Genomic DNA, 109,365 nt, shown 5'->3' with positions numbered 1-109,365 from the left:
TGAGCCTCAATCTCCTGCCCCTTGCGGTCATACGCTTTTAAGGTGACAGTCTGCTTGCCTTCTCTACCCAGACGCTCAAGATTAATTAATCCCCTTACGGAAGCAATTTCTTCCAGGACAGAGGTAGGCGCGAGCACCTCCACCTCTCTAGGGGTCACAAGCGGCTCTCCTACTTCATACCCTTCCGGCAGTTGTCCAGAGAGATCAATCTGGACCGGGTAAACCCGCGACTCTTTTTTCTCTAATACAACATACACATGGCTGGGAATCACCGTAACCGAGAGTTCCCTGGGAAATCCTTCATGCTGGACTGGCACACGATGCTCACCTTCCCCCAGTTCAGTCAGATCAACATATAAGCGATACACATCTTGGCGCAAGTTCACCAGGTTAAGTAAAGCCCTGCGTCCGGTCAGAATGACCTGTACCGTCTCATCCATCTCCATTAAAGCATACTGTTCCTCATCGTAAACCGCTTCAACCCGAACATTATCGATGGTTAACTGTTCCTCTGTCTGCCGGATTGTGGTACTGCCTTCCTGGTCAAGCGTGACGATCATCCACAGCATAAGCGCGATCAAAAAGGCGATGCCTTTCATGGCTGTATTGTTTTCAAAAAACTTATCCATGCTTCTTCCCCCTGATCCAGAAAGAAGAAGGTGCAACCAGCGGTACACGTAATTCTTGGTCTAACATTTCCAGCAGTTTTTCCTCACTTAAATCACGGTGTACTTCTCCGTTTCTGGACAATGAAATTTGACCTGTTTCCTCTGAAACAACAACCGAAATGGAATCTGTCACTTCGCTGATGCCTAATGCCGCCCGGTGCCTTGTGCCTAACTCTTTGCTGATAAACGGATTTTCCGACAAAGGTAAATAGCAGCCAGCCGCTTTGACTTGATCTTTGCGTACAATAACCGCCCCATCATGCAGCGGGGTGTTGGGAATAAAAATATTAATCAATAATTCGGAGGAAATTTGTCCGTTTATGATAATTCCCGTCTCGATATAATCATTTAATCCTGTCTCTTTTTCAAAGACAATCAAAGCGCCGATCCGCCGTTTGGCCAAATACTGGACCGCTTTGACTGTCTCACCGATCGCTATGGTCATCTTCTCTTCATCAAGATGATTGGTTCGGGAAAAGAGCTTCCCCCTCCCCAATTGTTCCAGTGCGCGGCGCAATTCAGGCTGAAAAATAATAATCACAGCTAAAACCCCGTACGTCATGGCCTGGGACATGAGCCAGGACAACGTTTTCAGGTTAAAGAAGATGCTCAGTAACCACCCGGCGACAATCACCATCATGCCTTTAAACAACTGGACTGCCCGGGTTCCTCTGATGAGCGTGATCAGTTTATAGATCACCAAAGTGACCAGCAAAATATCTATAATTTCAGTGAGATAATCCATGACCGAAAATTCTTTTATAAAGTCCCACTCCATGCCATTCACCACCCAGCATGTCCCATGAGAATAAGGCACGGCCACATACCGTGCCTTTTCCATTATAGTATATTTACAGCAGTTTTTCACCAAATAATGAACCCATGAACGCTACCGCTACTTTGGCTGTTTTATTACTATGGTCCAAAATGGGATTGACTTCCACAAACTCAGCAGAAGTGATAATCTCCGCTTCAGCCAGCATTTCCATGGCCAGGTGGCTCTCCCGGTACGTCAGACCACCGGTGACAGGGGTCCCTACCCCGGGGGCATCATGGGGATCAAGCCCATCCAAATCCAAACTGAGGTGAACACCATCTGTTCCTTGTGTCACATGACTAATGGCTTCCTCCATCACTCTGGTCATACCTAAGCGATCTACCTCATGCATGGTATATACTTTCAGCCCAATTTCCCGAATCAGCAGCTTCTCGCCTTCATCCAGTTGTCTGGCCCCGATAATCACCACATTCTCCGGCCTGATCTTGGGCGCATAGCCGCCAATCCCCGTCAGCTTCTCGTGCCCAATGCCCAAGCTGACAGCCAGAGACATCCCGTGAATATTGCCGGATGGAGACGTTTCACCCGTGTTCAAATCACCGTGGGCATCGTACCAGATCACACCCAGCCGCTGGACATGCTTGGCCACCCCGGCAATGGTGCCGATGGCAATGCTGTGGTCCCCTCCTAAAACCAAGGGGAAGCGGCCCCCTCCCACAATTTCGCTCACTCTCTCGGCCAAGACTTGATTAACCTGAACCACTTCATTCAAGCATTTAAGATTTAATTCATTAGCCGTTCTTTCTTCTATGCTGGGGACCGGGATATCTCCCAGATCTTGGACATCATAGCCCAGTTTCCCCAGACGCTCTTTAACCTGGGCATAGCGTATGGCGCTGGGTCCCATATCGACACCGCGCCGTCCTTGCCCCAGATCCATGGGGACCCCCAGAATACATATGTTGCGGTTCATGGCTGGCTCTCCCTCCATTTGGTACTTTGCCCCTATTGTATCCCCTTTCAAGAACGTGACTCAACTCGACACTTTTCTGTATATATATACTATCCACGTTTGGTGCGCTTTACACGGAAGCTCTTTAACCAAGCAAAAAAACCAAGCCAAAACAAAAAAACCTTCCTGCTTAAACAGGAAGGGCGGTTCATATATTCTATACATCATATGTATTCGAAAAATAAAAATGGTGACCCGTAGGGGATTCGAACCCCTGAATGCCGGCGTGAAAGGCCGGTGTGTTAAGCCGCTTCACCAACGGGCCACACAAAAGAGAAGTATGATTTCAGACGCTATTATTATAAATAGCACTTTCCCGTTTGTAAAGAGGGACGGCTGTTTTCATACAATTTAAACAAGCTAAGAATCTTGGGTAATTGGTCTGTTCAGGCACGCCCTCGAGAGGCGAGTTATGGTATGATTAATATATATCTAAATTGAGTAAAGGGGACGAACAGACGGAAATACTCATTGGGATTGTTGTGCTCATCCTTATTGTCGGTTATGTGATTATCTCATATAACAGCTTAGTCAAATACCGCAATTGGGTAAAGGAAGCCTGGAGCCAGATCGATGTCCAGTTAAAGCGAAGACATGATCTTATTCCCAACCTCGTGGAGACAGTCAAAGGATATGCCAAGCACGAGCAGGAGACACTGGACCGGGTGATTAAAGCAAGAAGTCAATTGTTAAGCGGCACACCGCAAGAAAGAATCGAAGCAGATAATATGCTTGAAGGGGCTTTAAAGTCGATTTTTGCCTTAGCCGAAGCCTATCCTGATCTGAAGGCCAATCAAAATTTCTTGCAGCTGCAAGAAGAATTGACGGCCACTGAAAATAAAATTGCTTATGCCAGACAGCTGTACAATAAAACTGTGGCCGAGTATAACATCAAGCGTGAATCTTTCCCGACTAACATGATTGCCTCCATGTTTAATTTTGAAGCACAGCAGCAACTGTCCATTCCCGAAGCTGAACGGGAAGTTCCTACCGTTAAATTCTAAGGGGGCACTTTCATGCTCTTTAAGCAGATTGAACAAAACAAACGCCGCACCATATTCCTCATGCTGCTCTTTGGTGCCCTTGTGTTAGGGATCGGAGCTGCGGTTGGTCTGCTCTTAACCGGTGATTATCTTTCGGGCATCATTCTTGCCGCTATCATTTTAGGTTTCTACTTACCTATCACGTACTTGAGTGCCACCTCTCAAGTGTTAAGCATGGCTGGAGCAAAAGAGATCAGCAAAGCAGACCATCCCATGCTGTACAATATCGTGGAGGAAATGGCGCTAGCCGCCCGGATTCCCATGCCCAAAGTGTATATTATCCCTGATGAAGCTCCCAATGCTTTTGCTACCGGGATTAAACCGGAAAACGGTGCGGTAGCTTTCACCACAGGATTGCTTAAACGTTTAAATCGTGAAGAGCTTACCGGGTTGGCTGCCCATGAGATTGCACATATCCGCAATTACGATATCCGCTTGATGACCATCTCCATTGCCCTGGTTGGCGTCATTATCTTCATTGCGGACATCGGATCAAGAATGTTGTTTTACGAGAGAGGAAAAAGAAACAATAAGTCACATCCCGCCCTGTATATCGTTGCTCTGCTCCTGATTATACTGGCACCACTGGCCGCCCAGTTTGTTCATTTTGCGGTTTCCAGAAACAGGGAGTATTTGGCTGACGCCTCAGCCGTTGAATTAACCCGTAACCCGCTTGGTTTAAAAAATGCACTGATCAAAATCAGTCAATCAGGCCTTGATGTTAAGCGGGCCAATGAGGCAACGGCAGCGATGTATATCGTGCATCCTTTGGCGCAAAAGCGCAGGCGGAAGTACAAAGTGCACTGGTTCGCCACCCATCCTCCCATAGAAAGCCGCATTGAACGTCTGGAACAGATGTAGATTTGATAGCAATGAAAAAGGCATGGGTCACAAATCCCACTGCCTTTTAACTTTGGCCCCGTGCGGGGAAACTCATTTTTTTATTCCTTCCTTCGTTTGCTTAACCAGCTGATGGCCAAATACAGCAGCACCTGTCACTAAGATCCCCTGGATCACCGATTCGATGCCAGGCCCTAACAGTGCCACAGTAAAGGTGATACCCACAAGGAGCAACACCCATACAATGGCCCAGTCTGCAAAGCTGGGCGTTTTCTTCAGAAACATCCCAATCACCCACAGTGCCGGGATAACAATATAAGCTTCTTGGACAATGTATCTTAGCACATCCATCTCTCACACCACCTCATTACATATTACTCAGTCCTAGCGACAATGCTACATAGTACGCAATGATAAGGTGGTTTATGATGGATTAAAGTAAAAAACCCTTGCTACGCAAGGGTTTGAGGCTACAATATGTATGGAGCTTCCTGCCGGACTTGAACCGGCGACCTCTTCCTTACCATGGGGATAAGGTAGGTAAGCATAAGGATGGTTAAAAGCAAAAAAACCTTGATATATAAGCATTTTCAACGATTGTGAAAGATTGTATATTAGGCTTATATTTAAACTTTCGGCACGCGTTTGGCACACACTTGGCACACATTTCGTAGGCAAGTAATATGACAGCTAGCCCACCTCATCAAGTGGACTAGCTGTCATAAGGACGGTATTTTTTTCGCAGCTCGCTCGATTCCTTCTTGCGCGCTTCCAGATCCGATCGCAAGAACAGTCGATCCCTTTTCAGCTCTTTGACCGGATGCAGTTTTCCACGCTGCACCAAAGAATTGAGAGTCTGCCGAGTCACGCCCAGATACTCAACTGCCTCGGCAGATGTCATGACCTGCTCCCGTATAAATTGAATCAACTCATCCCTGGTCTCGAATTTGTACATACTACCTGCTCCCCTTTGTGGACCAGTTTTTAATGATGAAAAACAAAGTAATCACTATCATCAACACCATTAAAACCGTAGTAAAAAAGTTCGTCCAGACTTGTTGTAAACCTATTGTTGCACCAGTGACTAAAATCATCAAAAATGTTTTGTTCATTATAATTTGGCTGGAGATATGATATAATGTTTTTAGGGAGGGCGGCTAAGCCGCCCAATAGTTCATTCGCTCTTGCGTTCTCTCCATTGCTTCACGATCCAGGCTATCGTTGCAATGTAGAAGAGGATTCGCAAGAGCGTTTCTATTTTCTCCAGCACTCCATCACCTCCTTTCTTACTTTTATTATACTATACCTTATCACTTAAGTCAATAGATATAATAAAAATTTTTCCTCTTTTCCCAAAAAATAACCCCCACCACGAGGGTGAGGGCTAATCATACGGCCTGTATTTTTTCCGCAGTGCCTCCAGTTCCTTCTTCTTCTCTTCCAAATCAGCTTTCAAGAAAAGCGAATCCTTTGGCAGCTTTTTGATTGGTTCAAGCTTCCCGTCTGAAATCATCTGACTGAGGCGCACCCGGGAGATCTCCAAGAACTCCCGGGCCTCAGAAGAGTTTAAAACATTCTCCTGGATAAACTTTCTCAAATCATCACGATCTTTAAACTGATACATGAGCATTTATCCCTTTCTGCTAAGATACGCTTTATAAACAAATAACCCTAACCAAATCCCGCCGGTCAATAACACCAAGTAATGTGTCCAACGGCTGAAATCAATATCGATCAAGACAATCAGGAACAGAAACATCAAGAGTAGGTCACTTGAACTTAGTCTCATATTTTTCTGGTGGATGTGGTATAATATTTGTAGGGTTGGGGAGGTTACCCTCCCCGTTGGTGCTTAGCGTTCCTCATCGGAGGAGCGCTTTTTCATTTGCCGGATCTCTAGGATGGTTTTGTAGGCGAGCAATCCGGCTGCAATCGTGGCCATGATATCGCGTATCACATCCACCTTTTGTTCACCTCCTTCCTTAACTTTATTATACCATAACTATTAACATATGTAAACAGCTTGAGTAAAAAATTTTTCCTCCTTTTCCATAAAAAATAAATAGCCTCCACCCCAGTGCAAGGGGTGAAGGCATGTATTACAGATAAATACTATGCCCAGCTATGATTCGATCCGGGTTGCTGATTCCGTTTATCCTGGCCAATTCTCTATAATTTTTCGGGCTGCGTCTTGCCAGTTGGCTCAATGTGTCGCCTGGCTTGATCGTGTAGCTTTTAGGTACATAAAGCTGACGGCCGGCAATGATCAGGTTCGGGTTTTTGATGTCGTTGAAACCTTGCAAAAAGCTCATCGGTACAGCAAAACGCTGGGCAAGTTGGCTCAGCGTATCTCCGCGCCGGATAGTATAATAAAACCCGTGATAACTTGGGGCCTGTCCACTTGTCTGCTGAGTTTGGGGCTGTGGTTTCGGCCTTGTCTCTGACTTAGGCTGCTTCTCATTGTCATATTGGTGAAGTTTATAGCTCTCAATAAGGTTGATTAGCTTCTGAGCATACTGTGGATCCGTAGCATATGTCCCCTGGAGAGCCTGGGCAGCTTCTCGGTAGTTTTTAGCCTCCAGTACAGGCTTGTACAGATTCCGATTCCAGCTGACGCCGTTCACAAACAACCTAGTGTGGTCCTCAATCGATTCTTTCCATGATGGGTACTTGCGGAACCGTGCATTGACTGTATGCCAACCCTTTTCCTTGCTCCACTCCCTGGTGGGCATGGTTACATATTGGCCATTATAGCTGCCTTTGATGCCAAAAAGGTTGTTCGCTTGGACTGTCAACTGGCTCCTTCCCCAATTAGATTCCAGGATTGCCTGAGCTATTACAATAGAGGCTAACACCCCGGTTTTATTCCTGTTTTCCACTGCCAAGTTAGCAATTTTGCTAATAAACTCTTTGCGATAAGGCATTATTTTTCACCCTTTCCATTCTCATCTTTCATCTGCTCAAAATGCTTGTACAGAAAAGACGGAATCGGCACACCTAATCTTTCCATGTTTTCTATGATGCTGATGCCTTCCACGGCAATCAGAAAAAGGATCATTGAGTTTCTCAAAAATTGTGCATCCGTTGTGCCAGCAATAATATCAAGCTGATGAGCAACGATCACCAGTCCAATCATTGCCCCTTTTTTCACAATCCCACGGAACGCCCGCTTTGAACTTGTTCCTGTTTTCCTTGTCCCGGCAAAGAGGCCCGTGACAAAATCAATGGCCATGAAGATGGCCAATGCCACAACAAGATGGTCAATGCCTCCAAGTAAAAAAGCAGCGCTTGCCGCGCCGCCTCCTAACACAAAGGTATAGAACGTGTCTGTTTTTTGCATTAATCATCCTCTCCTTTCTTTAACACTTCGTATGCTTCTTCTCTCTTTTTCTCCACATCTCTAGGAACCGGCTCCCCGGTCACGTATCTTCTCAGCTCGTACCAGTTGGTACGGTCCAGATACATTTGTGCTTCGGATCTCGTCATATCACCCCCTTTCCGGCAAAAATAAAAAACGCCTACTTCTTGGCGTCTTTGTTTTCCAGATGTTCTTCTAGCTTCTTTTTTAGCTCGGTGTTCTCTTGCTGCAGTTGCTGGACCTGAGCCTGCAACAGTGCAACTTGTTTAGCATAGTTGCTCGTTTGTATCCCTACCTGTGTTGTTAGATTGTCAATCACCTTATTTGCATCAATGCTCAGTTGTTGGCTCATTTATAATTTCCTCCTCTTATCCGTTATATATCTCTTCCATATAAATGTCTTCATAACCCTTACGCTTGCCGTACACCCAACACGCTACCCGCACGGGAAGTAGCCCTGAAACCCTTAACTTAAACCTTTTTCTTTCTCGTTTCAAAACGCGTACATTACCTCCGTCTTGCGCTATCGGTAATACGCTATATCCATTGATCGTTTCGGCAAACATCGGGTTGAGATCAACCCAATGTTCTCCCGGTGTTAGTGTGGTCTCTATCACGTCCATAAATCGGTTGTCGGGCGCCTCCACGGCGTACATGAGACGGCGGCCATAGTTTTCGGTGTCAACAACGGCGGACTTAGTGCCACTCACGGAAAAATTGTTCATTATCTGCACTGTTCCGTCTCCATGATGCAATCTCATATACTCAATACTGTTATTGATTAGCCTTGTTGTATCTCCAAACATTCGTATTGCAAATTGTTGACCGAAACGATAAAACTCCAAGGGGTTATAGTTTGTGTTTCCATATGCTGTAAATTTTTGATTGCTGCCGACGCTCAAATCCCCGCTTGCGTTTACGCTCCCATCATCAAGGGCTGTAAGTATTGTAGAGCCGCCTAGAAAAACATCAAAACGATTGTTCATCACGCGTATATAATCATTCGATGAGCGTCTTAGGCGTAAATGTCCACCAGTCACGTCAAAGTCGCAACTTCCTGTACCGAAGTTGACGCGATCTTGATTTGTTAGTCCGAAAATTCTATCCGTTTGTATTTCTGATCCTCTTAGGCCAATTACATGCCCATCGAATTGTATCGTACTTCCGGCACTGATCATGATATTTCTGGCTGCTAGAATATTGACATCACCCTGCGAACCAACGCCTCTAAGTGCAATTCGTCCGAAAGCCTGAATGCCCAACCTTGTATCATCAAGATCGGCATGTATAGTTGCCGCGTTACCGAAACTAATAGCTTTTTGAACTGTAGTGACATTTGGGTCTCCGATATATAGTGTGTTTCCAACTCTTGCATCTGTAGAAACGTCAATAGTTACTGAGGTAAGGGTACCTGTGATATTGACAATATTGGCATTTAATGTGCCCGTGTTGATTTTGTCGGCACTGATACTAGCTATCTTTGCATTTGTGATTGCGGCATCTGCTATTTTTGCCGTATCAACTGCAAGATTTGCTATCTTTGCGTTTGTGATTGCTCCGTCCTGTATCTTTGCTGTGCTTACAGCTAGATTAGCTATCTTCGCGTTGGTAACGGCGGCATTGTCTATCTTTGCTGTCGTAACAGCAAGGTTGGCAATAGCGGCCGTTCCTACCGCGGCTTCTGCAATTTTTGCGGATGTTATTGCCGCATTGCTTATTTTTCCTGTCGTCACGGCTAAATCAGCAATTGCAGCAGTTCCTACAGCTGCATTCGCAATCTTGGCGTTGGTGATGGCAGCATCTTGAATTTTAGCGCTGCTTACGGCCAAATCTGCTATTTTATCTTCTTCTATTGCTCCGCTTGCCAATTTTTCAGCCGTTACAGCAAGGCTGGCCAGTTTGGGATTTGTGATTGCTCCAGTCTCAATGTGTATTGACTTGATAGCCTCTTCTGCCACTTTTTGTGCTGTAACAGCACCTTGGGCTATCTTTTCCTCTATAACCGCGCCTGGTGCTATTTTGTCTGTTTCTACCGCTCCACTCGCTAGTTTCTCGGCAGTCACTGCCAGGTTGGCAAGTTTCTCACTTGTCACCGCGTCCATTTCGATGTCTATGTCTACGATGCGTACAGTAGATGCGGACACTTGTGGCGAAAAGTCGCTTGCTGTTCCGTGATGATTGACAGCGCGGACGCGGAAATAATATGTTTTGTTGGTTTCACCTTCGTATACAAAACCTCCAGTTTTTCCTTTGAAAACTAGGTTTGTTTGGTTAGGTGTGAATCCCGGTGTTTCACTTGCGTAGACTTCATACGCCGCAATGTATGAAGTCGGGTCATAGTCCCATGTGACTGATACATTTTGAAAAAGTCCGGTTGCCTGTACGTTTGTTGGCACAGGAGGCACGATGTCGGGAAACTTTCCGTCGTCAATTTCAAGCTCATCGATTGCTTTGTCTATCTTCTCTTGCGCACCTTCTATTGTCTCAATCGTCCCAGTTCCAACATCGGTGTCAATCTTTTGTTTGGCTTCTTTTCCTGGTTGTGCTTGGATGTCAGCATAGTATGTTGAATCCTGGTACACAGACTGGTCTTTTTGGTCAATCGTTTCCTTGTCATACGTAACCTGCATCACCTGTGCCATGGACACTTTCTTTGCAATTTCTTGCTGCAACGCTTTCCATATCGCTTTCACATCTTCTTCCGTATACTCAATAAAGTCACCAAGGATGATTTTCTTTCGTGACTTGTCTTTGATCGAACGCTCTTGCGTGTGAACACGAGCCTCAAGGTAAAGAGGCGGACTGAACCCTTCGTCCTTGATCCTCAGCGTATCCCCAAAACGGATTTTTTTGTTCTCCATTCCGGGGACGTTTTCCAGATCAGCAACATCAATCTCATACTCGACGATAGCATTAACACGCTTTTCTAGCTCTTTTTGCGTCAATTCACGGAGTTGTTCCTCTGTCATATCCTGATCAGTTGACTGCGGTTCATACACTTCCACCAGGTGTTTTCCGTTGCGCCCCCATCTTTGAAGAGCATCCAAGTCCTCTACAAACACCTCAAGCCGTGTGCCGTCCTCACGTTCAGGGGCAATACCAACCAAGGCCGTGACAATCTGATCTGTTTTTTTGCGGCGCTCGATACCGATTAGATCTTTCCCAAAAGTTACTTCTCGACCTTGCCAGCTACCAACACGCTCAACCAAATCAACATAGCGGCCAACCACACGATTGTAGTCAATCTCAACGCGAAAATTCAGTTCAAGGTTAAATTCGCTTGCAATCCGCTTCAGCAGACTGTAGGGGTTGGAGTGCTCTTCAATGTGAATAGTACGGATACCAGCAAAGGTGATTGTACCTGGTTTCCACTCTGTACCTGACAGAGCAAAGGAAACAGCAGTCTGTGCTGTTTGACCACTCAGCGTTTGTGGACTGATCACTTTTTGCTTTTTCAGTTCCAAATAGCTGGCTGTGGAATAGACAGCCTTTGTCCGATTGATTCTCTGAACCGTTTCCTCAATGATAAATTCTATATACCCGCCATCTTCAGCAGGGATAATGACGCGATTCCGATCTCTCAGATGTTGTGAGTACCGTTGATCAGCAAAGGTCACAAAGTCGAATGTTTCAAGGTTGTCCAGTTGTTTTTTGTGCGTGTCTTCCCAAAAGTCACTAATTGTGTCTAAAATTGTATCGTTTTGTTGGTCAGTGATGTGTATGAGTGTCATAGATATCTCTCCCTGTATCGCACACTGACATTGAACGAATCACTCGGATATACCACAAGCTGATTAAAACCCTGTTTCAGCTTGAAATAGGTTGCTCCAAAATCCTTTAGCTCCGTTCTATCTTCGCCATTGATCAGTAATTCTTCTGACTTATGATCAAATGTTATAACATCCCCGGGATGAGCAATGTATGGGATTTCGTTATCTTCAAGCTTATTGACTTTCCACACTTTGATATCTTTGATACTCATCTGGGTTGGAGTATGTCCACCCGATGTAGCTATATGCACTTGGATCTGAGCGACCTGCTGCATATATTTTTCTTCAATATCTGTAAAACGTACCGTCCTGCGCGAGTGATGTCGACCATCAGTTATTTTTCCTATATGTGCAAGCCACTCATTACCGACACGTTCTACACGTACAATACCATCGAAGTCATTCCACATGAGCCGGCCACTGCTAGTGATCGGACTTTCGGCAATGATATACTTCCCATCCGAAAGCCCGCCGGCTCTGATCTCTCCAAAATTACGAGGAGTGCTGAGACTAGTGTCTTTCATCGCCATTTTTGCAATTGCATTATTATTCACATCAAGCAAATAAATCTCAACTCGCCCTACACCACTTGCGTTCATATTTTCAATAAGAGCCTCTACTCGAAAATCTTGTAATGTTTCAGACAGACTCGTTTTGAGAGCTGGTCCATGCCATCCAGACTGAGCTGTACCAAAACTAGAGGCAACAAATCTATTACCTTGTGAGACCATTTCGCCAGTCACAATGCCGCCATCTACTTGATCGCCTGTTGTCCATCCCGTTGTCGTGCTCATTGTATCGTGCTTAATGAGCTCGTATTCATCGACAACAATTGAATCTATGTCAATCGGCTTGCCTATCATCATATATTCATCTTCTTGATTTTGAATGAGAGCAAACGTGACTGGCTGCAAGACTTCCAACTCAAATATCGGATCAGCAGGTGCAGTGCCGTTGTTGGTGAGCGTAACCACGTCGGATGGGAAGGTGGCAGTGAGTTCTGGACCATATGAGTAGGGATCCAAACACAGAAATTGGATTGTGCCTTGTCTAAAATTCATAAACCTCGTAAAATCTTCTAAAGTATTTTGAACCACCGCATAATACGTACGTCCGGGTTCATCATCAAATTGCAGAGGGACAGGTTCATCTGTAATTAGCCAGGTGGCCAATTCATCTTTTAGCTGCAAAGCGTGCACATCATCAGTCGCGTCAAAACCAATAGGTTGATGGATGACAACTGGCTCAACTTCAGATGATTGCAGATAAGCCCCTGGTTTTCCTGGTACAGTAAGTAAATTGCGACGCATGGGAGCAAAGGGAGCCTTTTGCCTCCCCGCCAACAAATACAACCATGGCTTTCTAACCCCGTTGAAAGTTAAGTTTTTAAGTGGCAAAGCGCTCCCTCACTTCCCTGTTTCTGTTTTGAATTTCTGTAATGTGCTTTTCAACAATCTTGCCTACCAAATAATCATCCATAATAATGTTTTTCCCTTCACGTACTGCTTGAATGAGTTCAGTTAATAGAACCTCAATTTTCCCACCTTCTTGTATTCGATCAAGCGGTGTCACCCTCGCCCCTCGAGGCAGGTCAAGAATCTCCGGTCCGGCTTCTCCAACAAGTACACGTCCTGATTGAACAATATTACCACCTTTGGCCAACGCAGGTATAGGCCTCAAATTGATACCAAACGATTTTCCGCCCATGCCAGGCACCCATGAAGGGATATTCAATCTGAAATTATTCAGCCCTCTTATCATACGATTGAAGAAGTTGATCACACTGTTCAACACTGAACGAATACCGTTCGGAATCGCTCGAAAAGCGTTCACAAATCCGCTGGCAAAACTGCTGGCCCTGGACGTTACTGCGCTTAACACAGTGTTTATGAAGTCTCTCATCCAGTTAAACGGGCTTGAAATCGCGTTTCTTAACATCGTGGCAAAACTTCTGACGATACGCATTACACGCCCTAATAGTGTCAGTTGTATAAGGCCCCAGATAAACTGAAGGGCTCCGCCAAGGAATTGCTTAATCCCTTCCCACATTTTGCTCCAGTCTCCGGTGAAGAGACCTGCAAACGTCTTGAGTAAGCCCATGATGATATTAAGCGCCCCATTAAAGATGCCTTGAATACTCCCCCAAACCATTTTAATAATGAACAAAACAGCCGGCATAACAAATTCAATGACGGACTGGATAAACTTAAAGGCATTCTGAACGGCTTGCATAATTTGCTGGCCGTTCTCCTGCCAAAACTGTTGTATATCTTTTAACTTGGCTTGGATGAACGGAACAACCAGGTTAAGCACAGTCTGAACGATAGTCTGTATGATCTCAAATGCGACTTTGACTACCTCCCAAACAGCCCGAAAAATGTTTTTGAAGATCTCTAGGATTGTTGGAAGAGTGCTGCTTATTCGTTCCCATATCGCACTTAATGCGCCTTCGTTCGCCTGCCTCCAGTCACGTATATATCCGATGACACTCTGTATGCCTTCGACTATCCAGCCAACAGCTGTTTGTATACCTTCTGAAACTCTCGTGAACATTTGCCGGATGGCAGGAAGATTTTCAAGCACCCAATCGAGCATGGTCTGGAACATGGGCATCAGATCGAGGCCGATTTGTGTTACCGCCGCGCCCAAAGAACGTTTGATAGTGTCCCACGAATCCTGGAACTTTTCGGCCGCTCTAAGTTGATCCTCAGCCAGAACCAAACCTAATTCATGTGCTTTTTGCCTCGCTTCGTCAATGCTCAATGAGCCATCTTGGAGCGCTGGCAGTAATTCCCTGGCTATGGCGCTACCAAACATTTCTGTTGCCAACTCTGCTTTCTCATGTTCATTGGTCATCTCCGACAGCGTCTGGATGGCTCGAGTGAACGCATCTTCCGTGCTGAGTGTCCCAGATCTAACTTCGTCCAAATTAATACCAAGACGATGTAAAGCGCTGGCATATTTCTCATTGCCGTTCATAGCCAAGCCTAGGCGTTGATTAAAACTACCAACGGCTTTCTCCATCTTTTCATGTGCAATGCCATTTTGGCTGGCCCAGTAGGTGAGTTCTTGGTAAAAATCAGTAGATACACCCATCCGGGCTGCGCCTTTTGCGATGGCATCTGCCGCTTCAGTAGCTTTTAACGTCAAACCAAACAGGCCAGCCACAGCAGCACCAGCCGCAGAAACAATGGCCGCTCCCCACTTAGCAGCTGTTTTTATCATGCTGCCCAAACGTTGGGCAAGCGTTTGGGCATTTTTATCCGTTTTGGACAAACTTTTTTGTGCTTCTTTATCATCGATCATGATCCGGCCAAACAGCTTAAAAATCTCCACGCTATCACCCCGCTTTCTGGGAAAAAAAGCGCTTATTTTGAGGGCTTCTTGATCTTCATTTTCATCTTCTTATACCGCTCTTGAACTGATTTATCCGGCGACTGAAGAGAAGTTTGCATATGAACCGGCGCCTCAAACTTCTTGAGAAAATCATTGAATGAGATAAAGTTCTTTTTATCCATGTATGGATACCTTGCTACCCACATTTCCCAAACTTTTTGTTCTTCACGTTTTTTGAATGCTTTAGCCAACAGCCTATTGATGTTTGAAACTGGTAACCGCAAAACATATTGAAAGTCATAATATTGATGGAGCAGGGAGAGTGTTTCCTCATATCCCCCTACTGCCCGGCTTGTTTGAAAAAATCCATGAGTTCCGGATCGGAAAAAATTTCTTTGATCGTGTTCATTGTTTTTAAGAAGGATTGCTTTTTGACTTCTTCAACCGGCCTATTTTCCACGATTGATACAATCTGAAAGAATTCCTCTTTCACCTTGCCTGAGTGTTTTAGGATATACTTGAACACTTCGATGCCAACTTCTGTTGGATCAACTTTCTTACCCTGGTACTTCTTCTGGAGTTCTTTACGATACCGGTCAATATTTAATTTGTCGTAAATATCTACTACAACAGGCAACAAATCAAAGACTTGCTCTGTATTCATCTTACCCCTCCTCAAAAAAGTGACATACTCCCACCACCTACGCTAACGCTTAGAGGTGGGGGCTTCTCGGGTAATCCCTTCCAATGAAGGAAAATTGACCGAGCGATCCCCTTGTGCCCCACGGTTCGAGATCCAGTTAGGTAATTCCTAACTGTTTCAGCCCTTCCTTTTTGATATTGATGGCGGCGTCAAACCGACATTCATCTCCCACTTTCACTTTGTTTAGAAGTGGGAGACTTCTTCCGTTGGTAAGTTAAAGAGGAGCCCTAAGCTCCTCTATACCTCTGGTAATGCGTCATAGTGCACAACATATGTCGGTACTTCATCCATTTTCTCTGGATCGAAGTGAGCTGTGAAGGTAGTCTCCGCCACAACTTCATCCTTATCAGCGAAAGCAGCTGTAAGAGCACCATCACCCAATACGTTTTCAATCACATAAGCTACAACCTGTCCAGTAGCTGTTTCGGTGATATAAGCCAGGTTTTTGATGTAATCATTGTCGTCAAAATCGATTTTTGGACGATATTTTTTGTAATCAGGCACTGATGTTCCACCGGTCACGTTTTCAATCGTCCCCGGCATAATCCTGGCCAACTGTTCAAGATCAAGCTCCAAAGCAGTCGCCGTAATAGTAATGTTCCATTCCGTACGCCGCTTAAGCCCCTTGGTATGTTCTCCACGGTCGCCGTCGAAACGAATTGAATGGTTAGTCGGCTCAACATTATATTGCCCACCACCTCGAGTCGCACCAAACGGAATCGATTCCGGATCATCCCAATTGTCCGGATTGAAATTAAAAACGAGAATGCCCTCACCCAACTGGACATTCTCCGGTTTTGGTACTGCCGGCCGTTTTAATGGCATGGTTATTCACGTCCTTTCTTCAGTTTTAAAAGCTTCCATCTCAGCTGCAGTGCAATATATTCTGCAGCAATCAACTTAAGTTCGTTCCAATCCACATCCTGAATGAGCTCGATTTCTTCATCAGTCAGGATGTTATATACCATGGCCTGAAAATCATCACTAGCCATAAAGTTTTCCTGTTCCTTTTTGAGACAGTCATCACATATTGTTGTTTGCGGAAATCCCGGCTCCTGCCACTCTTTTTTACATCTGGCGCATGTCATTTTGGCCATTTGGATCACTCTCCGTATACACGGGCTTGGTAGGTGTAGCGTCTGCGTTTTATCAGGCTGTCATTTTCATTAATAGATTCTCTGCCGTCTCGGTAGAGGCTAAAGAATAAATTGTCTGCAATTACAAAGGTCTTACGTTGTAATGCTTTGTCAACTGCATCCATCATCATTTCAAGTCCAGTCGTATCGCTATTGGTTGGTGCATCCCAACCTTCTACTTCCAAAACAAAGTTTTCAAGCGCTCCATTACTAATGGAATTGGGCAAGTCAAAAACGATGTATGGGTATGGGGAGTCATCGGTAGCTTTTTCAAAGTAAACTTCCGAATGGACTTCTTTAATGGCCGCCTTAATCGCTTTTCTCAACTCAATCACTCTATTCAGGGTCATTTGGCTTTGCCTCGCTTTCATCGATCAACCCTCTGGCACGATTATCATTTTCGATAGCGCTAAGATATTTGCCCTGAATAAGCCGAATCTGATCAATGTTTTGATACACTTCATCACGCAAAATATTGCGCTGCGGCTGATTTCTTTTACCAATCTCCCCATGTGCGCCGTACCAAGTGTAGTGTTTATGCCCGATAATTAGATCCGTTTCTTTGCGCCTTACCCAGTACTGCATACTGTTATAGATTCGCCGTGACCTTCTCATGCCGCGCAATTGTTTTAATTTCTGGATAATTCGCTTTCGGATAAATTTGGCAGTGTCTCGAAGTGCAGCACGTTGTAACTCGGTAAGCGTATACTGTGCCCGATCAACGTTAGAGATGAATTCTACACCGTCTTTTTTAATCTTAGTTACTGACTTAGGTAGTGGCATTGTTCACCCATCCTTTGCATACAAGCTCAACCGTTTCAAAATCACCAATACCTTTAGCTTTACGTGGCTTGTAAGCCCTTATCACCTGGTATCTTTGATTTTCAAATTCAGCATATTTTTGCCCGTTATAATCGTACTGGTTAACAACAAATACGATTTCGGGTTGCAACCCATGAGCCGCTGCAGCATAATGTTCAGATCGCGTTACTGATTGCACACTACACAAAACGTCTGTATGCTCTTCATAAGTAATGGGGTCACCAATGTCATTTTCACTGTGCACTACATCGATAAGCGTTAATTCATGATCAAACGTCATCCACACCACTACCTCCCGCCGATATAATCAAGTTGCGCATCCTATACTGCAGATGACGGGGCATAGCTCCTTCACTATCTCTGTTTTGATACCTCCATGTAGCATAATCCACGCAAAACATGACATGATGGGCGTTGTTCTCTTGTAATACAATCCCCTTTTCCTTTTCCAGCTCACTAATCACACCTTTTACAATCCAGGACAAATACGAATCTCTAATTGTTGAAGTTATTCCTAGCCTCGCCTTGGTTAGCTCAACGATTTGATTCTCGTCCATGCAAACGCCCCCTATTCACCAGGCGTATCAGCATCTTGACTTTCTCCATCCTCATTCACTGTTTCATCTAGTTCAGCCTGGGCAGTAAATGCTGCCTGTTTTCCTTTTACCGTTTCACCGTTAGACAATTCATATTTGCCCCCACCAATGTGCTTTGGCCATTCAGGCTCCGGTTCATGCACTTCTACAAATCCTAAGGCTTGCAATTCTTCAGCACGTTCACCGTCATAAACCGATCCGGCTCTATATATTTTCTTTGTCACTTTACATCTAAAAGTTTTTAAAACTTTATTCATTGTAAACCCTCCGTTTCTTTTAAATAAAAAGCCGGGCACCTAATACCCGGCTTTCAAGTGCTAGTTATGGATAACCGAATTTTTTAATTAGCCTTCCGGAATCTCTTCAATTGTGACAAGCGCAAACGCTTTAGGTCTTACAGGCTTACCATCAAAACGCCCTTTGCCACGGAAAGCCATCTGATCTTCAGCAAATTTGACGTGTTCAGAACGGTCAATCGTAATATCCTCACGAATGACCATCGTGTATTGCTCAAGCACACCAAACATGACTTTGTCTTCGTCCATATTTTGATTGAACACCACCGGCAATCCGCACAAATCTGGCTGTGTCAGATTTGGCAGTTTACCAACAACGTTACCATCGCTGTTAACGTTGATTGTATATTCCAGTAAGCGATTGTAATACGTCTGACGCTTCATAACGGCCACAATCTCACCGTAGCTGTCATCACCAGTATCAACAAGCGACACCTTCTTAAGAAGATTCACAAGCAACTTGTTATCAGCCTCAACCGTTGCTTGATTCTCTGCAGGAATAGCCGGAATGATACCAGCCGGTTGTTTATCCGCGCTTCCCGTTCCCTTAAGGATGGCTAAATCAAGAGCTTTTGCAATTGCACGCGCGATTTTACGTACAACATAGTCGTCAATGTTAATAATCGAATCTTGTAGCAAGTAGTTATCTACAAATGTAACTTTACCGACTTTGAATCCATCAAAATCGACTTTCGTGATTGTACCAACTTCACCGGTAGGAATTGGGTCAGACATCTCAATCCATGATGCTGGCGAAGTGTCAGTGTCAATTAGAATTCGAGCTGTGCCTTGTACACGGATCTTATCGACGCGAGGATATAATGTCGTAAAATCCCCAACGATGTCCAAAATACGATTGATGATAACGTTTGGAATGGTAAGTTCTCCACCGGCAACAGTACGAAGACTCTTAAACTTTTCGTAAAACTCACGTACTTCTTGTAGATTATAGTACTCACCGGTTTCTAGCATTTTGCGAACTTGCGCGATGTGGTATTCTTTCGGCATAGTTTCTCCACCTCTTTTTTGTTGATTTGACCGTTGTTCCCCGGTCGGTTCTTTTGCATTGAGCTGCTCAAGCTCATTTTCAAGATCAGCAATCTCAACCTGTAGTTTAGATTTCTTCTCCTCCAGCTCGCTTTTCTGAGCTTCCAGCTTCGTGACTTCTTCTTCCACGGCAGCAATTTCCTCATCAGTTTTTGCTTCATTCGCAGCTGCTTCTAGTTCTTTGGCACGCGTTTCAAAATCTTCCTCTTGTACCAACAATTCAGCTAAAGCATTTTGACGTTGTTCAATCTTCTTACTAATTACCAACTGTCTTAACAACGTTCCTCACCCTTTCAATGATTTTTTGTCGTTTTGCGTTAAGTAAGCGTTCACGATGTTCCTCGACTTGTTTCTGCCGAGCCGCTACGCCCGTATCCTCGTAAGCCGGGAAGGTAACGACAGACACCTCATGGAGATCAACTTCTGTAATCGTCCATTTGACCGTACCGTCGTCACGCCAGTCTGTTTCTTCGCGAACAATATTAAACCCGAATGAACACTGATCCACGTCTCCGCGCTTAACGCGTTCGTATAGATTCATGGCATCAGTATCATTCGGATTGATTTTGACTTTACCCCACAACCCGTAATTATCAGCGCGAAGTTCCAACGTACCTGATTTATTCCTTCCCAGTACTAACCTGGTCTCATGATTAATAAGCGCTCGAATATCGTTTGATAATGTGTTGTCAAATGCACCTGGTGCAATTTCCTCGAATGCGCCCGGCCAAAGCTCTGTCTCGCGGTTAAACACGGCGAAGTAACCTTCGATAACCAGCTCTTCACCATCTTTTTCAGAACGAGTTTTTAGCTCGGTTCGTATGCTTCGCGTTTGGCGTTTCTCCCTACTCATCCCCATCACCTCCTTCAAGCGCTTTCTTAATATCTTTCAGTTTGTTTTGTTCGCCAAGCAGATCGGCAGGAATATAATTCTCCAGAACAATTAAGTCTTTCATTTCTGGATCAGGACTCATACCGATCCAATCGCGAAGCTCATTTCTCCGAAGGGCATTCCGGTCAACAAGCGCTGTTCCTGCAGTCACCAAATCGGTCAGACTGTAAGAATACAGCGATCTGGAATTGAAACGGAAAAACAGGTCTGGAGAATACAATAATTTTCTGGTCAACTCCTGCTCAATACCCTTTGCAAGAGGAAGTATGCGCGTCTGAATAAAAGCGTTGTACTCGTTTTTATTAAACGAATCAACACCAACAAAAAACGGCGGAACCCCTAACATGGCTGCCACCGTTTTCTTATCGATATTTACACTTTCATGAATGGCAATATCCTGGAGACTCAAAGGTTTTACGGTTTCAACTCGAATAATCCCTTCCGGAAGAATCCACGGTTTTCCACTGTCTCCGCTGCCAATATAACGTTGTATGAGCTTATCCCGCTCTTCATCGCTTGAAAACTGAGATGAATCAGCATCAACCATCACAATAACACCAGGACGCCACTTATCCCCCATAAACGCTTTCTTCGTTGCAGCTGCTTGCTTAAGATTACCGATGATATCGTTCAAAATAAGACGATATCCTCGTCCAATCCACGGCCGGTTCGGATCAGGATTAATTCGAAAATGCAACACCTCGTCGTGATTATATGGGCGGCCTTGAATTAACACTTGATAGTTTGTCACTGCGCCAATTCCGTTTTGAATCGGTGGAGGGAACGAAACCATAGAAGCCGGTAGCGGAATCAGCTCATCTAGTAAGCCATCACGTGTAGTAGGGAACACAATGCAGTTCCCATCTCCTTCAAGCAACATTGTGTGAACAATAAAATACATCCAATCTTTTCGAGTCATCAAGCTGTATGGATTGATATCAATCTTCTTAGCCAGCTCATTACGTATGCGGATATCCCCTTCTTCTGTATTCTGCATTAGATGAATGGTCATAGATGAAACTAAATCCGCGATACGATCCACTGCCATACGCACCTCAGGATTTTCACTCAATCGAGCATAGCCTGACGGTAGCGAAAGGTCCTCACCTTTCAGCCAGTATCCGAGTAACGTGTTTTCCTCTCTCTTTTCTGTTGGTTGTCTCGCTCTTTGTCTTTTCTTTTTGCTCACGCTGTTGATTCACCACCTTTCAGCCATGCGCTTTGCGCTTTACCTTTATCCGTATCTTCGATGTATCTGACACAAGCAAATACGGAGGCATCAAAAAGGTCGATGCGCTTATTGTCATCGACCTTATCGTACTGGATCATATCATCTGTTTTCTCAATGCCACGAACGTTTTGAACACAATATTCATAAGCCTCGCTGTGCAAATAATACAACAAACCGGACTTAGCTTTTTGCTCAATTCGTCGAAACCCTTGCGACTTGCGCCAAAAATATTGGGGCTCGTCCACCAATTTAAAACCGGCTTTCTTAGCATCACGGAAGAAGTCAGCACTAAACTTGCGGTCAAAACCTATTTGTTTAATTTTAAAGCCCTTCCGACGCATATATACAAACCAGTTCACAATTTCGGAGTGGTTCGTCACCGGTGTGTTGGTCATCGTCAACCAACCATCGTCCTTCCAACCGAATAACGGAATGCCGTCTTCTTCGGCTTTCGCTGTAGCGGCAACAATTGGGAACCAGGCGTGTGTGATCACAATCGCAACGTCCTTATATTCACCGTATAATGCTGCTGCGGTAAGGTCGTGCATCTTTGCAAGGTCTGCACCACCGTACCAGTTGATTCTAAGTTTGGCCAACTCATCTATGGTCCATTTATATTTACGATCGCTATATCTAAATTCGTTAATATCGAAATAAGCATGCATTGCAGATGTGTAAATGTTGAGTGACTTGGCCAAAAAATCCTTACGTTGCTGCGGATCATCTTGTGCCTCAAGCGCTTCATTCAATATATCTTGAGGGCGTATAGTTACGCCATAATTCGGGTTTGCCTTTTCGTGCTGTACCGGGTCTGTATAATCCACGTTCCCGCGTTCGTCCTGATCCGCCTTGGCGATGAACACGAAATAAGATTCATTTTTAGCAGTACCATCAAGTATTTTCTTACAATATTGTAACCGCTGGTAACAAAAACTGCTCATGTCGTCACCAGCTGTCGTAATACCGATCATAAGCTTATTTGTGTATGCCTTCATAGCTTCTTTGATGATGTTGTACTGCTTTGGTCGGGTATAAGCGTGCAACTCATCTGCTATTGCAATATTGCAATTCAAACTATCCTGACGGTCCGGATTAGCTGCAAGTGCTTCGATATGAATAGAACCATCGCCAAGATCACCACTGATACTGTGTTCCTGATTATTGTTTAGGATTCGGAAGTTTTCTTCTTCGCCCATTCGTTTCAGGTTGTAAAGAATAAAATTAAATGACTCTTTTGATTGTCTAAGCGCATGGGCAGTAATGTAAATTGTCGCTCCGGACTTGCGACTAAGCAACGCTAGTGCCCAAGCGAGCGCAGCGACAAAACGTGTCTTCCCGTTCTTCCGCGGAATAAAAATAAACGCCTCTTTGTAGCGGCGTTCGTTTATTCCTGCTTTCCAAAAGCCGAGCAGGTTGTATACTATAAACTTTTGCCACGGTTCAAGGAGGAATGGCTTTCCTCGGAGTGGCGTACCATCCAGTGCTTCTCCTTTATCATGGACAAATGTCCGTTCGATAACCCCGATAACAAACTCCGGGTCTTTTGTCCGGAAATCATAGTCCGGATTATTCAAATCATCTAAAAATCGCTGACAAGCTTGGATAATTTCATGACCGGCTATCTTTCGACCTTCAACAATACTCTTGGCATACTCCAACACGGTATCATAATTCTTCGGCTGCTTCATGACAACTGTTTAAGCACTGAGGCTAGAGCGGATGTTTTACCCGTCTCAGCCGTAACATTTTCCAAACTTTTCGGGTTGAGGCACAGCCGATCGGAGTATGCCAAAATATCCTTTCTGAGATTCTCCAAAGTCGCAACGATCGGTGCTTTTTTTGAGCCTCCCTGGTCGGTCATTACCTCGTATCGATAACCCTTTTCCTCGAACTCTTTATTGAGAATCAGATACTGATGCACAAGCTCAGAATATATGTCAATTAGGCGATTATATTGAGGTTTATGAACTCCCAGCTTTCTCATATCTGCAATCGTGCGACGTTTAATAGTTTCTTTACTTGGAACTTTGGCCATGTCTCTCACCTCCAAAAAAAATTTTTGAAGGCGCGCACTATTGGAAAGGGTCGCCCGCCTCCGGTCCCCGTAAAGCTAATTTTTAGAGATAGAGGGAGGGGGGATCTGGTTCAAACTCATTAAACCATTTGTTGATAATTCGTATCTGCAACTCTTTATCTGCTCGCTCATTATCATTAAGAGCTCTTTGAATGCATTCTTCTTTAGGTACATTCATGAATAAAACCTCGTCTGGTTTAAGCCTTTTAATTAACCTCGCTCTATCCGCTAATCGAGGTAACCCCGCTACCACCCATACATTACACGGAATTTCTCGATGCTCCACCATATTGTATAAATGTTCTCGAATACTTAATGCCACCGGCAGTAAGTGCTCTCCTGTATTGGTCTTACCCTGCATACTGATACTTTGCTTAATTAAATCTAGGTCAATAACCATATCCTCATCACGTCGGTGTTTCTTCACATATGTCGTCTTTCCGCTTGCAGGACTTCCCCAAACTAGATACACACTATACCCATTCGCAGTTTTAAATAGCTTCTTCTTATCGATGCCGTATTTAAGACTGACTCTATCCACCCACTGCATACCCAATGGCGAAAGCTTGCCAGTATATCTCTCATGCATACACTCATGGCATTGATGGCATAGACTGATTAAATTCCAATTTTCCAACGCATATTCCGGATACTGTTCAAGAGGAAAAATGTGATGGACCACATTCGCTTCTGTGGATTTATTGTATCGTTTACACTCCTGGCACAAGTATTCGTCGCGTTTTAAAATGGCAGCTCGCTTTCGTTCCCACTTTGCCGATTTATAGAATGGATTAGTCATCGTCATCACTCGCTTTGTACAAAAGAAAAAGCACCGCGCTGGGTGCTTTATCGTGAATCTTTTTGACCGTCTTTTAATCCCATCTCATACACTCGGTTTGCCAACTCATAAACCAAGCCTTCAACAACTTTCTTGTCATTTGTCTCATACAATTCTCTGATAACTTTAGCGGCTTCTTCATTGACGCGCTTTAAGTTTTTAGCGCACTCATTCATCCCCTAGTCCCTCCCTTCGCCGTTTCCCACTATTTCGACAAAAGGAGAAAATTTCCTGCATTAATTTAGCCACCCAGCAACAGTTGTCACCAGGTGGCCATGAAGGGAGAGGCCGGAATATGTGTACACTGCTTGTTGATATCATAATAACATGATTAAAGTGTCTTGTAAGTGCCCACTTTGTGCCCTCGTTATTCATTCAACCATCCGGATGCCATCAACCCCAAAAATCAATGCTGACAAGGTTTTGCAGGCATTATTGATATCTTTATAAACCGTTCTACGATCAATATTGTGCCCTTCAGCAATTTCCTCGGCCGTTTTTTTCTCGTCTGAGATATACATCATGTGGATGGTTTTATATCTCCTTAGTTCCTCCGGTTTGCCCGATTGCTCGCACATGATCCGATACACCAAAAGCATCTGGTCAATGAATCTGACCATAGCCAGGGTTCGTTCTTTGCTGCGCTTCACGGATTCTATTGCAAATTCATCGGTATCCAAGTCTTCCAATAGCTCAGGATCATTAAGTTCCTCAAGCTCCGCTTTGACGTCCTCACAATGCAGCTTAAAGGACCGGTAATGTTTAAGCAGCAACTTGGTATTCCGTAAGCGTCGGTCACGTTTCTGCTTTTGCTGCCGTTCCTTTTCTTTCTCCAGGTACTCAAGTGCTTTTTCTGCTGCAATGGCAGCCACTTCTTCTAACAATTTGGGCTCCATTTTGGTTTTTGCTTTTGCCATATCCTACCCCCTCCATCAAAAAGGTTGTTCAGAACTCTAACCCCATATCAACGTGATCATCAACGCACCAATGCTGCTAAGTGTGATTAAGGTGAATAATTGCCGATTGTTTTTGTCTTTATCTCCGATAGCACCTATTCCAAACAGGACAATAAAGATAAACATAAGTATTTGAAAGGCTAATAGCATCTAACTTTCTCCCCTCTTTTCGGCTTTTGCAGCGTGTTAATCATCAAACAATACGTGAGTTAGGAACAATAAACATTGACTCGCCTTCTCCGTCTTTGTAAATCCTCCCATATTCGTCACGAACGACATCATAAGATATCCAACACTCTGGACAGTTCAAATATTCTCCTTTGTTATCTGAAAAAATGCTTGCTTTCCCTTGCTTCCCGTTCTTTGTAATTTTGTAGTGGGTTAGACGTTCCCTTGCTATTTCAAGCCGCAATTCACCACCACAGTTATCACATTTTGGTTTTTGGTAACCTAATTTGCTTGCAGATCGCATTTCAATCCCACCCTTCATATTTTGGCTCATATCACACAGGAATAACCTTCTTCGTCCCCGTCTCCTTGTGCTGCAGAACAAGGTACTCATCGGTCTTTTTCCGAATCACCCAGTTCCGTGTATTCAACCGCGGTGCAATTTTGGCCACCATCTCCCGCTCCGCCCTTGTCAGGTTTCTCCTCAATTCAAGCACCCCCTCGGTTAATGCTTTCAGCAATATCCCGTCTCAGTTCAACCGGAATCCCTGACCAGTACCAGCAAATCGGACACTTTATCGCATAGGACAGCATCATGAGGCGCTCCATCTCAGCTGGGATCCGTAATGGCTGCCCACAATGATCACAAAAGATAACCAGATTTGCCACAGGATCACCTCACGCTTGACCTTTTTGACCGGCTCAACCCCCACTCTCTTTTCTGTCTGCTGAGATATGATGGATCAATCCCTGCTTCGATCGCTATTTGCTTGTCCAGCCAGCCTTACTCTTTCAACTTTAGATATTCCTCTTTAGTCAACGGGAAAGATTTCCCCTGTCTCTTTCTCCGTTTCTTCCGCTGATGGGCTTCGTAGTTAGTCAGTATCGGACTGCGTGCCCCTTTCTTTCCTTTGTTTTTGTTTGGCGGGCCATACTTCTTATGAATCTCAGCCAGCTGCTCAGGAGTCAACTTGTATTCATGCACTTCTCCAGGAGGAGAATCAACCATTGGGAACTTTACTTCACCCAATGCAGCACTTGACACTTTAGTGACCATGCTTGTCCCTCTCTTCCGTATGTTTGTGGCCTAGCTTGCCGTCTTTAACCAGCCACTTACCACACTTACATCTAATATCTTTTTTTAGTCTCGAAAGTTGCCCAATAGTCATTTTGACTTCTTCCGAACCACAATATGCACATTGCAGTGTAATAGACAGTGATCCTTTAGCCATCTGTTTTTTCCTCCCCCAAGATTTTTTTTACATCCTCCACACTTCTTACCACGGCAACCACTGCACCTGAATCCATCCACTTTGACAATTCATGCATCTGCAGGCGGGTCAGTTCTCCGGTCTCGGTTTTAACTTCCAGGGCAACGAACCTGCCCCAGCAGCAGGCAAAGATATCGGGCCGGCCGGCTCCCTGCCAGGCGGAGCCATGATTCACAACTGCCTTGCACCCGGGAAGACTGTTAATGTAATCAACAATCTTTTTCTGGATAGTGGATTCTTTTTGAGACAAGAGTCTATATTCTCCCCTCTCTGACATCCTCGTTTAATAGTTTTAGCACTACCTTTACCTTCTCAAAGTGTGGTTTTAAAAACTTGTCCCTCAATTCTTCATAATCTTCCTGGCTGGCCCAACCTCGCTCCGGATCAATCAAGGGACGGAGGACATATCCTCCGTTCTTACCTTGAACCAGCAATGTCCCTCCGCAGCGCATGCCATTCAAGACACTGGTTAACTCATACGCTTCTTTTTCTTCCGGCCAGTTTGTTGCAAGTTTCAAAAACCGCTTCCACAAGGGATGGTCCTCTTCAAGATCCGGCCGTGGGTCCTCCCAGATCGGTGGACGTTGATATTTTTTGGCCGGTTTAGTTTTCTCTTTTTGGATACGTTCAGCAAGGCTCATTGAAGCATCCCTCCTTCAACATCCCACTTTTTGAATTCCGGAGTGGGATGTTGAAAAATGCTTTTATATTAAGGTTTTGAATGGTTTACATCCCACATCCCACTCTTTTTGAAATACCATCCTTAATTGTGACACCTACCCCCTTTCACTCGATTACAAGGTGTAGGTGTTTGCATATATGATTTTTATTTTTTAGTGGGATAGAGTGGGATGTATTATATATAAACCGCATCAGATCAATATTTATAAGCATCCCACTCGAACATCCCACTTACATCCCACTATCCCACTTCTGAGTCAATCTTTGTGTTTACGACAACCACTCTGGCTTGTATCTTGAGTTTGTCCGACCATTCCTTTATTTTGAATCTCCGTTTCCCTCCTTCTTCAGCAGTTTTAATCCAGTTTCTGTCCCCCCAATCCCGAAGGATCCTCCTGGGAGAAAAGCCGCCTTCTTTCATTACCAAATCAAAAACGTTGCTTAATATATAAATGTGCCTGCTGTCTCTCCATCCATACTGACTGGGATAAGCCTCAGGTTCAAAACGTTTATGATTTTCTGCAGCCCAACCTAACAAATACTCATACGCCCTGGCCCCATCGTCGCTCTCCGCTGCTGTCTCCAGCTGTCCAATCACTGTTTCCGCTAATCCTAGAGCCTCCTTGAATGCTTCTTCCTCTTCAAGATCAAAAACCCATTGGCTTACATAATAATCAGCCATGCAGACCAGGGCCACCGCGGCCAAGTGGCTACTTATATTGTCCTGGCCCATTTCCTCAAGCTTTTCCTGGATGGCCTTATAGTCTGTTTTGAACAGTTCCGGCTCATTGTCCAGTTTTTCAAGAACCTTGCGTATGAACAGCGGGCCCGCATGACCAAAGTTCTCCTTTGTGGCCTGGTGGATCTTCGAGGCCACTTTCTCATTAGGGATCGGTTGGCCATATAACTCCACGGCACGGGTCTTTATCCCCGCTGTGGATGAATCAGTGGATAAAGGTTCCTCCCCTGTCGTTAGCGCTATCGTGCGCCAAAAACTGAATTGCTGCAGGCCGCCCTTCTTTGCCCCCCGCGCCTTACCTTTACCCATACCGAGCAAATAGACCAGGGACTCTACAAAACCCTGCCGGTCGCCGGCAATTTGCCGTTCGTCAATACCCAGGGGCAAATCAGCGTAAAAGGATGCCAGGCGCTCAAGGCCGACTTTCGTGGCATTAAAGCTCGCCATTACTTCTTCCGGCTCCCCCCATACACTGAGTGCCGCTTTCAAGCTGGCCGTCTTACCGCCCCGGGATGGGCCCCAGTTATGCACAATAAACACGCGCTGATTAACCATCTTCAGCAGTGGAGCAGCAAAAGCAGCTGATAGAATAAACCGTGCAATGGGATACTGTCTGATACCCTCCATGGCCAACTTCCACTCAGTCAGTGACCCTTCTGCCCGGTAGCCGTTGGCTATCGCTGCCGTCCCGCTCCCCTGGTCAATGTCCAGTTCAATATCCCCTGCTTGTCCTGGGAGGAAGGACCGGCTACCAACCCAGCCCATGCGGCTCACAGAGCGAACCAAGGGCAACTGGTGTAAGTTTTGGGCCTCGAAGTCCGATAAATACCGAACCAGATGTTTGGATGACTCCGATGACACCGGCAGGCCTCTGTCGGCTAGACTGATGAGGCTAGTCCGGTTGAACACTGTTGAACGATTGGCCGTGATGTACTTCCATTCACGATCCCGGTAAAAGGCCACTTCCACTTTTTCCTCGCCCGTGTCCACATTATGTAATCTCTTTGTTAGCAGTACCGGCACAGGACACGCGCAGATGGGACCGTTTCTCGTCTCTTGATAGATGCCATTTTCGTTCAATGACCACTGGTAAGGTTTTTTGAGCTCTTTCATCGGCAAATCCGGCAGGATCTCTTCAAGTGAAGCGGGTGGCTCATCCGGATCCACAACACGGAGCTTTTGCATTTTGGCCAATTTTTGATTGACCGCTTTCTCAAGGTCGTTTCGGTTCACGTGGCCTTTTAACTTCGTTTTGGCTTTGGCATATTCAGCAGGCTCATGCTTTTTCAAGATTGCCAATGTTCCCAGGACTTCATCCTCAAAGACGGTATCCGGCTCCGTTTTGCCGCTTTGTATCTGCTCGAGTACGGACTGGATCAGTGTGACAGCCTCTTGTGATTCCTGCCCTTCATAATTCCAGGCACTCTCTACCTTTTTGAGGGCATCCTCTTCTGGAAAGGGCGGGTCACAGTTTGCTGCAGCTTGCATAACCAATGCCTCAGCTTCGGCCCGGTCATACCCTTTGGCTCGGAGCCGGCAAGCATAGCGGAACAATGTCCAGTCCCGCTCCCCTTCAGGTACCCCCTGAAGTACCTTGGCCGGATCTACCTTGTCAGTAGCTCCTGGACCTGTAGCTCCCAGAGGCTTTTTCTTGGTGAGATCATCCAGCCACTCAGGCATATCTACCGGGGGTGTATCCCAAGGTGGCGTAGACCACTCGTATTTACGTCCGCTGGGATGAATGGATGGTGGCGCCACGATGTATCCGCCATCCCCCCTGAAATCCAGACCCGGCAAACGCCGGGCGAAGTTACGAATTTCATGCCCCGGGTGTTTGAAAATGTAGTGATATCCTTTTCCTGTGTTAGAGATAGCCGTCCAGGGTAGCTTAAAATTATTTTCTTCAACAGATTTCTGCCCTTCCTCACCATCTATGTCAAAGACCACGATACCGGAGACCGAACCGGTCACAACCCCGATGTTGGCCTGTGGCCATTTGCTCCACCATTCTTTGATTTGCTGTTCGTCCGCCCGCTTGGATTGATACTCCATCCAACTTTTGATGATTGGTTTCTTGTCTTTGGGCTGCAGCGGGATCACTGACCAGCCCAGGGAGGCATATTTGAGTGCATATTTCAGGTATTCATTCATGTACAACCTCCTCCCTTGGGTAAGAGGGAGGGTGGCCAGTGCCACCCCTGTTATATCTGTTACATGATTTCTTCTTCATCACTGGCATTTGGCTGGGTTTGCTGTTCCACATCCGCTTCAATGGCCACATCCCTCATGGCTGACTTCAATTGAGTTGACAATACCTTCATGGCCTTAACTTCTTCGGGTGTTAAATCGGCTGCCTTGCCGAAAACTGCCTCACTGTAAGTGATACCGCCTTTATTCTGGGCTTTTTTAAGCTTAATCTTGGTTACCACGCCATAATAGCGTTTCAGTTTATTGGATAAGCGGACAATGTAAGTTTTAAAATGCGGAATACTTGTTGGTGGCAATGTCAACAGGATGGGGAAAATTTCTCCTTCACGAAGAAGATAAACACGATGCATATTCTTGCAGGCTTTCCCCCGGCCATCGGCAGCACTTCCCCACTGATTAAAGGGGCAAGTGGCGCAGTCCCTCTTACTGCCGGCCCAATCTACCGGGGCATCCTCGGCAGCTTGTCCAATCTTACCATCCATGGAGGAGCAGGCTGGAGGATTATTCTCACCGCTGTACTGTGCCGGCCAGTAGGCATTCACAGGGTAGTGATCTAAAATCACACCCTCGAGCTCCTTGACGCTGTCCGGTTCCTCCGGATCGTCTCCAGGGACTTCAAATGCAAGGGCCCCGCCAGAAGGAATTTTTACATGTTGAAAGTTTGGGGCAAACCCCTCCATATTCTCTTCCAGGATCTCCATTACTTCTTGTGGATTTTCCAAAGCCGGTAAGCTGATTGTAGGATTAGATATGACAGGCAGGTTATTGTTTTCCATTAAACATTCTCCTCTCCAAAGATTTTGATTAGGGGGCGGCCAATCAGGCCTCTTGATTATGCAATGATGACGATCTTTCCTTCTTCAATCTCTTGTTGCAATTGGTTTTCTAAGTATTCTTGGATGTCCCCCATAGCTTCCAACTTCCAGGCACCGCCATCAGCTTCAAACAGGGCGCATAAGGGGCCATTCTTCATACGGAAAATAAACTCGCTTTCAGGCTGGGCAATATCAACAAACGTCCGGTATGGTTTCAACTTCACAGGATTAGGCACCTTCACATTCTCCACAGTGGCCACCCCTGTCTTGGCCACAACCGTCTGGGAAACCCCATCGTCTCCCACCGTTTTGACTACTTCTTCTTTGATGTTGCCCACTATTTTCAGCATCTTGTTGCGATCCTCATTTTCTACAAAGCAAGACTGCAGCTTGATGTTAAATTCCTCCGGATCATACCACCACCCAAAACTGAAATCTGGAAGCATTGCTTTTGCTTCAACATAATGATCTCTGTTGCAATCACTATTGAGTGCACTAAAGCAACGCACCTCTGTGGGGCTTACTACATGGATCATGAGTTTTTCATTCGTATCAAACTTTGATTTAACATACTCTACTAAACCACTTAAACTATAGACTTCCAGTGCTTTAGCTGTGGGCCATTCAACACGGTGCAACTGTTTGGTTGAGTATGTCCAACCATCCACCTCATGTGTGACATTGCCCATGTTAACAAGATACTCCAATGCTTCTTTGATCATAGATGTTTCCCCCTTTGATTATTTGAATTTAACAACCTTTTGCCCGCGATCGTCAGCGATATCTCCTTCATCATCGATATACATTTGGCCTTTCATGCCTGATTTCAACTCGGCGCCGACGACATTACCCTCACCATCCGTATCCATGATGATTTTAGTTTCGATGTCTTTAGCTGGAACAAGTGTCGTCTTGGTCTGGATACTGACATTGGCAATATCCCTGTTTTCGTCAGCCTTGATGGTAAGCGTTAGCTGAAGCTTTCTTGCTTTCTTCGGATCCGTGTTAGGATCTGCAATGTTTTCCAAAACTTTGGCCAACTCTTGATTAAAACGCTCGGCCACAGCACCGTTAGCAAAATTTGAAAGATCAATCATGTTTTTCATGGATCATTCCTCCCTCCTATCCCTTTCTCACCCTGATGCCAACCTTCTCCGTTAGATTGATGAACGGCATCAAATCGTCTGGAACCTCTCCCTCTTCCTCCAGCATCTCATTGATGAGAGAGCTGAAGGATTGGGAATGGACTGTTTCTTTGACTAGATCAGCGTAACCATTTTCCTTAAGCCATTGATAGACATATTCCTTATGCTCTTTCTTCGGCGAAGCCCACGTCTTGGCTTGCTGATAAAACAGCTTGCCTCGGAAGTTGAACCGCTCCAATTCATTGACCCTCATCTGCTCAACCAGTTCATTTTCAACCTTCTCAAGCTCTTTGTTAATCTCTTTCAGCCGGCTTTCCAAATCCTCCTTGGCCTCGCGAAGATTGAGAAGTTGGTCAGCCAGTGACAATACCGTATTTGTTTCCAAGCTAATCTCCTCCCCTAGTTTTCTTTAAGGAAGTCCCGCCAGTTATCGACGACCTGGTCGGCGACGTTCTTCTTTTCTTTCAGCGATTCAAACACTTTTTCATCAACCGTGTTCTTGGCCAGCAGGTAAATATATGTCACCTTGTTTTTCTGACCTATCCTGTGGATCCTCGCTTTTGCTTGCTCATGATTGGCCAGGCTGAAGTCCATGCTGTAAAAGATGGCTGTGTCTGCAGCTGTCAGCGTGATCCCCAACCCCGCTGTTTGCACCTGGGCCACAAACACCCTGCAGTTGGGGTCCTCCTGGAACGTCTTCACGTACTCCCCACGGTCCGTCTGGGATACCTCGCCGGTGATGATGCGATGATCGACTCCTTTGCTTTCCAGCAGCTTTTTGATGGCCTTGATCTCCGGTATGAACCGGGCAAACACCACCACCTTCTTTCCAGCATCCAGCAGGTCAGTCAGTGTCTCTTCAAACAGATTCATCTTTTCTGTTCCAACTTGGTGCAACTTACCATCTTCATCAGTGACGTGGCCGCCGGTGATCTGGGCCAGGCGGAGCAGCTTGGTCAGTACATTGTTGGCTGTCACGACTTCATCATTCTCAAGGTCCGCAATCGCTTCTCTCCGCAGCTGGTTATAAAGAGCCCGGGTCTTCTTGCTCAGTTCAACATACAAGGGCTGATAAATCTCATCCGGAAGATCCAGAGCCTCCGCCTTGGAAACCCGGTAGGCAATGGAGTGGGCTTTTCTGACCAGCTCGTCCATGTTTTTGTAGTCTACAATCTGCCGGTTCTCAAATCCGCCCATCACAGCATACCGGTTGCGGAAGCGGACAAATGACGTACCAAAGATTGATTCATCCAAAAACTTGTACTGGCTGTAAAAGTCTAGCGGTGATTGCGTCACCGGCGTTCCTGTAAGGATTAGCCGAAAGCGGGCCAGCTTCCCTAACCGGTGCATACACTTGGACTGCTTTGCCCCCGGTGTCTTGATCCGCTGGGACTCATCAGCAATGATCATGCCACCCTGGATCCACTCTCGCAGAGCATCTTCCATCCGCCAGGTGGATTCATAGTTGACCACGGCCACCTGCAGCACGTTCAGATCCTCTGGCCACTCTTTGAGTTGCTTGGCTTTCTCCTTGCTGGAGCCGGTCAGGGCTCGGACTTCGTGTGGAAAGTCAGCATAATCATTAAACTCCCGGGGCCACACCGGCACCACGGAGGTGGGTGCTACGACCAGGACCCGTTTTAAACCGTCATTCAAGAACCGGTACCCGGCAATGGCAACGCTCGTCAGAGTTTTCCCGCATCCCTGCTCCATGAGCAGAGCCGCATACGGGATTGTTATTCCGATAGCGAAAGCCTTTTTCTGATGATCGAAAGGCTTCACTTTGACCGGCATTTTGACTGCGACATCCGGAGCCATCTTGATATGATGCACCATTTCTTCACTCTTTTTGATCCCTTGCACCCTCATCGTGATTTGCGGATCTATGTCCGCGCTTGGAAAGAACCGGCGGATGGCATCCAACACTTCAGGCCTCACTGGATAGGCCCAGGACTTTGAAGGCTTGTCCCACTGATAACCTGGTATGCATTTGGCCAGGTGGCGGTCTTCGTAGGGGACAGACAAGAGGATCCGCTCACCGGCCAACTTTGCCTTCGGAATCTTGTATGCAATGCCCAATCTATCCCCTCCCATTTGCTTTTTGCTGGGCAGCTATGTCATAATAAAGCTAGGTATATATTGATTTATTGGTCCGCTTCATGCGGATCTTTTTCTTTGAAGATCAAACACAGAAAACCTAAACCACTCGTCCAAAGTACAATGGCCAAGACGAAATCCAGCCAAGGCATTGAATCAACTTCACTCCTTTCGTTAGCCTCATAAGTAGAGTCAAAGATTCATTTCTTCCAGTATTCTTTCCATTCACTAAGTTGTGGTGGAATCTTTACTTGTGGCAGAAAGTATTTTAAGTCCTCGATTTTCCTCAGCTGGTCCCATTGAATCTTTGGAGGATACATATGATCCTCAAGGAATTGCAAGATATCTAGAATATCAGCGATCCTCCTAACAATCTCGTCTGCAGTTGCTGCCTCAGCGTGTCCTTTCGTGTACCATTCAATGTCCCTTTTCAGCGACTCAATCATTTCTGTTGCGCCCCATGCCGTGGCCATTAAAACTTTGCTTGGGATTGCATCGCTCAACAAACTCACCCCCTTTCCATTCCCATGTAGGGCAAATATTCCGGCGTATCCTTCACATTCTCCAATGCTTCAGAGTAACTGCCGGCATACACGTTTGAGATCACCTGTCCATTCTCAAGCTCCACTTCCCAGGTACCATTGATAGTCCGCCTGGCATCGATCGGCTTCATTGAGTTTCACCTCCCCTCTGTTTTGAGTGCTTTGAGCCAAAATTGTCTCATCCATGCTTCACGATGATGCATTTCTTTCGGATAGACAGCTAGAATCCGGCATTGTGGGAATTGCTTCTTTGCCGCTTCAGTTGCTGCATCAGGATCCAGAGGGGCTTTTAATTCACCGTGTGTGACTTGTCCTTTGGAATTTACAAAGCGCGCTATGAATGTGACTGCATCCATGGCGATCACCTCCTTTGCTCTTCCAGCCACTCAAGCAGAAACCGTTTGGTCTTTTCAGCAGGGAAGTACCATTTCCCGCCCACCTTCACTTTTGGGAACCTTGGATCATGAAAGAAGTTGTCTTGTATCGTATTCCAGGACATGCATGTTCTCCGCTTCAGTTCGGCCGAATCCCAGTAGACCAGTTCAGCATTCACTTCTTTCAACTTCTCCTCGATTTTTTCAAGGTACAACCGGCGGACCTCTTGTTCATTGATTTGAATATCGATTTTAAGCATTTTCTTATCGCCTTTTTGCAATGAAATTACCTCCTGTCAATAAGCGTAAGAGTTAAAGTTTTTATTGATTATTGACAGCAGGTCAAGCCATATACATTGCAAACGACCCTAAGGTTTCAAAATCCGCAATTTGCCATACTCTTTCTCGTATTTCTCTTCAAACTGCTGATCTATGTTCATACGCTTTTCCATCCAGCGATCGATATACTCTTTCTTAAAAAGCCACTTCCGGCCACCGGCCATCCTCAAACAGGGCAGCCCTTCTTTGTGAACCCAGCGCCGGATAGTGTCAACCGATACCCCCAGGTATGCGGCAGCTTCTTTGGTATCAAAGGTTGAACGAGTAACTTCCGGTAGATCTTTCAACTCACTCACCTCGGTCTATAATATTGGTCCACTTCATGCATCGATTCACATATCTTTAGCAGCTCCGCTATAGCCTCCTCCCTTGGATAGCTGGGATCATCGGCCAGGTTCAGAGCCACAGTCAATATCTTTCTCTCCAGGTCAGCTTGAGTTAACTTTTGTCTCAGCCAATCCAGGTCAATTGCCTGGGGCATCTTGTCACCTCCATTTCAAGTAGGATTCCAGCCCTCCCCTGTCGAATATTGGTAAGTTGGGAAGGGAGGTGTAAGCATTGGATAAATATAAGCTAAGTGAGTTTTTGAATGATTGTACTAGGCTCTTTGAAAAAACAAATTCCTTGTACCAAGCAACAGTAAGTAATCCTGAAAATCCTTCGCCGATCGTCAGTGTTTACTTATCGGAGATTTACACACTTAGTGAGAAAGCAAAGTTGTATTTAGCAATGAATGAAGAACTTGCTCATTATGAAATCACTTCGCTGTTCAACTTCTTTGACAAGGTTTACTTTCAATTAAAGGAAGTTATTGAAAAACGAGACTCAAACACATCTTGGTTATATTCCGAATTTGAAAATTACCAAGACCAGCATGTGATTGTTGAACGTATGTTGAAAGACCAAATCAAGCAACTAAACTAACTTATTGCGCTGTCTCTTTTTGAGACAGTGCTTTTTCTATTGCAAGAGATTCATTTTCTTTAATCACATCTTTAATCTTCACGGCACCGCGTTCATAGACTAAACGGTGCAACACCCTTTCAACTTCGGTTCCGTCTTTTTTTACTTTGCCTCGTTCCCATAGAGCTGCTGTTAAATCACTAAGTGACTTCGCGTTATGAAGAACTTCTTCAACCCATTTTTCTGATTCTTGTTCAACGTACTTTTCGATGGTTTGAATGACCTCCTTATGCTCTCCCACAATCCATTACCTCCTTTCTTCCGTTTTGTTCTCCCGCTCAACCAACGGCAGGATGCCGTGTTAGCTGTTCCTCTTTCAACTTTGGTGTTTTCCACTTTAATCAGCTTATCAGCCTCTGGATCATCAATAGGTTCTAATCCAGCTTGAACTCTTGCTTGATTCAATGTCATTTCACCTTGCTCAATAGCGTTTTTTATTTCCGCCCCTGTGGCGGTTTCTTTTTTATCACTCATGTCGTCACCTCCTTTCAGCCAGCCGATTTGTCTTTTTGTTCCTCATAAGTTAACTCGTTTTGCAAAAAAATATCATCTGGATTTTTATTAAACACACTAGCTATCTTTACAGCCATTTCATATGAAAGTCCTCTTTTACCCTGTTCTATCTGCCAATAATACGGTTTACTCACTCCTATTTGGTCAGCAACTTCTTGTAAAGTAAGCCCTTGTTTTTTTCTGATTTCAATTAACCTTTCTCTTTTCACACTCAACGTTTAACCTCCTTTCATAAAGTTAACTTAAGGTTAACTGCATTATAAATTAACTTGTAGTTAACTGTCAATATAAAATTACTTATTTGTTAACTTTTATTTACGTTAGCAATTAGTTAACATATAATATTTCTAACGAATTTATTAACAGGAGGTTTACAAATGGACTTCCCTCAAAGATTAAGGACACTACGCAAAGCTAAAGGACTGACTCAAGAAGAATTAGGCAGGAAAGTCAATGTCACAAAAGTTTCTATCTCAGGATATGAAAGCGGCAATAGGTCGCCTGATATGGACACTTTAAAAATGCTTGCTGACGCACTCGATGTAAGCATTGATTACCTATTGGGAAGGGACCAAGCTCAAACCAAAACAAACGACCTCCCCGAACTCACTGAAAAAGATGAACGGGACATCCAGAAAGAACTGGAGAACCTCATCTCCGGACTTAAATCAGAAAACAGTTTTGCTGCCTTTGGTGGACAAGATATTAGTCAGTTGGACGATGAGGACAGAGAACTCCTTATTGCATCATTAGAAAACTCACTTAGACTTGCCAAACGCATTGCAAAGCAAAAATTCACGCCGAAAAAATACAAAGAAAAACAATAGCAACAGGGGGTTACTGATGGCTGGTTGGATCAAACATGAAGTACAAAAACTAGTCCGAAAGCACTGTACAAACAACCCCTTTGAGATCGCATCGCAGAAAGGTATTGTGCTTTTGTTTGAACAATTAGCGGAATTTATGGTTATCATCACACTTTTAAGCGAATTAAAATCATCCACATCAACTCTAATTTGGACGAGCCCATGAAACGTTTTGTTTGTGCGCATGAGCTTGGTCATGCAGTCTTGCATCCTGAACTTAGCACGTCATTTTTGCGAAAACACACACTTTTCAGTATGGATAAGGTGGAAAGGGAAGCTAATGAATTTGCTGTAGAGTTGTTGGTACCAGATCAAGTACTGTATAAAAACACACAGCCTGTTTTAACAGTCAACGATGTAACTTTAATTTATGGCGTCCCAAAAGATTTGGTTCGCCTTAAAAAAACATAAGAAAAGAGGATGGCAATATGGAATTTTTGTATGTTTTGCTCTTTATCGTTGTCTTGTTTGTAGTTTTAAGGAAACTGGGCTGGATAAAAGTATCAGATGCGAATAAAAGTGATCAGGACAACCATTCGCAAACAAAAACTCAAGTTGATGATTTTAACAAAGACTTTGAAGACGAAGACGATTTGGAACGTGAGAAAAGACTTGAAGAAAACCGAAAGAAGCGCAAAGTGCTAGAACAATATACCGGAAAACGATACACCTTTATGGGTGAAGTTGTCACTGTGCAGAAAGGTTTTAGGGGGAACGATATTGTATTAATTCGTAATTTGCGGTTTAAAGATGGTACACCTGTCATAGAACAAATTTGGATTGGAATTACTAAAGCATTCGAGGGTATTGATTTGAAAGAAGGAACAACATTACAATTCGACGCTGCTGTAAATAGTTATGAAAGAAAAGGAAAGCAAGACTATAAGCTTGAACGGGCAACAAAAGTCCAAGTAATATCGGAATTCGATAAATAAGGAGGGACAAGCCTATGGCAAGAGGCTATGTGCAACATGTAAATGGCAACAAATGGCGTTTGTTCTATGATGTTGGGATGAAACTGGACCCAAAAACCGGTAAGATGAAGCGGCAGAGAAAAACGAAGACGGTACAGGCAAAAGGCAAGCGTGAAGCAGAGAAACTACTTGCCGATTTTATTACAGAACTAAATTCAGACAACTATTTTGAGCCTGAAAAAATGATGTTTGTTGATTTCGTTCAAAACGAATGGCTCCCCAAACATGCTAAAAAGCATCTATCCAAAACCGCGCTAGACACACACATTAGATTGTTAGAGCTTCGAATATTACCAGCCTTTCAACACTTTCGTTTAGATCAAATCAAACCGATCCACATCATTGATTTTCTCCATAACTTAGGCGAGGAAGGTATGAATAAAAAAGGCGGTTCGCTTTCACCATCTACCATCTTTTATCATTATCGGATCCTTAACAACATCTTTAACTTTGCCTTGGAATGCCAGCTGCTCAAAGAATCGCCACTCAAAGGGGTAAAGAAACCAAAAATAAAAGAAAAAGAGATTGAAGTGTACTCCGAAGAAGAAGCCTACAAACTGCTGGAATGTCTTGAAAGCGAGGAATCGCTATCCTGGAAAGTGTTTATTAAATTGGCCATCACCACGGGGCTCAGGCGGTCTGAATTGCTTGGCCTTGAGTGGAAGCACGTAGATTTGGATGAGGGAACGATCTCGGTTAAACAGGGATTAACCTACACACCAACATCAGGTTATGTCATAGGAGAACTAAAGACCAAAGGGAGTAAACGAACGGTAAGTATTCCTGAATCTTTAATGAATGACTTAAAACGCCTAAAGCTTCAGAAGCAAGAGGAACGGCTCGCGGCTGAGGAGCTGTGGAATGAAGAATATTTTTTCGTCTTCTCCTCCTGGAACGGCAAGCCGCTCAATCCTACATCAGTTAAAAACTGGTGGCAGAGATTCATTAAACGGCACGGACTCAAGTACATTAATTTTCACGCTTTACGGCACACATCAGCAACCCTTTTGATTAACCAGGGCGTACATGCCAAAGTCATCTCAGAACGGTTAGGACACTCCGACATCAAAACCACCATGAACACATATGGACATGTACTCCGAAAAGCGGATCGTGAAGCAGCCAATAAATTTGATGCATTACTGAAAAAGAAGGGTTAAACATGATTATGTTGGTACATGTATGTCCATTTTTGGCACGCGTTTTGGCACGCGAAGTAAAAAAACCAAACAAAAAAACCATCCTTCGACCTCGAAGAATGGCTCTACATCAGCATTTTTAATGGAGCTTCCTGCCGGGCTTGAACCGGCGACCTCTTCCTTACCATGGAAGCGCTCTACCGACTGAGCTAAGGAAGCAAGTGGCTCCGCAGGTAGGATTCGAACCTACGACCAACCGGTTAACAGCCGGTTGCTCTACCACTGAGCTACTGCGGAACAACGTCGTCCAACTTGACGACGAATATTAGTATACAACGTTTAAATCAGTTTTGCAAGGGGTTTTTGATGCCATTTTTTACTTTTTTATGTTACCAGGGACTAGCCTTGTTTGGAGCTTTTGCGCACATATTTGGACAATTCCTGAGGTGGAACAAAACGGCCGTATAAACGAAAGACCAGCTTATACCGTTCTTCCATCGCCCTCCGCACCAGTCCGTCGATGCGTTTGTCCTCCAGATCGAGCAATAATTCTTCCAGTTCTTTTTTCAACAGATATTCAATTTCCTGTGCTTCTTTCTTTGTTAATAATAACCCCAACATATCTTGATGGACACTCCCTGTGTTGTGTTCTCTTTCTGGTATGTCCCAAAACGCACCTTTTTATAAATGTGTTCGCACAGAAAATCAAATTAGTGTACAAACAAAAGAATAAGAACCGGCGTAATAAAACTCTCAATGACTGCAGCGATAAACAAAACCAGGACCAGCACCAACGTCAAGCGGACCAGCCCTCTTAGCCTTTTCTTAAGGACTGGGACCGTCTCTTCCCGCCAAAACGTGCCCACATCACTGCGCATGTTACCGAACAGGTGGGATAAAAACTTGCCGGAACCAAATAACCAGCCCAACAAACGAAAACCTAAAAACATCCCCATCCCCCCAGCGACAAAAATGGCCGGCAGTTCTAAAACACCGTGGGGTAAAATGCCAAACACCAACATGCGCACAGGAGACAATGCTTCTTCCACTGCTGAAAAGGACAAAACATAGCCGACAGCTAAACCATTCATGAACAAGGAGAAGATGGGCACAAAAAACAAAAACACACCCACAACCATCATGGTGATGGCGGCAAGTACATTATTCTGAAAGATCACCCACATCATATACACTGGATTCGGATTATCGGCCAATTCCCGGGCAATACTCTCCAACTCGTCGATAAAAGGAGTAATCGCTTGTTCAAACAACTCATTGAACACATATCCCAAAACAGAACCAACGCCAAAAATCAGCACTGCAGCCCACAGGTAAGGCTTACTCTCTCTTATTAAAGCCTTCAATTCAGCCATCTGATCACCTCATATTCCATACATATTCGGACAACAGCGGACATACATTAGTGTAGACGACGTAGACAGGAGGGAAGCTCGTTGCATACATTTTGGGTCATCAATGGACAAAAAGTAAAAAAATACCTGATTATCGTCATCGCCGCCTTGTTTACAGCCGGTGTCATCTACGTAGAAAGGGATGCCATGAGTGTCTTTTCCTCCCAAATGCACCCGGCCCAATCAAGCGGCAGCGATGACCCTCAAGCCATTTACCGTGTCACCACTAACGAAAAAAAATTAGCACTCACCTTTGACATCTCCTGGGGTCAGGAACGTCCGGGACTTATTCTTGATGTGCTGGCTGAACATGGTGTGGATAAAGCCACCTTTTTCCTTTCGGCGCCATGGGCCGAACATCACCCTGAGATTGTCCAAAGAATGAAAGAGATGGGCTATGAAATCGGCTCACATGGTCACAAACATATAAATTACACCCGTTTAAAAGATGAAGAAATACGGGAACAAATCTTAAAAGCCCACCGAATGATCAGGTCGGTGACCGGTCTCACCCCAACGCTGCTCCGTCCACCTAACGGGGACTTTGACAAACGTGTCTTACGCATTGCCGAGGAACTGGGCTATACTGTTATTCTGTGGCACACAGATTCCAATGACTGGATGAATCCCGGGGTGGAGCGCATTGTCAACAACGTGGTCTCCAATGTTCAACCAGGGGATATCGTCTTACTCCATGCCAGCGATTCGGCCAAGCAAACTCACGAAGCTTTGCCCCACATTATCCGCCAGTTAAAAGCAGAGGGATATCGATTTGTCACCGTGACAGAACTGATCACCGGCACGGAAAGTCAAATCAAAGAATTGGACTGATGACGAAAAGAAGCGCCTAGGGACCGCTAAGCGCTTTTTTTCTTGTCATCCGTTGTCAAGCGGTGCAGCCATAAGAGCTGCCACACATTACACACGAAAATGGCCGATAGCATTAAAATCACCCAGACGGAGTCATTCGTCACCAAAGCTGGTACTGCTTCAATCGTGGTGACGACAAACAGCAGAAACAAAGCTGGAATAAAAGCAGCTTCGGTGGTTTGGCGCATTTTAATATAGGCAAAAACAAGAGAGGCAATGAACAAGACAGTGGGCAGAATCATATAGTTTAGCCATGTTTCCCTAGGTGTGGCAAAGGCAATGTAGCGGAAATAAACCAGGTCAAAAAACGTGAATAAAATCAACACGATTTGCACATAATGCCACACTTTCTTCGATTTGAACAAACCGAGAGCCAGGCGGTTGACCAGTAAGTAGGCGAAGAAACCCATTTGGCTAATGGCACTGAAGGTCATACCCACAGCAAGTAAAAAGATTGCCCCGGCTAAGAACTCTTCAACTGAGGAAGTAATGGCCTGAAAGCCCTCCCAGTTAATCAGTGCGCTGGCGGCAAGAACCGTCAATCCCCCGACCAGCAAGGTTGTCACAAACAAAAACAGCCACTTTTTAAACGTCAGTTTGACTCACCAACTTTCCTTACAACCGTGAAAAAATACTACATTACCGATTGTATCAGAAAGTATAATTTGGTGCTAGCGATGCATATTAAAGGTGAATAAGCGGAAAGGGGATAGCGTCCATGTCGAGCCGTTTCCAAGCCATTGTACAAAGTCCGTGGCGCTGGCTGTTTGGCCTGTCCATGTGTGCCATAATATCTTTAGCGGCATGTGCCCCAATGGAAGAGCAAGCCAGACCTGATTACAATGAAACCAAGCAGTTGGTGCTGGATATTTTGCAAACTGAAGAAGGAAAAAAAACGATTCAAGAGATTATGAAAGAGGAGGAGTTTAAACAACAGTTGCTCATCAATGAACCGGTCGTAAAAAAGACAATTCAAGACACCATGCTCCAAGCAGATAACAAAGAAAAATGGCAGCAACTTATGCTGGATCCAAAGTTCGCCAAAGAATATGCGAAACAGCTGGAATCCCAGCACAAACAACTGCTCAAAGATTTAATGAAAGATCCGGAGTATCAGTCGGCTATGATGGATATACTCAAAGATCCGGAAATGGAAAAGCAGTTTATTGAGGTGGCTAAGTCAAAAGAGTTCCGCCAAGAGACAATGAATATCATGAAAGAAGCCATGCAAAGTCCTTACTTTCGTTTGGAATTACTCCAATTGTTAAGTCAAGTGGCCAAAGAGATGGAAGGAAAGCAACAAGAACAGCAAGGCGGCCAGGGGCAGGATCAGCAGAGTGACCAAGGCGGTGGACAATAGTTCTCAATAATCACAGGTGGCCCAGGACCACCTGTGATCTTTTTAAGTGCCAATTTATTCCCGGGTAACCCTGGTTAACCTGTTTTTACTTCTAAACGCTGCACAATGTTTTCGGCCATCTGAGTATAAATACGTCCGATGAGTGATTCTGCCGGGTAAATGGAAGGAGACGGGTTGTCGACGCTGGCCTCTCTATCCGGCTGTCCCAGCGGCACCTGGGCCAAAAGCTCTGTTTTTAACTCATTGGCTAATTTTTCGCCGCCGCCACGTCCAAAAATATAATCTTTGGAGCCGTCGGGTAATTGATAGTAGGCCATATTTTCCACTACACCCAAGATCTCATGGTTGGTCTTTAAAGCCATGGCCCCAGCCCTGGCTGCGACAAAAGCTGCTGTAGCATGGGGAGTGGTCACAATAATTTCCTTGCTCTGGGGAATCATCGTATGGACATCAAGGGCCACATCCCCTGTTCCCGGAGGCAAGTCCAGAATCATGTAATCCAGTTCACCCCAGTGCACTTCACTGAAAAAGTTACGCAACATTTTGCCTAGCATAGGACCGCGCCAGATAACTGGTGAGTTATCCTCAACAAAGAAGCCCATGGACATCACTTTAACCCTATGTTTTTCAACGGGAAGGATCACTTCGTCAATCACGGTTGGCCGCTGTTTAATGCCCATCATATCCGGTACACTGAAACCATAAATATCGGCATCAATCACACCCACTCTCTTGCCCATACGAGCCAGTGCGGTGGCTAAGTTCACTGTCACTGTTGATTTGCCCACACCGCCTTTGCCGCTGGTGACAGCAATAAATTGGGTTTTGGAGTCAGACGCCAATAGTGGGGAAATGGCGGTATGTCCCTGAACTTGCCCGCCCTGGCCACTTTGCCCCCCTCCGGCTTCGGCACGCAGACGCTGGGCTAAAGCGGCCCTTTCCTGATCGGTCATGGAGCCAAAGGTCAGTTCCACTTGATTGGCTCCAATCTCTTTCAGTTTATTGACCACATCTTGTTCAATGGTTGCTTTTAACGGACAACCTGAGATGGTTAACACAACGGTTAAACTCACATTATTATCCTGGTCCACCTGAATATTCCGAATCATATTGAGCTCAACCAAACTCTTATTCAGTTCCGGGTCCTTGACCTCTTTCAGGGCATCAAGGATGTTTTGTTCTGTTAACATACATGGCACCTCTTTTAACTGGCATTTTATCTTTAGTATAACATATTCCGTCCAGGTTTAAGAAAACGTTGTCCACAGAAAACCGGGAATTTCAGCCAAACTTTGACGCTCAGGTCTAGAAAAAACTCATTAGCCCCTAGGGAAACTCCAGACTGTTTTCATCGCTGTAATAGCGCAGAATCCCCTCATAAATGGCAAATGCCACTTTCTTCTGATACTCAGCTGTAGAGAGCAGGTTGGCTTCGTGGGGATTGGATAAAAAGCCCACTTCTACCAAAGTCCCTGGAATTTGACTGGCTTTTAAAATATAAATATCCTGATTTTTTTTGGCGTGCCGGTTGGTGTTTTCCAAATTACGGATTAGCTCATCCTGTACAAACCGCGCCAGGCGCTCACTTTCTTCCCACAGGGGGTTATAAAAGGTTTGGGCCCCTCTCCAGTTGGGTGAGGTGATGCTGTTGAGGTGAATAGACACATACAAATCCCCCTGACTCTGGTTGATCAGTTTCACCCTGTTCATTAAATCTTCCTTTTTGCGCCTCCCCAAGCGATGGGCCTCTTCTGAGGCAAGATCCACATCGGTATCTCTGGTCATGATCACAAAAGCACCCGCTTGCTGCAACAAATCGCGCAGATAAATGCTAATGGCTAAAGCCACATCCTTTTCCACAATACCCGAACGGCTGCTGGCCCCCCCGTCCCTGCCACCATGCCCCGGATCTATAATGATAATCTGACCGGTTAAGGGAAGGCCTAACGCAGATTTGGCTCCACGCTCAATGGCATCAGTGAGCATATATATGCCTAAAGCCATGACCAAACTGATGACTATTATTGGCACAAGTTTTTGTTTCATCCCTTTTCCCCCTTGTCCTTATCATGTATACGAGCCTCAGGACAAGGATATGCAATAAAAAAAGCCGGACCTTGGTCCGGACTGATAAATAAGCATATTGGACGTTTTTTAACGTTTGGAGAATTGAGGTGCACGGCGTGCTTTTTTAAGACCGTATTTCTTACGCTCTTTCATGCGCGGATCACGTGTCAGGAAACCGGCTTTTTTCAGCACAGGGCGCAATTCAGGGTCAGCTTCCAACAGCGCGCGGGAGATGCCGTGACGAATGGCACCAGCTTGACCGGTAAAACCGCCGCCTTTCACGTTAACAAGGACATCATATTGCCCTTCCGTTTCTGTCAGCTGCAGGGGCTGTCTGACAATCTTTTTCAGCGTTTCTAAGCCAAAGTATTCATTGATATCCCGTTTATTAATGATGATTTTTCCGTCACCAGGGACAAGGCGCACACGAGCAACGGATTCCTTACGACGTCCAGTCCCGTAATATGTTACTTGTGCCAAAATGGATACCCTCCTTACAGTTCAATAACTTCCGGTTTTTGTGCTTGATGCGGGTGCTCGCTTCCGGCATAAACGAACAGCTTTTTACCTTGCTTACGTCCCAGACGGCCTTTGGGCAGCATGCCTTTCACAGCCAATTCAATGACACGCTCCGGTTTGTTTTTCAGCATTTCAGCAGCTGTAAACTGCTTCAAACCGCCAGGATAACGAGAGTGGCGATAATAGATTTTCTTGTTCAACTTATCACCGGTTAAGTGCACTTTGTCAGCGTTGATCACGATCACAAAATCACCAGTATCCACATGTGGTGTATATTCAGGCTTATGTTTTCCTCGCAAAATGCTGGCCACTTTAGAGGCTAAACGACCCAATGTTTGCCCTTCAGCGTCCACCACATACCATTTGCGCTCTACTTCGTTTGGCTTAGCCATATAAGTGGTACGCATGTTGTTCCCTCCTAATTATGCGATTCCATCAATCTTCCGCTATCATCTATTTTCAATCCACGTAACGGGGCTTTTTAGTGGAAAGAAAAATACCAAAGAATATAATACAACATCTATTGTTGGGAGTCAAGGTTCCAGCTTGTGTTTCAAACGCTCACCGCACTTGTCCATCATCCAGCGAGCGTAAAAAAGATGCTTGTATCAGATATTTACTCATAAAAGACATCCCACAGAAACAGTCCCTGAGGAGGCGCTGTGGGCCCGGCCAAGTCCCGGTCCCTTTCCCGTAAAGCCCGCTCTACCTCCTTAGGTGACTTTTTCCCTTTACCCACTTCAATTAAGGTGCCCACGATAATACGTACCATGTTATACAAAAAACCGGTTCCTGTACAGATCACCGTGATCAGCTTCCCCTCTGTACTCTCTTTATGGGTAGTTACCTGTACAGGCAAGTCTGCCAGCATTGTCTGGCTGCTGTTGCTGCCAGACGCCGGAGAGTGCACTTGGACTTCCAACCGCTCGATCGTTCTTACTTTATCTTTGATCTCAGTTTTAGCCGAACTGAAGGCTGTAAAGTCATGGGTGCCTTCTAACACACAACCAGCTTCCTGCATACGGGTGATATCCAAAGGGACGGGCACATGCCAGCTGTAGTGTCTGACAAAGGGGGAGTGCACAGGAGCATGATAGATAAAGTAGCGATACTGTTTACTGCGTACATCGTGGCGGGCATGAAAAGCGGCAGGCACTTTCTCCGCGTGCAGGATGCGGATATCAGCCGGTAACTGGGTGTTGAGGGCTTTGATCCATGCTTTTTCATCCAGCGAGAGATTGCTTTCAAAGTGAACCACTTGCCCCCGGGCATGGACACCAGCATCCGTCCGGCCGGATCCCACCACTTGTACCGGGTGGCGATGCATGCGTTCTAAAACTGTTTCAAGCTGGCCTTGAATGGTGACCGCATTAGGCTGGCGCTGAAAGCCTGCATAAGCACTGCCATCATAAGCAATGGTACATTTCCATTTGTTCACCCCAGTACCTTGTTCGCTCATCGAATCACCTCAATCATCACCAGCAACAAGCAATATCCAACCGTAATCACTAGCGCTGCATAATCCCTCATGTGCATCTTTAGCTGTCTGAACTGACTCCGTCCTTCTCCCCCCCGGTAACCCCGGGCTTCCATAGCCAAGGCCAAATCCTCAGCCCGCTTGAAAGCGGACAGAAAGAGGGGGATTAAAATAGGAATCAGCGCTGTCACCCGTTTCCATGCCGAGCCACTGGCCAGCGGGGCCCCTCTGGCCAACTGGGCTTTAATGAGCTTATCTGCTTCTTGCCACAAAGTCGGAATAAAGCGCAGGGCAATGGCCACCATCAGCGCAAATTCATGGGCTGGAAAGCGCCACTTGGTCAAGGGTTGCATCATGCGTTCCAAGCCGTTGGTTAAGACAAGAGGAGGGGTGGTCAGGGTGACCAGAGAAGCAATGATGACCAAGAGAACAATCCGATAAGTTATCACAGCACCCTGGATCACGCCTCCCTCGTAAAAGGAGATAGGGCCTATTGTCCATAATACCTCCCCTTCACGGGTAAACCAGATATGAAACAGATAGGTAATGGCCAAAATGATCCATACCGGTTTCAACCCGCGCCAGATAAAAGACCAGGGAACACGGGATAACATCACTGCGCCCAGGACAAAACCGGAGGCCAGGGCATAGGACCATCCCTGTCTGGCTGTAAAAATGGCGATGATGACTAAAAAGACGGACACCAGCTTGGTCCGGGGATCCAAACGGTGAACCACAGACTGCCCAGGCACATATTGGCCTATACTGACCATGCCTAACCTTGTCATATCCCTATCTTTGCTCCTTTAATGCGACTTGCTATCGCTTTGAGTACAGCTTCCTTTTTGGTTGAGGAGATCTTGAGCGGATGCTCCAGCCGCTCATTAAGCTTTTGAACCAGTTGAATAAGAGGCGGTATCTCCAAACCAAGCTGAGACAATTGGTCGGCATGTTGAGTAAACAATGCCACTGGCGTGGTCTGCCATTTGACCTGTCCGTCTGCCATGACGATCACCTCATCAGCATATTCCGCCACATGGCCCATCTGATGGGTCACTAATATGACCGTTTTCCCCTGCTCTTTCTTCCAGCCCGCCATCATCTCCAACATCTGGCGCTGACCTTCTGGATCCAAGCCAGCGGTTGGCTCGTCTAAAATAAGAATATCCGGCTGCATGACCAGCACCCCGGCAATCGCCACTCTTCTCTTTTCTCCCCCGCTCAGCTCAAACGGTGAACGGCTGAGGTAGGAAGGATCGAGTCCCACTTTAGAGATGACTTGTCTTGTACGCTGTTTGATCAAGTCTTCCGGCCAGCCCAGGTTCTTGGGACCAAAGGCGATATCTTTTTCAACAGATTCCTCAAACAACTGATGTTCCGGATATTGAAAGACAAGCCCGATAGAATCATAGAGGATGGGCGCTTTCTTTTGCTTCGCCTCAAGCTTATTTGGGCCCACTTGCACATATCCTTCCGTCGGTTTGAGCAAGCCGTTAAAATGTTGAATGAGTGTCGATTTTCCGGAGCCAGTATGACCGACAACAGCCACCAGCTGATTCTCTTTGATGTGGATATTAACATCCTTTAATACCCTTCTGGCAAACGGAGTACGAGGGTAATAGATATAACCTAAGTGCTTTGTGATAATTTCCATAGCGCCTCAACCAGCTCTTTTTTCGTGTGTATGGTATCAGCCAGGGACAGCCCCTGGCTCTTAAGTGCTTCTCTTACTTCAACAGCAAAAGGGGGATCCAAACGGTGAGTCCTGAGCAGGTCCGCTTGGCTTAAAATCTCTCGAGCCGGCCCGTCGGCGGCAATCTTGCCCCCGGCAATCAGCATGACACGTTCTGCCTGTTGGGCTTCATCCATATCATGGGTGATGTTGATCACAGTCAAACCTTCCCGGTGCAACAGGTGCATCATAGCCACCACTTCCTGGCGCCCCACAGGGTCCAGCATGGATGTGGCCTCATCAAACAGGAGTACCTCCGGCTTCATGGCCAGGACAGAGGCAATGGCTAAGCGCTGCTTTTGCCCGCCAGACAAATGATGAGGTTCCTGCTCCCTATACTCCCACAGGTTTACCTTTTTCAAACTGTGCTGTATAATGGGCAGCATGTCCTCTGGTGACACACCCAGATTCTCCAGGCCAAAGGCCACATCATCCATGACAGTGGTGCCTACCAGTTGATTTTCAGGATTTTGAAACACCATGCCTACCGTGCGGCGGACCTGCCACCGTTCCTGGTCAATGGCAGGATCAAGCCCTTTGACCCTGATGGTGCCGCTGTCAGGAATGAGCAAGCCGTTGATCAATTTGCCGATTGTTGATTTGCCTGACCCATTGGGGCCAATGATGGCCACCCACTCTCCTTGTTTAATGGAGAAGGAGATCTTTTTGATCAGAGGCTCAGCCATATCCGTATAGGAAAAAGAGACATTCTCAAATTGAATCATCAAACCACCTGTTTAGCGTGTTTTATTTTGTGTGTCCATAGGTTAACCTTATTATAGCAAAAGGTGACATAAAAAGTACAAAAAAGGGCAATGACAGAAAGGTCATATTCTGTCCTCGCCCTTTGGCTTGACAAGTGGTTTAACGTATCTATTTTACAGCTTGAAGAAGTATACCATTTACTCAACCAGTTCAAGATAAACCATAGGTGCACCGTCTCCGCGGCGGGGACCCAGTTTTAAGATGCGTGTGTAGCCCCCTTGACGGTCTTCAAAGCGAGGTGCAATATCGTCAAACAGCTTTTGAACGGCATCCTTGCCCGACTCGGTATCAGCCACTTCTTTGCGGACAAAAGCAGCCACCTGACGGCGGGCGTGAAGATCTCCCCGTTTAGCCAATGTAATCATTTTTTCAGCAATGGAACGTACGTCTTTTGCTTTTGCCTCTGTTGTTTCGATGCGTTCATAAATAAACAGATCCGTCACCAAATCACGCAACAGCGCTTTGCGAGCGCCTGTTTTGCGTCCTAATTTTCGAGCCATCTCGTTTCCCCCCTTGTTGCAAGTCTTGTTCTAAGGTGTCTTAATCATCACTGCGTAAAGACAGGCCGAGTTCGGCCAGTTTGGCCTGTACTTCTTCAAGCGATTTTTTTCCGAGGTTGCGGACTTTCATCATGTCTTCTTCCGTTTTTTGCGTCAATTCCTGCACCGTATTAATCCCCGCCCGCTTTAAGCAGTTATAGGAGCGTACCGATAAGTCAAGTTCTTCGATGGTCATTTCAAGGACTTTTTCTTTTTGGTCTTCCTCTTTTTCCACCATGATTTCTGCTTCTTGGGCTTCATCTGTCAGGCCGATAAAGAGCGCGAGATGCTCTGATAAGATTTTGGCTCCCAGGCTGACTGCTTCTTCCGGGCGCAGACTGCCGTCTGTCCACACCTCTAAGGTCAATTTGTCATAGTTGGTCACCTGTCCCACACGGGTGTTGGTCACCTGATAATTCACTCTGGAGACGGGAGAATAAATCGAGTCAATGGCAATGACGCCGATCGGAAGATCGGCTCGCTTATTCCCTTCCGCCGGAACATAACCACGGCCCCGTCCTGCTGTAATTTTCATATGAAGTCTGGCACCCTCAGCCAGAGTGGCAATATGAAGGTCTGGGTTTAAAATTTCCACATCACTGTCATGGCGAATATCGGCAGCGGTAACGACGCCTTTTCCTTCTGCATCGATCTCCAGCGTTTTTTCTTCATCAGTATGAATCTTAAGGGCAAGCTGCTTAAGATTCAAGATGATTTCCGTGGTGTCTTCCACAACCCCTTCAATCGTCGAGAACTCGTGCAAAACACCTTCAATTTGAACCGTACGGGCGGCTGCCCCTGGGAGTGAAGAGAGCAAAACACGGCGCAAGGAGTTCCCCAGTGTGGTGCCATAGCCCCTCTCCAATGGTTCAACAACGATCTTGCCGTAAGTGCCGTCTTCCGCTGTTTCCACCACTTCAACCCTCGGCTTTTCGATTTCTATCATCCAACGAACCCTCCTTCAAAACGCCAAATCGCCTACAAGACACATTTTGCTTACCATTTCAGTATGGCACAAATCAAGGAAATTTATACCATTGTTACGCCGGTTTGACCTGTTAACAGCAGGTAACCGGGATTTCCTTGCTTAGACGCGACGGCGTTTTGGTGGGCGACATCCGTTGTGCGGGATGGGCGTCACGTCTTTGATGGTGTTCACTTCAAGGCCGGCAGCTTGAAGGGAACGAATGGCCGCTTCACGGCCGGCTCCGGGCCCTTTAACCATCACTTCAACTTCTTTCATGCCATGTTCCATTGCTTCCTTAGCAGCTGCTTCAGCTGCCATTTGGGCTGCAAATGGCGTGCTTTTGCGTGACCCTTTAAAACCAACATTACCGGCGCTGGACCAAGCAATTGCATTCCCGTGTTTGTCCGTAATGGTCACAATGGTGTTGTTAAACGTAGATTTTATGTGGGCAATGCCGGACTCCACATTTTTACGTGCCCGACGCTTAACGCGTGTTCTCGTTCTTTGTTTAGCCATAGCCTAATCCCTCCTTTAGATTATTTTTTCTTATTAGCCACTGTGCGGCGAGGACCTTTGCGTGTACGCGCATTGGTTTTGGTGCGCTGACCACGTACCGGTAATCCGCGGCGATGACGGATGCCCCGATAGCAGCCGATCTCAATTAAACGCTTGATGTTAAGCGACACCTCACGGCGCAGATCACCTTCAACTTTGAGGTTGCGGTCAATGTACTCACGAATTTTGGCCGTTTCTTCTTCCGTTAAATCACGTACACGGGTATCCGGGTTAATCCCGGTCTCCTGCAAGATTTTCTGCGCGGTTGGGCGGCCAATACCGTAGATATAAGTGAGGGCGATTTCAACACGCTTATCGCGGGGAATATCGACACCAGCAATACGTGCCATAACTGTACACCTCCTAACGGTTGTTATCCTTGACGCTGCTTATGCTTTGGATTTTCGCAAATGACCATAACCGTCCCTTTGCGGCGGATCACTTTGCATTTTTCACAAATTGGTTTTACGGATGGTCTTACTTTCATGTTAAAAACCTCCTTTGGTTGGCCAGAGCCTTACACAAAAGCAAACGGGTTATTTGTAACGGTAAGTGATTCGACCACGAGAGAGATCATAAGGCGATAGTTCAACCGTTACCCTGTCTCCCGGCAAAATGCGGATAAAATGCATTCTGATTTTACCAGAGACATGGGCAAGCACCTTATGACCATTCTCTAATTCTACACGGAACATGGCATTCGGTAAAGGTTCGATCACAGTGCCTTCCATTTCAATCACATCTTCTTTGGCCATGGAATCACTCTCCTTTCTCCTCGTCATCTAAAGTTTCCTTAAACTTGTTCAAGGCAAAGCGTAATTTACCATTTGTGACACGCCCTGTTTCCTCAATGCTCTCTTGCACGACGGTTGCAACATGTTGATACAACTCTAAATGCTTCACATTCTTTTTTTTAGGGGAGTCAAATTTACGTTTATTGCCATCCGCAATCAGGACAAAACGTTCATCCACCACTTTGATCACAATCGCGTATTGCCCGGCATCCCGGCCGCGCAGGATACGAACAATTTGGCCAACTTGGGGTACTGCTTGTGAATCAGTCACAATCCTCACCTGTCCCTTAAAGTTTGGTTAGGATTTCATATCCTGTTTCCGTGATGGCAATGGTATGCTCAAAATGAGCACAGTTCTGCTTGTCGTCGGTCACAACCGTCCAGTTATCATCTAACGTGTGAACATGCCGGGTTCCCGCATTGACCATCGGCTCAATGGCCAGGACCATGCCTGGTTTTAAGCGGGGTCCCCGGTTTGGCGGACCAAAGTTGGGGATCTGAGGATCTTCGTGCAGCTTGGTGCCGATGCCGTGTCCCACATATTCCCGGACAATGGAAAAGCCTGCAGCTTCAACATAGGTTTGTATGGCATGGGAAATGTTGGACAACCGTGCACCCGGCTTCGCTTCTGCCAGTCCCTTGTACAAGGATTCCTCTGTGACACGCAGCAAGCGTTTGTCTCCCTCACTGATCGACCCAACCGGGTAAGTCCAGGCAGAGTCACCATGGTAGCCTTTAAAATTAGCGCCCACATCAATGCTGATGATATCGCCATCTTTCAATTTTCGTTCAGATGGGATACCATGAACAAGCTCTTCGTTGACTGAGGTGCAAATACTGCCAGGAAAGCCTCCATAACCTTTAAAGGAAGGCGTTGCTCCATGGGCCCGAATCACTTTTTCAGCCAGGGCATCGAGCTCTTTGGTCGTAATCCCAGGCTCAATGACTTTTTTAAGCGCCTGGTGCACAAAGGCTACGATGCGCCCTGCTTCTTTCATTAACTCAAGTTCTTGCTTGGATTTGGTGACAATCATTGGGCCTGCCCTCTTAAAATAGTTGTGATGTCGCCAAATACTTTTTCGATGTCTTGCTCACCGTTGACGGTACGCAGGTAGCCCTTCTGCTCATAAAACTTAAGGAGTGGTTCTTGTTGCTTCAGGTTGACCTCAAGGCGTGTTTGGACCGTTTCTTCCTGGTCATCATCACGCTGATAGAGTGAGCCGCCACACTTGTCGCAAACACCTTCTTGTTTTGGAGGGTTGAACACGACATGATAAGTAGCGCCACAGCCTGAGCAAATGCGCCGGCCGGTCAAACGTTTCAACAGCGATTCCTGGGCCACTTCGATATAAATGACGTGATCCAGCTCCCGGCCTGATTCAGCCAATATCCTTTCCAATGCTTCTGCTTGAGGTACAGTGCGGGGAAATCCGTCAAGCAAAAAGCCTTGTTTACAATCATCTTTGGCTAAACGTTCTCTGACAATACCTATGGTGACTTCATCCGGAACCAGCTCCCCCCGGTCCATGTAGGCTTTAGCCTCCTGACCAAGCGGGGTTCCCTCTTTGATGGCACCACGGAACATATCACCGGTTGAAATATGGGGAATCCCAAAAGTGTCCACCATTTTTTCCGCCTGGGTCCCTTTTCCGGCCCCTGGCAAACCCATCAATACCAGATTCATCAAACCCCTCCACATCCTATCTTTAAAATGCGTTATTTAATAAACCCTTTGTAGTGGCGCTTCACCAGCTGGCTGTTTATCTGCTTCATGGTCTCCAAAGCCACACCGACCACAATGAGCAAGGCCGTACCTCCAATGGTCACTGTAGGAGGAACAGCAGCCACAGCAGAGAAAAAGACAGGTAAAATTGATACAGCCGCCAGGAATAACGCACCAGCCAAGGTAATACGATTCAAAATTCGTGTCAGATAGGTGGATGTTGTTTTGCCGGGACGAATGCCAGGGATATAACCGCCATGTTTCTTCATATTTTCCGCCATCTGTATAGGATTGATTTGGACAAACGTATAGAAGTAGGTGAAACCGATAATCAGGATGACATAGAAGAACATCCCGATCGGGCTTGTATAGTCAAAGTGATCAATCACCCAGTTCGCTATGGGGTTTCCGGCAAAAAACATGGCAATGGTGGGTGGGAAGAAAATTAAGGACATGGCAAAAATAACCGGAATCACCCCGGCTGCGTTCACTTTTAACGGGATGTGAGTTGATTGACCGCCATACATGCGGCGCCCAACCACCCGTTTAGCATATTGGACCGGGATTTTGCGAATGCCCTGTTGGATATAAATGACACCAACCACAATGGCCAGGACGATCAACGCCAGAATGGCCAGTTTCACCACACCAAAGAACACATTCGCACCTTCGCCAAACTCCTGGAGATAGAGCTGGTTCAGTCCTCTCGGGATCGCCGCCACAATTCCTGCAAAGATCAATATAGAGATCCCGTTGCCGATGCCTTTTTCGGTAATTTGTTCACCCAGCCACATCAGGAACGCGGTACCTGCCGTTAGAATGACCGCAATATATAAATAGGTGCCTATACCTGGGTTAACAACCAAACCATCGAACAGTCTGTTAAAGCCGATGGACATGCCGATGGCCTGAATAAAACCCAGTACGATGGTGCCGTAGCGGGTGAACTGAGCCAGTTTGCGCCGTCCAGCTTCCCCTTCTCTGGCCCATTGGGCAAATTTCGGAATCACGTCCATGGTTAACAGTTGCACAATAATCGAGGCCGTAATATAGGGCATAACACCCATGGCAAAGATGGAGAAGCGCTCCAGGGCACCTCCACCTATAATGCTGATAATACCCAATACATTGGTCTGATCATACAGGTCGATCACATCGGGATTCACATTGGGCACAGGGATAAAGGCCCCGATGCGAAACACGATTAAAACCAGAAGGGTAAAGATGATTTTACGGCGAAGGTCTTCTACCTTCATAATATTGGAGATTGTGGCGAACATTAAATCACCTCAGTTTTTCCACCAGCAGCTTCAATTTTTTCGATGGCGGATTGGGAGAATTTATTGGCTTTAACGGTTAGCTTCACCTTTAAGTCGCCCTCACCCAAAATTTTAAGACCGTCCTTTAAATTCTTCACCACGCCAGTTTCTTTCAAAAGCTCAGGTGTCACAGTGGTGCCTTCTTCAAAACGGTTCAACGTGCCCAGGTTGACAACCGCATACTCCTTGCGGGTCGGATTTTTAAATCCGCGTTTAGGCAAACGACGGTAGAGTGGCATTTGACCACCTTCAAACCCAGGACGGACGCCGCCTCCGGAACGGGCATTCTGACCTTTGGTTCCACGGCCTGCAGTTTTACCTGTGCCGCTGCCAATACCACGGCCAACACGTTTGCGCTCTTTGCGTGATCCAGGTGCAGGTTTCAGCTCATGCAGTTTCACAATAACACACCTCCTCTTTGCTTACCAAGAGTTTTACTGTTCCACTTCTTTTACTTCCACTAAATGACTCACTTTATTGATCATGCCGCGGATCGCATCATTGTCTTGATGCATCACGGTTTGATGGCGTTTCTTCAGGCCTAGTGCTTCGATCGTTTTACGTTGATCGGGTTTACGACCAATCACACTGCGTTTGAGGGTGATCTCCAATTTTTTCGCCATCTGTTCTCCCTCCTTATCCTAACAGTTCCTCTACGGTCTTACCCCGTAATCTGGCCACTTCTTCAGCTGTTTTCAAGCGCTGTAAGCCTTCAAAGGTGGCTTGAACCATGTTAATGGCATTGGAGCTGCCCAGTGATTTGGTGAGGATGTCTTGCACACCAGCCAATTCCAAAACCGCACGCACAGGACCGCCAGCGATAACTCCTGTACCTTTGGAAGCGGGTTTCAACAGCACTTTGCCAGCGCCATAATGGCCAATGATTTCATGGGGAATCGTTGATTTGACAATCGGTACTTTAACCAAATTTTTCTTAGCTGCTTCAATCCCTTTGCGGATGGCATCGGGCACTTCTCCTGCTTTACCTAAGCCGAAGCCAACATGGCCATTGCGATCCCCAACCACGACAAGGGCGCTGAATCTAAAGCGGCGTCCACCTTTAACCACTTTAGCCACACGGTTAATGGCGACCACTTTTTCTTCAAGTTCTAATTTATTCGGATCGATTTGCATGTGTTTTCCCTCCTTCTAACATTAGAATTGCAAACCACCTTCACGGGCTGCATCGGCCAAAGCTTTTACCCGGCCATGATAGAGATAACCACCACGGTCAAACACCACTTGTTTGTATCCTTTTTCGACGGCACGCTTAGCCAGTAATGCCCCAACTTGCTGAGCAGCCTCAATTTTACCGCCATATTCGATCTGATCGCGTAATTCTTTATCTAAAGTGGAAGCAGAGACAAGTGTTTTACCTTCCATATCATCGATCAGCTGTGCATAGATATGTTTAGTGGAACGGAAGACATTGAGCCGCGGACGTTCTGCCGTACCGAACAATTTGCGGCGCACACGGGCATGGCGCTTTTTGCGCGCTTTATTTTTGTCCACTTTGGTGATCATTGCTTACCCTCCTTACTTACCTGTTTTACCCTCTTTACGGCGTACCTGTTCACCTTCGTAGCGGATCCCTTTTCCTTTATACGGCTCTGGTTCACGGACAGCGCGAATGTTAGCGGCCACAGCGCCGACACGCTCTTTGTCAATCCCTTTAACCGTAATTTTGGTTTGGGAAGGAACTTCAATCTCAATACCTTCTTCAGGAACGATTTCAACAGGATGAGAGTAACCTACGTTCAAGACCAGCTTGTTGCCGCTTTTTTGGGCCCGGTAGCCGACCCCAACTAACTCCAGGTTTTTCTCATATCCCTTGGTGACACCCTCCACCATGTTGGCGATCAGGGAGCGGGTAGTGCCGTGCAGGGATTTGTGTTGTTTATTGTCAGTGGGTCTTTTGACGACCACTTGATTGTCTTCAATGTTGATCATCATATCAGGATGAAACTGACGGGAAAGTTCACCTTTTGGCCCTTTAACGGTCACATGGGTGCCGTCAATTTTGATCTCCACCCCATCGGGGATTTGGACCGGTTTCAAACCAGTGCGTGACATACAAACACCTCCATTTCTGTTCTGTCTTTACCAAACGTAAGCGATAACCTCGCCGCCCACTTTTTGCTGGCGCGCTTCTTTATCAGTCATAACGCCTTTGGATGTAGAGATAATCGCAATACCCAAACCACCCAAAACGCGGGGCAGCTCATTACTTTTGGCGTACACGCGCAAGCCGGGTTTCGAAATCCGTTTCAGTCCGGTAATAACCCGTTCGTTGTTCGGGCCGTATTTGAGATAGATACGGATAATCCCTTGTTTGTTATCTTCAATGTACTCGGCATCACGGATAAAACCTTCACGCTTTAAAATCTCAACAATTTGCTTTTTGAGATTTGAAGCAGGAACCTCTAATGATTGGTGACGAACAGCATTGGCATTACGAATACGTGTCAGCATATCTGCAATAGGATCTGTCATTGCCATTCAAATTACCTCCTTCCTTCCCAAGCTCGGGATTACCAACTTGCTTTTTTCACACCTGGAATTTGACCTTTATAGGCCAATTCACGAAAACAGATACGGCACAGTTTGAATTTGCGCATAACCGAATGGGGGCGGCCGCAGCGCTCACAACGGGTGTAAGCACGCACTTTAAATTTCGGCTTACGCTTTGCTTTGGCGATCATGGATTTTTTGGCCACTGTGTTCATTCCCTCCTTACAAGCAATTGTGATCTTTCAACCGTTCCTTATTTTTTGAAAGGCATGCCCATTTCATCAAGCAAGGCTTTGCATTCTTCGTCAGTTTGTGCTGTGGTCACAATCACAACGTCCATTCCGCGCACTTTATCAATTTTGTCGTAGTCGATCTCAGGGAAGATCAGCTGTTCTTTTAAGCCCAAGGTGTAGTTGCCGCGTCCATCAAAGGATTTAGGTGATACACCTCTGAAGTCACGTACGCGGGGCAGGGCCACATTAAATAACTTATCCAGGAAATGATACATCCGTTCGCCACGCAGGGTGACTTTGACACCGATCGGCATCCCCTCACGAATTTTAAAACCGGCAATGGATTTCTTAGCACGGGTAATGACGGGTTTTTGGCCTGTGATGGCCTCCAGATCGGAAACAGCTCCGTCCAGCACTTTGGCATTTTGGGCTGCTTCACCAATCCCCATGTTGATGACGACTTTTTCGATTTTAGGCACTTGCATGATGCTTTTGTAATTGAACTTTTGCATTAATGAAGGAACGACTTCGCTGCGGTATTTTTCCTGTAATCTTGCAGCCATGAGTGATAACCTCCTTTCACACTCAATTATTTATCCAATGGTTCACCGGACTTTTTGGCGATACGCACTTTCTTGCCGTTTTCCAGCACTTTGTAGCCCACTCGGGTAGGTTCGCCTGTTTTGGGATCGATCGGCATAACGTTGGAGACATGGATTGGTGCTTCTTTGGTAATAATGCCCCCCTGAGGGTTAGCCTGGTTAGGCTTCTGATGCTTTTTTACCATGTTCACCCCTTCAACCAGCACGCGGTTTTGACGGGGATAGGCGGCGATCACACGTCCCTTTTTCCCTTTGTCTTTGCCGGTAATCACCATGACCATGTCGTCTTTCTTTACATGCATCTGTTGTGCACCTCCTACCTGTTCAATCTCAGGATCTGGTCGTTCTAGCCCTTTTTAAAGCACTTCAGGCGCCAGGGAGATAATTTTCATAAAGTCTTTGTCACGCAGTTCACGAGCCACAGGGCCGAAAATACGTGTGCCACGGGGGCTTTTATCATCACGCACGATCACGGCGGCATTTTCGTCAAAACGGATGTAAGATCCGTCTTTACGGCGAACACCTCGCTTAGAGCGTACAACAACAGCTTTGACTACATCACCTTTTTTGACAACGCCTCCGGGTGTTGCTTCCTTCACAGAACAGACGATTAAGTCTCCGATGTTGGCATATTTGCGGCCGGATCCACCCAATACTTTGATACATAACAGCTCTCTTGCTCCGGAGTTGTCAGCCACTTTTAAACGTGTTTCTTGTTGAATCATCTTGTAACCTCCTCTCTTCTTAGCGAGAAGTTCATGTTAGATTAGATCTGGTTTAGGATTAGATGATCACAGCTTCTTCTACGATTTCAACCAGACGCCAGCGCTTGTCTTTGGACAGCGGGCGAGTTTCCATGATTTTAACGATATCGCCCACTTTAGCTTGGTTATGCTCGTCATGGGCCTTATATTTCTTGGTATATTTCACACGCTTTTTGTACAGCGGGTGCATTTTGTACGTTTCAACTGCAACAGTAATGGTTTTATCCATTTTGTCGCTTACCACTTTACCGATTTGAACTTTGCGATTATTACGTTCTGCCATGATGTAACCTCCTTTCGATTATTTAGAGTTAATTCCCAGTTCTCTTTCACGCAATACAGTTTTGGCACGAGCAATATCTTTGCGCACCTGGCGGATGCGTGCCGTATTGTCCAATTGTCCTGTTGCCAACTGGAAACGGAGGTTAAATAATTCTTCTTTTAAAGCTGCAATTTTTTGTTCGATTTCGGCAGTGGTCATGTTGCGCAATTCATTAGCTTTCATTTGGCTCACCACCCAAACCTTCACGTTTTACAAACTTCGTTTTGATCGGAAGTTTGTGCGAGGCTAATCTTAATGCTTCACGAGCAACATCTTCAGGCACGCCGGCCAGTTCAAACATCACTTTGCCAGGCTTGACAACAGCAACCCATCCTTCTGGAGAACCTTTACCGGAACCCATGCGCACCTCTAATGGCTTCTTGGTGTAGGGTTTGGATGGGAAGATTTTAATCCACACTTTACCGCCACGTTTGATATAACGTGTCATAGCCACACGAGCCGCTTCGATTTGGCGGTTGGTGATCCAGGCCGGCTCAAGGGCTTGCAAACCGTATTCACCGAAGGCAACCTCAGTACCGCCTTTGGCGCGCCCTTTCATTCTGCCGCGGTGCTCTTTGCGGTACTTCACACGTTTAGGCATCAACATGATTATTGACCTCCTTCCGCTCTTTTCGTTCTCTTCTGAGGAAGAACTTCTCCGCGGTAAATCCACACTTTGACACCGATTTTACCGTAGGTGGTGTCAGCTTCTGCCGTTCCATAGTCAATATCTGCACGTAAGGTGTGCAACGGAACCGTACCTTCGTTATACCCTTCACTGCGGGCGATGTCTGCACCAGCCAAACGTCCGCTGACCATTGTCTTAATCCCTTTGGCGCCGGCACGCATCGTGCGCTGGATGGCTTGTTTCATGGCACGTCTGAAGGAAATACGGTTTTCAATTTGACGGGCAATATTATCAGCCACCAGCTTGGCATCAAGATCGGGTTGTTTGATTTCACTAATGTTTAGGTGAACCCGCTTGCCAGTCAGTTGATTGAGTGCTTTTCTCAGCGCCTCTACTTCAGAACCGCCTTTACCAATCACCATGCCGGGCTTGGCTGTGTGAATGGTGATGTTGATGCGGTTAGCTGCACGCTCAATTTCGATGGTGGAAACAGCGGCGTCTTTTAATCTCTCTTCAATGTAGTTGCGAATTTTAAGGTCTTCGTGCAGGTAGTCGGCATATTCCTTATCGGCGTACCATTTGGATTCCCAGTCACGAATAATGCCGATCCTGAGACCTTTAGGACTTACTTTTTGACCCACGCATTAACCCTCCTTCTTTTCTGTCAATACGACGGTAATGTGGCTCGTACGTTTGTTGATCCGGCTTGCACGCCCCATAGCACGAGGGCGGAATCGTTTTAAAGTAGGACCTTCGTCACAATAGATTTTGCTAATAACGAGATCATCAGGATTCATATTGTAATTGTGCTCTGCATTAGCGATCGCTGATTTCAAAAGCTTTTCCACGACCGGGGATGCCGCTTTAGGCGTATGTCTTAAGATGGCAATCGCTTCTCCGACTTGCTTCCCTCGAATCAAGTCAATCACAAGGCGGACTTTACGAGGAGCAATCCGCACGAATCTGGCTACTGCTCTTGCTTCCACGTGTCATAACCTCCCCTCAAGCTTAGCGCTTCGTTTTCTTGTCGTCTCCCGCATGACCTTTAAAGGTACGGGTTGGTGCAAATTCTCCAAGCTTATGACCGACCATATCTTCAGTAATGTACACCGGTACATGTTTGCGTCCGTCATAGACGGCAATCGTATGTCCGACAAATTCAGGATAGATCGTGGAACGTCTGGACCATGTTTTAATCACTTTTTTCTCATTTTTTTCGTTCAATGCTTCAATTTTCTTCATCAAGTGGTCATCGACAAAAGGTCCTTTTTTCAAGCTGCGACCCATGAAATGGTCCCTCCCTTCAAACGATTGTTAGACACGATACTTATCACTAAAACATTACTTTTTGCGACGGCGAATAATATACTTGTCAGATGGATTGTTCTTCTTACGTGTCTTATAACCCAGTGTTGGTTTGCCCCAAGGTGTCATCGGTGATTTGCGTCCAATCGGTGCTTTACCTTCACCACCACCATGCGGGTGATCAACAGGGTTCATCGCTGATCCGCGTACAGTCGGACGTCTGCCCAGCCAACGGGAACGGCCCGCTTTACCGATGCGCACAAGTTCATGATCCACATTGCCGACTTGACCGATCGTCGCACGACACTCTTTACGGATCATACGCACCTCACCAGAGTTGAGACGAACGATGGCATAGTTGCCGTCTTTACCAAGCAATTGGGCCTCCGTACCAGCAGCACGAACCAACTGTCCGCCTTTACCGGGCTTGAGCTCAATGTTATGAATGACGGTACCCACAGGGATGTTTTCCAAAGGCAGTGCGTTACCCACCTTAATGTCAGCTTCAGGACCGGATTCGATCATGTCACCCACTTTTAATCCTTTGGGGTGTAAGATATAGCGTTTTTCGCCGTCTACATAGTGAATCAGTGCGATATTGGCTGAACGGTTGGGATCATACTCAATCGTAGCCACACGACCGGGAACTCCATCTTTGTTGCGTTTGAAGTCAATGATGCGGTATTTGCGCTTATGACCACCACCTCTGTGACGAGTGGTAATCCGGCCTTGGTTGTTACGTCCCGCTTTTTTTGTTAACGGGGCAAGCAAGGATTTTTCTGGCTGATCCGTCGTAATTTCTTCAAATGTTGAAACAGACATGTTACGACGGCCAGGAGAAGTTGGTTTATATTTTTTAACACCCATGCTCATGTCCTCCTTTCGTCAATTTACCTTACGCACCTTCAAAAAACTCCAGCGGCTTGCTGTCCTCAGACAGTTGGACGATTGCTTTTTTGCGGCGGGGAGTAAACCCACTGAAACGTCCAAACCGCTTCGGTTTTTTCTTCATGTTAATGGTGTTCACCTTAACCACTTTAACGTCAAAAATTTGCTCAACGGCTTTCTTGATCTCCGTTTTGTTGGCTTTAACGTCCACTTCAAACACATACTTGTTTTGTTCCATCATATCAGTGGAGCGCTCAGTAATAATCGGACGCTTGATGATGTCGCGAGGATCTTTCATTATTGAAACACCTCCTCCACTTTGGCTACAGCATCCTTGGTGATAATCAATGTGTCATGGGTTAAAACATCCAGCACATTGATCCCTTCAGCAGTCACAAAGGTGACTCCCGGAATGTTGCGGCTGGACAGCGCCACGTTGTCATCATAGCTGTCAGTCACAATTAACGCTTTGCGGTTAGCATCCAAGTTTTTGAGGATGTTGACCATTTCTTTCGTTTTGGGTTGTGCAAGCTGTAAACTTTCCAGCACTTTAATTTCCTCGTTTTTCACTTTAGAAGAAAGAGCAGATTTAATGGCTAAGCGGCGAACTTTTTTCGGTAATTTATAACCATAGTCGCGTGGGGTTGGTCCAAACACAACGCCACCGCCAACCCATTGAGGCGCACGAATTGAACCATGGCGGGCACGGCCAGTTCCTTTTTGTCTCCAGGGTTTACGTCCACCACCACGAACAGCGGCGCGGTTTTTGGTCGCATGTGTGCCGGCTCTCATCGCAGCACGCTGCATCACGACTGCATCATGGAGCACGTGTTGATTAGGCTCAATGCCGAAGACACTGTCGGCCAGTTCTATTTCACCAACTGAAGAGCCGTTTTGGTTATATAGTGTTACTTTAGGCATGATATTTCCTCCTTTCATCCAAACGTTTCCCATTAAGCCTTAACAGAAGAACGAACCATCACATAGCTGTTTTTGGGCCCTGGTACGGAACCTTTCACTAACAACAGGTTGCGCTCAGGATCCACTTTAATTACTTCAAGCTTTTGAATGGTCACCCGGTCATGGCCCATGCGTCCAGGTAACGGGCGGCCTTTGAAGACCCGCATCGGATCGATGGCACCTAGAGAACCAGGACCACGGTGATAACGGGAGCCGTGTGACATTGGTCCGCGGGAAAAACCATGACGCTTGATGGCACCCTGGAATCCTTTCCCTTTGGATGTACCTGTCACATCCACATATTCTCCGTTTTCAAAAATATCTACTTTTACTTCCTGACCAACTTCATATTGATTCAAATCTACGCCACGAATCTCTTTAATGTAGCGCTTAGGCGTCGTGTTAGCTTTGCCGGCATGCCCTCTTTCCGGACGAGTGGCACGGTGTGCTTTTTTATCCTCAAAACCAAGCTGAATGGCTTCGTAACCATCGTTTTCTTCGGTTTTCTTTTGCATGACGACACACGGACCAGCTTGGATCACCGTTACAGGAATAAGCGTCCCGTCTTCTGCAAATACTTGGGTCATGCCCAGCTTCTTACCTAAGATACCCTTGGTCATGAAGTCCACCTCCTAATCACATTGTTCTTTTAAGCTTCCTATCCTCAAAAACAATAGTCTCCATATCAAACATTACAATTTGATTTCAATATCAACACCGCTCGGCAGATCAAGACGCATCAGTGAGTCTACGGTTTGCGGTGTTGGGTTCAAGATGTCGATTAAACGTTTGTGCGTTCTCATCTCAAACTGTTCACGAGAGTCTTTGTATTTGTGCACGGCACGTAATATCGTATAAACCGCTTTTTCAGTCGGCAACGGGATTGGACCGGACACCTCCGCTCCGGACCGTTTGGCCGTGTCTACGATTTTCTCCGCAGACTGGTCCAGGATTCTGTGATCATACGCTTTTAAACGAATTCTGATTTTTTGTTTTGCCATTTTTGTCCCTCCTTTTCGCCCAATTTAAAATCAGACCTACTCTGCAGAAAATATCCAACACCCCTGCCATGGCAAAGGGGCCGGGTGTGTCGGTAACCTCCTGCTTCATCGCATGTTTAAAAACCAACAGGAAATATTATACCGAATTCTACAGCATCATGCAAGGAAAGTTTCGGCTATCCTGTCAGGCACTTGACTATCATATAATAAATAAGCGCAAAACGCAAGTTTCACCGGGTTTTTTCCACCCTAATTAATGAAGGAAAATTATAGTCCACAAACCAGCTGCACAAAACAAGCCGTGTAGAGAGGGTTCTACACGGCTTGTTGTTATGACTGGCCCAAATCAGGATAAGCACAAGGTTCTGGCCCTTACTCAATAATTTCAGTAACGGCGCCAGCACCTACAGTGCGTCCGCCTTCGCGGATAGCGAAGCGGGTTCCATCTTCAATGGCAATTGGAGAGATCAGTTCAACTTCCATTTCAACGTTGTCGCCAGGCATCACCATTTCAACGCCTTCAGGCAGCTTGATAACGCCGGTTACGTCAGTGGTGCGGAAGTAGAACTGCGGACGATAGTTGGAGAAGAATGGCGTATGACGACCACCTTCTTCTTTGCTTAACACGTAAACTTGGCATTTGAATTTCTTGTGAGCTTTAACAGTACCAGGTTGAATCAGCACCTGACCACGCTCAACTTCGTCACGGTCAATACCGCGCAGAAGGGCACCGATGTTGTCACCAGCTTCAGCTTGGTCAAGGATTTTGCGGAACATCTCTACCCCAGTGACAGTGGTTTTCTTAGGCTCTTCAGTTAAACCAAGAATTTCTACTTCGTCGCCCACTTTGATAACACCGCGCTCAACGCGGCCAGTGGCAACCGTACCACGACCAGTGATGGAGAAGACGTCCTCAACAGGCATCAGGAACGGTTTGTCCACATCACGCTCAGGTGTGGGGATGTACTCGTCTACAGCATCCATTAATTCAAGGATTTTTTGACCCCACTCACTGGAAGGATCTTCTAATGCTTTCAGAGCGGAACCTTTGATCACTGGTACGTTGTCTCCATCGAACTCGTATTCAGAAAGCAGGTCACGCACTTCCATTTCAACAAGTTCCAGCAATTCTTCGTCGTCAACCATATCGCATTTGTTCAGGAAGACAACGATCGCTGGCACGCCTACCTGACGGGACAGCAGGATGTGCTCACGAGTTTGGGGCATCGGACCATCAGCTGCAGATACAACCAGGATGGCACCATCCATTTGAGCAGCACCGGTAATCATGTTCTTAACATAGTCAGCGTGTCCCGGGCAGTCAACGTGAGCATAGTGACGATTGTCAGTTTCGTACTCAACGTGTGCGGTAGAGATAGTGATTCCGCGCTCACGCTCTTCAGGTGCTTTGTCGATGGCATCATATGCTTGAGCTTGAGCTTTACCAGCTTGAGCTAATACAGTCGTAATTGCGGCAGTTAAAGTGGTTTTACCATGGTCAACGTGACCAATCGTACCAACGTTAACGTGCGGCTTGGTACGTTCAAATTTTTCTTTAGCCATTATGATGTTCCTCCTTTAATTAAGAGAATTGGTTTTAAGTATAAGTTTATGTGTAGCAAGAAAGGATCCATCACCGGACGGTGGATAAGTGAATCCTTTCTTAGCTTACAACATGAAAACTGACCTTGCAATAGGTATACCCTTTAGGCGTTTGACTTTTCAATGATCTCATCAGCAATGGATTTCGGTGCTTCCTCATAATGATCAAAGACCATGGTGTATGTTCCCCGGCCTTGGGTGCGGGAACGGAGTGCTGTTGCATAACCAAACATTTCGGACAGTGGCACCATGGCCCGAATCACTTGGGCGTTACCACGCGTATCCATACCTTCGACACGTCCGCGGCGGGAGTTGATGTCACCCATCACGTCACCCATGTATTCTTCAGGTACAACCACTTCTACTTTCATAATGGGCTCGAGCAAGACAGGGTTACATTTTTTGGCTGCTTCTTTCAAAGCAATGGAGGCAGCAATCTTAAAGGCCATCTCACTGGAGTCCACATCGTGATAACTTCCATCAAAGAGGGTTGCCCTTAAGTCAACCATGTGATAACCGGCTAAGACACCATTTTGCATGGCTTCTTCGACACCTTGCTGTACGGCAGGAATGTATTCTTTAGGCACAACCCCACCGACAATTTTGTTCACAAATTCGAAGCCTTGTCCTCTTTCCAGCGGTTCGAATTCGATCCATACATGGCCGTATTGACCGCGTCCGCCGGACTGGCGAATAAACTTCCCTTCCACTTTGGCCGGTGTGGTAAAGGTTTCTTTGTAGGCCACTTGCGGGTTGCCCACATTTGCTTCCACTTTGAACTCCCGTTTCAGACGATCTACGATAATGTCCAAGTGAAGCTCACCCATACCGGCAATGGTGGTTTGTCCAGTTTCTTCGTCCGTTTCCGTACGGAAAGTGGGGTCTTCTTCAGACAGTTTTGCCAGGGCGATGGCCATTTTCTCCTGGTCCGCTTTGGTTTTGGGCTCAATGGCCAGCTTAATCACGGGCTCTGGGAAAGTCATAGACTCTAAGATAACCGGGTTTTTCTCATCGCACAATGTATCACCCGTTGTGGTATCTTTCAAGCCAACCGCAGCTGCAATTTCACCGGCATAGATTTCGGAGATTTCTTCCCGGTGATTGGCATGCATTTGCAGGATACGCCCAATGCGTTCCCGTTTGCCCTTCGTAGAGTTGAGCACGTAAGAACCGGATTTCAGTGTACCGGAGTAAGTTCGGAAGAATGTTAGTTTACCCACATAGGGATCAGACATAATCTTGAAGGCCAGAGCAGAAAACGGTCCGTTGTCATCAGCCTCACGAGTGACTTCCTCCTCGCTATCCGGCAGCACACCTTTAATGGCCGGAATATCCAGCGGGGAAGGTAGGTAATCGACAACGCCGTCTAGTAAAAGCTGAACGCCTTTGTTCTTGTAAGAAGAACCACAGAACACAGGATAAAATTCAAGGTTACATGTTCCTTTACGCAGCGCAGCCTTGATTTCTTCAACGGTCAACTCTTCACCTTCAAGATATTTCATCATTAATTCTTCATCAGTTTCAGCCACGGTTTCAATCAAATGCGTGCGCCATTCCTCAGCTAACTCCTTGTAATCATCGGGAATCTCCCGGGCTTCACTGCGTGTGCCCAGATCATCCAGGTAGTAATAAGCTTTCATGCTCACAAGGTCAATAATCCCTTCGAAGGTGTCCTCTGCCCCAATGGGGAGCTGCACCGGAACCGGCTTGGCTTGCAAGCGGTCTTCAAGGGTTTTGACAGAAGCTAGGAAATCGGCACCCACCGTATCCATCTTGTTGACGTAAACAATACGAGGCACATGGTAAGTGGTCGCCTGGCGCCAAACTGTTTCAGTTTGCGGCTCAACCCCGCTTTTAGCGTCTAGAACTGCCACTGCACCGTCCAATACTCGCAGCGAACGCTCAACTTCAACGGTGAAGTCGACGTGCCCAGGCGTATCAATAATATTGATCCGGTGACCCTTCCATTGTGCAGTGGTTGCAGCCGAGGTGATCGTAATACCACGCTCTTGCTCTTGTTCCATCCAGTCCATGGTTGCCGCACCTTCATGGACTTCTCCAATTTTGTGCGTGCGGCCGGTATAGAACAGGATGCGCTCGGTCGTGGTTGTTTTCCCTGCGTCAATATGGGCCATGATCCCGATATTGCGCGTTTTCTCTAAGGAGAACTCCCTAGGCATACCTTCTTCTCCTTTCTTGAGCAGTATATAGCATCCGCTTACCAGCGATAGTGGGCAAATGCTTTGTTGGCTTCAGCCATCTTGTGTGTATCTTCACGCTTTTTAACCGCTGCTCCCGTATTGTTGGCCGCATCAATAATTTCGGCAGCCAAACGCTCTTCCATCGTTTTCTCCCCGCGCAGACGGGCGTAATTGACAATCCAGCGCAAACCTAAAGAGATGCGTCGTTCAGGGCGAACCTCAACGGGTACTTGATAGTTGGCACCACCCACGCGGCGTGCCTTAACTTCAAGCACGGGCATCACATTTTTAAGCGCCTGGTCAAAAACTTCCATTGGATCTTTGCCTGTCCGCTCACGAACAATATCGAAGGCACGGTACAGAATGCGCTCAGCTTTCCCTTTTTTTCCGTCTTTCATAATGCGGTTAATCAAGCGGGTAACCAGCTTGCTGTTGTAAATTGGATCTGGTAGTACGTCTCGACGTGGTACAGGACCTTTGCGAGGCATCGTGTCTCCCTCCTTTATGACCATAGTGGGGCCGAACGGCAACGGCTCCTTCCGCGCCATCCGGCTCTTCCCTTTATCCTACATATCCTTTAACTTGTAACCTTATTTAAAATCAATGTTATTAAAGATCAATGCCGGCTTATTTCTTGGGCCGCTTCGTACCGTATTTGGAGCGACCTTGTTTGCGGTCTTGAACACCAGCGGTATCCAAAGCCCCACGCACAATGTGGTAACGAACACCAGGCAGGTCCTTCACACGCCCGCCGCGGATCAGCACCACGCTGTGCTCTTGCAAGTTGTGGCCGATACCAGGGATATATGCCGTAACCTCAATGCCGTTGGTTAAGCGCACACGTGCATACTTACGCAGGGCAGAGTTCGGCTTTTTGGGGGTCATGGTACCTACACGTGTACATACACCACGTTTTTGAGGAGAACTTTGATTGGTTTGCTCCTTGCGGAAGCTGTTATAGCCTTTTTGCAGAGCAGGTGATTTGGACTTGGTCACTTTTGCTTTGCGGCCTTTGCGTACAAGCTGATTGATGGTTGGCATATTGACACCTCCTTCCAATTCATGCACACAGATCCGGGCGGTTCATCCAAGACACAAGTAAAGTTTTTGTCCAGGCGGTTTGCCGCCTGAACAAAAACATCCTGTTTATGCCTTTTCGATGACGACGCTGGCGGCACCGACATCAATGCCGCATACTTTGCCAAGTTTGCGCATGGAATCAACATAGCTGACAGGAACTTGATGGTTTTCGCATGCGGTTTGAATGCGAGAAATCAGGTGCGGATCAGCATCTTGGGCGATGATCACCTCTTCTGCTTCTCCCCGCTCAACCGCTTTTAATGTTTGCTTTAAGCCCACTTTAAATTTTTGTGCCTGCTTTACTTTTTCATAAGACATAAGCATCCTCCAAAGTCACAGGACTTTCTGACACACAATTGATATAATATCATCCTCAAGTTTGCCTGTCAATATCATTTTTCAATGGCCACTGGTTCATCCTGATCCACTTCCGGTGCTTGAATTTTCTCACCTTCCATGGTTTGTTCTTGGGCTGCATGAACCACCTTGGTCATACGGTAACGGGCCATTCCTGTTCCGGCCGGAATCAGCTTGCCGATAATCACGTTTTCTTTCAGGCCCAACAGTGGATCACGTTTTCCTTTAATGGCTGCATCGGTCAAGACACGCGTGGTTTCCTGGAAGGACGCAGCCGACAGGAAGGAGTCCGTTTCAAGGGAAGCTTTGGTAATCCCCAGCAAGACAGGCCGCGCTGTCGCCGGACGGCCGCCTTGGGCAAACATTTTGGTGTTGGCTTCCTCATATTCGTGGATGTCGATAAACGCGCCGGGCAAGAGATCTGTATCGCCGGGGTCAATGACGCGCACTTTGCGCAGCATCTGACGAACCATCACTTCAATATGTTTGTCGCCAATTTCAACCCCTTGCATACGATACACTTTTTGAACCTCTTTTAACAGATAGGTTTGTACACCGCGTACTCCTTGGACTTTAAGCAGTTCCTTGGGATCCACGGAACCTTCGGTCATATCCTGGCCGGCATTCACTTTGTCACCCACACTCACCTTCAGACGGGAGCCGTAGGGCACAGGGTAACTGCGGGCTTCCACTTCCCCTTGGACGACAATTTCACGGCGGTCTTTCACTTCCTTGATCTCCGTCACTTCACCGTCCACTTCAGAGATAACCGCTTGCCCTTTCGGGTTGCGGGCTTCAAACAATTCCTGCACACGGGGCAAACCTTGGGTGATGTCATCACCTGCAACACCACCGGTGTGGAAGGTGCGCATAGTCAACTGGGTACCTGGTTCCCCAATGGATTGGGCGGCAATAATGCCTACCGCTTCACCAATTTCCACCATGTTACCAGTGGCCAGATTACGTCCGTAACACTTCTGACAGACACCGTGTTTGGTACGGCAGGTAAAGACACTGCGGATACGCACCTTGTTGATGCCGGCCTGCTCAATTTGGGCAGCAATATCTTCCGTAATTAATTCATTGGGGTGGACCAGCACTTCACCGGTTTCCGGATGCTTCACCGTCTCGAAAGCCACACGGCCCACAATCCGCTCGGTCAGCGATTCAATCACTTCACGCCCATCTTGCAAGGCAGTGACGTCCACACCCTGGTCTGTACCGCAATCCTCTTCGCGGACAATCACGTCTTGAGCCACGTCAACCAGACGGCGGGTCAGGTAACCGGAATCTGCAGTCTTCAAGGCCGTATCAGCCAAACCTTTACGCGCCCCGTGAGTGGAGATAAAGTACTCCAACACCGTTAAGCCTTCCCGGAAGCTGGACTTGATAGGCAATTCAATAATCCGTCCCGACGGGTTGGCCATCAAACCGCGCATACCGGCCAGCTGGGTAAAGTTAGAGGCGTTACCACGGGCGCCAGAGTCAGCCATCATAAAGATCGGGTTCAGCTGATCCAGTGACTTCATCAGTTTCTCCTGGATCTCATCCTTGGCCTTGCTCCAGATGGAGATCACTTTGTCATACCGCTCTTCTTCGGTAATGAGACCGCGGCGGAACTGCTTGGTCACGACTGCCACTTCTTTTTCGGCCCGTTCCAAGATCTCTTTCTTTTCGCCCAAAACCACAATATCGGCGATACCAATGGTAATACCGGCCTTGGTGGAGTAAGAGAATCCCAAATCTTTCAAGCGGTCCAGCATTTTGGATGTTTCGGTAATCTGGAAGCGCTTGAACACCTCAGCAATGATATCCCCCAAAAATCCTTTCTTAAACGGGGGCACAAGCGGCATTTCAGCAATCTTTTCTTTGACATTGACACCTTTGTCAAAAATGAAGTATTTATCAGGGGTGTTGTGCTGCAAGTTTTCTTTGGTCGGTTCATTAATGTACGGGAACGATTCAGGCATGATCTCATTAAAGATAATTTTGCCCACGGTCGTAATCAATAACGCATCTTTCTGTTTCTCAGTAAAAGCCGCTTTGTTCAAAGAGCTGGCTTTAATGGCGATGCGGGTATGCAGGTGAACGTAACCGTTGTGGTAAGCTGAGATGGCTTCTGCAGGGCTGTAGAAAATGCTTCCTTCTCCGATCGCCCCCGCTCTTTCCATGCTGATGTAATAGTTGCCCAGCACCATATCCTGTGACGGTGTCACAACCGGTTTGCCGTCTTTGGGGTTTAAAATGTTTTGGGCCGCCAACATCAAGATGCGTGCCTCAGCTTGGGCTTCGGCCGATAACGGCACGTGAACGGCCATCTGGTCACCGTCAAAGTCCGCATTGTAGGCCGTACACACCAATGGGTGCAGTTTAATGGCCCGCCCTTCAACCAAGATCGGTTCAAAAGCCTGAATCCCTAGACGGTGCAAGGTGGGAGCGCGGTTTAACAGCACCGGATGCTCTTTAATCACATCTTCCAGAACATCCCACACCTCAGGATTGACACGCTCTACTTTACGCTTGGCACTTTTAATGTTATGGGCGATTTCACGGCGGACTAGCTCCTTCATGACAAAGGGCTTAAACAACTCCAAGGCCATCTCTTTGGGTAAACCGCACTGGTACATTTTAAGTTGCGGACCTACGACAATAACGGAACGGCCGGAGTAGTCCACACGTTTCCCGAGCAAGTTTTGACGGAAACGCCCCTGCTTCCCTTTCAGCATATGACTGAGCGATTTCAGCGGACGGTTGCCCGGGCCGGTTACGGGGCGGCCGCGGCGGCCGTTATCAATCAAAGCATCAACAGCTTCTTGTAACATCCGCTTTTCATTTTGAACGATGATTTCCGGAGCCCCAAGATCTAGAAGACGCTTTAGGCGGTTGTTACGGTTAATCACCCGGCGATACAAATCGTTCAGGTCGGATGTGGCAAAACGGCCACCGTCCAGCTGGACCATCGGGCGCAGCTCAGGGGGAATAACCGGCAAGACATCCAATATCATCCACGACGGATCATTATTGGAATGCCTAAAAGCTTCAAGTACCTCCAACCGCTTGATGGCACGGTTGCGCCGCTGGCCCTGGGCTGTCTTCAGTTCTTCCTTCAGCATCTCCACTTCTTTATTAAGATCAAGATCCAAGAGCAGCTCCTTAATCGCTTCGGCACCCATTCCCGCTTTAAAAGCTTGACCGTATTTTTCACGGTAGCTGCGATATTCCTTTTCAGACAGCAGCTGCTTCTTTTCCAGAGGCGTTTCACCGGGATCGATGACCACATAAGAAGCAAAGTAAATCACTTCTTCCAAAGCCCGGGGGCTCATATCCAACGTTAAGCCCATGCGGCTCGGAATGCCTTTGAAGTACCAAATATGAGAGACAGGGGCTGCCAATTCGATATGCCCCATTCTCTCCCGGCGTACCTTGGAGCGCGTCACTTCTACGCCACACCGGTCACAAACAACCCCTTTGTAACGGACGCGCTTGTATTTACCGCAGTGACACTCCCAATCTTTGGTGGGGCCAAAGATCTTCTCACAAAACAATCCTTCTTTTTCCGGCTTCAACGTACGGTAGTTGATCGTTTCCGGTTTTTTAACTTCCCCGTAGGACCAGGAGCGGATTTTATCCGGTGACGCTAATCCAATTTGCATATACTCAAAATTATTAACGTCGATCAAGGAGCATACCTCCCACGTTTGTCAGGTTTAGTCAGTTATCCTTCACGTGCAAGACGCCGCCTTATTTCGCTTCTTGGGCTTCAGCGCCGGCCTGATTGCCTTCCCCTTGGTCTTCATCCTCATCAAATTCCAGCATGCTGATCTCCTGCTGGTCAGAGGAAAGAATCTTCACATCCATGCCCAGGCTTTGTAACTCTTTGATTAAAACCTTAAATGACTCAGGGACCCCAGGCTCAGGTACATTCTCCCCTTTGACGACGGCTTCATAGGTTTTGACACGGCCAATCACATCATCCGACTTGACGGTTAAGATTTCTTGCAAGGTGTAAGCCGCACCATAAGCTTCAAGCGCCCATACCTCCATCTCTCCGAAGCGCTGGCCGCCAAACTGTGCTTTACCACCCAGGGGCTGCTGAGTGACCAGCGAATAGGGGCCGGTTGAACGGGCGTGAATTTTGTCATCCACCATATGAGCCAGTTTAATCATATACATCACACCGACAGAAACGCGGTTGTCAAATGGCTCCCCTGTCCTTCCGTCATACAGCACAGTCTTGCCATCTTTGTCCATCCCCGCTTCTTCCAGTGTTTGCCATACATCTTCCTCGGTGGCCCCGTCAAAGACCGGACTGGCCATGTGTTCCCCGAGCAAGCGTCCGGCCATGCCAAGGTGCAGCTCAAGGACCTGCCCAATATTCATCCGGGAGGGGACCCCTAATGGGTTAAGCATCACATCAAGAGGTGTACCGTCAGGCATATAGGGCATATCCTCCACAGGCAAGATACGGGCGATAACACCTTTGTTACCATGCCGCCCTGCCATTTTGTCCCCTTCGGAAATTTTCCGTTTTTGGGCAATGTAGACACGAACCAGCTGATTAACGCCTGGAGGCAGCTCATCGCCATTTTCACGGGTAAACACCTTCACATCGAGCACGATGCCTGAACCCCCGTGAGGTACGCGCAGGGAGGTGTCGCGCACTTCCCGGGCTTTTTCGCCAAAGATGGCATGCAACAGGCGCTCCTCAGCGGTCAGCTCGGTGACCCCTTTGGGCGTCACTTTGCCCACAAGGATATCCCCATCCTTGATTTCAGCACCGATGCGCACAATGCCGCGCTCATCCAGGTTCTTCAAAGCATCTTCACCCACATTAGGAATGTCGCGGGTAATCTCTTCCGGACCCAGCTTAGTATCCCGGGCTTCCGACTCATATTCTTCAATGTGAATGGAGGTGTACACGTCATCCTTAACCAGGCGCTCACTTAAAATAACGGCATCCTCAAAGTTGTACCCTTCCCAAGTCATAAAGCCAACCAGCACATTCTGTCCCAAGGCCAGTTCGCCCTTTTCCATGGAAGGGCCGTCGGCAATGATATCCCCTTTTTCAATCCGGTCGCCTTCCTTGACAATGGGGCGCTGGTTATAGCACGTGCCTTGGTTGGAACGCATAAATTTTAGCAGCTTGTATTTATCCAGTTGGCCCTTTGTTTCCTTACCGTTTACCTCTTCCACACGGCGGACCCAGATCTCCCTGGCGGTGACCCGTTCCACAATACCGGGGTATTTAGCAACCACAGCAGCACCTGAATCTTTCGCCGCCTTGTACTCCATGCCGGTGCCCACAATAGGAGCGCGGGGCGTTAATAGCGGTACAGCTTGCCGCTGCATGTTAGCACCCATTAAAGCCCGGTTAGAGTCATCATTCTCCAGGAAAGGAATACAAGCCGCAGCAACAGAGACCACTTGTTTGGGTGAGACGTCCATATAGTCTACGCGGTCCTTGGATACGGTTAATATTTCCTCTTTATAACGGGCCACAATCTCATCTGACTTAAAGTTCCCTTCCTCGTCAAGAGGGGCGTTGGCTTGGGCAATCACATAGTTGTCTTCTTCGTCCGCTGTCAGATACTCTATATGATTGGTAACCCGATGGGTTTCAGGGTCCACTTTACGGTAGGGCGTCTCAATAAAACCATACTCATTGATGCGAGCGTAGGTAGACAAAGAGTTGATCAAACCAATGTTCGGTCCTTCAGGCGTCTCAATGGGACACATCCGCCCATAGTGGGAGTGGTGAACGTCGCGCACCTCAAATCCTGCCCGTTCCCTGGTTAAACCACCGGGTCCGAGGGCAGACAAACGACGTTTGTGGGTTAACTCAGCCAACGGGTTGGTTTGATCCATAAACTGGGATAACTGGGAGCTGCCAAAAAATTCTTTGACAGCAGCAATCACCGGTCTGATATTGATCAACGCCTGCGGCGTGATTGCATTCACATCCTGAATGGACATCCGTTCGCGAACAACCCGTTCCATACGGGCTAATCCAATGCGGAACTGATTTTGTAACAGCTCGCCAACTGAACGCAAACGACGGTTGCCCAAGTGGTCAATATCATCAGTGTTACCGATCCCGTGCAGCAAGTTGATGAAATAGCTAACGGAAGCAATAATATCCGCAGGTGTAATATGCTTTACTTTTTTATCTACTTGGCCGTTGGCAATGATGCGCACGATTTCGCCACTTTCATCTTCCCGGGGGGAAAACACATCGATGGTTTGCACATTGATCTCATCTTCGATGACGCCGCCGTAAGGCTTATATTTACGCAATCCAGCCCCCTTTTCCAAATAGGGCATGATCTTATCCAATGTGCGCCGGTCAATCAGTTGGCCAGCTTCGGCAATGATTTCCCCTGTTTCGGCATCCACCAAGGTTTCTGCCAAGCGCTGGTTAAACAACCGGTTCTTGATATGCAGTTTCTTGTTGATTTTATAGCGTCCCACACTGGCTAAATCATAGCGCTTGGGATCAAAGAAACGGGATTCCAGCAAACTTTTGGCATTTTCCACTGTCGGCGGTTCGCCTGGGCGCAGGCGCTCATAGATTTCAATCAGCGCCTTTTCGGTGGAATCGGTATTATCCTTCTCCAAGGTCTGACGCAGATACGGGTCTTCTCCTAAAAGATTAATAATCTCGTGATCGCTGCCAAAGCCGAGGGCACGGAGCAGGACAGTAACCGGGAGCTTGCGTGTTCTATCAATGCGGACATAGATCACATCTTTGGCATCAGTCTCTAACTCAAGCCACGCTCCGCGGTTGGGGATCACGGTGGCTGTGTAACCTACTTTACCGTTCTTATCCACTTTCTCACTATAATAGACACTGGGGGAGCGTACGAGCTGGCTGACAATGACACGCTCGGCACCGTTGATAATAAATGTGCCGGTGTCAGTCATGAGCGGGAAGTCGCCCATAAACACGTCTTGCTCTTTAACCTCACCTGTCTCTTTATTAATCAAGCGCACCTTGACGCGCAAGGGTGCGGCGTAAGTCACATCGCGTTCTTTAGACTCATCAACCGAGTATTTGGGCTCTCCTAAGCTATAATCAATAAACTCTAAGACAAGATTGCCTGCAAAGTCTTCAATGGGGGATATTTCTTCGAACAATTCTTTTAAACCTTCGTCCAGAAACCATTGGTAAGAGGCTTGCTGAACTTCAATCAGGTTGGGAAGATCCAGTACCTCCTTAATGCGCGCATAACTTCTTCTTTGGCGGTAGCGTCCGTATTGAACAAGCTGAGCCATCTTCTCACCCCTCATTGTTTGTAATCTCCAAAACACAAAAAAGGATCAGCTTACAGCTTAAGAGACCCTGGTTGAATAGACATGCTCTATTGTATTAGGGTGCCCGAAAAAAATAACGTTCATACCTTTTTCAGGACAACCTCTTGACAAACGCCAAAAAGTCTTTCTCACTGAGCATATTATATTTCGCATTTTATAACAATAACACAAATCAAGTGGACAGTCAATCATTTTATTGAAAGGTCATGATTTGATGGCTTTTATAATGCGATACCCTTTCTTCTTCTCTACTTCCTCCACTTGCCCAAAGAGGTTTTCCAGCTTTTTAACCGCAGAAGGCGCACCTTGCTTCTTCTGAATGACAACCCATAATACGCCACCAGGCTCTTTCAGTACGTCATAGCTTTGTTCAAACAGACGGAACACCACCGCTTTTCCAGCACGGATGGGAGGGTTGGTCAGGACAGCATCAAACGGCTTTCCTTTGACCGCTTCTAAAAGGTTGCTCTCTATCACTTTGACATTGTGAATATCATTCAACCGGGCATTTTTTTGTGCAAGTTCTACAGCCCGGCGATTAATATCCACCATCACCACCTGGCGCCGGGCCGATTCCTTGGCCACCGCCAGGCCAATAGGGCCATAGCCGCAACCCACATCCACGATGGTTCCCTCCCAGGGCAGTTTAGCTGTTTCAATTAACAGACGGGTCCCGAAATCAACCCGTTTTTTGGAAAACACACCCTGGTCAGTATACAGTTTTAACGGTTGCCCCTTCAGCGTCACTTCTATCAATTCCAAGCGATGCCCCACTTCAGGGTTCTGGGAATAGTAATGTTCGGTCATCCGTCACAAGAGACCTCCTTCAATACAAAAAAACGTTTCGTTATTTGTTTAGAATAGGCAAAAAACCCGCTGTCTCGCAGCGGGTTTCCCTGGGTGCTTATTTAAGTTCGATGGTGGCACCTGCTTCTTCAAGCTTGGACTTAATTTCTTCAGCTTCCTCTTTGGATACGCCCTCTTTAATCGGTTTCGGCGCTTCATCAACAAGGGCTTTAGCCTCTTTTAAGCCAAGGCCTGTAATTTCACGAACAGCCTTGATCACGTTAATTTTGGACGCTCCAGCGTTGGCCAAGATCACATCAAATTCAGTTTGCTCTTCTTGAGCAGCACCTGCAGCAGCGGCACCAGCAACAGCAACCGGAGCAGCAGCTTCAACACCAAATTCTTCTTCGATCGCTTTCACTAATTCATTCAGTTCAAGAACAGTCATTTCTTTCAGCGCATCAATGATTTGTTCTTTAGTCATGACATTAGCCTCCTTAGAATGGTTTTTTCACATTCATGTCAATTTGGATTAATATTAGGCATACCGCCCGGCAAGCCTCTTAACCGTCTTGCCTGTTGATAAGGCAGGTTTATGCTTCCGCTTGTTCACCCGCTTCTTCTTTCTGCTCAGCCACAGCTTTAACTGCAAGCGCGAAGTTGCGGATAGGGGCTTGCATCACGCTGAGCAACATAGCCAGCAATCCTTCGCGGGAAGGCAGGTCAGCCAGTTCTTCCACTTTTTCTTTGCTTACAATTTGCCCTTCAACGACACCGGCTTTGATTTCCAGTGCATCATGATCCTTGGCAAACTTGTGCAAAATTTTGGCTGCCACAATCGCATCTTCCGGGCTGAAAGCCATCGCCGTGGGGCCCACCAAATACTGATCAAGATCGGTTAATTCAATCGATTCTGTTGCCCGGCGGGCCAGGGTGTTTTTATACACCTTAAATTCACAGCCAGCTTCTCTTAATTGTTTGCGCAATTCGGTGACAGCCGCAACATCAAGGCCACGGTAATCAACCAAAACAGTTCCTTTGGACTCGCGCAGTTTGGCGGCAATATCTTCAACAAGCTGCTTTTTTTGCTCCAGTGCTGTTCCCATTCTCACACCTCCTAAGCAAATGTCCCAATTAAAAAATCCTTCGCCTGTAGACAGACGAAGGATAGGGATTTCTCTCGGGCAATGCTGGATCTGTACTGACCAGCAGCATGAAGAAAAATCTGACCCACGCCTCGGAAGGAAATTAAGCCCTCTTGGGCACCTTCTGTCTACGGCATGTCTAAGCATGATGCTATTCAGTTAAACACAAACAAGATGCTATCATTTTGAGCGGTAAAAGTCAAGTTTATCTTAACTGGCAAATTTCGTTGTGGTGACACGAACGCCAGGACCCATCGTTGAGCTCAATGATACATTACGCAGGTAGGTGCCTTTGGCCGCAGCCGGCTTGGCTTTGATCAAAGCTTCCATCACTGTGTTAATGTTATTGATTAATTTGGCTGTGTCGAAGGATACTTTACCAACGGGAACGTGAATGTTACCAGATTTATCGACACGGTACTCAATTTTACCGGCTTTAATCTCTTCCACAGCTTTAGCTACTTCGAATGTCACCGTACCTGTTTTGGGGTTGGGCATTAACCCTTTCGGTCCCAACACACGCCCCAGCTTACCAACCTGAGCCATCATGTCGGGGGTAGCCACAACCACATCAAATTCAAACCAGCCTTGGTTAATTTTATTGATCAGATCCTCATCCCCAACATAGTCAGCACCAGCTTGTTCAGCCTCCTTGGCTTTTTCTCCTTTGGCGAAAACCAGTACACGCTGGGTTTTACCAGTGCCGTGGGGCAACACAACAGCTCCGCGGATTTGCTGGTCAGCTTTTTTAGGATCAACACCCAATTTCACGGCTAATTCTACCGTTTCGTCAAAATTGGCTGTAGCCGCTTTTTTAACCAACTCTACAGCTTCTTCTAAATCGTATGTTTTTTCCTTGTCAATCAGCTTCACAGCTTCTTGGTATTTTTTGCCTCTTTTAGCCATGATTTATCCTCCTTAAGTGGTATTAGCGGTTTAACCTCCCACGTGATTGAAGGGCAATGTGAGGCAGGAGGCGAAACCCAGGAACAGGTTCTGCCCCTCCCCCGCCAGCCTGCCTCGCTCTGCATCAGTCTTCAATAACGATACCCATGCTGCGTGCTGTGCCTTCTACCATGCGCATGGCAGCCTCCACATCGGCAGCATTCAGGTCAGGCATTTTCATCTCAGCAATTTCACGTACCTTGTCCCGTTTGATGGTTGCCACTTTTGTTTTATTCGGTTCACCTGACCCAGATTCAATGCCAGCTGCTTTCTTCAGGAGCACAGCGGCAGGCGGCGTTTTGGTTACAAAGGTGAAAGAACGGTCTTCATATACCGTAATCTCCACAGGAATGATTAAACCCGCTTTATCTTGTGTTTGAGCATTAAACTCTTTGCAAAATCCCATGATGTTAATCCCAGCTTGACCCAAGGCAGGACCAACGGGCGGTGCAGGATTCGCCTTGCCGGCAGGGATTTGCAGTTTGACTACTTTGATGACTTTTTTCGCCACAGCAAAACACCTCCTTAACCCTAGAACATATAAAAGTTAACATAACTCCGGCGAAGTTTCAATCTTTTTTGCAAAAAATATGGGAGCCGGGCAAGAGGAAAATTTTACACTTTTTCCACCTTGGCAAAGTCCAGCTCGACAGGTGTCTCCCGCCCGAACATATTCACTCTGACTTTCACTTTTTGTTTCTCGTCAGAAATGTCTTCAATGGTACCTACAAAATCGGCAAACGGACCCTCTTTTACTTTGACATTATCTCCTACGCGGAAGTCAACTTTCACTTTCGGTTCGTGAATACCCATCTGCTTGAGAAGGGCATCGACCTCTTCCGGTAGAAGGGGAGTGGGTTTGGAGCCGCCGCCGTAGGAGCCGATAAACCCTGTTACCCCGGGGGTGTTGCGCACCACATACCAGGAGTCATCGGTCATAATCATCTCGACCAGCACATAGCCGGGAAACTTCTTCTTCATCACTTTTTTCTTTTGACCGTCTTTAATCTCGGTCGTTTCCTCCTGAGGAACCAACACCCGAAAGATTTTGTCGGTCATTTGCATCGTTTCTACGCGCATTTCCAGATTTTTTTTGACCTTGTTTTCATAGCCGGCATACGTATGCACCACATACCATCTTTTTTCCATCATGAGTCGGACGCTTTGTCCAATCCTCCCTTTGGATTAATTTCCAAAGAATAGCTGCAGCAGGCGAGACAGCCCCAGATCAATAATCGCAAAGTACACCGTGACAAAGGCAACGGTCACTATCACAACAAGGGTATAGTTAACCATTTCCTTCCGGTTAGGCCAGCGTACCTTTTTCAATTCTAACCAACAATCGCGGAAAAAAGTCCCTGTTTTTTTAAAGCCTCTGCCAATTCTGGCCAGAAAACCCATACTGCCACCCCCAATTCCTCAATCATCACTCATAACCTAACTAAACAGGTTACTTGGTTTCACGATGCAAGGTGTGCTCATTGCAAAACTTGCAATACTTTTTCATCTCAATGCGCTCCGTATTGTGGCGTTTATTTTTTTCGGTCGTGTAGTTACGTTGATGACATACGGTGCATGCCAGTGTCACTGTAACACGCATCAGGCACTGCCTCCTCTCATTAAGACTTCATCTATATCACTGAGAGCGTTCATTGATTTCCGGGCAAACAAAAAACGCATGCAAAGACATGCCTACCCACATACTTTAGCACAGTTTGGCCAAACATGTCAATTTAACCCCTTGACATTGGAGGTGGCTTATTTAACGGCAACAGCGATACCGATGGCATACCTGACGCCAGGACGGCAAGTCAGGAGCCGTCCGCTCTCCTCCTCCGCTCGCTCTATGGCCACACCTGTTTGCAGATAATATTGAACGTCGGCAAACGGCGTAAAAAGTTCAATAAACTCGCCTTGAGTGAGTTGATGGACATGGAACGGAGTGCGGCACGGTTTACCCCTTCCTTGCCCAAACGGGGTGGATAGAACAAGCGTCCCTCCCGGTTTCAGCATGTGGTAGAGTTGGTGCATAAATTGGCGGTCATCAGGGAGATGCTCAAGGGTTTCAAAGCTGATAATGGTGTCAAACAGCCCCAGTTTGTCCGGCAAAGCAGGATCGAGCGCATCCTCCTGCCGGTAGTTGATCAAGGGGTGATGGTACTGCTTGAGCGCATACTCGATTGTTTGGTGGTCATAATCAACTGCCACCAGCTCCTTAATCGATTTGCGCCTAACCTTGGCCATCATAAAAGCACCATACCCTGACCCGCAGGCAATATCCAGTACACGCCCCCGCAGGTAAGGAATGGCAAACGAATACCGGGCCAAATGTTCCAAAAGCAGGCTGTTCATCGGATTCATCAACTCCGGAATGACACGTTCTCCCGTATAGTTTAACCCCATTCTGTCCACCGCTTTTACTTAAATTTTTAAACTATCATAGCATAACAAAGTAACATAAAAAAAACACCAAACATGAGCATTTCCTGCCTGGTGTTGTGGCTTATGCGTTTTCTTCCCGCACTTGCAAATAGCGCTCCAGTTTACGTTTCACCCGCTGCAAGGCATTATCAATCGATTTGACGTGACGATTCAGGTCGACGGCAATCTCCTGATAGGACCGGCCATCCAAATAGAGCATTAACACCCGGCGCTCCAAATCACTTAAAATTTCACTCATCTTCACTTCAATGTCATCAAATTCTTCCTGGTTGATGATCAATTCTTCCGGATCCGTTACCTTTGTGCCACAGAGGATATCTAGCAAGGTGCGGTCTGACTCTTCGTCATAGATGGGCTTGTCCAAGGAAACATAGGAATTAAGAGGGATATGTTTCTGACGGGTGGCGGTTTTTATGGCCGTAATCATTTGCCGGGTAATGCACAGTTCCGCAAACGCTTTAAACGAGGTCAGCTTGTCCTCCTTATAGTCACGAATGGACTTGTACAGACCGATCATACCTTCTTGGATGATATCTTCACGATCAGCGCCGATCAGAAAGTAGGAACGGGCTTTGGCTCGAACAAAACTTTTGTATTTGTTAATCAGGTACTCAAGCGCCTTTAGATCGCCTTGCTTAATCAGTTCAACCACTTCTTCGTCAGGTAGCTGTTCCAAGTCAAGAACTTGGCTGTCTTTTTCCTGGCACTGTGCGCGCAACGTGATCCCTCCGAGCCCCTCTTTTGATGTGTATGTTATATTATACCGGAGCCCGTAAACCGCGTCAACACAAGGCTAGCTTTCTCTTCTCCACTTTTCGAAAATTTCAGCCATCTCCTTCGTAAGCGGAAATTTAGATTTGGGTTTTTGTTGATATTTTTCTTGGACGTCTTGCCGGATTTTGACCTCTACATTATTAAGTTCCATCAACAGTTCCCGGGCTGATTTGCGCAAGGCCCCTTCAGCAAAGATGACCCGCTGTTCGGTGTAGTCGGAAGTGGCCACATAAATTTGACGCTGGACACGTTTTAAGCGACGAACCAGCTTTTCAATACATTCGTCGGCCGTTTCTTTTTCTCTCGTATAAATCACTTCAATTTTGCGTTCCTTGTACACCTTGCCGACACCAGGAACCAAATGGGCATCGAAAACAACGTAGACCTTTGTTCCTGTATACCCCTGATAATCAGCAAGTTTATCAATCAGCCAATCCCTGGCATCTTCCAAACGGTCCCGAGCAAAGGGCAACCCCTCTTCCGCTGCGCCAATAATGTTATAGCCGTCAACAATCAATATTTCCTCCACGGCCATCCTCCCCTATGAAACAGGGTGGCGCTGGCGGTAAACTTCATACATTAACAGTGAAGCGGCCACAGAGGCATTGAGTGAACTGACCTGGCCAGCGAGCGGAATCTTCACATGATAATCGCACTTTTCACGCAGCAGGCGGCTGATCCCTTTGCCTTCATTGCCAATGACCACGGCCGTTGGTATGGTAAAATCAGCCTGGCGGAAGTCCTGTTTAGCATCAGCATCCGTCCCACATACCCACATCTGCCTCGCTTTTAGTGCTTCAACGGTTTGCGCCAAATTGGTCACCCTGGCAACAGGCACATAGTGAATCGCCCCAGCTGATGTTTTGGCCACAGTAGCTGTCAGGCCTGCCGCCCGCCGCTTGGGTATGATCACTCCGTGTATCCCCACGGCATCTGCCGTCCGCAAAATGGAACCCAGGTTATGGGGATCCTCTATCCCATCCAAGATGAGCAAGAAAGGGGGTTCCCCTCTCTCTTCGGCCCGGCGGAACAGTGTATCCAGATCAGCGTATTGGTAAGCAGCCACAAAGGCCAAGACACCTTGGTGGGCCATCTCTCCCGTCACTTGATCAATCTTTTTCTTGGGCACATGTTGAATAACGATGCCTTGTTCCTTAGCAAGGCGGATCAAGTCTTTAATCCAAGCACTCTTTGTTTCTTGAGCAATCCATATTTTGTTGAGCGGATGCCGGGCACGCAAGGCTTCCAGCACCGGATTTTTTCCTGCAATCCATTCCTGCGTCACGCTTCGTTCCCATCCCCTTCTATGATGGCATAGGCTTCTTTAATCAATGCCTCCAGTCGCTCCAGACGATTGTCCAAGTATAAGTAACCCACCAAGCTTTCAAAAGCTGTACCCAAGCGATATGTGGCCAGGTTGGTATGTTTGGGGACGGTGCGCACCTTAGCATTCCGCCCCCGCTTCACAATCTCCAATTCTTCCTCCGTCAGCACGTTTTGTTCTAACCAGCTGCTCATGACTTTGGCTTGTGCTTTGGCCGACACATAGCGGGTTGCGGCCTGATGCAGGCGGTGAGACTGGGTTTTGCCCAACTCGAGCAGATGCATACGGACGTAGACCTCATAGACGGCATCGCCCACATAAGCCAATGTTAATCCGTTATACAAGTGTGGTGATTGGGGTAAATTGAACGTCGTCTTTAACATTGATCATCACTTTCTGCGCCAGCGCACACCTTGAGGGGTGTCTTCCAGAATAATGCCTTGGGCCGCCAATTGGTCACGGATACGGTCCGCTGTCGCAAAATCCCTGGCTTGGCGGGCCCGAGAGCGTTCCTCAATCAACCGTTCAATCTCTTCATCCAACAGGCCGGTTTCTTCTTCTAACTTAAGGCCCAGCACATCAGCCAGTTCCACCAATGTGTCCCGGAAAGCTTTTAACTGGGCGGGATTTGCCTCTCCCTGATTCAGATAAGTGTTCGCTTCTCTGGACAGTTCAAACAGCACGCTGATAGCATTAGCCGTGTTAAAATCGTCATCCATGGCCTCCTCAAACTTGGCTTTCCATTTGGTCACAGTCTTTGTCTTTTTGGCGTTAACGGAAACATCTTGACCAAGGGCATGATCCAGATTGGCCACGGTGGTTTTCAACCGTTCCATGCCATTCTCAGCCTGGGCCAACAGTTCCTCGCTATAGTTAATCGGACTGCGGTAATGCCCGCTCAGCATAAAGAAGCGGAACACTTGTGGATCATGCCGCTCGAGGAGCTCATTAACCCTAATAAAATTGCCAAGTGATTTAGACATTTTTTGGTGATTGATGGTCAGCATGGCATTGTGCATCCAGTACCGGGCTAAAGGTTTGCGGGTCAATCCTTCCGTCTGGGCAATTTCATTTTCATGGTGGGGGAATGTCAAGTCCGCTCCTCCGCCATGGATATCAATGGTGTCTCCCAGATACCTTTTTATCATGGCTGAACATTCAATATGCCAGCCGGGCCTTCCTTTGCCCCAGGGACTTTCCCAGTACACTTCACCAGGTTTGGCTTTTTTCCATAAAGCAAAATCGAGGGGAGACTCCTTCTTCTCGTTCACATCCACACGGGCGCCGGCCAGTAATTCATCCGTATTTTGATGAGACAGCTTGCCGTACTCCTTAAACTTGTGGGTGCGGTAGTAGACGTCACCGTCAGCCTCATAGGCCAGCCCTTTATTGATCAGCTCTTGAATAAAAGCGATAATCTCCTCCATATTTTCTGTGACCTTAGGATGGGCTGTGGCCGGCTTAATATTCAGTTTTTCGGCCACATCCACATAGGCTTTGATATAGGTCTCTGCGATCTCTTGGGCCGATGTGTCTTCTTCCTGGGCAGCCTTAATAATTTTATCATCCACATCAGTAAAGTTTTGGATATAGGTCACCTTATAGCCCTTGTATTCAAAATAGCGGCGCACGGTATCGAAAAAGATGGCCGGACGGGCGTTGCCAATGTGGATGTGATTGTACACTGTCGGACCGCACACGTACATTTTCACTTTGCCCTCTTCTAGAGGCACAAAGGGTTCTTTGGCACGCTGCAAGGTATTATAAATCTTGATGGACATGGACACCCGTTCCTTTCTTTAATTCTTCCACTTCTTTTTTCAGTTTATTTATTTCCTGTTCCATATGACGCAGCATATCTGCGACAGGGTCAGGCAAGTTGACATGATCCAAATCATGGGGAATGCGTTCCCCGTCCTGAACCACCACCCGTCCCGGTATGCCAACCACCGTGGAGTTAGGCGGCACATCTTTCAGCACCACAGACCCGGCCCCCACTTTGGAATGGTGGCCAATAGTAATGGACCCCAGCACTTTGGCTCCGGAGGAGATCAGCACATGGTCTTCAATGGTGGGGTGACGCTTTCCTTTTTCTTTCCCTGTCCCCCCCAGCGTAACACCTTGATAAATGGTGACATAATCCCCGATTTCACATGTTTCCCCAATGACAACTCCCATGCCGTGGTCAATAAACAAACCTTTGCCGATTTTGGCTCCGGGATGAATTTCGATTCCAGTAAGAAAGCGGCTCAATTGGGAAATAAACCGGGCCAAAAAGAAAAATTTACGCTTATATAAGGCATGGGCCAGCCTGTGAAACCAGATGGCATGCAAGCCGGAATAAGTCATGACCACTTCAAACGTGCTTCTGGCTGCCGGATCCCGGTCAAACACAGCTTGAATATCTTCCTTGATCGTTTTCCAGAAAGACATGGCAATCCCCTCCTTACGATTCCGAGTAGTTATGAAAGGCGCAAAATCAAAAAACCGCCTCTGCCTGACAGAGACGGTTTAACCCGCGGTTCCACTCTGTTTAAACATTCCCTTTGGCCTCGATTCTAGACAGGCAGCACAACGGGTACTGCTGTTAGGCAGAGAGAATGTTTCTCTTCATTGTGATAACGGGGGTCTCCCGGCAAAGTTTACTGGTTCACCTTCAACTTTGCACTCGAAGGGGCATTCCCATAAAGCGGTGTGAGCTACTTCCAGCCGCATAGCGTCCTGATCCGCCATGGGTAGCTCTCTCTGGGACACGGTCCTTTATGGTACTCTTCCTTCTCATCGCGTTGCCATATGCTAGCCTGAGCCGCTGTCCTGGTATGGATGCTATTAGTTTATGCGTCAAAGTGTCAAAGTTTTATGGTGATTATAACACGAATATTAAACGGTTTGCAGCTGTTTTAAAGCCTCCCGCAGACGGGAGCGGACTTTATCCCGGCCCAATAAGGTTAACGACTGGGTTAAATCCGGGCCATGGGCTTGACCTGTACAGGCGACCCGAATGGGCATAAACAGTTTCTTGCCCTTTGCTCCTGTTTCTTTTTGAACCGCCTTAATCGCTTGCTTGATGTTATCCGCCTCAAACGGATCCACTTGCTCCACCTGCGCTAAAAACGATTGCAAGACAGCCGGTACTTGCTCCTCGCTTAAGATGGTCATCGCTTCGGAGTCATAAGTGATCTCTTCCTTAAAGAACAGAGCGGCCAGCTTGGTAATTTCGGCTCCGTAACGCATCTGCTCCTGATATAAGAGAATGAGCTGTGTGGCCCATTTATGTTGCTCCGGTGTCAACTCCTGCGGCAAATAACCTTGCTTCTGCAAATAAGGCAGCGCTAGCTCAACCACTTCATCGGCTGAAAGCTGTTTAATATAATGGTTGTTCATCCAAGCCAGCTTATTGGCGTCAAACACAGCCGGGCTTTTGGACAGGCGTTTTTCATCAAACATGCGGATAAATTCTTCACGGGAAAAAATCTCTTCCTCCCCTGCTGGAGACCAGCCCAACAGCGTAATAAAATTGAACAGGGCTTCCGGTAGATAACCTAACTCGTGATATTGCTCAATAAACTGAATAATCGTTTCATCCCGCTTGCTTAACTTCTTACGGTTTTCGTTGACAATCAGGGTCATGTGACCAAACGTGGGGATCTCCCACCCCAAAGCTTCATAGATCATCATTTGCCGTGGCGTGTTGGAAATATGGTCTTCCCCACGCAGCACATGGGTAATCTCCATCAGATGGTCGTCCACGACAACGGCAAAGTTATAGGTGGGCCAGCCGTCTTTCTTAACGATGACAAAGTCACCAAAATCACTGGATTCAAAACTAATCGGTCCCTTGACCATATCGTTAAAGGTATACGTTTTGTTTTCCGGAACCCGGAAACGGATACTGGGCTTTCGGCCTTCCGCTTCCAAGGCTTGCTGTTCTTCCGCCGTCAGATTTCGGCATTTACCGGAATAGCGCGGCATGATGCCTTGCGCTCTCATCCTTTCACGCTCTCTCTCCAGTTCCTCTTCCGTACAATAGCACTTATAAGCCAAACCTTGATCCATCAACATTTGGGCATATTGCCGATAAATGTCCAGGCGCTCGCTTTGCCGATAAGGACCATAGGCACCGGGCTTGTCAATACTTTCATCCCAGTCAATCCCCAGCCATTTCAGATAGTTCAGCTGGTTGATTTCACCACCTTCCACGTTGCGCTTCTGGTCCGTATCTTCAATGCGAATGACAAATTGGCCCTGGTAATGGCGGGCAAATAAATAATTAAACAGCGCCGTTCTGGCATTGCCTATATGTAAATGCCCGGTTGGGCTTGGCGCATAGCGCACTCTTACTTGTTTCATCAGCTTCACCTTCCAACATATAATCATAGCATGTCCAACAGGCCCATCGTCAAGGCGTACCAATTAAGAGGACAACGGCCTGAGCAGCAATCCCCTCTTCCCGGCCGCAAAAACCCAGCTTTTCCGTCGTTGTTGCTTTAATATTAACCTGTGTTTCCTTGCCCTGGCAAGCTTTGGCGACACGTTTCACCATCTGGGGAATATACGGGGCCAGCTTCGGCTTCTGGGCGATGATGGTGGCATCCACATTACCCAGGGAATATCCTTTTTCTTGGGCCAACTGCCACACCTGACACAACAGCTGATAGGAATCAGCATTGAAGTAAGCCGGGTCCGTGTCTGGAAAATGCCGGCCAATGTCTCCTTCTCCAATGGCACCCAGGATGGCGTCACTAATGGCATGCAATAAAACATCGGCATCTGAATGGCCCAACAATCCCTTGTCGTAAGGGATGTTAACACCGCCAATGATGAGGGGACGCCCCTCCTGTAACTGGTGCACGTCAAAGCCCTGTCCTATTCGCATCATCATGCTCTTCACTCCTCTTCAGTATGGAACGGGCCAACTCAATATCTTCGGGTGTTGTCAATTTTATATTATACTCGCTTCCCGGGACAATATAGACAGCGCGGCCCATTGCTTCCACCAAAGCCGCATCGTCCGTTGCCTCCCTGTTCTCTCGTCTAGCTTGCTGGTGGGCTTCCATGATCAGCCCGTATCTAAACCCTTGCGGTGTTTGGGCCGCCCACAACCTGGAGCGTTCCAAGGTTTTCTCAATGAGCCCATTTGTTGCCACTTTGATTGTATCTTTGACCGGAACAGCCAAAACGCCTGCCTCATGCTGCTGGACAGCATCCACCAACTGCCCAACATGTTCCTCGGTCACAAATGGACGGGCACCATCATGAATCAAAACGATATCCGGTTTGCTTTTACCTGCGGCTTGTAAACCGAGAAAGACGCTTTCCTGGCGCTCTTTCCCGCCAGTCACCACCTGGCTCACTTTACTCAAACCATGCTGTTTAACCAGTTCTTGGACTAAATTCAAATCCTCTTTCCCCACAACAACGGTGAGCTCTGTGATGCAGTTAAACTGTTGCCAACGGGACAAAGTGTGTATCAACAGCGGTTTTCCGTTTAAATCCAAAAAGGCCTTGTTTTTGCCCAAGCCCATGCGCCTACCCTTCCCGGCAGCCACAATAATCCCACTGACTTTCATCATATTCTCCTTCCTAGCTTACTTTATTGTAGCAAAAGATATCCCGGACCAACAGAGAAAAAATGGCTGTTGCCGAGGCAACAGCCATGGTACTTCATCACATTATAAGGCCTTTTCATACACTTTGGGTTTGGCGAAGATCATCCGTCCTGCCGAGGTTTGCAGCACACTGGTCACCAACACATCAATTTTGCTGCCAATGTGCTCCCGGCCACCTTCCACTACAATCATCGTGCCATCATCCAAATAAGCCACGCCCTGTCCTTGCTCTTTTCCGTCTTTGATCACCTGGACGGTCAGTGCTTCACCTGGCAGGACAACAGGTTTAACAGCATTGGCCAAATCATTAATGTTCAGCACGGGTACACCTTGTAACTCACACACTTTATTCAGATTGAAATCATTGGTCACGACTTTACCATTCAACACTTTGGCCAGGCGGATCAATTTGCTGTCCACCTCATGTACATCCTCAAAATCCCCTTCATAAATAAGCACTTTAACTGACTTTTCCTTTTGAATGCGATTGAGCACATCTAATCCTCTGCGGCCTCTGTTGCGCTTTAAGTCATCAGAGGAATCAGCAATATGCTGTAACTCCTCCAGCACAAATCCGGGGATGACGATGGTTCCTTCAATAAACCCCGTTTGGCAGATGTCAGCGATGCGTCCATCAATAATCACACTGGTATCCAAAATCTTGTGGTCGCCCCCCTCTGGGGTATTTGCTTTCTTTTCTTTGCCCAAGCGCCCCAGTGTGAAAAGCGTAATCATTTCGTCGCGCTTCTTAAAACCAATTTGAAATCCGATATAACCGAAACAGATGGCAAACAAGGCGGGCAACACCTGGCTGGCGACCGGAATGTTATTGAAGGGAAAACTGAGCAGAAATGCAATCAGCAAGCCGACGATCAGGCCCATGACCCCAAAAAACAAATCAGCCACAGGCGTTTTAAGCAGGCGCTCCTCAGCCCAGCTCATCACATTGACAACGTATTCAGCCAACCACACCGATAGTAAACCAAATAAAACCGCACCTAAAAGAGCATATATAATTGCGTTGACCACACTTTCCTCAATCAAGGAATCGGATAAACCCAGATTTAATAGCGTTTCTAACATGGCCATGACTTGCGCCCCGAAATAAAAACCTAAAATGGCGCCAACAAAAGCCAGGAAAACTTGTATCATCCGTTTTAACATGGCTGTCACCTCCTTCTATCATTATTAACAAAATTTCCAAATCAAAACCTCATTTCAAGCATATTATTCGCCCACTTTGAAAAAAATGCGCCCATAGGGGACGCATGAGCCATTCTTGGTGTTCCTATTTTGGTTGGCCAAAGAGCGGTTCAGTGAAAATGATGAACAAGGATTCCAAATTTAGGATATCATATCTCAAATAAGATTGTCAAACAAAATAAAGATGTTAGCACAAATAGCTGTCTCTCGTCAACCTTTCCTAGGCAAAAAGTACGAACTTTTTTCGTACTAAATGCTCAGCGGCGTCCCAGGTGGTTGTCACGCTTCTTTTTCACTTTGTGCCGCCAGCTTTTTTCAATGCTTTTTTTGATTCCGTAAGCTGCATATCCAACCAAAGGAATAAAAACGATTTTGGGAAACTCGGACGGAAAACGATAAGCCAATAGAGCCACGGCTCCAATGATGAGCGGGGTGATCCAAAAAGCCGCCCGGGGCACACCTACCTTTTTAAAGTTAGGATATTTGATCCGGCTCACCATCAATAACGATAAAATAATCATACCGATGGGCAAAAACAAAGGCGGGAAAATAGAGTGATACAAAGCGAAAGTAGCCAAAACCCCTCCTGCGGCCGTAATGGGCAACCCTACAAAAAAACCGGGTATACCGGGCTGAACACTGAACCGGGCCAGCCTGAGCGCACCGCAAATAGGAAATAAGGCTGTGATAGCAATCCCCCATGGCCCCAGTTGATGCAAAACAACCAGGTACATGATCACACTGGGGGCAACCCCAAATGTGACGATATCAGATAAAGAGTCCAACTCCTTGCCAAAGTCGCTGGCGGCATTCAACATGCGGGCCATACGGCCGTCCAATCCATCCAATACCATGCCGATGATGACTAAGATCGCAGCATAGTCAATATAGCGGGGTTCATCCTGAATGGCCAATAGAATGGCCATCATGCCTAGAAATAAATTACCCAATGTAAACAAGCTTGGAATACTTCTGGTTATCATGATATGTCCCCACCTTGCTAGTTAAATATGACGATCAATGAACATTTGTTCTTGAATCCGCAATAATCCTTCCTTGATTGTTCTGGCCCTGACTTCACCAACCCCATCCACTTCATCCAGTTCCTCAATGGAGGCCATCATCACCTGGGGCAGCTCTTCAAACTTATCTACCAAGTTGTGCACAATGGCACTGGGCAGGCGGGGGATTTTATGTAAAATGCGGTATCCCCGGGGTGAGACAGGTTCTTCTTGGGCATTCACATTGGGTGAGTAACCGAGCAAACGCACAATCATGTTGTTTTCCAAGAGCTCATCGGAGGACAGCTTTTTCAATTCGCTTAAAATACGGGCCGGATCTTCATCCTGATTGCGGCAATAATCCTTTAACAATAAATAGGTCTCTTCTTCCACGTTGGAGACCAGCTCTGCCAGCTGCATGCTGATCAAACGGCCCTCCGTCCCCAGTTCATGGATGTAGCGGTTGATCTCCGCTTTAATACGCAATACCATTTCGATGCGATGGATCACCATGGCCACTTCATGCAAGGTAACCAGCTCTTCAAATTCCAGAGCGCTCAAATTGGTCAGAGCCTGGTCCAGGACAGCTTTATATTTCTCCAATGTTTGAATCGCTTGATTGGCTTTGGTTAAAATGACGCCGATATCCCGTAAAGCATAGCGGAAATTGCCCTGGTATAAGGTGATCACATTGCGTCGCTGAGAGATGGAAATGACCAAATGCCCCGTCTGTTTGGCCACCCGTTCTGCCGTGCGGTGGCGTATACCGGTTTCACGGGAAGGAATAGACGAATCAGGGACAAGCTGGGTGTTGGCAAATAAAATGCGCTTGGCGTCCTGACTGAGAATAATGGCGCCATCCATTTTGGCCAGTTCGTACAGGTTGGCCGGCGTAAATTCACAGTTGATTGAAAAGCCGCCATCCACCATGTTCATCATCTCTTTGCTGTAGCCGATGACAATCAGGGCGCCTGTTTTGGCCCGCAGCACGTTCTCCAACCCTTCTCTCAAAGGAGTTCCAGGCGCCACAAGCTTTAAGACGGCTGCTGTTTGATCATGCTTTTCTTTCTCTGTCATATCGTCTCCCCCTCTAGTACAACCTCTATGGCCTCTTTAACCGACTGTACACCGATCACTTCAATGCCACTGGGCAACTCCCATCCCACTGTATTTTTAGACGGTATAATGGCCCGCTTAAACCCTAACTTCCGCGCCTCCGCCAAGCGCTGCTCAATGCGGGATACACCTCTGACTTCCCCGGTCAAACCCACTTCGCCGATGACCACATCATAGGGACTGGTAGGTTTGTCCCGAAAGCTGGAGGCAAGGCTGATGGCCATGCCCAAGTCCAGAGCCGGTTCATTTAACTTCACACCACCAGCCACATTGATGTAAGCATCCTGATTTTGCAGCAAAAGGCCAACCCGCTTTTCTAAAACAGCCAGCATCAGCGCAAGACGCAGATGATCAACCCCGGTTGCCGTTCGTCTCGGCGTGCCAAAACTGGTCGGTGTCACTAAAGCTTGTAATTCAACAAGAACGGGGCGCGTTCCTTCCATGCTGGCCACCACAATGGAACCAGCCGCTCCATGGGCACGTTCCTCCAAAAACATTTCAGAAGGGTTGACCACTTCACGCAGTCCTGACTCATGCATATCAAAAATGCCGATTTCATTGGTCGAGCCAAAGCGGTTTTTGACGGCCCGCAAAATACGATACGTATGATGCCGTTCTCCTTCAAAGTAAATCACTGCATCAACCATATGCTCCAAAATTTTGGGCCCGGCAATAGCCCCTTCCTTAGTAACATGTCCAACCAAGAATACGGCAATCCCCTTAATTTTGGCGATCCGCATTAAAGCGGCTGTACATTCCCGCACTTGAGCCACACTGCCAGGTGTGGAGGTGACATCAGGATGGTAGACGGTTTGAATGGAATCGAGGACCACCACTTGAGGCTCTACCTGATTAATATGCTTCTCAATCTCATCAATCTGGGTCTCAGTCAAAATAAAAAGATCATCAGCCCCAATTTCCAGCCGGTCGGCACGCATTTTGATTTGTTTGAGGGATTCCTCTCCCGACACATATAAGACACGCTGGGCCTGTTCACTTAGGATCCCAGCCATTTGCAGCAATAATGTGGATTTGCCGATACCAGGATCACCCCCAAACAGCACCAGGGAACCGGGCACCACACCGCCGCCGAGAACCCGGTCAAATTCCCCGACGCCTGTCGGTAAGCGGGGGGCTTCCACAGCCTTGATCTGGGTAACAGGTACGGGACTAGCCTTCTTCTCTCTTGAGCTAGGTCCCTTTCCAGCCGCCCATGGTACAGAATCTATGCGCTCTTCGACCATACTATTCCAGGTATTGCATCCCGGGCAGCGTCCCATCCATTTTGGTGATTCATAACTGCATTCCTGGCAGACAAACGTTGTTTTTTTCTTGGCCATCACGTTCCACCTGATATGTATGATTATCTATATGTTAAATGTATCACTTTTACAAATTAAATTAAAGAAAACTTGGCTTTTGCAGAGCCTGTGGTGCCAGCAAAAGCCAATGATGCGGCTTACTGAACAGATTCTTTTTTAACCACTTTCAGTTGCCCGTCTTCTACATCGATCAAGACTGAATCACCTTTGCTGATGTTGCCCTGTAGCAATTCTTCGGACAGGCGGTCCTCCACCATGCGTTGTAGAGCCCGGCGCAATGGTCTGGCCCCATATTGCGGATCGTGACCTTCCTTGACAATATGGCGCAAGGCAGCATCGGTCAGGGAGAACTCGATATCCTGCTCTTTTAAGCGCTTCTGCAATTGTTTGGCCATGAGATCCACAATTTGCATGAGGTGCTCTTCTTCCAGGGAATGAAAGACAATCACTTCATCGATACGGTTCAAAAACTCAGGGCGGAACATGCGCTTCAGTTCACCCATCACTTTATCCTTCATGTTTTGATAGTTTTGCTCCGCACTGTCAGCCTGGAAGCCCAGTGTGGTGCCTTTTTTCAACAGCTCGGCCCCTGCGTTGGAGGTCATGATAATGACGGTGTTTTTAAAGTCCACTGTGCGTCCTTTGGCATCGGTAAGACGCCCATCTTCCAGGACTTGCAGCAAGATATTGAATACATCAGGATGGGCCTTTTCAATTTCGTCCAGCAAAATCACGGAATATGGCTTGCGTCGCACTTTTTCCGTCAGCTGGCCGCCTTCCTCGTAGCCCACATAGCCCGGTGGTGAGCCCACCAAGCGGGAAGTGGTATGCTTCTCCATATACTCGGACATGTCAATGCGGATCACCGCATTTTCATCCCCGAACAGGCTTTCAGCCACTGCTTTGGCCAACTCGGTTTTACCCACACCGGTCGGTCCAAGGAAGATGAAGGAGCCGATGGGGCGTTTCGGATCTTTCAGACCGGCCCGGGCACGGCGAATCGCTTTGGAGATGGCTTTAACCGCTTCGTCCTGCCCAATGACCCGCTGATGCAAGATGTCTTCCATGTTAAGCAAGCGTTCGCTTTCTTCCTGAGCCAGTTTTTTCACCGGGATACCTGTCCAGCTGGCCACAATGTCGGCAATGTCTTCGGCCGTCACTTCAGAGTCTGTCTGACCCTGTTTTTCCTTCCAGTCGTTCTTTGTTTTTTCCAGTTCTTCACGCAGTTTTTGTTCTGTATCGCGCAAGGAAGCTGCTTTTTCGAATTCCTGGCTTTGGACAGCGGCATCTTTTTCCTTGCGAATCTCCTCCAGTTTTTGCTCCAGCTCTTTTAGGTTAGGCGGCACGGTGTAGGACTTGAGCCGTACCTTGGAGGCCGCTTCGTCGATCAGATCAATGGCTTTGTCCGGCAGGAAACGGTCGGTAATATACCGGTCAGACAGCTTAACCGCCTGTTCAATGGCTTCATCGGTAATTTTGACCCGGTGGTGCGCTTCGTAACGGTCACGCAAACCTTTCAGGATCAAAATCGCATCTTCGATGGAGGGCGGGTCAACCATAATGGGCTGAAAGCGCCGTTCAAGGGCAGCATCTTTCTCAATGTATTTACGGTATTCATCCAAGGTGGTGGCCCCAATGCACTGCAGCTCTCCGCGGGCTAAGGCCGGTTTCAGGATGTTGGAGGCATCGATAGCCCCTTCCGCACCGCCAGCACCGATCAGGGTATGCAGCTCATCAATAAACAAAATGATGTTGCCAGCCTGGCGGATTTCATCCATTACTTTTTTCAAGCGGTCTTCAAATTCGCCACGGTATTTGGTGCCAGCCACCACGGTGCCCATATCCAGGGTCATGACCCGTTTGCCTCGCAAGGTTTCGGGAATTTCGTTATTGACAATGCGCTGGGCCAGCCCTTCGGCAATGGCGGTTTTACCAACACCCGGTTCCCCGATCAGTACAGGATTGTTTTTGGTCCGGCGGCTGAGCACCTGGATAACCCGTTCAATCTCTTTGCTGCGGCCAATGACAGGGTCCAGCTCATCGTTTTTTGCAATGGCCGTCAAATCACGGGCCAGGCTGTCCAGCGTAGGCGTGTTGGCTGCGCCGCCCTGTCCTCCCTGAGGACCGGTGGTCATCGCTTCATTGGAGCCCAACAGCTGCAGCACCTGCTGTCTGGCTTTATTCAGGCTGACACCCAGATTGTTTAACACTCGGGCCGCCACGCCTTCCCCTTCACGAATCAAGCCCAGCAGCACATGTTCTGTGCCCACGTAAGTGTGGCCCAGCTTCCGGGCCTCATCCATGGACAGCTCAATCACTTTTTTGGCCCGGGGGGTATAATGGATGTTGTCCGTTGTTTCCATTCCTTTGCCGATCAATGTCTCTACTTCTTTGCGGATTTTTTCCATATCCAGATTTAAAGCTTGCAGGGCTTTGGCAGCAATCCCTTCCCCTTCACGGACAAGTCCAAGCAGGATATGTTCTGTGCCGATATTGTTATGCCCTAAACGCATCGCTTCTTCTTGAGCCAAGGCCAGTACTTTTTGTGCACGCTCCGTAAAACGTCCAAACATCATCTGCAAACACCTCCATTTTGTTATTGATATATTAAATTTCTTGTGTTAATAAACGCTCCCGGATTAATTTTGCCCGCCTGATATCCCGCTCATCAGGGGACAACATTTGCCCGGCATACTGTTGCAAAAATCCGGGCTGGGTCAAGACAATCAGCTCGTTTAAGATGGTGGATGAGACACCTTGAATCAAGCCCAGATCAATACCCAAACGCACGTCTGACAAACGCTGCATGGCCTCTTTGCTCTCTATAACCCGGGCATTGGCTAAAATACCGTAGGAACGGTAGATTCTGTCTTCCAACTTCAGGCGGGACGAATCCAAGAGCCGTTTGCGTGCCTGCCTTTCCTGTTCAATCAATTGCTTAGCCACATTGCCCAAATCCTCAATGATTTCTGTTTCAGAACGGCCCAGAGTAATCTGATTGGAAATCTGGAAGATGTTTCCTAGGGCATCACTACCCTCACCATAAATGCCCCGTACCACCAGACCCAGCTGATTAATCGCCGGTAAAATGCGGTTCATTTGCTGGGACATGACCAAAGCTGGCAGATGCATCATCACCGAGGCGCGCAAGCCGGTGCCCACATTGGTTGGGCAACTGGTCAAATAACCACGCTTTTCATCAAAGGCAAAGTCCACATTCATCTCCAGCCAGTCATCAATGCTGTTGGCCTGGGTCCAGGCTTCGTTCAGCTGGAAACCAGGAAAAAGACACTGGATGCGCAAATGGTCCTCTTCATTGAGCATGATGCTGATCGATTCATTCTCACTTAAAATCACAGCGCCTGCCCTTGCTTCCTCAGCCAGGTGGGGACTGATCAGGTGCTTTTCCACCAGCACTTTTTTCTCCAGGGAGCTCAAGTTCTCCATGCGCAACAATTCCAAGGTTCCCAAGGCTTGATTGTTTTTGCTTTTTTCCAGTATTTTGTCCATCTTGGCCACCACTTGTTCCAGTTGTTCACGGGTGGCAATCAGGGGAAAGGGGATATCCGTCAAGTTGCGGGCCAGACGGATGCGGCTGGAGATGACAATATCTTCGTCAGGCCCGCCTCCTTTCATCCAGTCACTTAAAGCTTGATTAATAAAGCGTTGTAGCGACATACTTCGCCCCTCCTCATTCTTGAGACAATAGTTTCTCCAACTCACGTATCTCGTCTCGCAGCTCGGCGGCCCGCTCAAATTCTTCATTGGCCACCGCCTGCTGTAACTTTTGCTTTTTCACGTTGATTTCCCGTTTTAACTTCAGTCGTGAGCCGGAGCGGCGGGGAATTTTGCCATGATGACTGACGTTACCGCTATGCACTTTCTTAAACAATGGCTCCAGCCGGTCGCCAAAGACACGATAACAGTGGGCGCAACCAAACCGCCCGCTTCTGGAAAACTGGGCATAGGTTAAGCCACACCGTTCACAACGCAAGGGCTGGGCATAGGCGGTCTCAGCCGATCCACCGGACGGATCAAAGGAAAGCAATCCCGATAACAGATTATGGATGGAAAAACTGTTGTTCAGACCAGGAAGTGCTTCCCCTTTTTCCTTGGCACACACATCACACAGATGAATCTCGGTCTTCTGACCGTTGATAATCTTGGTAAAGTGTAAAGTAGCCGGACGTTCACCACATTCTTGACAGTGCATTGCCCTATCACTCCTTTGTTAACAAGGAATTCATCAAGCATATATGATTACTGATACATGAGGGATACCATCATCGCTTTGAGCAGCTTGGCCCGCAGATGGTCCCGCACCTGCACATCAAAGGGGAGGACATTGCGCTGAATCACAGCTTTCATGAGGCGGGCCTCACGCTCCGTGATCAAATCGGTCTCCTGCAAGCGGTTAATGATGCCCTCAGCAGCGGCTTGGGAAATGTCGTCCTCTATCATGTGCAGCAAGGTTTGCAAGTACCGCTGCTCATCCACAACCCTCACTTTGCGAATACGGATAAACCCGCCTCCTCCTCGCTTGCTTTCTACCACATAACCTTTTTCAACAGTAAAACGGGTTTTAATCACGTAATTAATTTGAGAGGGAACACATTGAAATTTATCGGCCAGTTCGCTCCGTTGAATTTCAATATATCCCTTTTTGCTTCTGTTCAAAATGCTTTTTAAATAGTGCTCTATGATATCCGATATGTTTTTCATTGTGCCTGGTCAACCTCCAAGCTGGATTGACTTGAGGTGAATGGACACCTCTGACCACCATTCCAGCAGCACACAGCGGCCGGACAGAGGTTTTTGACTTTGACTATCTTTGACTTTACTTAAATTATATGTAATACCACCCCAAAATGCAAGTCTCCTTACCAAAATTTTTCCCGCTCTTAGTGTGGTTCAAACATAGGGATTTATGTGTAGCATCTTATTCACATTTTTTCTTGTCATTTCCGACAAGGTACTGGCCCACACGACAGAAAGTCAGCCGCTTCTTCCAGCCCATTACGCCATATTCTTCGTCATGGGCACTAGTCCCAAAGACTGAAAGGGAGTGCCTCCCTCTGTAGCGGAAATGGTTGAACTGTCCAAAAATGAAATAATGGAATACCAGAAGGGCTCCCTCCATGTTAACTGGAGGCAGCCCTTTTTTGCGGTTATTTATCGATGCTCACCTCTTTGACACCATCCAAATTTCGCAATTGATCCACTAATATGGCCATGGAGACCGTATTAGGAATACGAATATTAAGCACCAGGCGCACCGTACCAGGATCTGTCTGGCCGGCCTCCTCTATCGACAACTTGCGGATGTTCACATTTTGCTCACCGAGTGTGGTGGCAATCTCCCCTAACTTTCCTGGCTGATCCTCCACTTTGATCACCAGACGGTGAAAATAACTCTTGTGCAGCACGACCGATTCAAAGCGGTTCAAGACAATCAGGCTCAACAGTACCAGCCCGGTGGACAGAATGGCACCAAAGTAGAAACCTGCTCCTAAGGCCAGCCCGATGCCAGCCACAACCCACAGCGAGGCCGCTGTAGTTAAGCCACGAATGGCAAAGCCATGCACGAGGATGGTGCCTGCTCCCAAAAAGCCGATGCCGCTGACCACTTGGGCAGCCAGGCGGGCCGGGTCAGCCACCACATAGCCGTACTGGCTTCTCTCTTTAATATATTCCTCAAAGCCATATATGGAGATCAGCATGATCAAAGCCGAGCCCACACAAACCAAAATATGAGTCCGGAAACCGGCCGGGCGGTTGCTTTGCTCCCTTTCCAGGCCAACCAAGCCGCCAAGTAAGGTAGCCAGCAGTAAACGCAATGTAATCTCCAGGTAATGGGCATCCTGAATCCACATCCACCACTCGTGCAAAAGTTCCACTCCACATTCCCTCCCCGGTCTGGTGTCATGTATAAAAACAGTTTAATAAAGATTATGCATAACTATACCATAATATTTTCCGAGAAGGGAGCCAACCTCTGCATGCCAGTCCTCCTTTGCTCATATACATGTGTACAAGCAAAGGATGTGTCCAAGGATGAAGGTTCCCTTATTCTTTATGTTCGGCACTTTTAGCTTTTTTGCTGTAGCCTACTCTTTCTCTACCCTGTTTTTAAACATTTTTGTCTGGAAACAGCATGCCAGCTTGGTGCTGCTGGGTTTTTTCCAAATGTGTTCTTTTGCATTTACTTTTGCCGGGTTTGTCTTAGGTGCTTATTTGATGTACCGGCTGGGCAGCCGCCTCAATTTTCTGCTTTCATCGGTGGCTGCTTGCACTTTGTATCTCTATTTATTGCTGGGAACCTTTGATCAGCTAGTGGCTATCGGTTTGGCAGGAGCGCTGAACGGCCTGTACATTGGCTTGTTTTTTGCCGGACTTAATTTTTATTCCCTGTGGTTTAGTGATCAAGATGGTTTATCCTGGGTGATGAGCCTGCAATATATCATTAATGGCCTGGCTCAATTGCTCACCCCTCCGCTAGCGGGGTGGATCATTTATCATCAGGGGTATGATGCCGCTTTGATAACGACTCTGTCCATTTTAGGCTGTCAAACAGTAAGCAGCGTGCTTACACCACGGGTGCGTATTCCTCAAGCCTACCGGCGTAGGGGTTTTGTTATGCCAGCTAACCGGCGGATGGGGTATGTGGGATTGTCTGCTGCTTCATTCGGCTTTTTCTTTGCCTTTGTACATATGTCACTCAGTATTTTTATCTATCTTTTTTTGCAAAATGAGTGGCATGTGGGTGAATGGAACATGCTGTTTGCTTTACTTAGTGTGCTCACTTACTTCATCGTAGGGCACCAGTTGTTAGCACGTTTTCATCATATGATTGCTTCCCTTGGTGTGCTGGTGTCAACAGTGGTGACCCTGACGCTATGGGTTCCTTCTCCGCTCACCTTTATTGTATTTAACGCGGTGATCTCTATTTCCTTGCCTATGCTGTGGGTGCCATCATACACCAACCAATTTGCCACGATCCGTCACCAGGTCGAGAGGGCCAAGGCCAACCCGCTCACCAAAATGATGGAACTCTTGGTGTACCGGGAATTTTGGCTGTGTGTGGGGCGCCTTGCTTTCTTCGCTTTTTTTATGCTTGTTTTCTCTTTCTTTACCCATCAGGGACTGGCTGTGTTGCTGATGGTGTTATGTTTTATGCCTGCTGCCATTTATGTGCTCAGTTCTCCAGGAAAGCACCGTGTTTAAATCATAGACAGAGGGGTTGTGGCTCAACTTGTTTTAAGAGTTTTGTAACATTCGCTCAAGGGCAATGCGGGCCTCTCGGGCAACATCTGTTTCAACGCGAATGGGATTGACATTATCCCCTTGATAAATACTCTCTAATGCCCACAGCAGGTGGGGCAGGTCAATCCGGTTCATGGTTAAACAGGGACAGATCATATCGTTAAGCAGGCGGATGGTCTGCTCAGGGTGGGTTTTGGCCAAGCGCTGCACCAGATTCACTTCTGTGCCGATGGCCCATTTGGAGCCTGGTGGTGCGTTTTGCACCTGCCTGATGATATACTCCGTTGAACCGCTGTCATCAGCGGCACAGACCACATCATAATTGCACTCGGGATGAACCAGCACTTTGATCTGCGGATCCCTTTGTCTGACCCGCTGAACATGTTCCAGCTTAAAATGCTGATGGACAGAACAGAAACCTTTCCACAAGATGACCTTAATCTGGTCCAGCTTTGTCTGGACGTCTTCCAGTTCCCTGGTCAGAGGATTGTAAACCGCCATCTCCTCCAATGGAATACCCAGGCTGGCGGCTGTGTTGCGCCCTAAATGTTCATCAGGCAGAAACAAGATGCGCTCCTTGTGGCTGAAAGCCCACTGAAACATGTTTTTGGCATTGGAAGAGGTGCACGTTAAGCCCCCGTTCCGTCCGCAAAACGCTTTAATAGCCGCTGTGGAGTTCACATAGGTCATGGGTACAACGGTTTCACCAAACAGCCCCGTTAACAGTTCCCAACATTCTTCCACCTGCTCATCATCGGCCATGTCAGCCATAGAGCAGCCTGCTTTTAAGTCAGGCAAGATCACTGTTTGGTTCTCAGAGGTTAAAATATCCGCTGTTTCCGCCATAAAATGAACACCACAAAACACGATGTAAGATGCCTGGTGCTGCTGGGCCGCCAGTTGGGCCAGCTTTAAAGAGTCCCCCGTAAAGTCAGCAAACTGGAACACTTCATCCTTTTGATAGTGATGACCCAAAATAACCAGTTGATCCCCTAAGGCTTGTTTAATCACTCTCACCCGTGCTTCCATCTCATCCACTGGCCATTGATAAAACATCTCCGGCGAGATGGAAGAGGATGTTATCTGTGAATGTGCCATTGTGATCCCCCTTCACTTTTTAATGCTGCCATCCAAATTAAGACTAAGGTCAAGGGATGGAGCAGAGTGAGTCAGCCAGCCGATAGAAATCACCTGTACCCCGGTTTGGGCCACAGCTTCCAAATGATCCAGGCGCATATTGCCGGAAGCTTCACTGATAATCGAAGTAGGAATAAGGGCAACTGCCTCCTTTAATTGGGGAACGGTCATGTTATCCAACAAAATGCCGTTTACCTTCAGTGCCACAGCTTCCTTCACCTGCGCGAGGGTTTCCGTTTCCACTTCGATAAAGATGGTGTGACCCATTTTTTCCCTTACCCGATGCACTGCCTCACTTAGCCCACCCGCGGCATGAATATGGTTATCTTTAATTAACACAGCGTCATCCAGCCGCAGGCGGTGATTAATTCCACCTCCAACGGTGACTGCATATTTTTCCAACATGCGTAGACCCGGTGTGGTCTTGCGGGTATCAGCAATCTTGGTCCCGTAGGCTTTAACTAAATCAACAGCTTGGCGCGTCACAGTGGCAATGCCAGACAAACGTTGCAAAAAATTGAGCGCCACACGCTCTCCGGTTAAAATGGCCCGCGTTGGTCCTTGTATACGGATCACAGATGTCCCTTGTTCAACACGCTCACCCTCTTTAACGAGAGGCGTTATTTCCACCCGGTGGTCAACTAGCTGCATCACCCGTTCAAAAACAGGCAAACCGGCCATGACCCCTTTTCCTTTAGCCATCACCACACCGCTGGCCCACTGTTCCTCCGGTACCACCGCCTCCGTAGTCCGGTCCCCAAAACCCAGATCTTCACTGAGCGCTTGTTTCAATTGTTCCTCCAACAAGAGAGGATTCATCTTTGCCCCTCCTCCACCTTGTCCGTTTGTGTTGCCATACCTCTTGTTCGTAAGGGTAATCCGCCCGAAAATGAGCCCCCCTGCTTTCTGTTCGTTCCAGAGCCGCTCGGGTAATAGCCAAAGCGACCCGGGCCATGTTGGTCCACACGGGATGATGGTGAGCCCAGATAGCTTCCCACTGGCGAAGCGTCGCTTCCAGTCGCCGTAACCCGCTTTCAGTTCTCACCAATCCGGCAGCCTCCCACATCAGCTGTTGCAGTCTGCGTGTTGCCTGATGACTTATTAGCTGCTCGAAAGAGAAAGCGTAGTGCTGTGCTGTAAAGCGGGGGACTACATCCCTGGCCGTCATGTTGGCCGGTCTCCTTACCATATCACGTTGAAGTGCCTCCTTAATGCGCTTGGCAAAGACCAAACCCTCCAAAAGAGAATTACTGGCCAAACGATTAGCCCCATGTACACCTGTGCACGCCACCTCTCCGCAAGCATACAATCCGTCCAGTGACGTGAGCCCCCACTCATCCGTCCAAACCCCGCCCATGATAAAGTGAGCAGCAGGGGTGACAGGTAGCGGCTGTTTAACGGGATCAAAGCCAAGTTGAAGGCAACGCCGGTAAATCGTGGGGAAACGCTCCCCAAAGACCGGTCCGAGACGAGGCGTATCCAAATAGACGTGCTGTCCTTTTTGCTGCTGGTCAAAAATGGCACGGGCCACCACGTCCCGCGGAGCCAAATCACCCCAGGGATGATACTCCGGCATAAAGGCGTATCCGTCATCATTGATCAACACGCCCCCCTCACCCCGTACCGCTTCTGAGACCAAGGGTTTTGGATGTACGGGTACAGCCAAAGCCGTGGGATGGAACTGCACAAATTCCATATCAGCCAGATCTGCCCCGGCCTCACAGGCCAAGGCCATGCCATCTCCTGTACTGAACAAACTGTTGGTTGTTTCCTTGTAAAGCTGGCCGCAACCACCGGCAGCCAAAACGACAGCAGCGCTTTGCACCAGGATATGCTCGCCCCGGGCAAACAATATGGCACCCACACAACGGTTTCCATCCACCACCAATTGTTCAACAAATGCCTCTTCATAAATGGAAATCTGGGGTTCTTCCCGTACCCGCTGCATCAAAGTGTTCACGATGGCAGCCCCAGTGGCATCTCCCCCTGCATGAATAATCCTGGGAAATGAATGAAACCCTTCCCGGCCAAGCTTAAGCTGGCCCGCTTCATCCGCATCAAAAGGAACACCCAGACGACATAAGTCTTCTAGTACCATAAAACTGTAGGTCATTAGTACATTCAGAGCTTCACGGTCATTGATGCCGCATCCACACCGAAGGGTATCTTCCACATGCGCTTCAGCTGAGTCCCCTTCCCCTATGGCAACCGCAATCCCGCCCTGGGCCTGGCTGGAATTACTCTCTGGCCAAGCCGATTTGGTCACCAACATCACCCGGGCGTATTCACTGTGTTGTAAAGCGGCATACAAACCGGCAATGCCACTGCCTATAACCAGTACATCCGTTTGATAAGATTTCATAGTTTCTCGTCCTTTGACATAAGGTTGTGTCCATGACATGAAAGCGATCCTGTCTTATTTAGACTCATTATAGTGGGGGTGTTGACATATGTCAACACAGGTGTCTTGACATATGTTGTTTACCTTGCCTATACTCAAAACAAAACTTTAATTTTTGACCACCCATTTTTATTTGGAGGTTAGAAGGGATGCCACGTTATGTTTATCTTGATCATGCAGCCACGACCCCGGTAGATCCACACGTGTGGGAGGCCATGAAACCTTATTGCTTGAATGTGTTTGGTAATCCGAGCAGTCTGCATCTCTTTGGTGACCGGGCTGACGAAGCCGTGCATCAAGCAAAAAGGGAGATTCTCCATCTATTAGGGGCTAATCAGGGGAAGGTTGTCTTAACCAGCGGAGGAACGGAAGCTAACAATCTGGCTCTCAAGGGTGTTGCTCACATGTACCAACAACAAGGGCGGCATATTGTGGTCAGTGCCATTGAGCATGATTCCGTTCTGTCGGCCTGTACCGCTCTTGAAAAACAAGGATTTACCATCAGTTATATTCCGGTTGACAGCCAGGGGAAAATCAACTTGTACAAGCTGGAACAAATGTTAACCGAGCACACGATTCTAGTCTCCGTCATGCACGCCAACAATGAAGTGGGCACCCTCCAACCCATTGACACCATCGGTCAACTCATAAAAGCCAAACGTTTGAAACAGGGAACGAAAACACCATTCTTTCATTGTGACGCGGTACAGACACTGGGGAAAATTCCTTTTCAAGTGGAAGAGTGGGGAGTGGATTTGCTCTCCTTTTCCGCCCATAAATTTTACGGACCGAAAGGTGTTGGAGGGCTGTATGTGCAGAGGGGCGTCCGCCTTTCTCCCTTGCTCCATGGAGGGGGACAAGAGTATGGCTGGCGCTCGGGCACACAGAATGTACCCGGTCTCATAGGTACCGCCTATGCTTTAAAACAGAGCCATGAACGGCAGCCAGAAGATTGGAACCGGTATGTTAAACTGAACACAACAATAAGAGAAGGATTGCAAGCCCTGCCTGGCATTCAATTGACGGTTCCCGCTTCTTTAGCCTTGCCAACCCATATTCATTTCTTGTGTCAGCAAATCGAGGGTCAGGCCCTGATGCAGGAACTGTCCAAAAAGGGTATTGCCGTTTCTACCAGCTCAGCATGTCATGCTCACTACTGGGCCCCGTCCCATGTTATGCTGGCCATGGGCTATAACGACGAGCAAGCCAAACAAGCCGTGCGCATCAGTTTGGGACGAGGAGTAACGAGTGAAGATATCCATTATTTTCTGCAGCAGATAAAAGAGATTATCCGCACGTTCAGAAGCAGTCATGCTTTATCTTAACAACCAAGATCAAGATAGGTTGCAAACCGGTATTGATCCCTTTACACTTATCTTCAGTTAAAGCTTTTTACAGGCATGCCTGGAGGTGACCATGAAGCACATGTCTAAATTGCTGGGAGACAAACGGCGCCACTATTTGTTAGAGTTATTAAAATCCAAGAAAAAACCCCTCACTGGTACCTTTCTTGCTGAGGAAACCGGTGTGAGCCGCCAAGTCATTGTGCAGGATATCGCACTTTTAAAAGCGAAAAATGAACCTATCGTGGCCACTCCCCAAGGTTATTTGTATCTTAGCTCCCCATCTCCTCAGCCCAAACGGCGCGTCATTGCTTGTCAGCATGCATTTGAGCAAACGGAGCGGGAGTTAACCATTTTGGTGGAGCATGGTGTTAAAGTTGTTGATGTGATCGTTGAACACCCGATTTATGGCCAAATTCAGGGTTCATTAATGGTTGAATCAAAAAAGGATGTGCATGATTTCTTGCGTAAAGTGCAAGACAACCAGGCCAAACTGCTTTCTTCTCTGACGGAAGGTGTACACCTGCATACGGTAGAAGCCAATGATGACAAACGGATAGATGAAGCTTGCCAAGCCCTTGAAGCAGAGGGAATCTTACTTAAAAGAGATTAAAGAGGTGTTTAAACATACCCCATTTCTTTAATAATGTTAATCATGCTTTGCTCTAATCCTGTGCTCGATGTGCTCGATCTTCCTCATGGTTATTTCACCCCATCTTCTGGTCGGCTATCAGCAAACCGCTTGATGGACTGGATAACCCCCAAGTGATACCATTCGTGATATAACGTGCGTGGAATCACTTCACCGAGTTTGCCCATTCCTAATTCTGTTGTGGTCTGTAAGGGTTCATCCAGTCTGCCTGCAAATTTCTTTTTTAAACGGTGTGGTTGGATACGGAGTTCTTCTACCAGCTCTCTCCAAGCAGGGGGCTCCTGCTTCCAGGTGCAAGGACTCGTCCCAAAATCAAAGAAATGCCGATAATATCCAGGCACATCCATATCATCCTTCATGAAATGATGAAACCAAACATCCTGATCATATATGATGTGGCCAATATTCCAACGAATGGAGTTATGGTGTCCAGCGGGAATGATATCGATCATACTCTCACTTATATTTTCAACAATTTGCAACGTATACTGACGTACATCAAACAGTTGATTCCACAGCACCTCGTCCCTATAATCCACTAAACTATCCCCCTCTTAGTTTTTAGATGTTTATTTAATCATACCAAAATTGCCAATGTTTTTGATATGATTAAAATAAATCAACGAGCCCTGGGTAATTGATGCTAAAAATAAATGTCAGACAAGATTTTTTACACTAAAAACCTCGCGAGAATTTCTCACGAGGTTTGTCCAGCCTGGCAACGTCCTACTCTCCCGGGGGCTCTCGCCCCAAGTACCATCGGCGCTGGAGGGCTTAACTTCCGTGTTCGGCATGGGAACGGGTGTGA

Annotated in this window: 141 protein-coding genes, 3 tRNA genes, 1 rRNA gene, 1 pseudogene and 2 other annotated features (1 of these 148 only partly in view); of the genes and pseudogenes, 12 read left to right on the top strand and 134 right to left on the bottom strand. The window is 47.1% G+C overall.

Annotated features, from left to right (window positions below; translation table 11 throughout):
• From J2S00_RS15205 to J2S00_RS15190, 4 genes are all read right to left on the bottom strand, one after another.
• Nucleotides 1-629, bottom strand: partial view of a CdaR family protein gene (locus tag J2S00_RS15205; RefSeq protein ID WP_307341644.1) — the beginning only. Its footprint begins 661 nt before the window's first position; only the first 629 of its 1,290 coding nucleotides appear in the window; its start codon is at nucleotides 627-629; its stop codon lies beyond the left edge, outside the window.
• Entirely contained in the window at nucleotides 622-1,446 is an 825-nt protein-coding gene (cdaA, locus tag J2S00_RS15200; RefSeq protein ID WP_307341669.1) for a diadenylate cyclase CdaA, read from the bottom strand. Before cdaA ends, J2S00_RS15205 begins: the two co-directional genes overlap by 8 nt.
• 73 nt (nucleotides 1,447-1,519) lie before the next feature.
• The gene (gene rocF / locus J2S00_RS15195; RefSeq protein WP_307341641.1) at nucleotides 1,520-2,419 is read right to left on the bottom strand and encodes an arginase; all 900 of its coding nucleotides are present in this window, start codon (nucleotides 2,417-2,419) and stop codon (nucleotides 1,520-1,522) included.
• A gap of 227 nt (nucleotides 2,420-2,646) precedes the next feature.
• Nucleotides 2,647-2,723: transfer RNA gene (locus J2S00_RS15190), tRNA-Glu, on the bottom strand.
• 199 nt (nucleotides 2,724-2,922) lie between these two features.
• On the opposite strand from J2S00_RS15190, the gene J2S00_RS15185 reads away from it, so the two are divergent.
• Together J2S00_RS15185 and htpX are read left to right on the top strand one after the other, a co-directional pair.
• On the top strand, nucleotides 2,923-3,462 hold the full coding sequence (locus J2S00_RS15185) for a LemA family protein (RefSeq protein WP_370875885.1): 540 nt from the start codon (nucleotides 2,923-2,925) through the stop codon (nucleotides 3,460-3,462).
• Between the two features lie 12 nt (nucleotides 3,463-3,474).
• Complete coding sequence (htpX, locus tag J2S00_RS15180; RefSeq protein WP_307341636.1) at nucleotides 3,475-4,362, top strand: zinc metalloprotease HtpX; 888 nt, start codon at nucleotides 3,475-3,477, stop codon at nucleotides 4,360-4,362.
• A gap of 72 nt (nucleotides 4,363-4,434) precedes the next feature.
• Here the strand turns inward: htpX and J2S00_RS15175 are convergent, their stop codons facing one another.
• The 45 genes from J2S00_RS15175 to J2S00_RS14955 all read right to left on the bottom strand — a co-directional run bounded on the left by J2S00_RS15175 (nucleotide 4,435) and on the right by J2S00_RS14955 (nucleotide 36,256).
• Entirely contained in the window at nucleotides 4,435-4,692 is a 258-nt protein-coding gene (locus J2S00_RS15175) for a phage holin family protein (RefSeq protein ID WP_307341633.1), read from the bottom strand.
• A gap of 361 nt (nucleotides 4,693-5,053) precedes the next feature.
• On the bottom strand, nucleotides 5,054-5,296 hold the full coding sequence (locus J2S00_RS15170; RefSeq protein ID WP_307341630.1) for a helix-turn-helix domain-containing protein: 243 nt from the start codon (nucleotides 5,294-5,296) through the stop codon (nucleotides 5,054-5,056).
• 429 nt (nucleotides 5,297-5,725) lie between these two features.
• Nucleotides 5,726-5,965 (bottom strand): DNA-binding protein, encoded by a 240-nt coding sequence (locus J2S00_RS15165; RefSeq protein ID WP_307341627.1) that lies wholly within the window; start codon nucleotides 5,963-5,965, stop codon nucleotides 5,726-5,728.
• A gap of 475 nt (nucleotides 5,966-6,440) precedes the next feature.
• Complete coding sequence (locus J2S00_RS15160; RefSeq protein WP_307341624.1) at nucleotides 6,441-7,265, bottom strand: glucosaminidase domain-containing protein; 825 nt, start codon at nucleotides 7,263-7,265, stop codon at nucleotides 6,441-6,443.
• Nucleotides 7,265-7,681: a phage holin family protein gene (locus tag J2S00_RS15155; RefSeq protein WP_307341621.1), complete on the bottom strand. Its 417-nt coding sequence runs from the start codon at nucleotides 7,679-7,681 to the stop codon at nucleotides 7,265-7,267. Before J2S00_RS15155 ends, J2S00_RS15160 begins: the two co-directional genes overlap by 1 nt.
• Nucleotides 7,681-7,827 (bottom strand): hypothetical protein, encoded by a 147-nt coding sequence (locus tag J2S00_RS15150; protein WP_307341618.1) that lies wholly within the window; start codon nucleotides 7,825-7,827, stop codon nucleotides 7,681-7,683. The genes J2S00_RS15155 and J2S00_RS15150 overlap by 1 nt, the downstream gene beginning before the upstream one ends.
• A gap of 32 nt (nucleotides 7,828-7,859) precedes the next feature.
• Nucleotides 7,860-8,051, bottom strand: coding sequence for a hypothetical protein (locus J2S00_RS15145; RefSeq protein WP_307341616.1), 192 nt, complete (start codon nucleotides 8,049-8,051; stop codon nucleotides 7,860-7,862).
• A 16-nt stretch (nucleotides 8,052-8,067) separates the two neighbouring features.
• Nucleotides 8,068-11,430, bottom strand: coding sequence for a phage tail spike protein (locus tag J2S00_RS15140; protein WP_307341613.1), 3,363 nt, complete (start codon nucleotides 11,428-11,430; stop codon nucleotides 8,068-8,070).
• Nucleotides 11,427-12,866 carry a distal tail protein Dit gene (locus tag J2S00_RS15135; protein ID WP_307341609.1) on the bottom strand — a complete coding sequence of 480 codons (1,440 nt, stop codon included), beginning with the start codon at nucleotides 12,864-12,866 and terminating at the stop codon, nucleotides 11,427-11,429. Before J2S00_RS15135 ends, J2S00_RS15140 begins: the two co-directional genes overlap by 4 nt.
• Nucleotides 12,856-14,805 (bottom strand): phage tail protein, encoded by a 1,950-nt coding sequence (locus J2S00_RS15130; protein WP_307341607.1) that lies wholly within the window; start codon nucleotides 14,803-14,805, stop codon nucleotides 12,856-12,858. The genes J2S00_RS15135 and J2S00_RS15130 overlap by 11 nt, the downstream gene beginning before the upstream one ends.
• A 32-nt stretch (nucleotides 14,806-14,837) precedes the next feature.
• Nucleotides 14,838-15,056 (bottom strand): hypothetical protein, encoded by a 219-nt coding sequence (locus J2S00_RS15125; protein WP_307341605.1) that lies wholly within the window; start codon nucleotides 15,054-15,056, stop codon nucleotides 14,838-14,840.
• 89 nt (nucleotides 15,057-15,145) lie between these two features.
• Nucleotides 15,146-15,469: a hypothetical protein gene (locus tag J2S00_RS15120; RefSeq protein ID WP_307341602.1), complete on the bottom strand. Its 324-nt coding sequence runs from the start codon at nucleotides 15,467-15,469 to the stop codon at nucleotides 15,146-15,148.
• Nucleotides 15,470-15,745: 276 nt separating this feature from the next.
• Nucleotides 15,746-16,333: a hypothetical protein gene (locus J2S00_RS15115; protein WP_307341599.1), complete on the bottom strand. Its 588-nt coding sequence runs from the start codon at nucleotides 16,331-16,333 to the stop codon at nucleotides 15,746-15,748.
• Nucleotides 16,334-16,335: 2 nt separating this feature from the next.
• The gene (locus J2S00_RS15110) at nucleotides 16,336-16,605 is read right to left on the bottom strand and encodes a hypothetical protein (RefSeq protein WP_307341595.1); all 270 of its coding nucleotides are present in this window, start codon (nucleotides 16,603-16,605) and stop codon (nucleotides 16,336-16,338) included.
• A 5-nt stretch (nucleotides 16,606-16,610) separates the two neighbouring features.
• Nucleotides 16,611-16,979: a tail completion protein gp17 gene (gene gp17 / locus J2S00_RS15105; RefSeq protein ID WP_307341592.1), complete on the bottom strand. Its 369-nt coding sequence runs from the start codon at nucleotides 16,977-16,979 to the stop codon at nucleotides 16,611-16,613.
• 1 nt (nucleotide 16,980) lies between these two features.
• Nucleotides 16,981-17,427 carry a hypothetical protein gene (locus J2S00_RS15100; RefSeq protein WP_307341591.1) on the bottom strand — a complete coding sequence of 149 codons (447 nt, stop codon included), beginning with the start codon at nucleotides 17,425-17,427 and terminating at the stop codon, nucleotides 16,981-16,983.
• On the bottom strand, nucleotides 17,414-17,746 hold the full coding sequence (locus J2S00_RS15095; protein ID WP_307341588.1) for a phage head completion protein: 333 nt from the start codon (nucleotides 17,744-17,746) through the stop codon (nucleotides 17,414-17,416). The genes J2S00_RS15100 and J2S00_RS15095 overlap by 14 nt, the downstream gene beginning before the upstream one ends.
• Nucleotides 17,736-18,023, bottom strand: coding sequence for a hypothetical protein (locus J2S00_RS15090; RefSeq protein ID WP_307341585.1), 288 nt, complete (start codon nucleotides 18,021-18,023; stop codon nucleotides 17,736-17,738). The genes J2S00_RS15095 and J2S00_RS15090 overlap by 11 nt, the downstream gene beginning before the upstream one ends.
• An 11-nt stretch (nucleotides 18,024-18,034) precedes the next feature.
• Nucleotides 18,035-18,319, bottom strand: a complete 285-nt coding sequence (locus J2S00_RS15085; RefSeq protein ID WP_307341582.1) for a hypothetical protein — start codon at nucleotides 18,317-18,319, stop codon at nucleotides 18,035-18,037.
• An 87-nt stretch (nucleotides 18,320-18,406) separates the two neighbouring features.
• The gene (locus J2S00_RS15080) at nucleotides 18,407-19,684 is read right to left on the bottom strand and encodes a phage major capsid protein (protein WP_307341579.1); all 1,278 of its coding nucleotides are present in this window, start codon (nucleotides 19,682-19,684) and stop codon (nucleotides 18,407-18,409) included.
• On the bottom strand, nucleotides 19,662-20,258 hold the full coding sequence (locus J2S00_RS15075) for an HK97 family phage prohead protease (RefSeq protein WP_307341576.1): 597 nt from the start codon (nucleotides 20,256-20,258) through the stop codon (nucleotides 19,662-19,664). Before J2S00_RS15075 ends, J2S00_RS15080 begins: the two co-directional genes overlap by 23 nt.
• A complete protein-coding gene (locus J2S00_RS15070) occupies nucleotides 20,251-21,486 on the bottom strand; it encodes a phage portal protein (RefSeq protein WP_307341574.1) in 1,236 nt (411 codons plus the stop codon). Before J2S00_RS15070 ends, J2S00_RS15075 begins: the two co-directional genes overlap by 8 nt.
• The gene (locus tag J2S00_RS15065) at nucleotides 21,483-23,216 is read right to left on the bottom strand and encodes a terminase large subunit (RefSeq protein ID WP_307341571.1); all 1,734 of its coding nucleotides are present in this window, start codon (nucleotides 23,214-23,216) and stop codon (nucleotides 21,483-21,485) included. Before J2S00_RS15065 ends, J2S00_RS15070 begins: the two co-directional genes overlap by 4 nt.
• Complete coding sequence (locus J2S00_RS15060; protein WP_307341568.1) at nucleotides 23,213-23,563, bottom strand: P27 family phage terminase small subunit; 351 nt, start codon at nucleotides 23,561-23,563, stop codon at nucleotides 23,213-23,215. Before J2S00_RS15060 ends, J2S00_RS15065 begins: the two co-directional genes overlap by 4 nt.
• Nucleotides 23,564-23,645: 82 nt before the next feature.
• Nucleotides 23,646-24,407, bottom strand: coding sequence for an AAA family ATPase (locus J2S00_RS15055; RefSeq protein ID WP_307341565.1), 762 nt, complete (start codon nucleotides 24,405-24,407; stop codon nucleotides 23,646-23,648).
• 41 nt (nucleotides 24,408-24,448) lie between these two features.
• The gene (locus J2S00_RS15050) at nucleotides 24,449-24,616 is read right to left on the bottom strand and encodes a hypothetical protein (protein WP_307341563.1); all 168 of its coding nucleotides are present in this window, start codon (nucleotides 24,614-24,616) and stop codon (nucleotides 24,449-24,451) included.
• A 195-nt stretch (nucleotides 24,617-24,811) separates the two neighbouring features.
• Nucleotides 24,812-25,357, bottom strand: coding sequence for an HTH domain-containing protein (locus J2S00_RS15045; protein ID WP_307341560.1), 546 nt, complete (start codon nucleotides 25,355-25,357; stop codon nucleotides 24,812-24,814).
• Nucleotides 25,358-25,589: 232 nt separating this feature from the next.
• Entirely contained in the window at nucleotides 25,590-25,898 is a 309-nt protein-coding gene (locus J2S00_RS15040) for a hypothetical protein (protein WP_307341557.1), read from the bottom strand.
• Nucleotide 25,899: 1 nt separating this feature from the next.
• On the bottom strand, nucleotides 25,900-26,052 hold the full coding sequence (locus J2S00_RS15035) for a DUF6906 family protein (RefSeq protein WP_307341554.1): 153 nt from the start codon (nucleotides 26,050-26,052) through the stop codon (nucleotides 25,900-25,902).
• Nucleotides 26,053-26,348: 296 nt separating this feature from the next.
• A complete protein-coding gene (locus J2S00_RS15030; protein WP_307341552.1) occupies nucleotides 26,349-26,621 on the bottom strand; it encodes a hypothetical protein in 273 nt (90 codons plus the stop codon).
• Complete coding sequence (locus J2S00_RS15025; RefSeq protein WP_307341548.1) at nucleotides 26,611-26,796, bottom strand: hypothetical protein; 186 nt, start codon at nucleotides 26,794-26,796, stop codon at nucleotides 26,611-26,613. Before J2S00_RS15025 ends, J2S00_RS15030 begins: the two co-directional genes overlap by 11 nt.
• Nucleotides 26,789-27,085, bottom strand: coding sequence for a VRR-NUC domain-containing protein (locus J2S00_RS15020; protein ID WP_307341545.1), 297 nt, complete (start codon nucleotides 27,083-27,085; stop codon nucleotides 26,789-26,791). The genes J2S00_RS15025 and J2S00_RS15020 overlap by 8 nt, the downstream gene beginning before the upstream one ends.
• 4 nt (nucleotides 27,086-27,089) lie before the next feature.
• Nucleotides 27,090-27,476, bottom strand: a complete 387-nt coding sequence (locus J2S00_RS15015; protein WP_307341542.1) for a hypothetical protein — start codon at nucleotides 27,474-27,476, stop codon at nucleotides 27,090-27,092.
• Between the two features lie 281 nt (nucleotides 27,477-27,757).
• Nucleotides 27,758-30,406, bottom strand: coding sequence for a DUF927 domain-containing protein (locus J2S00_RS15010; RefSeq protein ID WP_307341539.1), 2,649 nt, complete (start codon nucleotides 30,404-30,406; stop codon nucleotides 27,758-27,760).
• A gap of 59 nt (nucleotides 30,407-30,465) precedes the next feature.
• On the bottom strand, nucleotides 30,466-31,239 hold the full coding sequence (locus tag J2S00_RS15005) for a hypothetical protein (RefSeq protein WP_307341536.1): 774 nt from the start codon (nucleotides 31,237-31,239) through the stop codon (nucleotides 30,466-30,468).
• A gap of 56 nt (nucleotides 31,240-31,295) precedes the next feature.
• Entirely contained in the window at nucleotides 31,296-32,000 is a 705-nt protein-coding gene (locus tag J2S00_RS15000; RefSeq protein ID WP_307341533.1) for a hypothetical protein, read from the bottom strand.
• An 18-nt stretch (nucleotides 32,001-32,018) separates the two neighbouring features.
• Nucleotides 32,019-32,384, bottom strand: coding sequence for a replication terminator protein (locus J2S00_RS14995; protein WP_307341530.1), 366 nt, complete (start codon nucleotides 32,382-32,384; stop codon nucleotides 32,019-32,021).
• Between the two features lie 16 nt (nucleotides 32,385-32,400).
• Entirely contained in the window at nucleotides 32,401-32,808 is a 408-nt protein-coding gene (locus J2S00_RS14990; RefSeq protein ID WP_307341528.1) for a gp33 family protein, read from the bottom strand.
• 14 nt (nucleotides 32,809-32,822) lie between these two features.
• Nucleotides 32,823-34,502 (bottom strand): SNF2-related protein, encoded by a 1,680-nt coding sequence (locus tag J2S00_RS14985; RefSeq protein WP_307341524.1) that lies wholly within the window; start codon nucleotides 34,500-34,502, stop codon nucleotides 32,823-32,825.
• A gap of 218 nt (nucleotides 34,503-34,720) precedes the next feature.
• A complete protein-coding gene (locus J2S00_RS14980; RefSeq protein ID WP_307341521.1) occupies nucleotides 34,721-35,023 on the bottom strand; it encodes a hypothetical protein in 303 nt (100 codons plus the stop codon).
• A 5-nt stretch (nucleotides 35,024-35,028) separates the two neighbouring features.
• Nucleotides 35,029-35,193, bottom strand: a complete 165-nt coding sequence (locus tag J2S00_RS14975) for a hypothetical protein (RefSeq protein WP_307341519.1) — start codon at nucleotides 35,191-35,193, stop codon at nucleotides 35,029-35,031.
• A gap of 6 nt (nucleotides 35,194-35,199) precedes the next feature.
• The gene (locus J2S00_RS14970; protein ID WP_307341516.1) at nucleotides 35,200-35,418 is read right to left on the bottom strand and encodes a hypothetical protein; all 219 of its coding nucleotides are present in this window, start codon (nucleotides 35,416-35,418) and stop codon (nucleotides 35,200-35,202) included.
• A gap of 5 nt (nucleotides 35,419-35,423) precedes the next feature.
• Nucleotides 35,424-35,696 (bottom strand): DUF771 domain-containing protein, encoded by a 273-nt coding sequence (locus J2S00_RS14965; RefSeq protein WP_307341667.1) that lies wholly within the window; start codon nucleotides 35,694-35,696, stop codon nucleotides 35,424-35,426.
• A gap of 108 nt (nucleotides 35,697-35,804) precedes the next feature.
• Nucleotides 35,805-36,071, bottom strand: coding sequence for a helix-turn-helix domain-containing protein (locus J2S00_RS14960; RefSeq protein WP_307341513.1), 267 nt, complete (start codon nucleotides 36,069-36,071; stop codon nucleotides 35,805-35,807).
• Nucleotides 36,068-36,256: a hypothetical protein gene (locus tag J2S00_RS14955; RefSeq protein ID WP_307341511.1), complete on the bottom strand. Its 189-nt coding sequence runs from the start codon at nucleotides 36,254-36,256 to the stop codon at nucleotides 36,068-36,070. The genes J2S00_RS14960 and J2S00_RS14955 overlap by 4 nt, the downstream gene beginning before the upstream one ends.
• A gap of 77 nt (nucleotides 36,257-36,333) precedes the next feature.
• Here J2S00_RS14955 and J2S00_RS14950 point away from each other — a divergent pair, with 77 nt between their 5' ends.
• A complete protein-coding gene (locus J2S00_RS14950) occupies nucleotides 36,334-36,699 on the top strand; it encodes a hypothetical protein (protein WP_307341508.1) in 366 nt (121 codons plus the stop codon).
• 1 nt (nucleotide 36,700) lies between these two features.
• On the opposite strand, the gene J2S00_RS14945 is transcribed toward J2S00_RS14950, so the two are convergent.
• The gene (locus tag J2S00_RS14945; protein WP_307341505.1) at nucleotides 36,701-36,979 is read right to left on the bottom strand and encodes a hypothetical protein; all 279 of its coding nucleotides are present in this window, start codon (nucleotides 36,977-36,979) and stop codon (nucleotides 36,701-36,703) included.
• 247 nt (nucleotides 36,980-37,226) lie between these two features.
• Nucleotides 37,227-37,460: a helix-turn-helix domain-containing protein gene (locus tag J2S00_RS14940; protein ID WP_307341664.1), complete on the bottom strand. Its 234-nt coding sequence runs from the start codon at nucleotides 37,458-37,460 to the stop codon at nucleotides 37,227-37,229.
• A 168-nt stretch (nucleotides 37,461-37,628) separates the two neighbouring features.
• Here J2S00_RS14940 and J2S00_RS14935 point away from each other — a divergent pair, with 168 nt between their 5' ends.
• From J2S00_RS14935 to J2S00_RS14920, 4 genes and pseudogenes are all read left to right on the top strand, one after another.
• A complete protein-coding gene (locus J2S00_RS14935; protein WP_307341502.1) occupies nucleotides 37,629-38,078 on the top strand; it encodes a helix-turn-helix domain-containing protein in 450 nt (149 codons plus the stop codon).
• 16 nt (nucleotides 38,079-38,094) lie between these two features.
• Nucleotides 38,095-38,528: pseudogene (locus tag J2S00_RS14930) on the top strand (ImmA/IrrE family metallo-endopeptidase).
• Nucleotides 38,529-38,545: 17 nt separating this feature from the next.
• Nucleotides 38,546-39,052: a hypothetical protein gene (locus J2S00_RS14925; RefSeq protein WP_307341499.1), complete on the top strand. Its 507-nt coding sequence runs from the start codon at nucleotides 38,546-38,548 to the stop codon at nucleotides 39,050-39,052.
• A gap of 14 nt (nucleotides 39,053-39,066) precedes the next feature.
• Nucleotides 39,067-40,251, top strand: coding sequence for a tyrosine-type recombinase/integrase (locus tag J2S00_RS14920; protein WP_307341497.1), 1,185 nt, complete (start codon nucleotides 39,067-39,069; stop codon nucleotides 40,249-40,251).
• A gap of 122 nt (nucleotides 40,252-40,373) precedes the next feature.
• On the opposite strand, the gene J2S00_RS14915 is transcribed toward J2S00_RS14920, so the two are convergent.
• The 4 genes from J2S00_RS14915 to J2S00_RS14900 all read right to left on the bottom strand — a co-directional run bounded on the left by J2S00_RS14915 (nucleotide 40,374) and on the right by J2S00_RS14900 (nucleotide 41,603).
• Nucleotides 40,374-40,449: transfer RNA gene (locus J2S00_RS14915), tRNA-Thr, on the bottom strand.
• A 3-nt stretch (nucleotides 40,450-40,452) separates the two neighbouring features.
• Nucleotides 40,453-40,527: transfer RNA gene (locus J2S00_RS14910), tRNA-Asn, on the bottom strand.
• 102 nt (nucleotides 40,528-40,629) lie between these two features.
• The gene (locus tag J2S00_RS14905; RefSeq protein WP_307341494.1) at nucleotides 40,630-40,851 is read right to left on the bottom strand and encodes a hypothetical protein; all 222 of its coding nucleotides are present in this window, start codon (nucleotides 40,849-40,851) and stop codon (nucleotides 40,630-40,632) included.
• An 89-nt stretch (nucleotides 40,852-40,940) separates the two neighbouring features.
• Nucleotides 40,941-41,603 (bottom strand): stage II sporulation protein M, encoded by a 663-nt coding sequence (locus J2S00_RS14900; RefSeq protein ID WP_307341491.1) that lies wholly within the window; start codon nucleotides 41,601-41,603, stop codon nucleotides 40,941-40,943.
• Nucleotides 41,604-41,684: 81 nt separating this feature from the next.
• Here J2S00_RS14900 and pdaB point away from each other — a divergent pair, with 81 nt between their 5' ends.
• Nucleotides 41,685-42,473: a polysaccharide deacetylase family sporulation protein PdaB gene (pdaB, locus tag J2S00_RS14895; RefSeq protein WP_307341487.1), complete on the top strand. Its 789-nt coding sequence runs from the start codon at nucleotides 41,685-41,687 to the stop codon at nucleotides 42,471-42,473.
• A 26-nt stretch (nucleotides 42,474-42,499) separates the two neighbouring features.
• On the opposite strand, the gene J2S00_RS14890 is transcribed toward pdaB, so the two are convergent.
• Nucleotides 42,500-43,078: a KinB-signaling pathway activation protein gene (locus J2S00_RS14890; protein WP_307341660.1), complete on the bottom strand. Its 579-nt coding sequence runs from the start codon at nucleotides 43,076-43,078 to the stop codon at nucleotides 42,500-42,502.
• 152 nt (nucleotides 43,079-43,230) lie between these two features.
• On the opposite strand from J2S00_RS14890, the gene gerD reads away from it, so the two are divergent.
• Nucleotides 43,231-43,872, top strand: coding sequence for a spore germination lipoprotein GerD (gene gerD, locus J2S00_RS14885; RefSeq protein ID WP_307341485.1), 642 nt, complete (start codon nucleotides 43,231-43,233; stop codon nucleotides 43,870-43,872).
• Between the two features lie 74 nt (nucleotides 43,873-43,946).
• On the opposite strand, the gene salA is transcribed toward gerD, so the two are convergent.
• The 73 genes from salA to J2S00_RS14520 all read right to left on the bottom strand — a co-directional run bounded on the left by salA (nucleotide 43,947) and on the right by J2S00_RS14520 (nucleotide 101,658).
• Nucleotides 43,947-45,062, bottom strand: a complete 1,116-nt coding sequence (gene salA / locus J2S00_RS14880) for an iron-sulfur carrier protein/transcriptional regulator SalA (protein WP_307341482.1) — start codon at nucleotides 45,060-45,062, stop codon at nucleotides 43,947-43,949.
• Nucleotides 45,063-45,198: 136 nt separating this feature from the next.
• Nucleotides 45,199-45,918: an N-acetylmuramoyl-L-alanine amidase CwlD gene (gene cwlD, locus J2S00_RS14875; RefSeq protein WP_307341479.1), complete on the bottom strand. Its 720-nt coding sequence runs from the start codon at nucleotides 45,916-45,918 to the stop codon at nucleotides 45,199-45,201.
• 108 nt (nucleotides 45,919-46,026) lie between these two features.
• The gene (gene rpsI / locus J2S00_RS14870; protein WP_307341477.1) at nucleotides 46,027-46,419 is read right to left on the bottom strand and encodes a 30S ribosomal protein S9; all 393 of its coding nucleotides are present in this window, start codon (nucleotides 46,417-46,419) and stop codon (nucleotides 46,027-46,029) included.
• A 14-nt stretch (nucleotides 46,420-46,433) separates the two neighbouring features.
• Nucleotides 46,434-46,865, bottom strand: coding sequence for a 50S ribosomal protein L13 (gene rplM / locus J2S00_RS14865; RefSeq protein ID WP_307341474.1), 432 nt, complete (start codon nucleotides 46,863-46,865; stop codon nucleotides 46,434-46,436).
• Between the two features lie 209 nt (nucleotides 46,866-47,074).
• Nucleotides 47,075-47,917 (bottom strand): tRNA pseudouridine(38-40) synthase TruA, encoded by an 843-nt coding sequence (gene truA / locus J2S00_RS14860; RefSeq protein ID WP_307341471.1) that lies wholly within the window; start codon nucleotides 47,915-47,917, stop codon nucleotides 47,075-47,077.
• Nucleotides 47,914-48,723, bottom strand: a complete 810-nt coding sequence (locus J2S00_RS14855) for an energy-coupling factor transporter transmembrane component T family protein (RefSeq protein WP_307341468.1) — start codon at nucleotides 48,721-48,723, stop codon at nucleotides 47,914-47,916. Before J2S00_RS14855 ends, truA begins: the two co-directional genes overlap by 4 nt.
• Entirely contained in the window at nucleotides 48,720-49,589 is an 870-nt protein-coding gene (locus J2S00_RS14850; protein WP_307341464.1) for an energy-coupling factor transporter ATPase, read from the bottom strand. The genes J2S00_RS14855 and J2S00_RS14850 overlap by 4 nt, the downstream gene beginning before the upstream one ends.
• Nucleotides 49,565-50,392: an energy-coupling factor transporter ATPase gene (locus J2S00_RS14845; protein ID WP_307341461.1), complete on the bottom strand. Its 828-nt coding sequence runs from the start codon at nucleotides 50,390-50,392 to the stop codon at nucleotides 49,565-49,567. Before J2S00_RS14845 ends, J2S00_RS14850 begins: the two co-directional genes overlap by 25 nt.
• Nucleotides 50,393-50,569: 177 nt before the next feature.
• On the bottom strand, nucleotides 50,570-50,932 hold the full coding sequence (gene rplQ / locus J2S00_RS14840) for a 50S ribosomal protein L17 (RefSeq protein WP_307341459.1): 363 nt from the start codon (nucleotides 50,930-50,932) through the stop codon (nucleotides 50,570-50,572).
• Nucleotides 50,933-50,972: 40 nt separating this feature from the next.
• The gene (locus tag J2S00_RS14835; RefSeq protein WP_307341457.1) at nucleotides 50,973-51,917 is read right to left on the bottom strand and encodes a DNA-directed RNA polymerase subunit alpha; all 945 of its coding nucleotides are present in this window, start codon (nucleotides 51,915-51,917) and stop codon (nucleotides 50,973-50,975) included.
• 141 nt (nucleotides 51,918-52,058) lie between these two features.
• Complete coding sequence (gene rpsK / locus J2S00_RS14830) at nucleotides 52,059-52,454, bottom strand: 30S ribosomal protein S11 (protein WP_307341455.1); 396 nt, start codon at nucleotides 52,452-52,454, stop codon at nucleotides 52,059-52,061.
• Nucleotides 52,455-52,474: 20 nt separating this feature from the next.
• Nucleotides 52,475-52,843 carry a 30S ribosomal protein S13 gene (gene rpsM / locus J2S00_RS14825; RefSeq protein WP_307341454.1) on the bottom strand — a complete coding sequence of 123 codons (369 nt, stop codon included), beginning with the start codon at nucleotides 52,841-52,843 and terminating at the stop codon, nucleotides 52,475-52,477.
• 23 nt (nucleotides 52,844-52,866) lie between these two features.
• Entirely contained in the window at nucleotides 52,867-52,980 is a 114-nt protein-coding gene (gene rpmJ / locus J2S00_RS14820; protein WP_007505902.1) for a 50S ribosomal protein L36, read from the bottom strand.
• Nucleotides 52,981-53,029: 49 nt separating this feature from the next.
• Nucleotides 53,030-53,248 carry a translation initiation factor IF-1 gene (infA, locus tag J2S00_RS14815; RefSeq protein WP_202081262.1) on the bottom strand — a complete coding sequence of 73 codons (219 nt, stop codon included), beginning with the start codon at nucleotides 53,246-53,248 and terminating at the stop codon, nucleotides 53,030-53,032.
• A gap of 4 nt (nucleotides 53,249-53,252) precedes the next feature.
• Nucleotides 53,253-53,558: a KOW domain-containing RNA-binding protein gene (locus tag J2S00_RS14810; RefSeq protein ID WP_307341428.1), complete on the bottom strand. Its 306-nt coding sequence runs from the start codon at nucleotides 53,556-53,558 to the stop codon at nucleotides 53,253-53,255.
• A gap of 16 nt (nucleotides 53,559-53,574) precedes the next feature.
• On the bottom strand, nucleotides 53,575-54,321 hold the full coding sequence (map, locus tag J2S00_RS14805; RefSeq protein ID WP_307341426.1) for a type I methionyl aminopeptidase: 747 nt from the start codon (nucleotides 54,319-54,321) through the stop codon (nucleotides 53,575-53,577).
• Nucleotides 54,318-54,971, bottom strand: a complete 654-nt coding sequence (locus J2S00_RS14800; protein ID WP_307341421.1) for an adenylate kinase — start codon at nucleotides 54,969-54,971, stop codon at nucleotides 54,318-54,320. Before J2S00_RS14800 ends, map begins: the two co-directional genes overlap by 4 nt.
• Before the next feature lie 32 nt (nucleotides 54,972-55,003).
• Nucleotides 55,004-56,290, bottom strand: a complete 1,287-nt coding sequence (gene secY / locus J2S00_RS14795; protein WP_307341418.1) for a preprotein translocase subunit SecY — start codon at nucleotides 56,288-56,290, stop codon at nucleotides 55,004-55,006.
• A complete protein-coding gene (rplO, locus tag J2S00_RS14790) occupies nucleotides 56,290-56,730 on the bottom strand; it encodes a 50S ribosomal protein L15 (protein ID WP_307341415.1) in 441 nt (146 codons plus the stop codon). The genes secY and rplO overlap by 1 nt, the downstream gene beginning before the upstream one ends.
• 33 nt (nucleotides 56,731-56,763) lie before the next feature.
• Nucleotides 56,764-56,952: a 50S ribosomal protein L30 gene (rpmD, locus tag J2S00_RS14785; protein WP_307341412.1), complete on the bottom strand. Its 189-nt coding sequence runs from the start codon at nucleotides 56,950-56,952 to the stop codon at nucleotides 56,764-56,766.
• A gap of 13 nt (nucleotides 56,953-56,965) precedes the next feature.
• Nucleotides 56,966-57,463, bottom strand: a complete 498-nt coding sequence (rpsE, locus tag J2S00_RS14780) for a 30S ribosomal protein S5 (protein ID WP_307341409.1) — start codon at nucleotides 57,461-57,463, stop codon at nucleotides 56,966-56,968.
• A 21-nt stretch (nucleotides 57,464-57,484) separates the two neighbouring features.
• Nucleotides 57,485-57,853, bottom strand: a complete 369-nt coding sequence (rplR, locus tag J2S00_RS14775) for a 50S ribosomal protein L18 (RefSeq protein WP_307341406.1) — start codon at nucleotides 57,851-57,853, stop codon at nucleotides 57,485-57,487.
• A gap of 12 nt (nucleotides 57,854-57,865) precedes the next feature.
• Nucleotides 57,866-58,402 (bottom strand): 50S ribosomal protein L6, encoded by a 537-nt coding sequence (gene rplF / locus J2S00_RS14770; RefSeq protein ID WP_307341403.1) that lies wholly within the window; start codon nucleotides 58,400-58,402, stop codon nucleotides 57,866-57,868.
• 27 nt (nucleotides 58,403-58,429) lie between these two features.
• Entirely contained in the window at nucleotides 58,430-58,828 is a 399-nt protein-coding gene (gene rpsH / locus J2S00_RS14765) for a 30S ribosomal protein S8 (RefSeq protein ID WP_307341399.1), read from the bottom strand.
• Between the two features lie 32 nt (nucleotides 58,829-58,860).
• Entirely contained in the window at nucleotides 58,861-59,046 is a 186-nt protein-coding gene (locus J2S00_RS14760) for a type Z 30S ribosomal protein S14 (RefSeq protein WP_307341395.1), read from the bottom strand.
• A gap of 47 nt (nucleotides 59,047-59,093) precedes the next feature.
• Nucleotides 59,094-59,636: a 50S ribosomal protein L5 gene (rplE, locus tag J2S00_RS14755; protein WP_307341393.1), complete on the bottom strand. Its 543-nt coding sequence runs from the start codon at nucleotides 59,634-59,636 to the stop codon at nucleotides 59,094-59,096.
• A 26-nt stretch (nucleotides 59,637-59,662) separates the two neighbouring features.
• Nucleotides 59,663-59,977 carry a 50S ribosomal protein L24 gene (gene rplX / locus J2S00_RS14750; RefSeq protein WP_307341391.1) on the bottom strand — a complete coding sequence of 105 codons (315 nt, stop codon included), beginning with the start codon at nucleotides 59,975-59,977 and terminating at the stop codon, nucleotides 59,663-59,665.
• A 54-nt stretch (nucleotides 59,978-60,031) separates the two neighbouring features.
• Nucleotides 60,032-60,400: a 50S ribosomal protein L14 gene (gene rplN / locus J2S00_RS14745; protein WP_307341388.1), complete on the bottom strand. Its 369-nt coding sequence runs from the start codon at nucleotides 60,398-60,400 to the stop codon at nucleotides 60,032-60,034.
• A gap of 58 nt (nucleotides 60,401-60,458) precedes the next feature.
• Nucleotides 60,459-60,722: a 30S ribosomal protein S17 gene (gene rpsQ, locus J2S00_RS14740; protein WP_307341385.1), complete on the bottom strand. Its 264-nt coding sequence runs from the start codon at nucleotides 60,720-60,722 to the stop codon at nucleotides 60,459-60,461.
• An 18-nt stretch (nucleotides 60,723-60,740) separates the two neighbouring features.
• On the bottom strand, nucleotides 60,741-60,944 hold the full coding sequence (rpmC, locus tag J2S00_RS14735; RefSeq protein ID WP_307341382.1) for a 50S ribosomal protein L29: 204 nt from the start codon (nucleotides 60,942-60,944) through the stop codon (nucleotides 60,741-60,743).
• Nucleotides 60,934-61,368 carry a 50S ribosomal protein L16 gene (rplP, locus tag J2S00_RS14730; protein ID WP_307341379.1) on the bottom strand — a complete coding sequence of 145 codons (435 nt, stop codon included), beginning with the start codon at nucleotides 61,366-61,368 and terminating at the stop codon, nucleotides 60,934-60,936. The genes rpmC and rplP overlap by 11 nt, the downstream gene beginning before the upstream one ends.
• A 2-nt stretch (nucleotides 61,369-61,370) precedes the next feature.
• Nucleotides 61,371-62,030, bottom strand: coding sequence for a 30S ribosomal protein S3 (gene rpsC, locus J2S00_RS14725; RefSeq protein ID WP_307341376.1), 660 nt, complete (start codon nucleotides 62,028-62,030; stop codon nucleotides 61,371-61,373).
• A gap of 3 nt (nucleotides 62,031-62,033) precedes the next feature.
• Nucleotides 62,034-62,375: a 50S ribosomal protein L22 gene (rplV, locus tag J2S00_RS14720; RefSeq protein ID WP_307341373.1), complete on the bottom strand. Its 342-nt coding sequence runs from the start codon at nucleotides 62,373-62,375 to the stop codon at nucleotides 62,034-62,036.
• A gap of 22 nt (nucleotides 62,376-62,397) precedes the next feature.
• Complete coding sequence (gene rpsS / locus J2S00_RS14715) at nucleotides 62,398-62,676, bottom strand: 30S ribosomal protein S19 (protein ID WP_307341370.1); 279 nt, start codon at nucleotides 62,674-62,676, stop codon at nucleotides 62,398-62,400.
• Between the two features lie 54 nt (nucleotides 62,677-62,730).
• On the bottom strand, nucleotides 62,731-63,561 hold the full coding sequence (rplB, locus tag J2S00_RS14710) for a 50S ribosomal protein L2 (RefSeq protein ID WP_307341368.1): 831 nt from the start codon (nucleotides 63,559-63,561) through the stop codon (nucleotides 62,731-62,733).
• Nucleotides 63,562-63,589: 28 nt separating this feature from the next.
• Nucleotides 63,590-63,880, bottom strand: coding sequence for a 50S ribosomal protein L23 (gene rplW / locus J2S00_RS14705; protein ID WP_307341365.1), 291 nt, complete (start codon nucleotides 63,878-63,880; stop codon nucleotides 63,590-63,592).
• The gene (gene rplD / locus J2S00_RS14700; RefSeq protein WP_307341362.1) at nucleotides 63,880-64,503 is read right to left on the bottom strand and encodes a 50S ribosomal protein L4; all 624 of its coding nucleotides are present in this window, start codon (nucleotides 64,501-64,503) and stop codon (nucleotides 63,880-63,882) included. Before rplD ends, rplW begins: the two co-directional genes overlap by 1 nt.
• Nucleotides 64,504-64,535: 32 nt before the next feature.
• On the bottom strand, nucleotides 64,536-65,162 hold the full coding sequence (rplC, locus tag J2S00_RS14695) for a 50S ribosomal protein L3 (protein WP_307341360.1): 627 nt from the start codon (nucleotides 65,160-65,162) through the stop codon (nucleotides 64,536-64,538).
• 72 nt (nucleotides 65,163-65,234) lie between these two features.
• On the bottom strand, nucleotides 65,235-65,543 hold the full coding sequence (gene rpsJ / locus J2S00_RS14690) for a 30S ribosomal protein S10 (protein ID WP_307341358.1): 309 nt from the start codon (nucleotides 65,541-65,543) through the stop codon (nucleotides 65,235-65,237).
• Between the two features lie 372 nt (nucleotides 65,544-65,915).
• On the bottom strand, nucleotides 65,916-67,106 hold the full coding sequence (gene tuf, locus J2S00_RS14685; protein ID WP_307341354.1) for an elongation factor Tu: 1,191 nt from the start codon (nucleotides 67,104-67,106) through the stop codon (nucleotides 65,916-65,918).
• 143 nt (nucleotides 67,107-67,249) lie between these two features.
• Nucleotides 67,250-69,325, bottom strand: a complete 2,076-nt coding sequence (gene fusA, locus J2S00_RS14680) for an elongation factor G (RefSeq protein WP_307341351.1) — start codon at nucleotides 69,323-69,325, stop codon at nucleotides 67,250-67,252.
• Nucleotides 69,326-69,363: 38 nt separating this feature from the next.
• A complete protein-coding gene (rpsG, locus tag J2S00_RS14675) occupies nucleotides 69,364-69,834 on the bottom strand; it encodes a 30S ribosomal protein S7 (RefSeq protein WP_307341349.1) in 471 nt (156 codons plus the stop codon).
• Nucleotides 69,835-69,973: 139 nt separating this feature from the next.
• Entirely contained in the window at nucleotides 69,974-70,387 is a 414-nt protein-coding gene (rpsL, locus tag J2S00_RS14670; protein WP_307341346.1) for a 30S ribosomal protein S12, read from the bottom strand.
• 105 nt (nucleotides 70,388-70,492) lie between these two features.
• Nucleotides 70,493-70,744 carry a 50S ribosomal protein L7ae-like protein gene (locus J2S00_RS14665; protein WP_307341344.1) on the bottom strand — a complete coding sequence of 84 codons (252 nt, stop codon included), beginning with the start codon at nucleotides 70,742-70,744 and terminating at the stop codon, nucleotides 70,493-70,495.
• A 74-nt stretch (nucleotides 70,745-70,818) separates the two neighbouring features.
• Nucleotides 70,819-74,463, bottom strand: a complete 3,645-nt coding sequence (gene rpoC, locus J2S00_RS14660; RefSeq protein ID WP_307341341.1) for a DNA-directed RNA polymerase subunit beta' — start codon at nucleotides 74,461-74,463, stop codon at nucleotides 70,819-70,821.
• A 61-nt stretch (nucleotides 74,464-74,524) separates the two neighbouring features.
• The gene (rpoB, locus tag J2S00_RS14655) at nucleotides 74,525-78,055 is read right to left on the bottom strand and encodes a DNA-directed RNA polymerase subunit beta (RefSeq protein ID WP_307341338.1); all 3,531 of its coding nucleotides are present in this window, start codon (nucleotides 78,053-78,055) and stop codon (nucleotides 74,525-74,527) included.
• Between the two features lie 243 nt (nucleotides 78,056-78,298).
• Nucleotides 78,299-78,901, bottom strand: a complete 603-nt coding sequence (locus J2S00_RS14650) for a class I SAM-dependent methyltransferase (RefSeq protein WP_307341335.1) — start codon at nucleotides 78,899-78,901, stop codon at nucleotides 78,299-78,301.
• Nucleotides 78,902-78,998: 97 nt separating this feature from the next.
• The gene (gene rplL / locus J2S00_RS14645; protein WP_307341332.1) at nucleotides 78,999-79,364 is read right to left on the bottom strand and encodes a 50S ribosomal protein L7/L12; all 366 of its coding nucleotides are present in this window, start codon (nucleotides 79,362-79,364) and stop codon (nucleotides 78,999-79,001) included.
• Between the two features lie 109 nt (nucleotides 79,365-79,473).
• Nucleotides 79,474-79,986, bottom strand: coding sequence for a 50S ribosomal protein L10 (gene rplJ / locus J2S00_RS14640; protein WP_307341327.1), 513 nt, complete (start codon nucleotides 79,984-79,986; stop codon nucleotides 79,474-79,476).
• A 20-nt stretch (nucleotides 79,987-80,006) separates the two neighbouring features.
• Nucleotides 80,007-80,177: a sequence feature (ribosomal protein L10 leader region), on the bottom strand.
• Nucleotides 80,178-80,235: 58 nt separating this feature from the next.
• Complete coding sequence (gene rplA / locus J2S00_RS14635; RefSeq protein ID WP_307341325.1) at nucleotides 80,236-80,931, bottom strand: 50S ribosomal protein L1; 696 nt, start codon at nucleotides 80,929-80,931, stop codon at nucleotides 80,236-80,238.
• Between the two features lie 124 nt (nucleotides 80,932-81,055).
• Nucleotides 81,056-81,481: a 50S ribosomal protein L11 gene (gene rplK / locus J2S00_RS14630; RefSeq protein ID WP_307341323.1), complete on the bottom strand. Its 426-nt coding sequence runs from the start codon at nucleotides 81,479-81,481 to the stop codon at nucleotides 81,056-81,058.
• A gap of 104 nt (nucleotides 81,482-81,585) precedes the next feature.
• Nucleotides 81,586-82,119, bottom strand: coding sequence for a transcription termination/antitermination protein NusG (nusG, locus tag J2S00_RS14625; RefSeq protein ID WP_307341321.1), 534 nt, complete (start codon nucleotides 82,117-82,119; stop codon nucleotides 81,586-81,588).
• 36 nt (nucleotides 82,120-82,155) lie between these two features.
• Nucleotides 82,156-82,371: a preprotein translocase subunit SecE gene (gene secE, locus J2S00_RS14620; RefSeq protein ID WP_307341318.1), complete on the bottom strand. Its 216-nt coding sequence runs from the start codon at nucleotides 82,369-82,371 to the stop codon at nucleotides 82,156-82,158.
• A 49-nt stretch (nucleotides 82,372-82,420) separates the two neighbouring features.
• A complete protein-coding gene (gene rpmG / locus J2S00_RS14615; RefSeq protein WP_307341315.1) occupies nucleotides 82,421-82,570 on the bottom strand; it encodes a 50S ribosomal protein L33 in 150 nt (49 codons plus the stop codon).
• Nucleotides 82,571-82,728: 158 nt separating this feature from the next.
• Entirely contained in the window at nucleotides 82,729-83,373 is a 645-nt protein-coding gene (locus tag J2S00_RS14610; protein ID WP_307341312.1) for a methyltransferase domain-containing protein, read from the bottom strand.
• Nucleotides 83,374-83,473: 100 nt separating this feature from the next.
• A complete protein-coding gene (gene sigH, locus J2S00_RS14605; RefSeq protein WP_370875884.1) occupies nucleotides 83,474-84,088 on the bottom strand; it encodes an RNA polymerase sporulation sigma factor SigH in 615 nt (204 codons plus the stop codon).
• Between the two features lie 117 nt (nucleotides 84,089-84,205).
• Nucleotides 84,206-84,721, bottom strand: coding sequence for an NYN domain-containing protein (locus J2S00_RS14600; protein ID WP_307341306.1), 516 nt, complete (start codon nucleotides 84,719-84,721; stop codon nucleotides 84,206-84,208).
• 6 nt (nucleotides 84,722-84,727) lie between these two features.
• Complete coding sequence (rlmB, locus tag J2S00_RS14595; RefSeq protein WP_307341304.1) at nucleotides 84,728-85,471, bottom strand: 23S rRNA (guanosine(2251)-2'-O)-methyltransferase RlmB; 744 nt, start codon at nucleotides 85,469-85,471, stop codon at nucleotides 84,728-84,730.
• Nucleotides 85,468-85,893 carry a Mini-ribonuclease 3 gene (locus J2S00_RS14590; RefSeq protein ID WP_307341301.1) on the bottom strand — a complete coding sequence of 142 codons (426 nt, stop codon included), beginning with the start codon at nucleotides 85,891-85,893 and terminating at the stop codon, nucleotides 85,468-85,470. Before J2S00_RS14590 ends, rlmB begins: the two co-directional genes overlap by 4 nt.
• 6 nt (nucleotides 85,894-85,899) lie before the next feature.
• A complete protein-coding gene (cysS, locus tag J2S00_RS14585) occupies nucleotides 85,900-87,291 on the bottom strand; it encodes a cysteine--tRNA ligase (RefSeq protein ID WP_307341298.1) in 1,392 nt (463 codons plus the stop codon).
• Entirely contained in the window at nucleotides 87,272-87,943 is a 672-nt protein-coding gene (gene epsC / locus J2S00_RS14580) for a serine O-acetyltransferase EpsC (protein ID WP_307341295.1), read from the bottom strand. Before epsC ends, cysS begins: the two co-directional genes overlap by 20 nt.
• A gap of 66 nt (nucleotides 87,944-88,009) precedes the next feature.
• Nucleotides 88,010-88,301, bottom strand: a binding site (T-box leader).
• Between the two features lie 89 nt (nucleotides 88,302-88,390).
• Nucleotides 88,391-89,863 carry a glutamate--tRNA ligase gene (gene gltX / locus J2S00_RS14575; protein WP_307341656.1) on the bottom strand — a complete coding sequence of 491 codons (1,473 nt, stop codon included), beginning with the start codon at nucleotides 89,861-89,863 and terminating at the stop codon, nucleotides 88,391-88,393.
• A gap of 46 nt (nucleotides 89,864-89,909) precedes the next feature.
• Nucleotides 89,910-90,392 carry a 2-C-methyl-D-erythritol 2,4-cyclodiphosphate synthase gene (gene ispF, locus J2S00_RS14570; protein WP_307341293.1) on the bottom strand — a complete coding sequence of 161 codons (483 nt, stop codon included), beginning with the start codon at nucleotides 90,390-90,392 and terminating at the stop codon, nucleotides 89,910-89,912.
• The gene (gene ispD, locus J2S00_RS14565) at nucleotides 90,364-91,083 is read right to left on the bottom strand and encodes a 2-C-methyl-D-erythritol 4-phosphate cytidylyltransferase (protein ID WP_307341290.1); all 720 of its coding nucleotides are present in this window, start codon (nucleotides 91,081-91,083) and stop codon (nucleotides 90,364-90,366) included. The genes ispF and ispD overlap by 29 nt, the downstream gene beginning before the upstream one ends.
• Before the next feature lie 99 nt (nucleotides 91,084-91,182).
• On the bottom strand, nucleotides 91,183-92,283 hold the full coding sequence (locus tag J2S00_RS14560) for a PIN/TRAM domain-containing protein (RefSeq protein ID WP_307341286.1): 1,101 nt from the start codon (nucleotides 92,281-92,283) through the stop codon (nucleotides 91,183-91,185).
• 296 nt (nucleotides 92,284-92,579) lie between these two features.
• Entirely contained in the window at nucleotides 92,580-93,305 is a 726-nt protein-coding gene (pssA, locus tag J2S00_RS14555) for a CDP-diacylglycerol--serine O-phosphatidyltransferase (RefSeq protein ID WP_307341283.1), read from the bottom strand.
• 21 nt (nucleotides 93,306-93,326) lie between these two features.
• Nucleotides 93,327-94,400 (bottom strand): DNA integrity scanning diadenylate cyclase DisA, encoded by a 1,074-nt coding sequence (gene disA / locus J2S00_RS14550; protein WP_307341280.1) that lies wholly within the window; start codon nucleotides 94,398-94,400, stop codon nucleotides 93,327-93,329.
• A complete protein-coding gene (gene radA, locus J2S00_RS14545) occupies nucleotides 94,397-95,779 on the bottom strand; it encodes a DNA repair protein RadA (protein WP_307341278.1) in 1,383 nt (460 codons plus the stop codon). The genes disA and radA overlap by 4 nt, the downstream gene beginning before the upstream one ends.
• A 119-nt stretch (nucleotides 95,780-95,898) precedes the next feature.
• A complete protein-coding gene (gene clpC / locus J2S00_RS14540) occupies nucleotides 95,899-98,337 on the bottom strand; it encodes an ATP-dependent protease ATP-binding subunit ClpC (protein WP_307341275.1) in 2,439 nt (812 codons plus the stop codon).
• Nucleotides 98,338-98,368: 31 nt separating this feature from the next.
• Entirely contained in the window at nucleotides 98,369-99,439 is a 1,071-nt protein-coding gene (gene mcsB, locus J2S00_RS14535; RefSeq protein WP_307341272.1) for a protein-arginine kinase McsB, read from the bottom strand.
• 13 nt (nucleotides 99,440-99,452) lie between these two features.
• Nucleotides 99,453-99,974, bottom strand: a complete 522-nt coding sequence (gene mcsA / locus J2S00_RS14530) for a protein-arginine kinase activator protein McsA (protein ID WP_307341270.1) — start codon at nucleotides 99,972-99,974, stop codon at nucleotides 99,453-99,455.
• Between the two features lie 47 nt (nucleotides 99,975-100,021).
• The gene (locus tag J2S00_RS14525; RefSeq protein WP_307341268.1) at nucleotides 100,022-100,483 is read right to left on the bottom strand and encodes a CtsR family transcriptional regulator; all 462 of its coding nucleotides are present in this window, start codon (nucleotides 100,481-100,483) and stop codon (nucleotides 100,022-100,024) included.
• A gap of 446 nt (nucleotides 100,484-100,929) precedes the next feature.
• On the bottom strand, nucleotides 100,930-101,658 hold the full coding sequence (locus tag J2S00_RS14520) for an MgtC/SapB family protein (protein ID WP_307341265.1): 729 nt from the start codon (nucleotides 101,656-101,658) through the stop codon (nucleotides 100,930-100,932).
• A 157-nt stretch (nucleotides 101,659-101,815) separates the two neighbouring features.
• Here J2S00_RS14520 and J2S00_RS14515 point away from each other — a divergent pair, with 157 nt between their 5' ends.
• A complete protein-coding gene (locus J2S00_RS14515) occupies nucleotides 101,816-102,985 on the top strand; it encodes an MFS transporter (protein WP_307341263.1) in 1,170 nt (389 codons plus the stop codon).
• Between the two features lie 33 nt (nucleotides 102,986-103,018).
• Here J2S00_RS14515 and nadA read toward each other — a convergent pair whose 3' ends face one another.
• Genes nadA through nadB form a run of 3 tightly spaced genes read right to left on the bottom strand, consistent with a single transcriptional unit; the run spans nucleotide 103,019 to nucleotide 106,523 of the window.
• Nucleotides 103,019-104,122 (bottom strand): quinolinate synthase NadA, encoded by a 1,104-nt coding sequence (gene nadA / locus J2S00_RS14510; RefSeq protein WP_307341261.1) that lies wholly within the window; start codon nucleotides 104,120-104,122, stop codon nucleotides 103,019-103,021.
• A 12-nt stretch (nucleotides 104,123-104,134) separates the two neighbouring features.
• Complete coding sequence (gene nadC / locus J2S00_RS14505; protein WP_307341260.1) at nucleotides 104,135-104,980, bottom strand: carboxylating nicotinate-nucleotide diphosphorylase; 846 nt, start codon at nucleotides 104,978-104,980, stop codon at nucleotides 104,135-104,137.
• The gene (nadB, locus tag J2S00_RS14500; protein ID WP_307341257.1) at nucleotides 104,934-106,523 is read right to left on the bottom strand and encodes an L-aspartate oxidase; all 1,590 of its coding nucleotides are present in this window, start codon (nucleotides 106,521-106,523) and stop codon (nucleotides 104,934-104,936) included. Before nadB ends, nadC begins: the two co-directional genes overlap by 47 nt.
• A gap of 188 nt (nucleotides 106,524-106,711) precedes the next feature.
• Between nadB and J2S00_RS14495 the strand changes: the two genes are divergently transcribed.
• Both J2S00_RS14495 and J2S00_RS14490 read left to right on the top strand, forming a co-directional pair.
• The gene (locus J2S00_RS14495; RefSeq protein ID WP_307341254.1) at nucleotides 106,712-107,887 is read left to right on the top strand and encodes a cysteine desulfurase family protein; all 1,176 of its coding nucleotides are present in this window, start codon (nucleotides 106,712-106,714) and stop codon (nucleotides 107,885-107,887) included.
• Between the two features lie 91 nt (nucleotides 107,888-107,978).
• Nucleotides 107,979-108,518 carry a transcription repressor NadR gene (locus J2S00_RS14490; RefSeq protein WP_307341251.1) on the top strand — a complete coding sequence of 180 codons (540 nt, stop codon included), beginning with the start codon at nucleotides 107,979-107,981 and terminating at the stop codon, nucleotides 108,516-108,518.
• Between the two features lie 89 nt (nucleotides 108,519-108,607).
• On the opposite strand, the gene J2S00_RS14485 is transcribed toward J2S00_RS14490, so the two are convergent.
• Both J2S00_RS14485 and rrf read right to left on the bottom strand, forming a co-directional pair.
• Complete coding sequence (locus J2S00_RS14485; protein WP_307341248.1) at nucleotides 108,608-109,096, bottom strand: DinB family protein; 489 nt, start codon at nucleotides 109,094-109,096, stop codon at nucleotides 108,608-108,610.
• A gap of 174 nt (nucleotides 109,097-109,270) precedes the next feature.
• Nucleotides 109,271-109,365: ribosomal RNA gene (rrf, locus tag J2S00_RS14480) — 5S ribosomal RNA — on the bottom strand; the annotation flags it as partial.

This window comes from Caldalkalibacillus uzonensis (genome assembly GCF_030814135.1).
GTDB classification, from domain to species: Bacteria; Bacillota; Bacilli; order Caldalkalibacillales; family Caldalkalibacillaceae; genus Caldalkalibacillus; species Caldalkalibacillus uzonensis.
Note: the sequence above shows the minus strand (reverse complement) of the source record. Positions and strands in the feature narration are given on the sequence as shown.

What these genes read in the sequence shown, in the direction of transcription:
- J2S00_RS15165 (WP_307341627.1), bottom strand. Translation starts at nt 5,965, where the DNA reads ATGTATCAGTTTAAAGATCGTGATGATTTGAGAAAGTTTATCCAGGAG.
- mcsA (WP_307341270.1), bottom strand. Translation starts at nt 99,974, where the DNA reads ATGCACTGTCAAGAATGTGGTGAACGTCCGGCTACTTTACACTTTACC.
- rpmD (WP_307341412.1), bottom strand. Translation starts at nt 56,952, where the DNA reads ATGGCGAAAAAATTGGAGATCACCCTCAAACGCAGTGTGATTGGTCGT.
- rpsL (WP_307341346.1), bottom strand. Translation starts at nt 70,387, where the DNA reads ATGCCAACCATCAATCAGCTTGTACGCAAAGGCCGCAAAGCAAAAGTG.
- rpsE (WP_307341409.1), bottom strand. Translation starts at nt 57,463, where the DNA reads ATGCAAATCGATCCGAATAAATTAGAACTTGAAGAAAAAGTGGTCGCC.
- cwlD (WP_307341479.1), bottom strand. Translation starts at nt 45,918, where the DNA reads ATGAAACAAAAACTTGTGCCAATAATAGTCATCAGTTTGGTCATGGCT.
- J2S00_RS14610 (WP_307341312.1), bottom strand. Translation starts at nt 83,373, where the DNA reads ATGGGGTTAAACTATACGGGAGAACGTGTCATTCCGGAGTTGATGAAT.
- J2S00_RS14560 (WP_307341286.1), bottom strand. Translation starts at nt 92,283, where the DNA reads ATGTTAAAACGGATGATACAAGTTTTCCTGGCTTTTGTTGGCGCCATT.
- radA (WP_307341278.1), bottom strand. Translation starts at nt 95,779, where the DNA reads ATGGCCAAGAAAAAAACAACGTTTGTCTGCCAGGAATGCAGTTATGAA.
- J2S00_RS15150 (WP_307341618.1), bottom strand. Translation starts at nt 7,827, where the DNA reads ATGACGAGATCCGAAGCACAAATGTATCTGGACCGTACCAACTGGTAC.
- J2S00_RS15140 (WP_307341613.1), bottom strand. Translation starts at nt 11,430, where the DNA reads ATGACACTCATACACATCACTGACCAACAAAACGATACAATTTTAGAC.
- J2S00_RS15060 (WP_307341568.1), bottom strand. Translation starts at nt 23,563, where the DNA reads ATGGCCAAAGTTCCAAGTAAAGAAACTATTAAACGTCGCACGATTGCA.
- tuf (WP_307341354.1), bottom strand. Translation starts at nt 67,106, where the DNA reads ATGGCTAAAGAAAAATTTGAACGTACCAAGCCGCACGTTAACGTTGGT.
- rplN (WP_307341388.1), bottom strand. Translation starts at nt 60,400, where the DNA reads ATGATTCAACAAGAAACACGTTTAAAAGTGGCTGACAACTCCGGAGCA.
- rpsH (WP_307341399.1), bottom strand. Translation starts at nt 58,828, where the DNA reads ATGGCAATGACAGATCCTATTGCAGATATGCTGACACGTATTCGTAAT.
- J2S00_RS15015 (WP_307341542.1), bottom strand. Translation starts at nt 27,476, where the DNA reads ATGAGCCTTGCTGAACGTATCCAAAAAGAGAAAACTAAACCGGCCAAA.
- J2S00_RS14590 (WP_307341301.1), bottom strand. Translation starts at nt 85,893, where the DNA reads ATGTTAAAGACGACGTTCAATTTACCCCAATCACCACACTTGTATAAC.
- J2S00_RS14955 (WP_307341511.1), bottom strand. Translation starts at nt 36,256, where the DNA reads ATGCCCCAGGCAATTGACCTGGATTGGCTGAGACAAAAGTTAACTCAA.
- gerD (WP_307341485.1), top strand. Translation starts at nt 43,231, where the DNA reads ATGTCGAGCCGTTTCCAAGCCATTGTACAAAGTCCGTGGCGCTGGCTG.
- nadA (WP_307341261.1), bottom strand. Translation starts at nt 104,122, where the DNA reads ATGGCACATTCACAGATAACATCCTCTTCCATCTCGCCGGAGATGTTT.
- J2S00_RS14650 (WP_307341335.1), bottom strand. Translation starts at nt 78,901, where the DNA reads ATGACCGAACATTACTATTCCCAGAACCCTGAAGTGGGGCATCGCTTG.
- J2S00_RS14495 (WP_307341254.1), top strand. Translation starts at nt 106,712, where the DNA reads ATGCCACGTTATGTTTATCTTGATCATGCAGCCACGACCCCGGTAGAT.
- J2S00_RS14800 (WP_307341421.1), bottom strand. Translation starts at nt 54,971, where the DNA reads ATGAATCTGGTATTGATGGGTTTGCCAGGGGCCGGAAAAGGGACCCAG.
- J2S00_RS14905 (WP_307341494.1), bottom strand. Translation starts at nt 40,851, where the DNA reads ATGTTGGGGTTATTATTAACAAAGAAAGAAGCACAGGAAATTGAATAT.
- rpsG (WP_307341349.1), bottom strand. Translation starts at nt 69,834, where the DNA reads ATGCCTCGCAAAGGTCCTGTACCACGTCGAGACGTACTACCAGATCCA.
- rpsK (WP_307341455.1), bottom strand. Translation starts at nt 52,454, where the DNA reads ATGGCTAAACAAAGAACGAGAACACGCGTTAAGCGTCGGGCACGTAAA.
- J2S00_RS15175 (WP_307341633.1), bottom strand. Translation starts at nt 4,692, where the DNA reads ATGGATGTGCTAAGATACATTGTCCAAGAAGCTTATATTGTTATCCCG.
- J2S00_RS14965 (WP_307341667.1), bottom strand. Translation starts at nt 35,696, where the DNA reads ATGCTTAAAATCGATATTCAAATCAATGAACAAGAGGTCCGCCGGTTG.
- rplF (WP_307341403.1), bottom strand. Translation starts at nt 58,402, where the DNA reads ATGTCACGCACTGGTTTGAAACCGGTCCAAATCCCCGATGGGGTGGAG.
- J2S00_RS14920 (WP_307341497.1), top strand. Translation starts at nt 39,067, where the DNA reads ATGGCAAGAGGCTATGTGCAACATGTAAATGGCAACAAATGGCGTTTG.
- J2S00_RS14525 (WP_307341268.1), bottom strand. Translation starts at nt 100,483, where the DNA reads ATGAAAAACATATCGGATATCATAGAGCACTATTTAAAAAGCATTTTG.
- J2S00_RS15155 (WP_307341621.1), bottom strand. Translation starts at nt 7,681, where the DNA reads ATGCAAAAAACAGACACGTTCTATACCTTTGTGTTAGGAGGCGGCGCG.
- J2S00_RS14975 (WP_307341519.1), bottom strand. Translation starts at nt 35,193, where the DNA reads ATGAAGCCGATCGATGCCAGGCGGACTATCAATGGTACCTGGGAAGTG.
- rpsM (WP_307341454.1), bottom strand. Translation starts at nt 52,843, where the DNA reads ATGGCACGTATTGCTGGTGTCGATATTCCCCGCGATAAGCGTGTTGAA.
- J2S00_RS14600 (WP_307341306.1), bottom strand. Translation starts at nt 84,721, where the DNA reads ATGGCCGTGGAGGAAATATTGATTGTTGACGGCTATAACATTATTGGC.
- mcsB (WP_307341272.1), bottom strand. Translation starts at nt 99,439, where the DNA reads ATGTCGCTACAACGCTTTATTAATCAAGCTTTAAGTGACTGGATGAAA.
- ispD (WP_307341290.1), bottom strand. Translation starts at nt 91,083, where the DNA reads ATGATGAAAGTCAGTGGGATTATTGTGGCTGCCGGGAAGGGTAGGCGC.
- J2S00_RS15040 (WP_307341557.1), bottom strand. Translation starts at nt 25,898, where the DNA reads ATGAGCCAAAATATGAAGGGTGGGATTGAAATGCGATCTGCAAGCAAA.
- rpsS (WP_307341370.1), bottom strand. Translation starts at nt 62,676, where the DNA reads ATGGGTCGCAGCTTGAAAAAAGGACCTTTTGTCGATGACCACTTGATG.
- cdaA (WP_307341669.1), bottom strand. Translation starts at nt 1,446, where the DNA reads ATGGAGTGGGACTTTATAAAAGAATTTTCGGTCATGGATTATCTCACT.
- J2S00_RS14925 (WP_307341499.1), top strand. Translation starts at nt 38,546, where the DNA reads ATGGAATTTTTGTATGTTTTGCTCTTTATCGTTGTCTTGTTTGTAGTT.
- J2S00_RS15000 (WP_307341533.1), bottom strand. Translation starts at nt 32,000, where the DNA reads ATGATCAAAGAAGCATTGGAGTATCTTGTTAACATGGGCAATGTCACA.
- rplW (WP_307341365.1), bottom strand. Translation starts at nt 63,880, where the DNA reads ATGAAAGATCCTCGCGACATCATCAAGCGTCCGATTATTACTGAGCGC.
- J2S00_RS15160 (WP_307341624.1), bottom strand. Translation starts at nt 7,265, where the DNA reads ATGCCTTATCGCAAAGAGTTTATTAGCAAAATTGCTAACTTGGCAGTG.
- truA (WP_307341471.1), bottom strand. Translation starts at nt 47,917, where the DNA reads ATGAGCGAACAAGGTACTGGGGTGAACAAATGGAAATGTACCATTGCT.
- rplJ (WP_307341327.1), bottom strand. Translation starts at nt 79,986, where the DNA reads ATGGGAACAGCACTGGAGCAAAAAAAGCAGCTTGTTGAAGATATTGCC.
- J2S00_RS14845 (WP_307341461.1), bottom strand. Translation starts at nt 50,392, where the DNA reads ATGATTCAATTTGAGAATGTCTCTTTTTCCTATACGGATATGGCTGAG.
- secY (WP_307341418.1), bottom strand. Translation starts at nt 56,290, where the DNA reads ATGTTCGCCACAATCTCCAATATTATGAAGGTAGAAGACCTTCGCCGT.
- rpmC (WP_307341382.1), bottom strand. Translation starts at nt 60,944, where the DNA reads ATGAAAGCTAATGAATTGCGCAACATGACCACTGCCGAAATCGAACAA.
- J2S00_RS15050 (WP_307341563.1), bottom strand. Translation starts at nt 24,616, where the DNA reads ATGAATGAGTGCGCTAAAAACTTAAAGCGCGTCAATGAAGAAGCCGCT.
- rplQ (WP_307341459.1), bottom strand. Translation starts at nt 50,932, where the DNA reads ATGGCTCGAAAATTAGGACGCAAAACAGGCGCTCGCAAAGCGCTGTTG.
- J2S00_RS14970 (WP_307341516.1), bottom strand. Translation starts at nt 35,418, where the DNA reads ATGGATGCAGTCACATTCATAGCGCGCTTTGTAAATTCCAAAGGACAA.
- J2S00_RS15100 (WP_307341591.1), bottom strand. Translation starts at nt 17,427, where the DNA reads ATGCCACTACCTAAGTCAGTAACTAAGATTAAAAAAGACGGTGTAGAA.
- rplE (WP_307341393.1), bottom strand. Translation starts at nt 59,636, where the DNA reads ATGGCTGCAAGATTACAGGAAAAATACCGCAGCGAAGTCGTTCCTTCA.
- J2S00_RS14900 (WP_307341491.1), bottom strand. Translation starts at nt 41,603, where the DNA reads ATGGCTGAATTGAAGGCTTTAATAAGAGAGAGTAAGCCTTACCTGTGG.
- clpC (WP_307341275.1), bottom strand. Translation starts at nt 98,337, where the DNA reads ATGATGTTTGGACGTTTTACGGAGCGTGCACAAAAAGTACTGGCCTTG.
- rpsJ (WP_307341358.1), bottom strand. Translation starts at nt 65,543, where the DNA reads ATGGCAAAACAAAAAATCAGAATTCGTTTAAAAGCGTATGATCACAGA.
- rpmJ (WP_007505902.1), bottom strand. Translation starts at nt 52,980, where the DNA reads ATGAAAGTAAGACCATCCGTAAAACCAATTTGTGAAAAATGCAAAGTG.
- J2S00_RS15010 (WP_307341539.1), bottom strand. Translation starts at nt 30,406, where the DNA reads ATGAATGAATACCTGAAATATGCACTCAAATATGCCTCCCTGGGCTGG.
- rocF (WP_307341641.1), bottom strand. Translation starts at nt 2,419, where the DNA reads ATGAACCGCAACATATGTATTCTGGGGGTCCCCATGGATCTGGGGCAA.
- J2S00_RS15065 (WP_307341571.1), bottom strand. Translation starts at nt 23,216, where the DNA reads ATGAAGCAGCCGAAGAATTATGATACCGTGTTGGAGTATGCCAAGAGT.
- J2S00_RS15025 (WP_307341548.1), bottom strand. Translation starts at nt 26,796, where the DNA reads ATGGCTAAAGGATCACTGTCTATTACACTGCAATGTGCATATTGTGGT.
- J2S00_RS15055 (WP_307341565.1), bottom strand. Translation starts at nt 24,407, where the DNA reads ATGACGATGACTAATCCATTCTATAAATCGGCAAAGTGGGAACGAAAG.
- J2S00_RS14665 (WP_307341344.1), bottom strand. Translation starts at nt 70,744, where the DNA reads ATGTCTTATGAAAAAGTAAAGCAGGCACAAAAATTTAAAGTGGGCTTA.
- nusG (WP_307341321.1), bottom strand. Translation starts at nt 82,119, where the DNA reads ATGGAAAAAAGATGGTATGTGGTGCATACGTATGCCGGCTATGAAAAC.
- nadC (WP_307341260.1), bottom strand. Translation starts at nt 104,980, where the DNA reads ATGAATCCTCTCTTGTTGGAGGAACAATTGAAACAAGCGCTCAGTGAA.
- salA (WP_307341482.1), bottom strand. Translation starts at nt 45,062, where the DNA reads ATGTTAACAGAACAAAACATCCTTGATGCCCTGAAAGAGGTCAAGGAC.
- rplC (WP_307341360.1), bottom strand. Translation starts at nt 65,162, where the DNA reads ATGACCAAGGGTATCTTAGGTAAGAAGCTGGGCATGACCCAAGTATTT.
- J2S00_RS15120 (WP_307341602.1), bottom strand. Translation starts at nt 15,469, where the DNA reads ATGAATACAGAGCAAGTCTTTGATTTGTTGCCTGTTGTAGTAGATATT.
- J2S00_RS15170 (WP_307341630.1), bottom strand. Translation starts at nt 5,296, where the DNA reads ATGTACAAATTCGAGACCAGGGATGAGTTGATTCAATTTATACGGGAG.
- rplL (WP_307341332.1), bottom strand. Translation starts at nt 79,364, where the DNA reads ATGACTAAAGAACAAATCATTGATGCGCTGAAAGAAATGACTGTTCTT.
- cysS (WP_307341298.1), bottom strand. Translation starts at nt 87,291, where the DNA reads ATGTCCATCAAGATTTATAATACCTTGCAGCGTGCCAAAGAACCCTTT.
- fusA (WP_307341351.1), bottom strand. Translation starts at nt 69,325, where the DNA reads ATGCCTAGGGAGTTCTCCTTAGAGAAAACGCGCAATATCGGGATCATG.
- J2S00_RS15095 (WP_307341588.1), bottom strand. Translation starts at nt 17,746, where the DNA reads ATGACGTTTGATCATGAATTAACGCTTATCGATGTAGTGCACAGTGAA.
- rplX (WP_307341391.1), bottom strand. Translation starts at nt 59,977, where the DNA reads ATGCATGTAAAGAAAGACGACATGGTCATGGTGATTACCGGCAAAGAC.
- J2S00_RS15145 (WP_307341616.1), bottom strand. Translation starts at nt 8,051, where the DNA reads ATGAGCCAACAACTGAGCATTGATGCAAATAAGGTGATTGACAATCTA.
- J2S00_RS14855 (WP_307341468.1), bottom strand. Translation starts at nt 48,723, where the DNA reads ATGACAAGGTTAGGCATGGTCAGTATAGGCCAATATGTGCCTGGGCAG.
- J2S00_RS14835 (WP_307341457.1), bottom strand. Translation starts at nt 51,917, where the DNA reads ATGATAGAAATCGAAAAGCCGAGGGTTGAAGTGGTGGAAACAGCGGAA.
- J2S00_RS15030 (WP_307341552.1), bottom strand. Translation starts at nt 26,621, where the DNA reads ATGGTCACTAAAGTGTCAAGTGCTGCATTGGGTGAAGTAAAGTTCCCA.
- rpoB (WP_307341338.1), bottom strand. Translation starts at nt 78,055, where the DNA reads ATGGCTCAGCTTGTTCAATACGGACGCTACCGCCAAAGAAGAAGTTAT.
- rplB (WP_307341368.1), bottom strand. Translation starts at nt 63,561, where the DNA reads ATGGGTGTTAAAAAATATAAACCAACTTCTCCTGGCCGTCGTAACATG.
- J2S00_RS15045 (WP_307341560.1), bottom strand. Translation starts at nt 25,357, where the DNA reads ATGGCAAAAGCAAAAACCAAAATGGAGCCCAAATTGTTAGAAGAAGTG.
- nadB (WP_307341257.1), bottom strand. Translation starts at nt 106,523, where the DNA reads ATGAAATCTTATCAAACGGATGTACTGGTTATAGGCAGTGGCATTGCC.
- ispF (WP_307341293.1), bottom strand. Translation starts at nt 90,392, where the DNA reads ATGATGATGCGAATAGGACAGGGCTTTGACGTGCACCAGTTACAGGAG.
- J2S00_RS15085 (WP_307341582.1), bottom strand. Translation starts at nt 18,319, where the DNA reads ATGAATAAAGTTTTAAAAACTTTTAGATGTAAAGTGACAAAGAAAATA.
- J2S00_RS14515 (WP_307341263.1), top strand. Translation starts at nt 101,816, where the DNA reads ATGAAGGTTCCCTTATTCTTTATGTTCGGCACTTTTAGCTTTTTTGCT.
- J2S00_RS15090 (WP_307341585.1), bottom strand. Translation starts at nt 18,023, where the DNA reads ATGGACGAGAATCAAATCGTTGAGCTAACCAAGGCGAGGCTAGGAATA.
- secE (WP_307341318.1), bottom strand. Translation starts at nt 82,371, where the DNA reads ATGGGTTTTCTGGCCAGAATTGGCAGAGGCTTTAAAAAAACAGGGACT.
- infA (WP_202081262.1), bottom strand. Translation starts at nt 53,248, where the DNA reads ATGGCCAAAGAAGATGTGATTGAAATGGAAGGCACTGTGATCGAACCT.
- pssA (WP_307341283.1), bottom strand. Translation starts at nt 93,305, where the DNA reads ATGATAACCAGAAGTATTCCAAGCTTGTTTACATTGGGTAATTTATTT.
- rplA (WP_307341325.1), bottom strand. Translation starts at nt 80,931, where the DNA reads ATGGCTAAAAGAGGCAAAAAATACCAAGAAGCTGTGAAGCTGATTGAC.
- htpX (WP_307341636.1), top strand. Translation starts at nt 3,475, where the DNA reads ATGCTCTTTAAGCAGATTGAACAAAACAAACGCCGCACCATATTCCTC.
- map (WP_307341426.1), bottom strand. Translation starts at nt 54,321, where the DNA reads ATGATTGTCACCAAATCCAAGCAAGAACTTGAGTTAATGAAAGAAGCA.
- J2S00_RS14935 (WP_307341502.1), top strand. Translation starts at nt 37,629, where the DNA reads ATGGACTTCCCTCAAAGATTAAGGACACTACGCAAAGCTAAAGGACTG.
- rplP (WP_307341379.1), bottom strand. Translation starts at nt 61,368, where the DNA reads ATGTTGATGCCTAAACGTGTGAAGTACCGCAAAGAGCACCGCGGCAGA.
- rplD (WP_307341362.1), bottom strand. Translation starts at nt 64,503, where the DNA reads ATGCCTAAAGTAACACTATATAACCAAAACGGCTCTTCAGTTGGTGAA.
- J2S00_RS14850 (WP_307341464.1), bottom strand. Translation starts at nt 49,589, where the DNA reads ATGGAAATTATCACAAAGCACTTAGGTTATATCTATTACCCTCGTACT.
- epsC (WP_307341295.1), bottom strand. Translation starts at nt 87,943, where the DNA reads ATGTCTTTCTGGAAAACGATCAAGGAAGATATTCAAGCTGTGTTTGAC.
- J2S00_RS15075 (WP_307341576.1), bottom strand. Translation starts at nt 20,258, where the DNA reads ATGAGTAGGGAGAAACGCCAAACGCGAAGCATACGAACCGAGCTAAAA.
- J2S00_RS14490 (WP_307341251.1), top strand. Translation starts at nt 107,979, where the DNA reads ATGAAGCACATGTCTAAATTGCTGGGAGACAAACGGCGCCACTATTTG.
- rplM (WP_307341474.1), bottom strand. Translation starts at nt 46,865, where the DNA reads ATGCGTACCACTTATATGGCTAAGCCAAACGAAGTAGAGCGCAAATGG.
- J2S00_RS15005 (WP_307341536.1), bottom strand. Translation starts at nt 31,239, where the DNA reads ATGGAAAACAATAACCTGCCTGTCATATCTAATCCTACAATCAGCTTA.
- rpmG (WP_307341315.1), bottom strand. Translation starts at nt 82,570, where the DNA reads ATGCGTGTTACAGTGACACTGGCATGCACCGTATGTCATCAACGTAAC.
- J2S00_RS15115 (WP_307341599.1), bottom strand. Translation starts at nt 16,333, where the DNA reads ATGCCATTAAAACGGCCGGCAGTACCAAAACCGGAGAATGTCCAGTTG.
- rplR (WP_307341406.1), bottom strand. Translation starts at nt 57,853, where the DNA reads ATGATCACCAAAGTGGACAAAAATAAAGCGCGCAAAAAGCGCCATGCC.
- J2S00_RS15110 (WP_307341595.1), bottom strand. Translation starts at nt 16,605, where the DNA reads ATGGCCAAAATGACATGCGCCAGATGTAAAAAAGAGTGGCAGGAGCCG.
- disA (WP_307341280.1), bottom strand. Translation starts at nt 94,400, where the DNA reads ATGACAGAGAAAGAAAAGCATGATCAAACAGCAGCCGTCTTAAAGCTT.
- J2S00_RS14995 (WP_307341530.1), bottom strand. Translation starts at nt 32,384, where the DNA reads ATGAAAAACATGATTGATCTTTCAAATTTTGCTAACGGTGCTGTGGCC.
- rpsQ (WP_307341385.1), bottom strand. Translation starts at nt 60,722, where the DNA reads ATGGCAGAACGTAATAATCGCAAAGTTCAAATCGGTAAAGTGGTAAGC.